The 115,343-nt window shown below is 53.9% G+C and carries 101 protein-coding genes, 1 other RNA gene and 1 other annotated feature (1 of these 103 running past the window's edge); of the genes, 96 read left to right on the top strand and 6 right to left on the bottom strand.

Features of this window, described 5'->3' with window-relative positions; all coding sequences use genetic code 11:
* From lepA to MKX76_RS14100, 15 genes are all read left to right on the top strand, one after another.
* Positions 1–74, top strand: partial view of a translation elongation factor 4 gene (gene lepA, locus MKX76_RS14170; RefSeq protein WP_007129383.1) — the 3' end only. Its footprint begins 1,744 nt before the window's first position; 74 of the gene's 1,818 nt are visible here — the last part of the coding sequence; its start codon lies off the left edge, out of view; it ends in the stop codon at positions 72–74.
* Between the two features lie 195 nt (positions 75–269).
* Positions 270–1,433, top strand: coding sequence for a radical SAM family heme chaperone HemW (gene hemW, locus MKX76_RS14165; RefSeq protein WP_341034000.1), 1,164 nt, complete (start codon positions 270–272; stop codon positions 1,431–1,433).
* A gap of 77 nt (positions 1,434–1,510) precedes the next feature.
* Complete coding sequence (locus MKX76_RS14160) at positions 1,511–1,972, top strand: N-acetyltransferase (protein ID WP_007129385.1); 462 nt, start codon at positions 1,511–1,513, stop codon at positions 1,970–1,972.
* Positions 1,973–2,079: 107 nt separating this feature from the next.
* Positions 2,080–3,114 (top strand): heat-inducible transcriptional repressor HrcA, encoded by a 1,035-nt coding sequence (gene hrcA / locus MKX76_RS14155; protein ID WP_007129386.1) that lies wholly within the window; start codon positions 2,080–2,082, stop codon positions 3,112–3,114.
* Between the two features lie 13 nt (positions 3,115–3,127).
* The gene (locus tag MKX76_RS14150) at positions 3,128–4,663 is read left to right on the top strand and encodes a TCP-1/cpn60 chaperonin family protein (protein WP_341033999.1); all 1,536 of its coding nucleotides are present in this window, start codon (positions 3,128–3,130) and stop codon (positions 4,661–4,663) included.
* 145 nt (positions 4,664–4,808) lie between these two features.
* Positions 4,809–5,384, top strand: coding sequence for a nucleotide exchange factor GrpE (gene grpE / locus MKX76_RS14145; protein WP_373872036.1), 576 nt, complete (start codon positions 4,809–4,811; stop codon positions 5,382–5,384).
* 89 nt (positions 5,385–5,473) lie between these two features.
* Positions 5,474–7,312 (top strand): molecular chaperone DnaK, encoded by a 1,839-nt coding sequence (gene dnaK, locus MKX76_RS14140; RefSeq protein ID WP_341033998.1) that lies wholly within the window; start codon positions 5,474–5,476, stop codon positions 7,310–7,312.
* Between the two features lie 94 nt (positions 7,313–7,406).
* On the top strand, positions 7,407–8,525 hold the full coding sequence (dnaJ, locus tag MKX76_RS14135; protein ID WP_007129390.1) for a molecular chaperone DnaJ: 1,119 nt from the start codon (positions 7,407–7,409) through the stop codon (positions 8,523–8,525).
* 276 nt (positions 8,526–8,801) lie between these two features.
* Complete coding sequence (locus MKX76_RS14130) at positions 8,802–9,173, top strand: hypothetical protein (RefSeq protein ID WP_007129391.1); 372 nt, start codon at positions 8,802–8,804, stop codon at positions 9,171–9,173.
* Between the two features lie 57 nt (positions 9,174–9,230).
* Positions 9,231–9,416, top strand: coding sequence for a YfhD family protein (locus tag MKX76_RS14125; protein ID WP_007129392.1), 186 nt, complete (start codon positions 9,231–9,233; stop codon positions 9,414–9,416).
* Positions 9,417–9,678: 262 nt separating this feature from the next.
* Complete coding sequence (prmA, locus tag MKX76_RS14120) at positions 9,679–10,656, top strand: 50S ribosomal protein L11 methyltransferase (RefSeq protein WP_341033997.1); 978 nt, start codon at positions 9,679–9,681, stop codon at positions 10,654–10,656.
* Positions 10,657–10,658: 2 nt separating this feature from the next.
* Positions 10,659–11,342: a site-2 protease family protein gene (locus MKX76_RS14115; RefSeq protein WP_007129394.1), complete on the top strand. Its 684-nt coding sequence runs from the start codon at positions 10,659–10,661 to the stop codon at positions 11,340–11,342.
* Positions 11,343–11,425: 83 nt separating this feature from the next.
* Positions 11,426–12,196, top strand: coding sequence for an RsmE family RNA methyltransferase (locus MKX76_RS14110; protein WP_341033995.1), 771 nt, complete (start codon positions 11,426–11,428; stop codon positions 12,194–12,196).
* 2 nt (positions 12,197–12,198) lie between these two features.
* Positions 12,199–13,542, top strand: a complete 1,344-nt coding sequence (gene mtaB, locus MKX76_RS14105) for a tRNA (N(6)-L-threonylcarbamoyladenosine(37)-C(2))-methylthiotransferase MtaB (protein ID WP_144866985.1) — start codon at positions 12,199–12,201, stop codon at positions 13,540–13,542.
* A gap of 86 nt (positions 13,543–13,628) precedes the next feature.
* Complete coding sequence (locus MKX76_RS14100; RefSeq protein WP_007129397.1) at positions 13,629–14,084, top strand: NUDIX hydrolase; 456 nt, start codon at positions 13,629–13,631, stop codon at positions 14,082–14,084.
* On the opposite strand, the gene MKX76_RS14095 is transcribed toward MKX76_RS14100, so the two are convergent.
* Entirely contained in the window at positions 14,074–15,048 is a 975-nt protein-coding gene (locus MKX76_RS14095; RefSeq protein ID WP_028404336.1) for a Na/Pi cotransporter family protein, read from the bottom strand. The two genes, MKX76_RS14100 and MKX76_RS14095, sit on opposite strands and share 11 nt — an antisense overlap.
* Positions 15,049–15,168: 120 nt before the next feature.
* Between MKX76_RS14095 and MKX76_RS14090 the strand changes: the two genes are divergently transcribed.
* The 30 genes from MKX76_RS14090 to MKX76_RS13945 all read left to right on the top strand — a co-directional run bounded on the left by MKX76_RS14090 (position 15,169) and on the right by MKX76_RS13945 (position 53,286).
* Positions 15,169–16,542 carry a class I SAM-dependent rRNA methyltransferase gene (locus MKX76_RS14090; RefSeq protein WP_341033994.1) on the top strand — a complete coding sequence of 458 codons (1,374 nt, stop codon included), beginning with the start codon at positions 15,169–15,171 and terminating at the stop codon, positions 16,540–16,542.
* 395 nt (positions 16,543–16,937) lie between these two features.
* A complete protein-coding gene (gene addB, locus MKX76_RS14085; RefSeq protein ID WP_341033993.1) occupies positions 16,938–20,456 on the top strand; it encodes a helicase-exonuclease AddAB subunit AddB in 3,519 nt (1,172 codons plus the stop codon).
* Positions 20,446–24,642 (top strand): helicase-exonuclease AddAB subunit AddA, encoded by a 4,197-nt coding sequence (addA, locus tag MKX76_RS14080; protein ID WP_341035043.1) that lies wholly within the window; start codon positions 20,446–20,448, stop codon positions 24,640–24,642. Before addB ends, addA begins: the two co-directional genes overlap by 11 nt.
* A gap of 322 nt (positions 24,643–24,964) precedes the next feature.
* Positions 24,965–26,146 (top strand): exonuclease SbcCD subunit D, encoded by a 1,182-nt coding sequence (locus tag MKX76_RS14075; RefSeq protein ID WP_341033992.1) that lies wholly within the window; start codon positions 24,965–24,967, stop codon positions 26,144–26,146.
* Positions 26,143–29,595, top strand: coding sequence for an AAA family ATPase (locus MKX76_RS14070; RefSeq protein ID WP_341033991.1), 3,453 nt, complete (start codon positions 26,143–26,145; stop codon positions 29,593–29,595). The genes MKX76_RS14075 and MKX76_RS14070 overlap by 4 nt, the downstream gene beginning before the upstream one ends.
* A 288-nt stretch (positions 29,596–29,883) precedes the next feature.
* Complete coding sequence (locus tag MKX76_RS14065; protein ID WP_028404330.1) at positions 29,884–30,243, top strand: histidine triad nucleotide-binding protein; 360 nt, start codon at positions 29,884–29,886, stop codon at positions 30,241–30,243.
* A gap of 181 nt (positions 30,244–30,424) precedes the next feature.
* A complete protein-coding gene (gene rpsU / locus MKX76_RS14060) occupies positions 30,425–30,598 on the top strand; it encodes a 30S ribosomal protein S21 (RefSeq protein WP_005547957.1) in 174 nt (57 codons plus the stop codon).
* Between the two features lie 16 nt (positions 30,599–30,614).
* The gene (locus MKX76_RS14055) at positions 30,615–31,055 is read left to right on the top strand and encodes a GatB/YqeY domain-containing protein (protein WP_007129405.1); all 441 of its coding nucleotides are present in this window, start codon (positions 30,615–30,617) and stop codon (positions 31,053–31,055) included.
* A gap of 246 nt (positions 31,056–31,301) precedes the next feature.
* Positions 31,302–32,663: an NfeD family protein gene (locus tag MKX76_RS14050; protein WP_341033990.1), complete on the top strand. Its 1,362-nt coding sequence runs from the start codon at positions 31,302–31,304 to the stop codon at positions 32,661–32,663.
* Between the two features lie 107 nt (positions 32,664–32,770).
* Positions 32,771–33,784 carry a flotillin-like protein FloA gene (gene floA, locus MKX76_RS14045; protein ID WP_007129408.1) on the top strand — a complete coding sequence of 338 codons (1,014 nt, stop codon included), beginning with the start codon at positions 32,771–32,773 and terminating at the stop codon, positions 33,782–33,784.
* A gap of 18 nt (positions 33,785–33,802) precedes the next feature.
* Positions 33,803–34,384, top strand: a complete 582-nt coding sequence (locus tag MKX76_RS14040; protein WP_144867002.1) for a hypothetical protein — start codon at positions 33,803–33,805, stop codon at positions 34,382–34,384.
* Positions 34,385–34,657: 273 nt separating this feature from the next.
* Positions 34,658–34,951 (top strand): sporulation protein YqfC, encoded by a 294-nt coding sequence (yqfC, locus tag MKX76_RS14035; RefSeq protein WP_007129410.1) that lies wholly within the window; start codon positions 34,658–34,660, stop codon positions 34,949–34,951.
* On the top strand, positions 34,948–36,141 hold the full coding sequence (yqfD, locus tag MKX76_RS14030; protein ID WP_341033989.1) for a sporulation protein YqfD: 1,194 nt from the start codon (positions 34,948–34,950) through the stop codon (positions 36,139–36,141). The genes yqfC and yqfD overlap by 4 nt, the downstream gene beginning before the upstream one ends.
* A 6-nt stretch (positions 36,142–36,147) precedes the next feature.
* Positions 36,148–37,119, top strand: coding sequence for a PhoH family protein (locus MKX76_RS14025; protein ID WP_007129412.1), 972 nt, complete (start codon positions 36,148–36,150; stop codon positions 37,117–37,119).
* Between the two features lie 14 nt (positions 37,120–37,133).
* On the top strand, positions 37,134–39,440 hold the full coding sequence (locus MKX76_RS14020) for an HD family phosphohydrolase (protein ID WP_007129413.1): 2,307 nt from the start codon (positions 37,134–37,136) through the stop codon (positions 39,438–39,440).
* A gap of 3 nt (positions 39,441–39,443) precedes the next feature.
* Positions 39,444–39,941: an rRNA maturation RNase YbeY gene (ybeY, locus tag MKX76_RS14015; protein ID WP_007129414.1), complete on the top strand. Its 498-nt coding sequence runs from the start codon at positions 39,444–39,446 to the stop codon at positions 39,939–39,941.
* Positions 39,942–39,985: 44 nt separating this feature from the next.
* Entirely contained in the window at positions 39,986–40,324 is a 339-nt protein-coding gene (locus tag MKX76_RS14010; RefSeq protein ID WP_260842821.1) for a diacylglycerol kinase family protein, read from the top strand.
* A 19-nt stretch (positions 40,325–40,343) separates the two neighbouring features.
* Complete coding sequence (cdd, locus tag MKX76_RS14005) at positions 40,344–40,751, top strand: cytidine deaminase (RefSeq protein ID WP_007129416.1); 408 nt, start codon at positions 40,344–40,346, stop codon at positions 40,749–40,751.
* A 195-nt stretch (positions 40,752–40,946) separates the two neighbouring features.
* Positions 40,947–41,849: a GTPase Era gene (era, locus tag MKX76_RS14000; RefSeq protein ID WP_007129417.1), complete on the top strand. Its 903-nt coding sequence runs from the start codon at positions 40,947–40,949 to the stop codon at positions 41,847–41,849.
* A 166-nt stretch (positions 41,850–42,015) separates the two neighbouring features.
* A complete protein-coding gene (locus tag MKX76_RS13995) occupies positions 42,016–42,156 on the top strand; it encodes a YqzL family protein (RefSeq protein ID WP_007129418.1) in 141 nt (46 codons plus the stop codon).
* Positions 42,157–42,192: 36 nt separating this feature from the next.
* Positions 42,193–42,945: a DNA repair protein RecO gene (recO, locus tag MKX76_RS13990; RefSeq protein ID WP_341033988.1), complete on the top strand. Its 753-nt coding sequence runs from the start codon at positions 42,193–42,195 to the stop codon at positions 42,943–42,945.
* A 362-nt stretch (positions 42,946–43,307) separates the two neighbouring features.
* A complete protein-coding gene (gene glyQ, locus MKX76_RS13985) occupies positions 43,308–44,195 on the top strand; it encodes a glycine--tRNA ligase subunit alpha (RefSeq protein WP_007129420.1) in 888 nt (295 codons plus the stop codon).
* Complete coding sequence (gene glyS, locus MKX76_RS13980) at positions 44,188–46,263, top strand: glycine--tRNA ligase subunit beta (RefSeq protein WP_341033987.1); 2,076 nt, start codon at positions 44,188–44,190, stop codon at positions 46,261–46,263. Before glyQ ends, glyS begins: the two co-directional genes overlap by 8 nt.
* Positions 46,264–46,496: 233 nt before the next feature.
* On the top strand, positions 46,497–46,970 hold the full coding sequence (locus MKX76_RS13975; protein ID WP_028404319.1) for a YaiI/YqxD family protein: 474 nt from the start codon (positions 46,497–46,499) through the stop codon (positions 46,968–46,970).
* Positions 46,971–47,011: 41 nt separating this feature from the next.
* Positions 47,012–48,829, top strand: a complete 1,818-nt coding sequence (dnaG, locus tag MKX76_RS13970; RefSeq protein WP_007129423.1) for a DNA primase — start codon at positions 47,012–47,014, stop codon at positions 48,827–48,829.
* Between the two features lie 41 nt (positions 48,830–48,870).
* The gene (rpoD, locus tag MKX76_RS13965) at positions 48,871–50,001 is read left to right on the top strand and encodes an RNA polymerase sigma factor RpoD (protein WP_007129424.1); all 1,131 of its coding nucleotides are present in this window, start codon (positions 48,871–48,873) and stop codon (positions 49,999–50,001) included.
* Between the two features lie 369 nt (positions 50,002–50,370).
* On the top strand, positions 50,371–51,132 hold the full coding sequence (locus tag MKX76_RS13960; RefSeq protein WP_213614239.1) for a tRNA (adenine(22)-N(1))-methyltransferase: 762 nt from the start codon (positions 50,371–50,373) through the stop codon (positions 51,130–51,132).
* A complete protein-coding gene (locus MKX76_RS13955; RefSeq protein ID WP_007129426.1) occupies positions 51,108–52,223 on the top strand; it encodes a Nif3-like dinuclear metal center hexameric protein in 1,116 nt (371 codons plus the stop codon). The genes MKX76_RS13960 and MKX76_RS13955 overlap by 25 nt, the downstream gene beginning before the upstream one ends.
* A gap of 164 nt (positions 52,224–52,387) precedes the next feature.
* An RNA gene (gene rnpB, locus MKX76_RS13950) (RNase P RNA component class A) lies at positions 52,388–52,794 on the top strand.
* A gap of 207 nt (positions 52,795–53,001) precedes the next feature.
* The gene (locus MKX76_RS13945) at positions 53,002–53,286 is read left to right on the top strand and encodes a hypothetical protein (protein WP_007129428.1); all 285 of its coding nucleotides are present in this window, start codon (positions 53,002–53,004) and stop codon (positions 53,284–53,286) included.
* Between the two features lie 142 nt (positions 53,287–53,428).
* Here the strand turns inward: MKX76_RS13945 and MKX76_RS13940 are convergent, their stop codons facing one another.
* On the bottom strand, positions 53,429–55,354 hold the full coding sequence (locus MKX76_RS13940; protein WP_341033985.1) for a S8 family peptidase: 1,926 nt from the start codon (positions 55,352–55,354) through the stop codon (positions 53,429–53,431).
* A 256-nt stretch (positions 55,355–55,610) separates the two neighbouring features.
* Between MKX76_RS13940 and MKX76_RS13935 the strand changes: the two genes are divergently transcribed.
* From MKX76_RS13935 to thiI, 6 genes are all read left to right on the top strand, one after another.
* A complete protein-coding gene (locus MKX76_RS13935; RefSeq protein WP_007129430.1) occupies positions 55,611–56,117 on the top strand; it encodes a YpuI family protein in 507 nt (168 codons plus the stop codon).
* Between the two features lie 298 nt (positions 56,118–56,415).
* Positions 56,416–56,640: a DUF1540 domain-containing protein gene (locus MKX76_RS13930; protein WP_007129431.1), complete on the top strand. Its 225-nt coding sequence runs from the start codon at positions 56,416–56,418 to the stop codon at positions 56,638–56,640.
* 95 nt (positions 56,641–56,735) lie between these two features.
* Positions 56,736–57,098 (top strand): hypothetical protein, encoded by a 363-nt coding sequence (locus MKX76_RS13925; protein WP_007129432.1) that lies wholly within the window; start codon positions 56,736–56,738, stop codon positions 57,096–57,098.
* A gap of 157 nt (positions 57,099–57,255) precedes the next feature.
* The gene (locus MKX76_RS13920; RefSeq protein ID WP_210095264.1) at positions 57,256–57,948 is read left to right on the top strand and encodes a lytic transglycosylase domain-containing protein; all 693 of its coding nucleotides are present in this window, start codon (positions 57,256–57,258) and stop codon (positions 57,946–57,948) included.
* Positions 57,949–58,109: 161 nt separating this feature from the next.
* On the top strand, positions 58,110–59,270 hold the full coding sequence (locus MKX76_RS13915) for a cysteine desulfurase family protein (protein WP_028404315.1): 1,161 nt from the start codon (positions 58,110–58,112) through the stop codon (positions 59,268–59,270).
* Complete coding sequence (gene thiI, locus MKX76_RS13910; RefSeq protein WP_007129435.1) at positions 59,267–60,505, top strand: tRNA uracil 4-sulfurtransferase ThiI; 1,239 nt, start codon at positions 59,267–59,269, stop codon at positions 60,503–60,505. Before MKX76_RS13915 ends, thiI begins: the two co-directional genes overlap by 4 nt.
* Before the next feature lie 204 nt (positions 60,506–60,709).
* Here thiI and MKX76_RS13905 read toward each other — a convergent pair whose 3' ends face one another.
* Positions 60,710–61,396, bottom strand: coding sequence for a TerC family protein (locus tag MKX76_RS13905; RefSeq protein ID WP_007129436.1), 687 nt, complete (start codon positions 61,394–61,396; stop codon positions 60,710–60,712).
* Positions 61,397–61,526: 130 nt separating this feature from the next.
* Here MKX76_RS13905 and MKX76_RS13900 point away from each other — a divergent pair, with 130 nt between their 5' ends.
* The 6 genes from MKX76_RS13900 to MKX76_RS13875 all read left to right on the top strand — a co-directional run bounded on the left by MKX76_RS13900 (position 61,527) and on the right by MKX76_RS13875 (position 66,910).
* Positions 61,527–62,192, top strand: a complete 666-nt coding sequence (locus MKX76_RS13900) for a TerC family protein (RefSeq protein WP_007129437.1) — start codon at positions 61,527–61,529, stop codon at positions 62,190–62,192.
* Positions 62,193–62,429: 237 nt separating this feature from the next.
* Entirely contained in the window at positions 62,430–62,942 is a 513-nt protein-coding gene (locus MKX76_RS13895; protein ID WP_028404311.1) for a hypothetical protein, read from the top strand.
* A 138-nt stretch (positions 62,943–63,080) separates the two neighbouring features.
* A complete protein-coding gene (typA, locus tag MKX76_RS13890) occupies positions 63,081–64,922 on the top strand; it encodes a translational GTPase TypA (protein ID WP_007129439.1) in 1,842 nt (613 codons plus the stop codon).
* 47 nt (positions 64,923–64,969) lie between these two features.
* Positions 64,970–65,263, top strand: a complete 294-nt coding sequence (locus MKX76_RS13885; RefSeq protein WP_007129440.1) for a YlaH-like family protein — start codon at positions 64,970–64,972, stop codon at positions 65,261–65,263.
* A 168-nt stretch (positions 65,264–65,431) separates the two neighbouring features.
* On the top strand, positions 65,432–66,535 hold the full coding sequence (locus tag MKX76_RS13880) for an LCP family protein (RefSeq protein ID WP_007129441.1): 1,104 nt from the start codon (positions 65,432–65,434) through the stop codon (positions 66,533–66,535).
* A gap of 75 nt (positions 66,536–66,610) precedes the next feature.
* Complete coding sequence (locus MKX76_RS13875; protein ID WP_007129442.1) at positions 66,611–66,910, top strand: hypothetical protein; 300 nt, start codon at positions 66,611–66,613, stop codon at positions 66,908–66,910.
* Between the two features lie 71 nt (positions 66,911–66,981).
* Here MKX76_RS13875 and MKX76_RS13870 read toward each other — a convergent pair whose 3' ends face one another.
* Positions 66,982–67,680, bottom strand: a complete 699-nt coding sequence (locus MKX76_RS13870; protein ID WP_007129443.1) for a YhcN/YlaJ family sporulation lipoprotein — start codon at positions 67,678–67,680, stop codon at positions 66,982–66,984.
* Between the two features lie 87 nt (positions 67,681–67,767).
* On the opposite strand from MKX76_RS13870, the gene MKX76_RS13865 reads away from it, so the two are divergent.
* Positions 67,768–69,099: a PhoH family protein gene (locus MKX76_RS13865; RefSeq protein WP_040738501.1), complete on the top strand. Its 1,332-nt coding sequence runs from the start codon at positions 67,768–67,770 to the stop codon at positions 69,097–69,099.
* Between the two features lie 377 nt (positions 69,100–69,476).
* The gene (locus tag MKX76_RS13860) at positions 69,477–70,736 is read left to right on the top strand and encodes an extracellular solute-binding protein (protein ID WP_210095265.1); all 1,260 of its coding nucleotides are present in this window, start codon (positions 69,477–69,479) and stop codon (positions 70,734–70,736) included.
* A 222-nt stretch (positions 70,737–70,958) separates the two neighbouring features.
* On the opposite strand, the gene MKX76_RS13855 is transcribed toward MKX76_RS13860, so the two are convergent.
* Together MKX76_RS13855 and MKX76_RS13850 are read right to left on the bottom strand one after the other, a co-directional pair.
* Positions 70,959–72,068 carry a coiled-coil domain-containing protein gene (locus MKX76_RS13855; protein WP_341033983.1) on the bottom strand — a complete coding sequence of 370 codons (1,110 nt, stop codon included), beginning with the start codon at positions 72,066–72,068 and terminating at the stop codon, positions 70,959–70,961.
* Positions 72,069–72,337: 269 nt separating this feature from the next.
* Positions 72,338–72,574, bottom strand: coding sequence for a DUF2626 domain-containing protein (locus MKX76_RS13850; RefSeq protein WP_007129447.1), 237 nt, complete (start codon positions 72,572–72,574; stop codon positions 72,338–72,340).
* 343 nt (positions 72,575–72,917) lie between these two features.
* Between MKX76_RS13850 and MKX76_RS13845 the strand changes: the two genes are divergently transcribed.
* From MKX76_RS13845 to ileS, 37 genes are all read left to right on the top strand, one after another.
* Positions 72,918–73,568 carry an RsfA family transcriptional regulator gene (locus tag MKX76_RS13845; RefSeq protein ID WP_007129448.1) on the top strand — a complete coding sequence of 217 codons (651 nt, stop codon included), beginning with the start codon at positions 72,918–72,920 and terminating at the stop codon, positions 73,566–73,568.
* Between the two features lie 152 nt (positions 73,569–73,720).
* Positions 73,721–74,680: a ketopantoate reductase family protein gene (locus tag MKX76_RS13840; protein WP_210095267.1), complete on the top strand. Its 960-nt coding sequence runs from the start codon at positions 73,721–73,723 to the stop codon at positions 74,678–74,680.
* A gap of 13 nt (positions 74,681–74,693) precedes the next feature.
* Positions 74,694–75,080: a DUF3397 domain-containing protein gene (locus MKX76_RS13835; protein ID WP_007129450.1), complete on the top strand. Its 387-nt coding sequence runs from the start codon at positions 74,694–74,696 to the stop codon at positions 75,078–75,080.
* Between the two features lie 148 nt (positions 75,081–75,228).
* Complete coding sequence (locus MKX76_RS13830; protein WP_007129451.1) at positions 75,229–76,890, top strand: peptide ABC transporter substrate-binding protein; 1,662 nt, start codon at positions 75,229–75,231, stop codon at positions 76,888–76,890.
* A 263-nt stretch (positions 76,891–77,153) separates the two neighbouring features.
* On the top strand, positions 77,154–78,086 hold the full coding sequence (locus MKX76_RS13825; RefSeq protein ID WP_007129452.1) for an ABC transporter permease: 933 nt from the start codon (positions 77,154–77,156) through the stop codon (positions 78,084–78,086).
* Positions 78,087–78,088: 2 nt separating this feature from the next.
* Positions 78,089–79,039, top strand: coding sequence for an ABC transporter permease (locus MKX76_RS13820; RefSeq protein WP_007129453.1), 951 nt, complete (start codon positions 78,089–78,091; stop codon positions 79,037–79,039).
* Positions 79,040–79,052: 13 nt separating this feature from the next.
* Entirely contained in the window at positions 79,053–80,048 is a 996-nt protein-coding gene (locus tag MKX76_RS13815) for an ABC transporter ATP-binding protein (RefSeq protein ID WP_007129454.1), read from the top strand.
* The gene (locus tag MKX76_RS13810) at positions 80,045–80,983 is read left to right on the top strand and encodes an ABC transporter ATP-binding protein (RefSeq protein WP_007129455.1); all 939 of its coding nucleotides are present in this window, start codon (positions 80,045–80,047) and stop codon (positions 80,981–80,983) included. The genes MKX76_RS13815 and MKX76_RS13810 overlap by 4 nt, the downstream gene beginning before the upstream one ends.
* A 170-nt stretch (positions 80,984–81,153) precedes the next feature.
* Positions 81,154–82,785 carry a bacillithiol biosynthesis cysteine-adding enzyme BshC gene (gene bshC / locus MKX76_RS13805; RefSeq protein WP_341033981.1) on the top strand — a complete coding sequence of 544 codons (1,632 nt, stop codon included), beginning with the start codon at positions 81,154–81,156 and terminating at the stop codon, positions 82,783–82,785.
* 41 nt (positions 82,786–82,826) lie between these two features.
* A complete protein-coding gene (locus MKX76_RS13800; RefSeq protein WP_144878354.1) occupies positions 82,827–84,095 on the top strand; it encodes an adenosylhomocysteinase in 1,269 nt (422 codons plus the stop codon).
* A 209-nt stretch (positions 84,096–84,304) separates the two neighbouring features.
* Positions 84,305–84,742 (top strand): division/cell wall cluster transcriptional repressor MraZ, encoded by a 438-nt coding sequence (gene mraZ / locus MKX76_RS13795; RefSeq protein WP_007129458.1) that lies wholly within the window; start codon positions 84,305–84,307, stop codon positions 84,740–84,742.
* An 84-nt stretch (positions 84,743–84,826) separates the two neighbouring features.
* Positions 84,827–85,780 carry a 16S rRNA (cytosine(1402)-N(4))-methyltransferase RsmH gene (rsmH, locus tag MKX76_RS13790; protein ID WP_007129459.1) on the top strand — a complete coding sequence of 318 codons (954 nt, stop codon included), beginning with the start codon at positions 84,827–84,829 and terminating at the stop codon, positions 85,778–85,780.
* A gap of 31 nt (positions 85,781–85,811) precedes the next feature.
* Entirely contained in the window at positions 85,812–86,222 is a 411-nt protein-coding gene (locus MKX76_RS13785) for a cell division protein FtsL (RefSeq protein ID WP_341033980.1), read from the top strand.
* Between the two features lie 17 nt (positions 86,223–86,239).
* A complete protein-coding gene (locus MKX76_RS13780) occupies positions 86,240–88,534 on the top strand; it encodes a penicillin-binding transpeptidase domain-containing protein (RefSeq protein WP_341033979.1) in 2,295 nt (764 codons plus the stop codon).
* Between the two features lie 87 nt (positions 88,535–88,621).
* Complete coding sequence (locus MKX76_RS13775) at positions 88,622–90,568, top strand: stage V sporulation protein D (protein ID WP_007129462.1); 1,947 nt, start codon at positions 88,622–88,624, stop codon at positions 90,566–90,568.
* Positions 90,569–90,629: 61 nt separating this feature from the next.
* Positions 90,630–92,114 carry a UDP-N-acetylmuramoyl-L-alanyl-D-glutamate--2,6-diaminopimelate ligase gene (locus MKX76_RS13770; RefSeq protein WP_341033978.1) on the top strand — a complete coding sequence of 495 codons (1,485 nt, stop codon included), beginning with the start codon at positions 90,630–90,632 and terminating at the stop codon, positions 92,112–92,114.
* Positions 92,114–93,532: a UDP-N-acetylmuramoyl-tripeptide--D-alanyl-D-alanine ligase gene (locus MKX76_RS13765; RefSeq protein ID WP_341033977.1), complete on the top strand. Its 1,419-nt coding sequence runs from the start codon at positions 92,114–92,116 to the stop codon at positions 93,530–93,532. The genes MKX76_RS13770 and MKX76_RS13765 overlap by 1 nt, the downstream gene beginning before the upstream one ends.
* A 4-nt stretch (positions 93,533–93,536) precedes the next feature.
* Positions 93,537–94,502: a phospho-N-acetylmuramoyl-pentapeptide-transferase gene (gene mraY / locus MKX76_RS13760; protein WP_341033975.1), complete on the top strand. Its 966-nt coding sequence runs from the start codon at positions 93,537–93,539 to the stop codon at positions 94,500–94,502.
* A 3-nt stretch (positions 94,503–94,505) separates the two neighbouring features.
* A complete protein-coding gene (murD, locus tag MKX76_RS13755) occupies positions 94,506–95,939 on the top strand; it encodes a UDP-N-acetylmuramoyl-L-alanine--D-glutamate ligase (protein WP_341033974.1) in 1,434 nt (477 codons plus the stop codon).
* Between the two features lie 49 nt (positions 95,940–95,988).
* On the top strand, positions 95,989–97,086 hold the full coding sequence (gene spoVE, locus MKX76_RS13750) for a stage V sporulation protein E (protein ID WP_028406602.1): 1,098 nt from the start codon (positions 95,989–95,991) through the stop codon (positions 97,084–97,086).
* Positions 97,087–97,091: 5 nt separating this feature from the next.
* Complete coding sequence (murG, locus tag MKX76_RS13745; protein ID WP_341033973.1) at positions 97,092–98,201, top strand: undecaprenyldiphospho-muramoylpentapeptide beta-N-acetylglucosaminyltransferase; 1,110 nt, start codon at positions 97,092–97,094, stop codon at positions 98,199–98,201.
* A gap of 157 nt (positions 98,202–98,358) precedes the next feature.
* Positions 98,359–99,264, top strand: a complete 906-nt coding sequence (gene murB / locus MKX76_RS13740) for a UDP-N-acetylmuramate dehydrogenase (RefSeq protein WP_007129469.1) — start codon at positions 98,359–98,361, stop codon at positions 99,262–99,264.
* A 16-nt stretch (positions 99,265–99,280) separates the two neighbouring features.
* Complete coding sequence (murA, locus tag MKX76_RS13735) at positions 99,281–100,564, top strand: UDP-N-acetylglucosamine 1-carboxyvinyltransferase (protein WP_007129470.1); 1,284 nt, start codon at positions 99,281–99,283, stop codon at positions 100,562–100,564.
* Between the two features lie 58 nt (positions 100,565–100,622).
* A complete protein-coding gene (locus MKX76_RS13730; protein ID WP_007129471.1) occupies positions 100,623–101,378 on the top strand; it encodes a cell division protein FtsQ/DivIB in 756 nt (251 codons plus the stop codon).
* A 213-nt stretch (positions 101,379–101,591) separates the two neighbouring features.
* Positions 101,592–102,875 carry a cell division protein FtsA gene (gene ftsA / locus MKX76_RS13725; RefSeq protein WP_007129472.1) on the top strand — a complete coding sequence of 428 codons (1,284 nt, stop codon included), beginning with the start codon at positions 101,592–101,594 and terminating at the stop codon, positions 102,873–102,875.
* Positions 102,876–102,932: 57 nt separating this feature from the next.
* The gene (gene ftsZ / locus MKX76_RS13720) at positions 102,933–104,051 is read left to right on the top strand and encodes a cell division protein FtsZ (RefSeq protein WP_007129473.1); all 1,119 of its coding nucleotides are present in this window, start codon (positions 102,933–102,935) and stop codon (positions 104,049–104,051) included.
* Positions 104,052–104,441: 390 nt separating this feature from the next.
* Entirely contained in the window at positions 104,442–105,458 is a 1,017-nt protein-coding gene (spoIIGA, locus tag MKX76_RS13715) for a sigma-E processing peptidase SpoIIGA (RefSeq protein ID WP_341035042.1), read from the top strand.
* Between the two features lie 144 nt (positions 105,459–105,602).
* Positions 105,603–106,325: an RNA polymerase sporulation sigma factor SigE gene (gene sigE / locus MKX76_RS13710; protein ID WP_007129475.1), complete on the top strand. Its 723-nt coding sequence runs from the start codon at positions 105,603–105,605 to the stop codon at positions 106,323–106,325.
* Between the two features lie 77 nt (positions 106,326–106,402).
* On the top strand, positions 106,403–107,185 hold the full coding sequence (gene sigG, locus MKX76_RS13705) for an RNA polymerase sporulation sigma factor SigG (protein WP_007129476.1): 783 nt from the start codon (positions 106,403–106,405) through the stop codon (positions 107,183–107,185).
* 161 nt (positions 107,186–107,346) lie between these two features.
* Positions 107,347–107,688, top strand: a complete 342-nt coding sequence (locus MKX76_RS13700) for a YlmC/YmxH family sporulation protein (RefSeq protein WP_028406598.1) — start codon at positions 107,347–107,349, stop codon at positions 107,686–107,688.
* A gap of 110 nt (positions 107,689–107,798) precedes the next feature.
* Complete coding sequence (pgeF, locus tag MKX76_RS13695; protein WP_341033969.1) at positions 107,799–108,656, top strand: peptidoglycan editing factor PgeF; 858 nt, start codon at positions 107,799–107,801, stop codon at positions 108,654–108,656.
* Positions 108,657–108,664: 8 nt separating this feature from the next.
* Positions 108,665–109,354: a YggS family pyridoxal phosphate-dependent enzyme gene (locus MKX76_RS13690; RefSeq protein WP_341033968.1), complete on the top strand. Its 690-nt coding sequence runs from the start codon at positions 108,665–108,667 to the stop codon at positions 109,352–109,354.
* Positions 109,355–109,356: 2 nt separating this feature from the next.
* A complete protein-coding gene (locus tag MKX76_RS13685; RefSeq protein WP_007129480.1) occupies positions 109,357–109,803 on the top strand; it encodes a cell division protein SepF in 447 nt (148 codons plus the stop codon).
* Between the two features lie 8 nt (positions 109,804–109,811).
* Positions 109,812–110,087, top strand: coding sequence for a YggT family protein (locus tag MKX76_RS13680; protein WP_341033967.1), 276 nt, complete (start codon positions 109,812–109,814; stop codon positions 110,085–110,087).
* A gap of 6 nt (positions 110,088–110,093) precedes the next feature.
* Positions 110,094–110,876, top strand: a complete 783-nt coding sequence (locus MKX76_RS13675) for a YlmH family RNA-binding protein (protein ID WP_341033965.1) — start codon at positions 110,094–110,096, stop codon at positions 110,874–110,876.
* A gap of 172 nt (positions 110,877–111,048) precedes the next feature.
* Positions 111,049–111,543 carry a DivIVA domain-containing protein gene (locus tag MKX76_RS13670; RefSeq protein WP_007129483.1) on the top strand — a complete coding sequence of 165 codons (495 nt, stop codon included), beginning with the start codon at positions 111,049–111,051 and terminating at the stop codon, positions 111,541–111,543.
* Positions 111,544–111,607: 64 nt separating this feature from the next.
* Positions 111,608–111,887 (top strand) — a binding site (T-box leader).
* Between the two features lie 65 nt (positions 111,888–111,952).
* Positions 111,953–115,042 carry an isoleucine--tRNA ligase gene (gene ileS / locus MKX76_RS13665; protein WP_341033964.1) on the top strand — a complete coding sequence of 1,030 codons (3,090 nt, stop codon included), beginning with the start codon at positions 111,953–111,955 and terminating at the stop codon, positions 115,040–115,042.
* Positions 115,043–115,343 lie beyond the last annotated feature (301 nt).

Raw genomic sequence — 115,343 nt, 5'->3', positions numbered from 1 at the left:
GGATGAAGCAGGTCGGCAACGTCGAGGTGCCGCAGGAAGCCTTCATGGCGGTGCTGAAAATCGACGACAAGTAATGATTTGAACAAGCGAGGCGGCAGGCCATGAACGACCAAGCTGCAGCCTGCCATTCAACCTCATAATGCCTGTTTTGGGAGTCAAATGATGGGAAAGCCGGTTTTATGGCTTTCCTTTTCTTTCATTGAACAGGTGCCAGGGGATATAGTAGAAGAAGTCTCCAGTCGGGCAAGCAAAGAAGGGGCGAATACGAAATGACGAATAACCAACGAACGGAAGCGGTGTATATCCATATTCCGTTCTGCACGAATAAATGCTTTTACTGCGATTTTAATTCCTACGTTTTGAAGGATCAGCCGGTTATGGACTATCTGCGGGCACTGGATCACGAAATGGAATTGACGGTCAAAGCCCATCCTCCGGGAGCAATCAAGAGCATCTTTGTCGGCGGGGGAACACCGACGGTTCTAAAGCCGGATGAAATGGAGTACTTTCTGCATAGCGTCAAGCGGCATTTTCCGGTGTGGTCGGACGATATCGAGTTCTCGATGGAGGCGAATCCCGGGACAACGGATCTGGAGAAGCTTAAGGTTATGCGCGAAGGCGGAGTGAACCGGATCAGCTTCGGCGTTCAGGCCTTCCAGAACAGCCTGTTGTCCGGCATCGGTCGCATCCATGATACGGATGATGTGTACCGCAGCCTGGATAACGCGAGAGCCGCAGGCTTTGACAACATGTCCATCGACCTGATGTTCGGCCTGCCGAATCAAACCTTGGAGATGCTGGCGGAAAGCGTGGATAAGGCGCTGGAGCTCGGGCTTCCCCATTACTCCATCTACAGCCTGAAGGTGGAGGAGAATACGTTGTTCCATACCATGTACCAGAAAAATCAGCTCCCGCTTCCGGATGAAGAGGATGAGCTGAACATGTATCTTCTATTAATGGAGCGCATGAAGGCGGCAGGCTATAAGCAGTATGAGATCAGTAACTTTGCGAAGCCTGGTTACGAGAGCCGCCACAATATGACGTACTGGCGCAATGAGGATTACTACGGGCTTGGCGCCGGAGCTCACGGCTATATCAACCGTCAGCGCCACGTAAATATTAAGGGAGTGAACCCTTATAATGAAGCGGCAAGAACCGGGCTGCCGCGGCTGGAAAGCTTCGAGGTATCAAGAGAGGAAGCGATGGAGGATTTCTTGATGGTCGGACTCCGCGTCCTGGACGGTATTTCCCGGACCCGATTCGAACAGCAGTTCGATGCTTCGTTGGACGAGGTATTCAAGCGTCCCCTGAGCAAAATGGTGAGCGCGGGCTTGCTTGAAACGACGGAGGATGGGTACAGGCTGAGCTCTAAAGGCATCCTGTTCGGCAATGAAGTGTTCGCCGAATTTATCGGCACCCTGTCGGCAAATTAATCTATTGAACTTTTATGCGCTCTGTTGTATATTTATCCAAGACATATGACGGAGCGTGCAAAGGGGAGACGAGGATTATGCCGGCGGTATGCAGAAAGGCCAGATTAGAGGATGTTGAGCCGCTGTATCAGATGATTCAAGGCTACGCCGAGAAAGGAATTATGCTTCCAAGATCCAGAGCGGTGCTCGAGAAGCAGATTGGGGAATTCGTCGTGGCTGAAGCGGAAGGGAAAGTCATCGGCTGCGGTTCACTGTGCCAGCTTGGGAACGATCTCGTAGAAATCCGTTCGCTGGGGATCTCGGAAGGCTACAAGGGGCAGGGCATCGGCTCCATGCTGGTGGATTCGCTGCTGGAGGAAGCCAAGCGCCGGGAAATCCCGAAAGTAATGGCCTTGACGTACGAAGTATCCTTTTTCATGAAAAACGGCTTTGCCGTCGTCGAGAAGGAGATTTTTCCGGAGAAGGTGTGGACCGATTGCATCCATTGCAAGAAGCAGCACGCCTGTGACGAAATAGCTGTGCTTAAAGTACTGAACTGACTTGACAATCCTCAGGTCGGTTTGGTATTTTTGTTATATCGGTTAGCACTCGATGGCGATGAGTGCTAACGATTGTAAGATAGGCAGTCTATAAGGAGGGGAGCGACATGTTAACTGATCGTCAGCGCTTGATTTTGAACGCTATTGTGGATGACTACATCCGTTCGGCGGAGCCGGTTGGTTCAAGAAGCATTTCTAAACGCGGGGATGTTGGCTACAGCCCGGCAACCATTCGCAATGAAATGGCTGATTTGGAGGAGCTTGGGTTTCTTGAGCAGCCCCATACGTCGGCAGGGCGAATTCCGTCTCATAAGGGATACCGTTATTATGTCGATCATCTCACCTCGTCGTTTTCCTTGAATCCTGAGGAACTGCATATGATGAAATCGTTCTTTGCGGAAAAACTGAACGTCATGGAGCAGATGATTCAGCATGCTGCAGGTATTTTGTCGCAGATGACCAATTACACTTCCATCCTGCTGGGACCGGAAGTTTTTCATACGTCCTTACGCCACTTCCAGCTTCTGCCTCTAAATGAAGGCCAGGCGGTTGCCATCATCGTGACCAGCACGGGCCAAGTGGAGAATAAGATCGTGTCGATTCCGCAAGGAGTTTCCGTTTCGGAATTGGAGCAGGTGGTAAATCTCCTTAACGAGAAGCTGGTCAACGTTCCTTTGTATAAGCTCAAGACCCGGCTCTACACGGAGCTCGGGGCAGAGATGCAGCGCCACATCGCGCATTACGAAGAGCTTATGAAGGTGCTGGACATTGCGCTCGAGAACGAGCCCGACCACCGCGACGTGTATCTCAGCGGTACGACCAATATGCTGAATCAGCCGGAATTCAAGGATGTCGACAAGGTTCGGGACATCTTCGAGCTTCTCGAGCAGACGCCGGCACTGATGAAGCTGATGGCACCGGCACCGGGAGAGCACGGTGTGCAAGTACGAATCGGCACGGAGAATACGCATGAAGCGATATCCAACTGTAGCCTGATTACGGCTACTTATTCTATAGATGGCAAGGCCGTCGGCTCCATCGGCATACTGGGGCCAACGCGAATGGAATACGCAAGGGTGATCGGCATCTTGAACGTGTTGTCCCATGACCTGACGAAGCTGCTGTCACACTGGTATAAATAAAGGAGCGAGCCTTATGAGCCAAGGACAACACAGCCATGTGGACGGCGATGAACGCTATTCAACGCTGCTGAACAACAGCAATGCCGTCCGGGCCGTCACATCCGCTGTGGAAGGGACGCTCGGCCCCAAGGGGCTCGATGTAATGCTTGTCGGCCCGCGCGGCGAAGTGGTCATTACGAACGACGGCGTGACGATATTGGACAAAATGGACGTAAGCCACCCGGCGGCCCGCCTGTTGATCCAGGTGGCCCGCGCGCAGCAGGAGAAGATCGGGGACGGCACCACGACGGCTACCATTCTTGCAGGGGCACTGGTTCAGGAAGGCGTCTCGCGCATTATCCGCGGCGTGCCGGCTTCCAAGGTTGTGGAAGGAATGCGCCAGGGGATCGATCGGGCGCTTGAACTGCTGTCCGGCCGCGTCCGTGTCATTGAAGGGTTGGACGACCCGCTTCTGGAACGCACGGTCTATGTAGCCGGGCGTGAGCGAAAGGATATCGTTGCGCTCGTTATGGAAGCGGCCCGCAAAGCCGGCATGCCGCGCCTTCATGATCCTTCTTATTCGCTTGCGGACAGTATAATTGCGCTGGAGAATGCCGACAATGAGGTGTTCGAAGGTGTCTTGCTTCGGCAGAAGCCGATCTTTACCCGCGACTACCTTCAGTACAGCGATGCGAAGGTGCTCGTGCTGCTGGATGCGCTTGAGCCTGACGAGCTGGATGAAGAAGTGCTGACAACCGAAGCGGGCTTCGCGCAGTATATGGATCTGCGGAATCGGTTCGCTGCCGATCTGGAGCGCTTGTCCGCATTGTCGGTGAAGTTGATCCTGCTGGAGAAAGGCATTCATCCTGATGCGGAGCAGTTCTGCCTCGATCACGGAATCATGGTCGTACCGCGCGTATCCCGCGCGGATTTGAAGCGAGTCTGTGACATGACGGGGGCGACACCTATACGCCGAAAGGCGTTACATAAAGATTCGGAGCAGCTTGCTGCTCTTCTCGGTGACAGCCCGCGCGTCTCTTATGATGAAACGATCGGCAAAATCAGGCTGGCCAGCGGCCGCAGGGAACGGATCGTGACGGTGATCGTAGGCGCGAGCACCTCCGAAGTGGTCGGCGAGTCCGCCAGAATAGCAGGTGATGCGGCTTCCGCCCTGCAGGCCGCCATTACCGGCGGCGTGCTTCCGGGCGGCGGAACGAGCGAGCTTGCCGTTTCTTATGCGCTCGAGCGGATCCGCGAGGCGCAGAAGGGGATGGAAGCGTTCGGATTCGAAGCCGTGTCTGCGGCGCTGCGCAAGCCGATGTCGCAGATCCTGCTGAATGCGGGCTACAACCCGCTGGAGAAGATGGAGGAGGTGCGTGCCGCGCAAATCCGTTCGGGCTCCGATTCCATGGGGCTTGACTGTGACACCGGCACCGTCGTCGACTATGAGGAGCTGGGGGTGCTGGATCCCGCGCCGGTGAAGCTTCACGGCCTGCGGGCTGCGGGAGAAGTGGCGGCGGCCGTCCTCCGGATTCATCATGTGATCAAAATGAAAGAAATCAACGAATAGGCATCTTAGAATCAGGGACCGGATGACCAGATACGATGGGAACACAGCCAGCGGGCATACAACAGCAGGCTTACAATATGAAGGAGGTGGACGCGTCTTGAATAAAGAGCAGAAGGATGCCGTTCAAGATACAGTAACTGAAGAGATGGAACACAATATGGAGGAAACCCCGAGCACGGAGGAAGAGGTTGTTAACGAGGAGGCCGTTGCCGGCGCCGAGCAGGAGGGCGCTCCTGCGGATCAGCCAGAGGAAGGCGAGAGCGATGCCCATGCGGCCGAGATTGCGAAGCTTCAGGCTGAAGTTGCCGAGCATCAGCAGCGTGCGCTGCGTGCACAAGCCGATTTTGATAACTTCCGCAGACGTACGCAGAAGGAGAAGGAGGAGCTGGCGAAGTATGCTTCGTCGAAGCTCATTGTCGAGCTGCTGCCTGTTATCGACAACTTCGAGCGCGCCTTTCAGGCTGCCGAGGGCAGTCCGGAGTTCGAATCGTTCTCCAAGGGAATCAGCATGATTTTCCGTCAGCTGGAATCCGTTCTCGAAAATGAAGGCTTGAAGGCGATGAACAGCGTAGGCGAGCCGTTCAATCCCGAGTATCATCAGGCCATCATGCAGGTGGAGAGCGATGAGCATGAGGAAGGCATCGTTGTCGAGGAAGTGCAGAAGGGCTACATGCTGAAAGATAAAGTGCTTAGACCTGCTATGGTTAAAGTGAGCATGTAAGCGGCCACTCGCTTGGCCGTTTATCATATATAGCAAGCTTGTGAATCTCATACGGATTTCGTGTGAATAAATAAGGGAGGATTTTTTTCATGAGTAAAGTTATTGGTATTGACCTTGGAACCACAAACTCCTGCGTCGCTGTTATGGAGGGCGGGGAGGCTGTCGTTATTCCTAACCCGGAAGGCGGACGTACGACCCCTTCGGTTGTAGGCTTTAAAAAGGACGGGGAGCGCATTGTCGGCGACACGGCTAAGCGCCAAGCGATCACGAACCCGGACCGCACGATCATTTCGATCAAGCGTCATATGGGTACCAACCATAAAGAAACGATTGACGGCAAAGAGTATACGCCGCAGGAAATTTCCGCGATCATTCTGCAAAAGCTGAAATCCGACGCGGAAGCTTACCTGGGCCAACCCGTAACCCAAGCGGTTATCACGGTTCCTGCATACTTTAATGACAGCCAGCGTCAAGCCACCAAGGACGCAGGCAAGATTGCCGGTCTTGAAGTGCTTCGTATCGTTAACGAGCCGACAGCTGCAGCTTTGGCGTACGGCATGGAAAAAGCGGAAGATCAAACGATCCTCGTGTATGACCTCGGGGGCGGTACGTTCGACGTTTCCATCCTGGAACTCGGCGACGGCTTCTTCGAAGTAAAGGCAACCAGCGGTGACAACCAGCTGGGCGGCGATGACTTTGACCAAGTCATCATCGACTATCTGGTGGCTGAATTCAAGAAAGAGCAGGGCATCGATCTGAGCAAAGACAAAGCGGCGGTTCAACGTCTGAAGGACGCTGCGGAAAAAGCGAAAAAGGAACTGTCCGGCGTACTGACAACAACGATCTCCCTGCCGTTCATCACGGTTGCTGAAGGCGTGCCTCAGCACCTTGAAATCAACCTGACCCGCGCTAAATTCGAGGAATTGTCCGCGGATCTCGTAGAGCGTACGCTTGGACCGACTCGCCAAGCACTGAGCGATGCCGGCCTGACGGCGAACGATATCGACAAGGTCGTTCTTGTCGGCGGCTCCACACGGATTCCGGCCGTACAGGAAGCCATCAAGAGACTGACCGGCAAAGAGCCGCACAAAGGCGTTAACCCGGACGAGGTCGTAGCGCTCGGCGCTGCTGTCCAAGCAGGCGTATTGACCGGCGACGTGAAAGACGTCGTTCTGCTTGACGTAACTCCGCTGTCCCTCGGTATCGAAACGGCTGGCGGCGTATTTACGAAAATGATCGAACGCAACACGACGATCCCGACAAGCAAATCCCAAATTTTCTCCACGTATGCCGACAACCAGCCTAGCGTTGAAATTCACGTCCTACAGGGCGAGCGCGAAATGGCGGCTGGCAACAAGACGCTTGGACGCTTCATGCTGGGAGATATCCCTCCGGCACCTCGCGGCGTGCCGCAAATCGAAGTTACGTTCGATATCGATGCGAACGGTATCGTTAACGTTTCGGCAACCGACAAGGGAACTGGCAAGAGCCAGAAAATCACCATCACTTCTTCCAGCGGCCTGAGCGATGAGGAAGTCGAAAAAATGATGAAGGATGCCGAGCTTCACGCAGAGGAAGATCGGAAGCGCAAAGAGCTTGTTGAGGCTCGCAACAATGCCGACCAGCTCGTATACACAACCGAGAAGACCATTAAGGACCTCGGCGACAAAGTCGACGCTTCGGAAGTGGAGAAGGCGAACGAAGCGAAAGACAAGGTGAAGAAGGCGCTGGAATCCGACAATCTGGAGGAGATCAAAGCCGCTACCGAGGAGCTGACCCAAGTGGTGCAGCAGCTGTCCGTGAAGCTGTATGAGCAAGCCGCACAAGCGCAGCAAGGCGCTGAAGGCGGAGATGCCGGCACTGCGAACAAGGATAACGTCGTAGACGCTGACTACGAGGTTGTTGACGAAGACAAAAACAAAGGTTAATCTGAATAGATTGCATGGGAAGGTCAAAGCTGCGCATCTTCGCACTTTGACTTTCCTTTTGCCCTAGGAATCAAGAAGAGATGGGGGTGAAACCGTGGCTGATAAGCGTGATTATTATGAGGTACTAGGTGTCGGCAAGCAGGCATCGGAGGATGAGATCAAGAAGGCGTACCGGAAGCTCGCGCGCCAATATCATCCCGATGTCAACAAAGCGGCTGACGCGGAAGCCAAATTCAAGGAAGTGAAAGAGGCTTACGATGTATTGAGCGATAGTCAAAAGCGTGCGAGATACGACCAATATGGTCATATTGATCCGAACCAGGGAATGGGCGGAGGCGGTTTCTCCGGTGACTTCGGCGGTTTTGGAGATATATTCGATATGTTCTTCGGCGGCAATGGACGCCGTGATCCGAATGCGCCTCAGCGGGGGAACGATTTGCAGTACACGATGACGGTGGAGTTCAAGGAAGCGGTATTCGGCAAGGAAACGGATATTACGATTCCTAGAACAGAGACATGCGATACCTGTCACGGTTCAGGAGCGAAGCCGGGGACTAAGCCGCATACCTGCTCCGTCTGCCACGGAACGGGGCAGCAGGAGGTCGTGCAGAATACGCCGTTCGGCCGCATGGTCAACCGGCGCGCCTGCTCGAACTGTAACGGAACCGGGAAAATCATCAAGGATCGCTGCGGCACCTGCGCCGGAAGCGGCAAGGTCAAGAAGCAGCGCAAAATTCATGTCCGCATTCCGGCGGGTGTGGATGACGGCGCCCAGCTTCGGATGACCGGCGAGGGCGAAGGCGGTCTGCGCGGCGGCCCGGCGGGCGACTTGTACATCGTCATTCGCGTGAAGCCGCATGATTTCTTCGAGCGCGAGGGCGACGACATCTATTGCGAAGTGCCGCTGACGTTTGCCCAAGCAGCCCTTGGCGATGAGATCGAGATCCCGACCTTGACGGAGAAAGTGCGGCTGAAGATTCCGGCAGGAACGCAAACCGGAACCTTCTTCCGCCTGAAAGGCAAAGGGGTCCCTCGCCTGCGCGGCATGGGACAGGGCGACCAGCACGTCAAGGTGGTCGTTGTTACCCCAAGCAAACTGAGCGAGGAGCAGAAGGAGCTGCTGCGTCAATTCGCGTCGCTTGAAGGCGAAGAGACCCATGAGCAGGAGCAATCCTTTTTTGACCGTGTAAAAAAAGCCTTTCGCGGCGACTAATGATCATTAGGGAGCCGGCTTAGAGGGCTACTATCCTCTTCGCTTCGGTACTACCGTATCGAAACGCTAGCAGCGGAGCAAGTAATAAGAAACCGTCCTTTTTGGAGTGGAGGCATGAGGCCCCTGCTCGAAAAAGGGCGGTTTTTTTGTGCTCTCCTCCCTTCATCACCATGCGCTGTCCTCAAAAGGAATAAAAGGGGCGGGCGCGAAGCAACCTAGGGAAGGTTCGTTCCGGAAGCAGCGGATAGTATCTAAACGAAATGCAGGTGAAACCATATGGCTGAAAAAAATATTTTGGCTTATTTCAAAAGCCCGGAGGAAGCTCAGCATGCCCAGCGCAAGCTGCAGTCGCTCCGCGTTGCCGATATGTCGATCGACCGCTTCAGCGCCTATCCGGGCGGGGAGCTGAATGGCCCGATGCACCCTTTGACAGGGGATATTACGAGCTTGACCTCGATGACGCAGAATTCGGCGCTGTCGAACAGGTCTGCGGGCATCCTTGGCGCGGCTGATCCTTCCGCCAGCGGGATGAGCGATGGGGGGCAGGACGGAACGCAAGGACGGGATATATTGCTAACCGTCGTTCTCGACGAAGGCATCTTTGACCAGGCGATGCGTCTGATTGAGGAGTCCGGCGGGATGGTGTAAGCCGGAGCATCCAAGGCTTATGGAAAGAAACAACACGTGACAAGGAGAGATGCGCGTATGATGAGACGTGTGAAGAAGGGCAAAATCGCCAGTAAGACGGAAAAAATGATCGCGCTGCAATCCGCCAAAAATGAGGATGTGGAGTTTTCGGCGATGGCAGCCGATCTTGACGATGTGGAGGCGCTTCGCCGAAGCGAAGCCGCAGACGAGCGCCAGCTTAAGAAGATCCTAGAAGAAGAATAATCGGCAAACTTGCAGCTCGGGTACAATATTTTCTTCAAGTGCTGCCGAGGATGCCGATTCGCCAAGAAAGCCAAAGCCCTCTCCCGTTGCTTAGCAAAGCGAGCGGCAGGAAGGGCTTTTTTTTCATGATCACAACAAAAGGACTTATGAATGATCAGGGACCGCTATCTCCCGAGGCAACATTTTATCCACAAATTTTGTATAGAGCGTCCTCAATATAGTACAATGATAGTTATGTACGAATGAGGAGGAACAACTGTATATGCTATGGCGTGAATTAACGATACATACCACGGAGGAAGCCGTGGAGATGATTTCCAACTTCCTGCATGAAGCGGGAGCCGGGGGCGTTTCTATTGAGGAATCCGCCGCAACGAAGAGAAAACGGGACACTTCGTTTGGACAATGGTTCGATGAGATCGTCCCTTTTAACGATATTCCGGAAGGGGGCGCCGTCATTAAAGGCTATTTTGACGAGACCGTAATGCTGGAAGAGATCCAAGGGCTTATCGCCCCCCGGGTAGAAGAACTGAAGGAATTCGGAATAGATACAGGCGATGTGCGTTATGAGATGAAGACGGTCAACGAGGAAGAGTGGGCTACCGCCTGGAAGCAGTATTTCAAGCCGATCCGGGTGTCGGAGCGCTTGACGATTAAACCGACATGGGAGTCCTATTCTCCCGAATCTCCGGAAGAGCGCATTATCGAGCTGGACCCGGGCATGGCATTTGGGACCGGCACGCATCCGACGACAACCTTGTGCCTGCGCACGCTCGAGAAGGTGATTACAGGCGGCGAAGAGGTCATTGACGTCGGCACCGGCTCCGGGATCTTGTCGATCGGGGCTGCTTATTTGGGGGCCTCCCGCATTCTTGCGCTGGATTTGGATCCGGTGGCTGTATCCAGCGCCACGGAGAACGTCCGCCTGAATGGCTTGGAGGACCGGATCACCATCAAGGAAAGCGATCTGCTCTCTGTCCTGACAGACAGCTCATCGAAGGACGAGCTCGGTGTGGAGCTGCCGGTCCAGGTGGTCGTCGCCAACATTCTGGCTGAGGTCATCCTGCTGTTTATCGATGATGTCTACAAGGCCTTGAAGCCGGGCGGCATCTATATCGCTTCAGGGATCTTCAAGAACAAGGAAGAGATCGTCGGGAAGGCGCTTGTTGAAGCCGGCTTTGAGATCGCGGATATCAACCGCGAAGACGACTGGGTTGCTTTCGTAGCGAGGAAGAACTGATTATGGATTTCTTGGATCAGCTGCTGTATTTCCCGTTGGAGCAACTCCCGTTCTATTTGATTGCGTTAATGATCGCCTTTACCGTGCATGAATTTTCTCATGCTTATTTCGCGAATAAATTCGGTGACCCTACCGCTAAGCTGCTGGGCCGGGTAACGCTGAATCCCGCGGTGCACTTTGATTTTCTGGGCATCGTCCTCCTGCTGATTGCCGGATTCGGCTGGGCAAGACCCGTTCCGGTCAACCGGGAGAACTTCAGCCATCCGCGGCGGATGAGCATCGTCGTGGCCGCCGTCGGTCCGCTCAGCAACCTCCTTCTGGGCATTGTCGGTGCGCTGATTTACGCGGTGCTTTATATATCCGGCGTGATCGATCCGATCGGCATCACGCGGACGGATCAGGCGATTCATATTTTTTTCAATGTGTTCATCCAGCTGAATTTCTTCTTATGCCTGTTCAATCTGATTCCGCTGCCTCCGCTTGACGGATACCGGATCGTCGAGAATGTGCTGCCGCCTCGGATCAGCGCCAAGATTCAGCGGTTCGAGCAGTGGTCGATCCTCATATTTCTGCTCATTATCGTGCTGCCAATGCTGCAGAAGTATACCATTGCGCCCCTTTATCTCGGGGCTCGTGCCTTATCCATCGACGTTCTGAATATATTCATTACATTGTTCGGAGGTTAATTCCTCTTACAATGCTCTGGTCAGTTGCCGTGAAAAGTTGTATCATGATGTTTGGCGATTTTGCAGTTAGGTGAGGATAGAAGATGCAGCGATATTTTGTGACTCCTGCACAGTTTGCGGGAGACCGGGTGGAAATTACGGGCGATGACGCCCGCCATATTACAAAGGTTATGAGGGGCAAGCTTGGCGACAAGTTCATCGTCAGCGACGGTGAGTCGCGAGAGGCCCTGGTCGGGATCGAAGAAATGGACGGGGCCTGTGTGCATGCCGCCGTTATCGAGGAACTGGAGATGAAGAACGAGCCGCGTCTGGCCGTAACCATTGCCCAGAGTCTTCCCAAAGGCGACAAAATGGAAACCGTCATCCAAAAGTGCACGGAGATCGGCGCCGCTTCCTTCGTCCCCTTCCTATCGGAGAGAACGATCGTTCAATACGATGCCAAGAAGGAAGGGAAGCGGCTTGCGCGTTGGCGCAAGATCGCTAAAGAAGCAGCCGAGCAGGCGCATCGCAACCGGATTCCTTCCGTGGAGCAGCCGCTTTCGTGGAAACAATTGCTTGCAACGTTTACGGCCTACGATGCGGTATACTTTTGCTACGAGAAAGAGGAGGGCTCCCAGATCGGGGATGCCTTAAAGTCTTTTGTAGAACGGGCCCTGCAGGAGCCGATTTCCCGGGCTAGCCTGCTTTTGGTGGTTGGACCGGAGGGCGGCTTTACCGAGGAGGAATCCCGTGCGGCCGAGGCGGCAGGGGCTGTTTCCGTCGGATTGGGCCGCAGAATTCTTCGCTGCGAGACGGCCGGCATGGCTGCGCTTGTCTGCGCATTATATGAATCTGGAGAAATGGGGGGAGTTTGAATATGCCATCCGTAGCGTTTTATACGTTGGGTTGCAAAGTCAATTTTTACGATACCGAAGCCATTTGGCAATACTTCAAAAACGAAGGCTACGAGCAGGTGGATTTCGAACAAACCGCTGACGTTTATTTGATTAACACCTGCCATGTTACGAATACCGGGGATAAGAAGAGCCGGCAAATGATCCGGCGTGCGGTTCGCCGCAATCCCGAGGCGATTGTTGCCGTAACGGGCTGTTATGCCCAAACCTCGCCCGCTGAAATTCTGGATATTCCGGGCGTGGATCTTGTCATCGGCAACCAGGACCGTGACAAAATTATGGATTTCATTCATGATATCGAAAAAACGCGCCAGCCGATCAATGCCGTGCGCAATATTATGAAGACGAGAGTATTTGAAGAAATGGACGTGCCGGATTTTGCCGAGCGTACGCGTGCATTTCTGAAGATTCAGGACGGGTGCAACAACTTCTGCACATTCTGCATTATCCCTTGGTCCCGCGGGCTTTCCCGCAGCCGTGATCCGAAGAGCATTATCAAGCAGGCGCACCAGCTGGTGGATGCAGGCTACAAGGAGATTGTCCTGACAGGAATTCATACTGGCGGATACGGCGACGATCTGGAGAATTACCGGTTGTCCGACCTGCTCTGGGATCTGGACCGGGTGGACGGCCTGGAACGCATCCGGATCAGCTCGATTGAAGCGAGCCAGATTGATGACAAGATGCTGGATGTGCTGAACCGTTCCAGCAAAATGTGCCGGCACCTGCATATTCCGCTTCAGGCGGGCGATGATACGGTGCTGAAGCGCATGCGCCGCAAATACACGACGGAAGAATTCTATAACAAGATGGGACTGATCCGTCAGGCGATGCCGGATGTCGGCATTACGACCGACGTCATTGTCGGCTTCCCTGGTGAAACCGATGAGATGTTCCGTAACGGATACGACCTGATGAAGGCGATCCAGTTCTCGGAAATGCATGTGTTCCCATATTCCAAGCGTACGGGCACGCCGGCAGCGCGGATGGAGGATCAGGTGGACGAAGAGGTGAAGAACGCCCGCGTACACGATCTGATCGACCTTTCGGAGCAGCTGCAGCTTGCTTATGCCGAGCGTTTCGTCGGCCAGGTGCTTGAAGTGATTCCTGAACGCGAGTACAAAGGCGCGCCAAATGGCGGTAAAATGCAGGGATACAGCGACAACTACTTGCAGCTTGTATTTGATGGAACGCCTGACCTCGAAGGGAAAATGTGCCGCGTGAAGCTGACGAAGGCCGGCGTGAACGAATGCGAGGGCGAGCTTGTCAGCGTCATGGAGAGCGAGCTTAAGGCTGCCGCCCAATAATTCCAATAGCCGCTATATCAGACAAGGATTTCATTTCCAGCTATCGGGAAGTGGAATCCTTGTTGTACATGAAGGAGGAAAGGGACATGGCACGAACGAAATTTTCTGCAGGCGGCGTCGTGTACCGTTATCATGCGGGAGCGCTGCAAATCCAGCTCATTTTGGATCGCTACGGGAAACATTCGCTTCCCAAAGGCAAGATGGAAGCCGGCGAAACGATCGAAGAGACCGCTCTCCGCGAAATCAGAGAGGAGACGGGAATTGTCGGCTCCATTACCTCCCCCGTGGACATTATCGCTTATAAATATCATCATCCCGTATATGGACAAGTCAATAAAGAGGTTCATTATTATCTGGTTAAGGCGGAAGGCGGCAGCCTCAAGCCGCAAATCGAGGAAATCAACGGAGTCGATTGGTATGAACCGCTTGCCGCGTGGAGGAAACAGCGCAGCAACGGGTATAACAATAATGATATTATCCTGCGCAAGGCGCTGAAGCTGCTGAACGTTCCTATTCCACCGGAGGAGGATATCACGTTTTAGATTGCCGCCTGGTCCAGAACGGCAGGTAGCATAAAGGCAGTGCAAGAAGCGAGCTGAGGACGTTGAATAAGGTCTGGGCATGCGCGATTTGCCCGGCAGGGTCCACCGCAAGCCAGCCGGAAACGGCGGTCAGCCAGCCGATGAACGGCGCGAACAGAAGCGCCCCGCCGATATTCAGCCCCATATGGGACCATGCGACAAAACGGCCGGCGGGCGTGCTGCCCATTGCAGCGATTAAAGCGGTGACGCAGGTGCCGACATTGGCGCCGAGCACGATGGCAACGCCGATCTCAGGCGGAAGCGAGCCGCCGACGGCCAGACCCATCGCCATTGCGATTACAGCCGCGCTGCTGTGCATGAGCGCAGACAGAATAGCGCCGGCAAGAATACCCCAAAAAACGCTGCGCGAGGCATGGTCAAGAAACCATTGAAACAGGCCCAGCTCCTGCAGGGTAGGCCCGATGGATTGCATGAATTGGATACCGAGCAGCACCAGCGCAAAGCCGGTCACGGCAAGGCATAAATATTGGCCCCGGACAAGCGACATCTGCAATTTATCATGGCCGGAAGGAACGCGCTGGCTGAACAGCACGGCCCCTACCCATAGCATGAGCGACAGCACGAGCAGCGGCATGGCGGCCCGTCCGATTTGAAGGCTGATGAGCTCGGTTGTCACCGTCGTCCCGATATTGGTGCCGAGTATGATCCCGAGGGTTCCGGCGTAGCTTAATAATCCGGCATTCGCAAATCCGATCGCAAGCACCGTAACCGCCGTGCTGCTCTGAAGGAGAGCCGTGACGGCTGTGCTGGCAGCCATGCCTTTAACGGGCGTAGAGGTCGCGATGCGAAGCCACTTGTGCAGCAGCGGCCCGGCCCAGCGTGAAAGCGCGGCTTCCATCACCTTCATGCCGAACAGGAACAGAACGAGGCCGTAGCAGATGGGAAACCAGAGTGAGGATAGCATGCGATTCTCCTTTTTTTTCGAATTGGGGATCGAGGTTTTTGTTAATACGTATATGACCCCGGGCGGACATGCATGCCAATGAATTGCCGCCAGGGATATCACATAAGGAGTGAACTACTAGTGCCATCGGTTATTTTGGAGCGCAGTCGAAAGAAAAGATTGGAGCAGGGACATCCCTGGGTATACAAGAGTGAGATTGCCTCCGTCACGGGCGATCCTGCCCCGGGCGATCTGGTTTCGGTGCTGAATCATCAGGAGCGGTTTTTGGCGGCCGGCTATTATAACCCGCAATCGCAAATTACGGTGCGGATCGTGTCGCATCAGCCGATCGAACGGATGGACGAGGATTTCTTCGCCGCCCGGTTTGAGGAATGCAAAAGACACAGGGAACGGTTTATCGAGGGCGAGAATGCCTACCGTCTCGTTTATGGCGAAGCCGACTTTCTCCCTGGGCTGATCGTTGACCGCTTTGCGGACGTGCTGGTCGTGCAGCTGTTAACCTTGGGCATGGACAAGCGCCGCGACGAGATCGTCGGCGCGCTTGTCCGGGTCATGCAGCCGAGAGGAATTTATGAGCGCAGCGATGTGTCCGTCCGCGAGCTTGAGGGGCTGGAGCAGCGCAAGGGTCCGCTGTATGGAGACTGTCCCCGTCACGTCGTCGTTACGGAGAACGGGCTGGAGATCAAGGTGGATACCTGGGAAGGGCAGAAGACCGGCTATTTCTTCGACCAGCGTGAAAACCGGGCTTCGATCAAGCCGCTGATGACCGGCTGGGGCATTCGCAGCGGCATTTCGCTTCAAACGATCGAGGAGAACGGAGAGACCAAGACCGTGCCGGTGAACAAGAGCGGGAAGGCGGTCAGCTTCCCGTATTGGGACGGCGCGACGGTGCTGGAGTGCTTTTCCCATACCGGGAGCTTCACCCTTCATGCCTGTAAGTATGGCGCCAAGAAAGTGACCTGCCTGGATATCTCGGAGCATGCGATTGAGAGCGCGAGGGAGAACGTCGAGCTCAACGGATTCCAGGACCGGGTGGAATTCGTGGTGGATGACGCCTTCCAATACCTGCGCAATCAGGTAAAGGGAGTCGAGGAGCGGCAGCAGCGCGCCCAGGCGGACCAGAAGGTGGACACGTCCAAGCCGCTAACGGCAGGTGGGGGACGGACCTTTGATGTGGTTATTCTCGATCCGCCGGCCTTTGCCAAAACGAAATCAGCGGTCAAGGGAGCCTGCCGGGGTTATAAGGACATTAACCTGCACGGCATGAAGCTGGTTAACGAGGGCGGTTATCTGGTGACGGCAAGCTGCTCGTATCATATGCGTCCGGATCTGTTCCTGGAGACGATCCAGGAAGCGGCCAGGGATGCCGGCAAGGTGCTGCGGCTGGTGGAGTGGCGCGCCGCGGGCAAGGATCATCCGCAAATTCTCGGCGTCGATGAGGGACACTATCTGAAATTTGCGGTATTTGAAGTGCGGAGCAAGACGAATCTGTAGGTGATCTTGACATAGAGGAACCAGGGCCTGTTTTAGCGCAGTGAGGAGCTGTGCTGGAACAGGCTCTTTTGTCGTTGCCGTCTCCACTGGGAATACAATCCAAACGTATGTTCCTTCCGCCGCCGCTTATGCTATACTATTAATCAGCATCCTGGTGATAGATTCGCAAATTGCGAGGCGATGAACTGAAAACGAAAGGATGCAAGGTAAGGGGAAAAGAGTCTGTAAAAACCGGATTACATCATTCCCAATAAGACTGGAAACTCCAACAAATGTATACGAAATTTCAATAGATAGCAGGCGCGGATCCTCATGATGGAAGGCAGATTCATAGAACCATAGGAATTCCCCTGCATGTAAACTGTCGGAAAAGGCGAAGGAGGCTTGAGGCGAAGATGAGGATGCAATTTATAATCGGCCGGTCGGGCAGCGGAAAAAGCACGGCCATTCGTGAAGAGATGAGCCGGAGACTGGAGGAATCGCCCCAGGGCAACCCGATGATATTGATCGTTCCCGAACAGGGATCGTTCGAGGCGGAGCATGCGCTGGTGAACACAGGAGGCATCAAGGGCATATTTAGGGCCCAGGTGCTCAGCCTGCGCCGCTTGGCTTACCGGGTCATGCAGGAGACCGGCGGAGCAGCCAAGGTGGCGATCAGCGAGGAAGGCAAGCGGATGCTGCTGTACAAAATCCTTCGCCGCCGCAAGGAGGAGCTGGAGCTATTCGGCCCTTCGGGCGAGCAGCTCGGTTTTGTCGGCAAGCTCAGCGAGCTGTATACCGAAATGAAGCGGTATTGCATCGACGCCGCTTGCGTGGAGGAACAGCTTGAGCTGCTGACTTCCCATACAGGGGGGCCTCCGATGCTTCAGCGTAAGCTGAAGGAAATCGCCCTTATCTTTCGGGATTATGAGCTGGAAATATCGAGACTCTATATGGACGAGGAGGACACGCTTGCGACGCTGGCCGAAAGCATTGCGGATTCGGACTATATTCGCCATGCGGATATTTGGATCGACGGCTTCCACGGCTTCACTCCCCAGGAATATCGAGTCATCCGCGAGCTGCTGGCCCATGCAAGACAGGTGACGATTGCGCTTACCTTGGACAAGCCTTATCCAACAGGGGGCATTCCCCATGAGCTGGATCTGTTCCATCCTACGGCGAGCACGTACATAAAGCTAAAAGGGATCGCGGACGAGCTGGGCGCGGATACCGAGCACCGCATGCTTGCGCCGGAAGTCCCTCCCCGTTTCAGTGAACGACCGGTGCTGGCCCATCTGGAGCGCGGCTATGACAGGAGAATGCGCTGGCGGGAAGAGGCGGGCACGCAAGCGGATGGCTTGCGGCTCTATGCAGCCGCCAATCGCCGCGCCGAAATCGAGGGAGCGATCCGGGAGATGCTCCGCCTGGCGCAGGAAGAAGGGGCCCGGTACCGGGATATGGCGGTATTCGTCCGCAACCTGGGCGATTATGAGCATCTGATCGGCCCGTTGTTCCGGGAGTATGGCATTCCGTATTTCCTTGATCAGAAACGGAGCGAGCTTCACCATCCGGTGGTGGAGTTTGTCCGCTCGGCTTTGGATGTCAGCTTGCGCCGCTGGAGGTACGAGGACGTCTTCCGCTGCGTCAAGACCGATCTTTTGCTCCCGCTTGACGGTTCATTGTCCCGGGAAGATATGGACCGCCTCGAGAATCACGTGCTGGCTTCAGGTATTCAGGGCTCCCGCTGGACGGATGGCCGCCCATGGAAGGGTGCGCCCAGCCTCTCGCTGGAGGAAGGGGAAACGAAAGCCCGCGGTACGGAAGAGCTGCAGCGTATTGAATATGCCAGGGCTGCCGTTGCGTCAGTCCTGCATCCATTTGAGAAGCGTCTGAAGAAGGCGGCAACCGCCCGCGAGCAATGTACGGCCGTCTTCCGCCTGTTGGAGGAAGCGGATGTGCCGGAGAAGCTGGAGCTTCTGAGCAGAGCGGCGCTTGAGGCCGGCCGTCCCGAAGAGGCAAGGGAGCACCGCCAGGTATGGGGGGCTGTGCTGGGACTGCTGGATCAGATCGTGGAGATGATGGGGGATGAAAAGCTCAGCACCGAGCTGTTCGCCGGTATATTGGATACCGGGCTCACGGAATTGAAGATGGCCCTCGTCCCGCCGTCGCTGGATCAGGTGCTGATCGGCAGCATGGATCGGACGCGGACGGGTGGCGTGAAATATGCGTTTTTGCTCGGGGTGAACGACGGAGTGCTCCCGGCGCAGTTTGAGGATGACGGGATATTGACGGAACAGGAGCGCAGCGGCCTGGCGGAGCGCGGATTGGAGCTTGCCCCGACCATATCGAGGAGGCTTCTGGACGAACGCTTCCTGATCTATAATGCTTTGACTACGGCCAGCATGCAGCTGTGGGTCAGCTATCCCGCCGCGGACGATGAAGGCAAGACGCTGCTCCCATCCGAGGTGATCCGCCATTTGAAGCTGATGTTTCAGATCGGCGAGGGGCCGCTCGCATCTCGGCCGCATGCCGGGCAATCCCCTGAGGAACAGGCGGGATACGTGACCCGGCCCGGGAAGACGATCGCTTATTTGACCGGCCGGCTGCGGGATTGGCGAAACGGCGAGGAGCTCCCAGACTTCTGGTGGCATGCTTATAATTGGTTCGCCGGCCAGCCGGAATGGAAGACGCGGCTCGGCGTAATGCTGTCCTCTTTAACCTATCGCAATGAAGGGCGAAATCTGACGGAGAAGACAAGCCGGCGCCTGTACGGCGTAAGGCTTGCAACCAGCGTATCCCGGATGGAACGCTTCGTTGCGTGCCCGTTTTCGCATTTTGCGTCCCACGGATTGAAGCTGCGGGAACGGCAGCTTTACCGTCTGCAAGCTCCGGACATCGGCCAGCTGTTCCATGCAGCTTTAAGCCAGATGGCGGTGAAGTTTCAATCGGAGCATCGAAGCTGGGGCGACCTGACGGCCGAGGAGTGTTTGCGCGAAGCGGAACAGACCGTGGACCGGCTGGCTCCGATGCTTCAGGGCGAAATTTTGCTGAGCTCCAAACGCTACGGCTACATCTCGCGAAAGCTGAAGAATATTGTCGGCCGAGCTTCTGTCATTCTGGGCGAGCAGGCGCGCCGCGGCAAGTTCGAGCCGGTCGGCCTTGAGCTTGATTTCGGTCCCGGCAAGCCGCTGCCTCCCCTTACCTTTGAGCTGGATAACGGGGTGAAAATGGAGGTCGTAGGACGGATTGACCGGGTCGACATGGCCCGGGGCGAGCATGGCGTCATGCTTCGGGTGATTGACTACAAATCGAGCCAGAAGGATCTCCGTCTGCACGAGGTGTACTACGGACTATCCTTGCAGATGCTGACTTATCTGGACGTGCTGTTGACCTATGCGGAGCTGTGGATCGGGGAACAGGCGCTGCCGGCAGGCACGCTGTATTTCCACGTCCATGATCCGGTGCTGCAGTCGGCTAACGGCATGACGCCGGAGGCGGCAGCGGAGGAGCTGCTGAAGCGGTATAAGATGAAGGGGCTGCTGCTTGCAGACCGCGAAGCGGTATCCCTCATGGACTCTTATTTGGAAAAGGGCCATTCCGCGATTCTTCCGGTTGCCGTGAAGGCGGACGGCAGCTTCTACAGCAGCGCGGCCGTTGCAACCCCAGAACAGTGGGAGACGCTGTTAGCCGCGGTTCGCCGCAACATGACGACCATCGGTTCGCGAATTACCGGGGGAGATGTGGCGATCGAGCCGTACCGGATCCAGCAGGAAACAGCATGCACATACTGCGCCTATCGGCCGGTATGCCAGTTCGACGATACGATTGAGGGCAGTCAATATCAGCTGCTCGGCAAGCCGGGACGGGATCAAGTGTGGGATCTGCTCGGACAAATGAAAGGAGAGGAAGCCGGTGGCAAACATGATGGCTAAGCCAGAGGGCAGCATGTGGAGCGACGATCAATGGAAAGCCATTGCGTGCTCCGGCGACGATATTCTGGTCGCGGCAGCGGCAGGCTCAGGCAAAACGGCGGTGCTCGTCGAACGGATCATTCGCAAAATCCTGGACGAGTCGTCGGGATTCAGCGTGGATCGCCTGCTTGTCGCGACCTTCACCAAAGCCGCCGCGGCTGAAATGCGGCAGCGGATCAGAGAGGCGCTGGAACGGGAGCTGGACCTGGATCCCGAGAATGAGCACATTCGGCGCCAGCTGGCTTTGCTCGGCAGGGCGTCCATCACGACCCTGCACTCCTTCTGTATGGAGGTCATCCGCCGATATTACCAGCTGATTCCGCTCGACCCCGGCTTCCGGATTTTGAATGAGCATGAAGCCGATCTGATGCGTCAGGAGCTGCTGGAGGAGCTGTTCGAAGAAAAGTACGGGGAATCGGAAGGTGAGCCCGGAAGCAACTTCATGCGGCTGGCCGACTGGTTCAGCGGCGAACGGACGGATGATGCGCTGTACCGGCTTGTTCAGCGGCTTTACGATTTTTCACGGAGCCATCCGTGGCCGGAGCGCTGGCTGCGGGATACGGCCGCCAGCTTCGAGGCGAAGGATACGGAACAGCTGGGCCGGACGCCGTGGGTGCACAGCATCCTGGCCGATGCCCGGCTCGCGTTAAGCGGAGCAGCCGGGCTGCTGGAGCAAGCTCGGGCGATTGCGCTTCAGCCGGGCGGACCGGCGGCGTACGCCGACAATTTGGAGGAAGACGCAGCGCTTGTCGGCTCCCTGCTTGAGGCGGTTCAACACTCTCCGTGGGAATCGCTGCATGAAATTTTCCGCGACGCCTCCTTCGGCAAGCTGAAATCGATCCGCAAGGCCGAGATCATTCCCGAGCTCCAGGAGCAGGTCAAGGAGCTGAGAGAGCAAGCGAAGAAAACCGTCAATGAGCTAAAGGGCGCCTTATTCGGCCGGCCGGCACGCGAATTTCTGCGGGAGCTCCAAACGGCCGCGCCGCTGATGAAGGAGCTTGCCGAGACGGTCATTCTCTTCGGCGAACGCTACCGCGAAGCGAAAGCGGCCAAAGGAATGGTCGATTTTAATGATCTGGAGCACTACTGCCTTCATATCTTGCGGCATCCCGATTCGGAACCGGGCCGCATGCTGCCTTCGGATGCTGCAATGGAATACAGGCAGCAATTCGACGAGGTGCTCCTGGACGAATACCAGGACACCAACAGCGTGCAGGAGGACATCGTCCGCCTCATTTCCCGCGAAGCGCCAGGGAACCGGTTTATGGTCGGCGACGTCAAGCAGAGCATTTACCGTTTCCGCCTCGCGGAGCCGGGACTGTTCCTGGATAAATACAAAAGCTACGGGGCAGGCGATGCCGGCGAGGAAACAAGCCTCGCGGGAATCCGGATCGATCTGGCCCGCAACTTCCGCAGCCGCATGGAGGTCGTGGATGCCGTGAACATGCTGTTCAGGCAGATCATGAACGAGTCCGTGGCTGAGATCGCCTATGATTCGCGGGCCGAGCTTGTTTGCGGCGCCTCGTTTCCGGAACAGGAAGGCGAGGGCGGCAGCCCTTATAAACCGGAGCTGCTGCTGATTGACCGAAGCGGAAGCAGCGCCGATCCGGAGAGCGGGGAGTCGGCTGATGACGACGAAAGCGCAGGTCTTGAGCTTGAGGCCGCCGAGATGGAGACGGCCCAGCTTGAAGCAAGGGCGATCATCGGCAGAATCCGCCAGATGACCGGGGAAACCGGCAAGCCGCTCATGATTTATGATAAATCGCTCAAATCGATGCGTCCGGTGGAGTATGGCGATATGGTCATCCTGCTTCGCTCGGCCATGATCTGGGCGCCTTTAATGATGGAAGAGCTCCGCCTGGCGGGCATTCCCGCCGTCGGAGAGCAGAATAAAGGATATTTTCAGGCAACGGAAGTCGAGATCATGCTCTCGCTGCTTGCGGTCATCGATAACCCCCGGCAGGACATCCCGCTCGCTTCCGTGCTGCGCTCGCCGCTGGTCGGATTGACCGAGGAGGAGCTGGCCCAGGTCCGCCTCTGCGCCAAAGGAACTTATTATGACGCTCTGAAGGCTGCCTGCGCGGTCCGCAGAACACCGTCCGCAGCGGCATCCCCAGCATCGGGGCTGGTGGACGGCGCATGGAGCCTGGGAGAGGAGCTGGAGGGGCTGGCCGAGGCGGCTGCCGGACATGAGCTCGTGACCGGGGTAAGCGCCCTAAATGCATCCGCTGATCCAGAAGCCGCGGCTGACATTTCTCCGGAGCTCGGCCTTAAGCTGGACCTGTTCATGGGACGGCTGCAGCGCTGGCGGGAGGAGGCTCGTCAGGGCGGGCTAAGCGACCTCATCTGGCGTATATACAGCGAGACAGGGTATTTGGACTGGATTTCCGGTCTTCCCGGAGGCAAGCAGCGCCAGGGGAATTTAACGGCATTGTATGACCGGGCGGTTCGGTATGAGCAGGATACCTCCTCGAGGGGATTGTTCCGCTTTCTGACCTTTATCTCCCGTCTGCGGGAGCGAGGCGGCGATCTGGGGGCAGCGAGCTCGGCAGAGAGTCATGGCAATGCGGTACGGCTGATGACGATCCATAAGAGCAAGGGACTGGAGTTCCCGGTCGTGTTCGTTGCCGGGGTGTCCAAAAATTTCAATCAGCAGGATTTGAACGCGCCTTTTCTGATGCACAAGGAGCTGGGCTTTGGTCCGAAATTCGTGGACGAAGACATGCGGGTCACCTATCCGACCCTGCCGAATCTGGCGATCCGACGCCGATCCCAGCTGGAGCTGCTGGCCGAAGAGATGCGGGTGCTGTATGTGGCCCTTACCCGTCCGAAGGAGAAAATGATTCTGGTCGGCACGGTGAAGGATTTGTCGAAACGGGCAGGGGCATGGGCCCAGGCCGACAGCCATCCGGAGCTCCTGCTGCCCGACTACTTGCTGGCTAGAGGCCGGAGCTACTTGGATTGGATCGGTCCGGCGGTCATCCGCCACCCGTCCGCAGGCCAGCTTCGCGAGCTTGCAGGTTTGCCGGTGAACAGCGAAGGCGCTGCTCTGTCGAAGGATCCATCCGATTGGATCTTCGCCGTCGAGACGCCGGAGTCATTGCTGGAGCCGCCGGGCATCGTGATCGATGAAGAGGGGGATCGCGGACAGGAGCGTTTTGAACGGATGAAGGCCGTGCAGCGGCTTGAGCCGGTGCCGATCGAGGAGGCTGATGCAGATTCAGGCGGCAAAGATGCAGAAAGCCGGGAAGCCGTTAATCGAAAGCTGTCTTGGGTCTACCCTTATGAAGCCGTGAGCGGTATCTCGGCGAAGACGTCCGTCACGGAGATGAAAAAGCTGCTGGCGATGCAGGAAGAGCCGTCGCTCGACTTGTTTGAGGAGCGGGCGGTTAGGCGCGGCGCGCAGGAGGGGCTGTTTGCGGGCATTTCAGCGTATTCGCCGGATTCAGACCATAACGGCTATCCATCGGCCGCCTTTACTTTGAACCTTCGCCGCCCGAAATTTATGGAGGCGCAAAAGCTGACCCCTGCCGAACGCGGGACGGTCTATCATACCTTGATGCAGCATCTGCCTCTTGGCAATTTCCAAGAAAGAGAGGCCGGAGCTGCGGATGTTGAAGCGCAAGAACCGACCGGCCGACGGCTTCACGAATCCGAAGCTCTGATCGCTGATCTGGTTCAGCGGGAGATTATTACTCCTGAGCAGGCTGCAGCCGTGGAACCATCCGATATCAGCCGCTTGTTTGAAAGCGAGGTGGGGCAGCAGCTGCTGGCGGCCGAGGAGGTATGGCGGGAGATGCCGTTTTCCTATGCGCTGCCTGCTGCGGATGCATATCAGGGGCTGGCCTTTCTCGAGGAGCTGTCCCCGCAGGGCGCTTCGGACCGGCCGGATGTCCGGCTGCTCCAGGATGAGACGGTGCTGGTTCAAGGGGTCGTCGACTGCATGTTCCGCCGCGAAGGCAGGCTGGTACTGCTTGATTACAAAACGGACCGGGTGCTGGAGCACCGGGGAGGCCTTCAGGCGCTTGCGGAACAGTACCGTTTTCAATTGGAGCTGTATGCGAAGGCGCTGGAGGATATTTTGGGCGAGCCTGTGCATGAGAAGTGGCTGTACTTTTTTGACGGGGGCCATGCGGTTAGGATATAAACTTTTTGGCGGCTATGCGGTTTCCTGAAATTCAGTCTACACGGCGCCAGCCCTTTCGGATATGGTCATGGTCCATGCACCGGTTGACCGAACGAAAGCGATACTGAGCCATTACTGATTGTTTGTTTTAAAATGCCGAAGGTGCTGGGGCTGCGCCGAGACTTATCTAGCGGTATCGGTCTGCGTATGATCGAGCCGCGCTTTGCACGGTGAAGGAATTTGTTATTTTATAAGGCAATATTTTATGGTTTGCTTAAGGGCTTTAAAGCCTTTTGACGGTACCAAAAAAGAATGTTTATATCGGGGGAGGAGAGATGCAGCGATGCGCATTTTGCATACGGGGGACTGGCATCTGGGCAAGACGCTGGAGGGCCGGAGCCGGCTCGCGGAGCAGGAGCGGTTTCTGGAGGAGCTGGTTCAGCTTGCGGATGATCAACAGGCCGATCTGATTTTGATGGCCGGCGATGTGTATGATTCGGTCAATCCGCCCGCAGCGGCGGAGCAGCTGTTCTACGATGCGGCAGCGAGATTGACGGAAGGCGGCCGCCCCATGGTCGTCATCGCCGGCAATCATGACCAGCCGGAGCGCGTATCTTCGATTACGCCGCTCGTATCGAACCGGGGGATCACGCTGATCGGCATGCCCGTCTCCGATGTGGTCACCACCGTGTCTGCACGAACAGGGGAAACCGCCAAAATCGCCGCTCTGCCCTATCCGTCGGAAGCGAGGCTCAATGAGCTGCTCGCCTTGGACGGGGATGAGGATCAGCTGCGCCGCGCATACAGCGAGCGGGTCGGCATGCTCATGAAGCGGTTGGCCCATGCGTTTACGCCGGACACGGTAAACCTTGCGATGAGCCATATCTATGTGCTTGGCGGTGTGGAATGCGATTCGGAGCGTCCGATTCAAGTCGGCGGCGCATATACGGTCGATCCGTCGGCATTGGCCGTGGGAGCGTCCTATACCGCGCTCGGACATCTACACAGGGCCCAGGCTGTAAAAGGGGAAGGGGTGATCCGCTACAGCGGCTCACCGCTGGCCTACAGCTTCTCGGAAGCCGGGCAGGCGAAGTCCGTCACGATGATCGACGTTGCGCCCGGAGGCAGCCCTGTCATCGAGGAAGTGTTCCTTACGAGCGGCAGGCCTTTAGTCAGATGGAAAGCGAAGGGCGGGCTGGAGGAAGTGTACCGGTGGCTGGATGAGGACCGGGACGCCAATGCTTTCATCGATCTGGAAATTACGTTGACGGAGGCGATGGGGCTTGCGGATATTCAGCGTCTGCGCAAAAGCAGGGACGGTATCGTACATATCCGGCCGGTCTATCCGGAGATGGAGGCGCTGGAGCTTGAGATCGAGCGCTCGCGTATTCCGCTGCCCGATCTGTTCCGCAAGTTCTACCAGAGGCAGACCGGCGGGGCAGAACCGGAGGATCAACTGGTTCAGCTGTTTCTGGAGCTGGTCGAAGAGGAAGATCAGGATGCGGCGGAGGTGAGCGGCGCATGAAGCCGGTTTTGTTGAAGCTGTCGGGTCTGCAGAGCTACCGCAGCCCGCAGGAGATTAATTTTGAAGCGCTGTGCGAAATGGGGCTGTTCGGCATATTCGGCCCGACGGGCAGCGGGAAATCGACGCTGCTCGATGCCATCACGCTTGCCATGTACGGCAAGGTGGAGCGTGCGGTCAACGGCACGCAGGGCATCATGAATCATTCGGAGGACAGCTTGTTTGTGTCCTTTACGTTTGAGCTCAGCTCGCCGGCCGGGTCGGAGCGTTACCGGGTAGAACGGCGGTTTAAGCGGGTTAATGAGCTGTCGATCAGCAATACGGTCAGCCGGTTCATACACGTCACCGCAGACGGCGAACAGGTCATGGCGGACAAGCTGGCGGAAGTCACGCGCTGCGTTGAGGAAAAAATCGGCCTGAAAATGGATGACTTTACCCGCGCGGTCGTTCTGCCTCAAGGCAAGTTTGCGGAATTTCTGTCGCTGAAGGGAAGCGAGCGCAGACAAATGCTGCAGCGCCTGTTTCACCTTGAACGGTACGGCGATCAGCTTGCGATCAAGCTGAGTCGAAGGGTCAAGGAAACGGAAGGTGTTTTGAAATCCGTGGAGGCCGAGCAGCAGGGGCTTGGAAGTGCAGGCAAGGAGGCGCTTGCGGAGGCAGAGCTGGCCCTGGAGCATGCCAAGAAGCACGCCGAGGCATCGAGACGGCGGCTTCAGTCGATCCAGGAGCGTCACGAGTCGCTGTCCAAGCTCCGGGAATTGGACTTGGAGCGGCAGCGGCTTCAGAGCAAGCTGGATGAGCTTGCGGCGCATGAAGAAGAAATTCGGCTGCTTGAGCGCAAGCTGGAGCTGACTGGAGCGGCAGCGGCGGTGCTTCCTGCGCTTGAGGCCTGGCGCGAGACCGGCAGACAGTGGGAGCAGCGTCGGCGTACGGCCGAAGCGCAAGCGGCCCAGGCGGACGTTATGCAAAAGACAGCCGCCCAGGCCGCCGAGGCTGATGAAGCGGCCCAGGCCGCGCTTGCGGCTGAAGAACCGAAGCTGCTGCAGCGTGAGGAGCAGCTGGGCCAGGCCGTTCTGCTGCAGCGGGAGCGGGATTCCCTGCGCGAAGAGCTGAAGAAGCTGGACGAGCTTCGGGCAGCGCTCCGGAAGGAGCTGGAGGAAGCGAATGCCCAGCTCCAGAAGGAGCAGGAGCTGCTTCTTCGCGGACGGAGCCGCAGGGATGAGCTTCAGGAGCAGCTGAAGGGGCTTGAGACGCGCTCTGGGGACCGGCAGGCGCTGCATGAAGCGATGCAGCAGCTTCAATCGCTGCGTGCCGTGGAGAAGCTGAAGGCCCAGGCCGGACAGGAACTGAAGGAGCAGGAGGGCTCCGAGCAGGAGCTGCGCCTGAAGCTGGCAGAATTAGAGTCTCAGGAGCAGGAGCTGCTGCAGCACCATGCTCGATTGGCAGGCCACGCTGATCATGTAAAGAGCAGCGCCGCTGAAGCTTCCGCAGCGGCAGAGCGTATCGCGGCGGCCGCATCCGCGCTGGGCAAGTCGATGGAGGGAGCCCGGCGCGAGAGGGAGCTTCATGCGCTGTCGCTCTCATTGGCTGCCGAGCTGCGGGAGGGCGAACCTTGTCCCGTATGCGGCAGCAAGGACCATCCCCATCCGGCCGCACGGCCTGCTGAAGGCGAGGCTTCCGATGTTGAGGCGATGGAGCAGCTGAATGATGTCATGCATCGAATTCAGGAGACTCGCATGCAATTAAGGCAGCAGCTGAGCGAGAGCGAGGCGCTGCTCCGGCAAATCGGTGCCGAAGCGGCAGCCCGTCAAGGGGGCGGGGCGGCTGTTTTGGAGGCCGTCCATGACGAGGCAGGCAACAGCATGCTCGAAGCGGCTGTAGCCGCCGTGCCGGATACCCGCCCGCCGTATGACTTGATGCAGCTTGCAGAAGAGACCAAGCGGCTTGAGCAGGCCGCCGATTCACAAGCGGCTGCGATGGCGCAGTGCCGTAACGATGCTTCGAAGCTGCAGCAGCAGCTGCTGCAGTGCCGGCAAGAGCTGGCGAAGCAGGGGGCGGCCGTGGACAGCAGAGCCCTGTCCGTCCGGCAGCTTCGGGATAAGCTTGCCGGACTGGAAGCTGAAGCCGCCGAAATCGTCAAGGCGTGGTCCGGCACCCGCCCGGATTTGCCGCTGGAGGAGGCTGAAATCCGCTTCAAGCATATGCAGGCCAGCGATGCCGAAGCCGAGAAGATCAAGGAAGGGCTTGAGCGAAGCGTTCCGTTTCTGGAGCAGAAGCAGCAGGCCGTGCAAGAGCTCGAGGGCAAGCTGCGCGAGCTCGAGAAAAACCTCATTCTGGCGGACACCCAGCGGGAAGGCAAGGCGGAAGTGCTGAAGGAGAAAGAAGAGCGGCTGTCCGTATGGATCGGAGACCGCTCGGCCGAGGAGCTGATCCAGGAGTGCCGCTCCAGGCTGAAGCAGCTCAGAGAAGCCGCCGAGCAGGCCAGAATGCAGCGCCGGAAGACCGAGGAAGCGGCGCAGCAAGCCGCTAAAGAGGCAGCCATCGCCGGGCAGGCCGCCCGCTCGGCGGAGGAGCATCATGAGGCAGCGAAGCTGACTTGGGAGAAGCAGCTCGATGCTTCGCCGTTCGCGACGGAATCCGATGTTCGGGACGCTTGTCTGACTGGCGAAGAAATCGATCGGATCTCCGGAGCCGTCAAAGCGCATCGCGAGGGACAGCGGGAATGGACGGTCCGGCTCGGCGATGTTATGCAGAAGCTTGGAGCGAGCCCCTACAATGAGGAGGACTGGCAGCTGTGCAGCTCGGAGCTCGCGTCTGCCCGTTCGGCCGACGAGGAGGCCCTTCAGGCGAAAGCGAGGGCAGAGCGGGATCTGGAGGATCTAAGCAAGCGCCATATCCGCTATATGGAGCTTGAGGCCAAACGGGCAGAGCTCCAGAGCGAAAGCGACCGGCTGTCGAAGCTCCAGTCCTGTCTGCGCGGAAACGCATTTGTGGAGTATATTGCCGAGGAGCAGCTGATGCAGGTCAGCCAGGCGGCCTCCCAGCGGCTGCGGTATCTCACCAAACAGCGTTACTCGCTCGAGGTGGATTCCGGCGGCGGGTTTGTGATCCGGGACGATGCCAACGGCGGCGTCCGGCGTCCGGTCTCGACGCTGTCCGGCGGCGAAACGTTCCTCACCTCATTGGCCTTGGCCTTGGCTCTATCGGCTCAGATTCAATTGAGAGGGCAGTATCCGCTGCAGTTCTTCTTCTTGGACGAAGGCTTCGGCACGCTTGATCCGGAGCTGCTGGAGACCGTTATTACAGCACTGGAGCGTCTGCATACCGATAAACTGACCGTCGGAATCATCAGCCACGTGCCGGAGCTTCGGGCCCGTCTTCCGCGTAAGCTGGTGGTACGGCCTGCGGAGCAGGCAGGCGAAGGCTCGCAAATCCTAATCGAATCTATGTAAATTTCAGGCTGCAGAAGTATTCTTACAATGTGACGGGGATCACAGATACAGCTATATGGCACTGTTATAATACAGTCAAGCCGACATGCAATAGAAGCACCTGACAGTGCTAATGCCTTCCAGCGGGCACGCTCTTCCCTTCCCCTGCGAGGCTTGGCCTGCCATGCCGGACTTTTCGTCCTTGGCGGGTGCTTCTCTTTTTTTTATCATAAAAGCCGCATAATGGACGAATCCCCCCTTTTCTTATATGATGGGAGCATGAGACTCTATGAAAGGGGTAATGATGTGATGGATTGTATTTTCTGCAAAATCGTAAATGGAGATCTCCCTTCCACCAAGGTGCTTGAGAACGATAAGGTGCTGGTATTCCAAAATATCAATCCGGAGGCGCCGGTCCATGTGCTCATCATTCCGAAGAAGCATATCTCCTCGATGAACGATGTTCAGGAGGAGGATTTGGCCCTGATCGGCGAGATGCACCGCGCTGCGCAAGAGGCAGCTGCCCAGCTCGGCATTGCCGAGAGCGGATACCGCCTAATCAACAATTGCGGCCCAAACGGAGAACAGACAGTGTTTCACCTGCATTACCATTTGATGGGTGGCAAACGGCTGGGTGCGTTGACAGGAATCTCGCCATCGCATACATAACGGCTGGACCAGCCGATACACTGCAGCTTCGCGGCATTTTAAGCCGGCGGGGCTGCTTTTGCTTGCCTGACTTTTTTTAGTTGCCGTCAAGGTTGACACCATATTTCCGTTTGCCCTATAATGAAGTTTGATGAACCGTGTTATTGCTCTTGGACGGTCTGGTCGGAGGGAGGGAAAACTGGTGTCTGAAACTAAAGTTCGCAAAAACGAGACAATTGATGCTGCACTTCGTCGCTTCAAGCGTTCCATCGCTAAAGATGGCGTATTGGCTGAAGTGAAGAAACGCAAGCATTATGAAAAGCCAAGCGTAAAGCGCAAGAAAAAGTCCGAGGCTGCTCGTAAGAGAAAGTTTTAGGAGGATCTGAACTAGCATGAATCTTAGCGAACGATTGAACGAAGATATGAAGCAAGCGATGAAGAGTAAGGACAAGTTCAAACTCTCTACGATTCGGATGGTTCGTTCGACGATAAAAAATCTTGAAATAGATTTGAAAAGAAGTTTGGATGACAACGAAGTGCTTGATATTTTAAGTCGTGAAATCAAACAGCGAAAAGATGCCCTCCAAGAATTTGAAAAAGCGGGACGCGACGATCTTGCCGCCGATGCGAAAGCAGAAATTGAGCTCCTAAGCGCCTACCTCCCGGAACAGCTTACTGAAGAAGAAATTAAAGTCATTGTACAGCAGACCATCCAGGAAACCGGTGCTTCTTCAAAAGCCGAGATGGGTAAAGTAATGAGCGCTCTCATGCCGAAGGTTAAAGGGCGTGCGGACGGAAAGCTTGTCAATCAAGTTGTTCAACAATTTCTGTAACAACATAAGTGAAACACCCCTTGATTTCAAGGGGTGTTTTTTCTTGTTTTCGGGCTTGTTGAGCGAGGGGGTGAAGGAATTATGCGGTCAGGGCTTACTTTCTTGAAACGAAATCGCGGCTGATCCGTAAATATAACCATAGGAGAGTGACTTGATACATATGCTTATGCAGGAAGGTCATCCTCTCCTTCATGTCGAAGACAGAAGAAGGATGGCCGTATAAGTCGAAGAGAAAGGAGGAGTACGATGAAAATCATGATTTGGCCGCGCAAACTGATCGCCATGACGGCGGCTGCCGTTATGTTGCTCATAACCGCCTTGATGTGGGTGCTCCCGTCCCAGCCGGCTTTGGGAGCCAACACCGGCTCGGTATACGTAATACCGGTCAAACAGCCGATTGAACGCGGCTTGACCAGCTTTATGGAACGCGGTTTCAAGGAAGCCGAGAAGATGAAGGCCGGGCTCATCATCCTTGAGATCGATACGCCGGGCGGACTTGTTGATCAGGCGGGGGAAATCGCCAAGCTGATGAAAGAGAGTAATATGCCGATCGTAGCCTTCGTTACGGGCGAGGCGGCTTCGGCCGGAAGCTATATCGCCCTTAACGCCGACAAGATTGCCATGGCGCCGGGAACCATGATCGGAGCCGCAGCGATGGTGGACGGCAGCGGCAACCCGATTGAAGATGCCAAGCTCGTGTCCTGGTGGAAGACGACGATGGCCAGTGCGGCTGAAGCCAGCGGCCGGAACAAGGAGATCGCCATGGGGATGGCGGATGTCAACATCCAGGTGGAGATGCCGGAGATCGGCCGGACGAAGGGACCGGGGGAAATCATCTCGTTAACCAACGAGGAAGCGTTGAAGACAGGGTATGCAGATACGATCGCTAGCAGCACAGAGGAAGTGATTACCTGGATGAACTTTTCCACCCAGGATGTGTTCCGGATGGAGCCAACCTTTTCTGAGAAGCTGGCGACGTTTCTGACGCATCCCGGCGTCATGACGCTGCTCTTGTTCATCGGTATTGCGGGCGTCATTATTGAGGTGCTTGTACCGGGCTTCGGTGTTCCGGGCATTCTTGGCATCGCCGCCTTCGTGCTGTATTTCTTCGGGAACTACGTGGCCGGCTTTGCAGGCTGGGAGACCTGGCTCTTATTCATTATCGGAATTCTGATGCTGGCGATGGAGCTGTTCGTTCCGAGCTTCGGCATACTTGGGATCATCGGCTCGATCAGTCTGATAACCGGTGTGGTCCGGGCTGCGTACAGCACCTCGCATGTCGCGTTGTCTCTCGGAATCGCGGTGGCGTCAGCATTAGTCACCATCGTGGTTGTGGCCTTGGTGTTCAAGGAGCGGGGAATATGGCGAAAGTTCATCCTGAACGACAGCTTGACGAAAGAGCAGGGCTATATTCCGAATGAGGACCGGGACAGCCTGATAGGTCTTATCGGAACAGCTATAACGCCACTCCGTCCGGCCGGTACGATGGAGCTGGAAGGAAGACGGCTGGATGTCGTCACGCTCGGAGGGTATATTGAATCCGGCAGCCGGGTCCGCGTGGTGAAGACCGATGGAACGCGGATTGTCGTCGAGGAAGAAAAAGGGTGAAGCTTCATCAGGAAATGTGTAGTATGGGATAGAGAAGTGAAGTTAAGCTTGGTTAACAGCAGTACCTGATTACATTCGTTATTCAAAAGATGGAGGGTGAAGTAACAATGGATTTGGATGGTTCCTTGGTGACAATTTTGCTGATCGCGGTCGTTGCGATCATCGCACTTAGCGTGTTTTTCAGCTTCTTCCCGCTGATGCTCTGGATTTCGGCGCTCGCTTCCGGCGTGCGCATCGGAATCATTACGCTCGTGGCCATGCGGCTGCGGCGCGTAACGCCTAGCCGGATCGTCAATCCGCTGATCAAGGCGACAAAGGCAGGGCTGGGACTGAATATTAACCAGCTCGAGAGCCACTATCTGGCAGGCGGTAACGTAGACCGCGTCGTCAACGCGCTGATCGCTGCACAGCGGGCGAATATTCCGCTTGAATTTGAACGGGCCGCAGCGATTGACCTTGCCGGCCGGGACGTTCTTCAGGCCGTGCAGATGAGCGTTAATCCGCGTGTCATCGAGACGCCGGTTGTCGCTGCCGTAGCAAGAGACGGCATCGAGGTTAAGGTAAAAGCCCGGGTAACCGTTCGCGCGAATATTGACCGCCTCGTCGGGGGTGCTGGTGAAGAAACGATCATTGCCCGTGTAGGTGAAGGGATTGTTACCACGGTAGGTTCCAGTAACTCCCATAAGGACGTCCTGGAGAATCCGGATTTGATCTCCAGAACCGTTCTCGCGAAAGGGCTTGATGCCGGAACGGCGTTTGAAATTCTGTCGATCGATATCGCCGACGTCGATGTAGGCAAGAACATCGGGGCCTACCTGCAGACCGAGCAGGCGGAAGCCGACAAGCGCATCGCTCAGGCCAAAGCGGAAGAGCGCCGTGCGATGGCGGTAGCGCAAGAGCAGGAGATGAAGGCTCGCGTCGTCGAAATGAGAGCGCGGGTTGTCGAATCCGAATCCCAGGTTCCGCTTGCAATGGCTGAAGCGCTTCGCAGCGGCCAGCTCGGGGTGATGGATTACATGAACCTGAAGAACCTTGAGGCCGATACGCAGATGAGAGGCTCGATCGGCAAGATGGGCGATAATACAGGCAACCCGGGAGACAATCCGAACAATAACAAATGATGATGAGGTGAGCCTATAGTGGGCTGGTTAATCGAGAATTTTTATATCGTAGTTGTTATAGGCTTCTTCATCATTTCCGCTCTGGGAAGGCGTGGCAAGAATGCGGGGGAGAAGGGGCAGCCCCGCATGCCGTCGTTCGGCGGCGACGGTCATCGTCAAGGCCGGGGGCCGCAACAGCCGGAGCTCCGCAGAACGCAAGGGGGAAGGCCACAGCCCTTTCCGCAGGCTGAGCACCCTGCCCCCGTTCAGCAAAGTGCCGGTTCGGATTTTAACGATGAAGAGGAGCTGAACACCGGAAACGGGTATTCGCTGGAGCATGAGGAGCTGAACCGATCGCCCAGCTACCAGGAGATGGAGCGGAAGCCGGACAGCATGGATCACCGGATGGCGATGATGGAGTCGGATTTGGACCGGATCCATGCGCAGTTAAACCGGATGACGGTCGATATTCCGGAAACGGTCGTTAAGCTCACCGAAGAGGACCATGGACCCGAACGTCGAAGCCATTCGAATATGGCGGAGCAGGCTCGAAACGGCATCGTGTGGTCCGAAATTTTGGGGCCGCCCCGTTCCAGGCGTCCATTAAATTATCGCCGTTAAGAAACCATATTTGAGAGTTTTGCCCGGCTATGAACAATGGGCCTGCATTGGCTGACCGCAGCGAATGGAAGTAAGGGTTCATTCCCGCTGGGTCTACACCACATACCAAGAGGCTGTACCAGGTCAATTGACTTTGGTACAGCCTCTTTTTCTATTGGGTTATACGCTCCGCCTCTTATCTGAACAAATCTTCGCAGGTTTCTGGCTGTACATTTCATAAATCAGGATTCCGGGGCATATGGTGTACAGTACAGGAAGGGGGAAAGTCTCCATATGTCCCGCATCAGCCGCAAGCTGCAGAAATGGACCCAAGAAATGCTTGATTTGCCACAGGACCTGTTGTTTGATTTACCGCGGTTGACCCTGATCGGCAATAAAGAGCTTCATATTGAAAACCATCGAGGAGTTCGGCATTTCTCCGAGAAGCGGCTTGTGCTGTCCCTAACACAGGGCTCCTTGGAGATATCGGGGTCGGATCTCGCGATTCAGGCCATTCAAAGTCAAGAAGTGACCATTATTGGTACAATCCATCATATTCAATACATAGGAACGGAGGAGAAAGCGTGAACATCCCAACCATGATCCAGCTTCGAGGCTATTTGACGCTCACCGTGCGCGGTGAGCATGTGGAAGCATTCATCAATTCCGTAGTGGACGCGGGGATCCCGGTGTGGGATGTGATACCGACCGGGACGCAGTCAGCGGAGTTTAAGCTGCTGCTTAAAGACTTTAAGGGCCTTCGTCCCTTCTTGAAACGGACAGGCTGCCGGACGCGGATCAAGGAGCGCAGCGGCTATCCTTTCAAACTGAGGCGCTTGTGGAAACGCAAAGCGTTCGTTCTCGGGATAGTATTGTTTTTTGCTATTTTGACCTCCCTCTCCTCCATGGTATGGAACATTGAGGTAGAAGGAAATGAGAGCATTGCTACGGAAGACATTCTGGATGCCGCCAAGCAGGAAGGAATCTACCCGTATCAATGGATTTTCAAGCTGCAATCGATGGACAAGCTGTCCGGCAGCCTGGCATCCAGACTCGACGGCGTGTCCTGGGTCGGCGTGGAGCGGAATGGGACACGGATCCGGATCCAGGTCGTTGAGGCCTCCGTTCCTAAGAAGCCGCCTTTGCAAAGCCCGAGGCATCTGATCAGTACACAGGATGCGGTCATTACTTATATCTACGCGGAAAAAGGGCTGCCCAAGGTCCAGATCAACAGCCGCGTGAAGAAAGGCGACGTGCTGATCTCCGGCATTTTAGGCGATGAGGAAAATTCGGAGATGATCGTTGCCAAAGGCGAGGTTAAAGGACTGGTCTGGCATGAGTACGATATCGAGGTTCCGCTCGTTAAAACAAGGAAGGTGTATACGGGCGAAGGCAAGAAACGGTCCTATCTCGTTCTCGGCGACCGTGCCGTCCAGCTGTGGGGATACGGGGAGGTGCCTTACTCGCAGCAGGAAATGCTCACCTATTATGATCCTCTCACCTGGCGATCACGTGCGCTCCCGTTTGGATGGATGACCGAGAAGATCATGGAGGTCACCGAGGTTCAGCATACGATCACGGAGGAGGAGGCCAAAAAAGAAGGAATAGAGGGCGCAAGACGCGATATTTTAGCGAAATACGGCACCGATTCCCGATTTGTGAGCCAAAAAATTTTGCATGAGAAGAAAGAGAATGGTAAAGTTTATATGAAAGTGCTTTTCGAGGTGGAAGAGACCATCGCGAAAGAACTTCCCATAGTATACAATCAAGGAGAATGAGACTATTTGCCACAGCAAACGACCAGCATTCAAATTTTATTACAAAGTGCGTCAGAAGGCTTGGCCTTATTCGGACCGCAAGATGCCTTCCTGAAATTGATCGAAGCGGAAATCCCTGCCACCATCGATTCGCGGGAAGCCGTCATTACGATCCGCGGAGAACACCGCAGCGTCGAGCGTCTTCAGCAGCTGTTCGAAGTGCTGCTAGAGCTCATCCGCAACGGGTATACTTTGACCGAACGGGATATTCTGTACGCCGTAGAGCTGGCCAAGGATATGCGAGCGGATCAGCTGCTTGATCTGTTCAAGGGTGAAATTACGTCAACATACAGAGGCAAGCCGATTCGCGTCAAGACGATCGGACAGAAGCATTACGTGACAACGATCAAGAAACGGGATGTCGTATTCGGTATCGGTCCTGCGGGGACGGGGAAGACCTACTTGGCGGTTGTGCTGGCTGTTGCTGCACTTAAAGAAGGCTCTGTGAAACGGATCGTCCTTACGAGACCGGCGGTTGAAGCCGGAGAGAACCTGGGCTTTCTGCCCGGAGATCTGCAAGAGAAGGTAGACCCTTATCTCAGACCGCTGTACGATGCATTATATGATGTTATGGGTCCCGAGCAAGTCGCGAAGGCGCTTGAACGGGGACTGATCGAAATCGCGCCTCTCGCCTACATGCGCGGGCGGACGCTGGATGACTCGTTTATTATTTTAGACGAAGCGCAGAATACCACGCCGGAGCAGATGAAGATGTTCCTGACGCGGCTTGGCTTCGGATCCAAGATGGTCATTACCGGAGATGTGACGCAGATTGACCTGCCGCGCGGCAAAAAATCCGGGCTGATCGAAGCGAAAGCCATTTTAAGCGGAATTGAGGAAATCGGATTCGTTTATTTTGCTGAGCAGGATGTTGTACGGCACTCTTTAGTACAAAAAATCATCGTTGCCTATGATCAAGCTGCAGAAAACCAAGATTAAAGGGGATTGTCGATATGGCCTCCAAAGAACCATCGACGGACAAGTCCATATGGGGCAGGCACAGCGGTTGGAAATATAGCGTGGCAACACGCTATATTCTGTTTTTGCTGCTTGCGCTGCTCTTTTATATCAGTCTAGCATCGAAGCTGGTGCCTGAACGCTATGACATTCAGGTCAATACGAAAAGCGAGAAGAATATCGTCGCTCCCGTCCAAATCGAGGACAGCAAAGCGACGCTGAAGGCGCAGGAGCAGGCGGCCGAGCGGGTTCAGACGATTTATACCAACCTCAATGTGAGGAACGACGTTCTGGTGACGCAGATCCTGGACCGGATTGAGCGACTGAACCAGGATGTGGATATCTCGACCCAGGAGAAGGTCAATATCTATCGCGAGGAAATCCCTCGCAGGATTGACGAGTTCGTCCAAAATTTCGTATCCGCCAATCGGGACAATGAAGGTTACTCCAACGAGCTGCTGGAGGAAATGCTGCGCGTCATCGACCAGCAGACCTACCGGATCCCGGAGGAAACTTATATCAAAATACCTAGATTAAGCGCCGAGGACATCAATGCGATGAAGCCGGTAGCCCGCGATATCGTCTCCAAGCTGACCATGAACGAAATCGTGGACGCGCAGACGGCCCGGGCGCGGGTTGCGGAAATGGTGAGCACGAGCTCGCTGGATGATCGCGTTGCCAGAGAGGTCGTTCAGGAACTGGCCCGGGCAACGATAACGGCCAACAAATTCAGGGATGAGGAAGCGACCAAGGAAGCACGCGTCGAGGAACGCGAGAATACGCCGCCTGTGTTCATTAAGCAAGGAGATATTCTCGTTAAGAAAGGGCAGGTCATTACGCCGGAGATGTATGAGCTGCTTGGAAAGAATGGTTTGCTCAAGGATGATGTAAACTATTGGCCTGAGCTCGGCGTGCTGCTGCTGTCCGTTTTATTATCGCTCGGGATCCTGATGTTCATCCGCCAGTCGAATGCCGGGAAGTTTAAATACAATAACTCCCAGCTGCTTATGCTCGTGCTGATCTATGTGATCACGCTTATTACGATGCACTTGACATCCATTTTGCAAAGCGACTCGCGGATTTATGTCGGGTACCTGGCTCCTGTAGCCATCGGTGCGATTCTGGTGACGCTGCTTCTGGAAATGTCGCTTGCCTATTTCAGCGTCATTATATTCAGCATCATGGCCAGCGTCATCCTGAATGTCCAGGGTGAAATGTTCGACTTCCAGTTCGGGCTGTTCGCCGCAGTGACGTCATGCGTGGCCATCTTCTCGATTCACCGTGCGAGCCAGCGCTCCACCATGCTGAAGGGCGGGATTATGGCCTCCTTGTTCGGCGCATTGATCGTATTGATCATGCTGCTGATCGACGACGATTCCTGGACGACGACGGAAACGCTCTATGCGATCGGGTTTGCGATTGCCGGAGGCCTGCTTACAGCCGTTCTGGTGATCGGGCTGATGCCATTCTTCGAGGTTACGTTCGGCATCTTGTCGGCTTTGAAGCTCGTGGAATTATCGAACCCGAACCATCCTCTGCTGCGCAAGCTGCTGACGGAGACGCCGGGAACGTATCACCACAGCGTAATGGTCGGCAATCTGTCGGAGGCCGCTGCCGAAGCGATCGGCGCCAACGGCTTGCTGTGCCGCGTGGGATCCTATTACCATGATATCGGGAAGACGAAGCGGCCAATCTACTTCATCGAGAACCAGAACAATATGGAGAACCCGCATGATTCCATCGAGCCGAAGCTCAGCAAGTCCATCATTGTGGCTCACGCTAGGGATGGGGTTGAAATGCTGAAGGAGTACAAGCTGCCGAAGCCGATTCGGGATATCGCCGAGCAGCATCATGGTACGACCTTCCTCCATTATTTTTACCATAAAGCCATCCGACAGGCTGAGGAGCAGGGGATCGAGCCTGATTTTACGGAAGACGATTTCAGGTATCACGGTCCGAAAGCCCAGTCCAAGGAGGCAGCGATCGTCGGCATCGCCGACAGTGTGGAGGCGGCGGTCCGCTCCCTCCGCAAGCCGACCGTGGAGCAGGTTGAATCGATGATCGAGAAGATCATTAAGGGTCGATTGGATGACCATCAGTTTAACGACTGCGACCTGACGATGAAAGAGCTTGATACCATTGCGAAAACCTTGAAGGAAACGGTCATGGGGATATTCCACTCACGCATCGAGTATCCGGAGGAGGTCAAGCGGCCGAAGCCTGATTCGAGCGCGTCTTCGGGAGATTCGACCAAGCATGCAGATTCATCCGCGCCTGAAGCGGATCAGAGAAGGAGCGTTTAAGGAATGAGCCTTGAGCTTGTATGGAATAATGAACAAGAGCAATTTGAGATTACGGAGGAGCTCATCGCTTTGCTTGAAACGATCCTGCAGAAGGCCGGTGAGGCCGAAGGGATCGAGGGCGGAGAGGTGGACCTGACCTTTGTCGATGATGAAGCCATCCACGAATTAAACCGGGAATATCGCGGGATCGACCGTCCAACCGACGTATTGTCCTTCGCCATGCATGAAGTCACGAATGATGAGCTGGAGATCATTTATGAGCTGGAGGAAGGCGAAGAGCTTGGGAACGTCCCGGACGTGCTGGGGGACATCATTATCTCGGTCCCGCGTGCGAAGCTGCAGAGTGAAGAGTACGGCCACTCGCTTGAGCGCGAGATCGGATTTCTATTCGTCCATGGTTTCCTGCATTTGCTCGGTTATGATCATCAGGACGAGGCGAGCGAGGCTGAGATGATGGGCAAGCAGGAGGCCGTCCTAGCCGAAGTGGGTCTGACGAGATAGTGAAGCCGTACAGATCTACTTTGCTTAGAGCTTTTGGTTACGCGATGACGGGCATATGGACCGCCGTACAGCGTGAACGAAATATGAAGATTCACATTGCTGCTGCCGTGAGTTGCTTCATCGCAGCAGCTTTGCTGCAGTTGGACAAAATCAGCTGGCTGTTTCTAATATCCGCCGTTGCGGCTGTGTTCATTGCGGAGCTGGTGAATACGGCGGTCGAAGCCGTTATTGATCTCGCATCCCCGGCGGAGCATCCGCTTGCCCGGGTGGCGAAGGATACGGCTGCGGGTGCATCGCTGGTTGCTGCGATATATGCTGCGGCTGTCGGCATCCTCATTTTTTGGGAACCGCTCATGCAGTGGGTTAGGTCCATAACAGGCTGACGAAAGGGAGGAATTCGGTATGGATACAGGGTTATTGATGCAGGAAGCGATTAAGGCGCGCACACGGGCTTACATACCTTACTCGAAATTTGGTGTAGGCGCTGCTCTCTTGGATACGGGCGGGAAGGTACACCATGGCTGCAACGTGGAGAATGCTGCCTACGGGCCGACCAACTGCGCCGAACGAACCGCACTCTTCCGCGCGATTGCCGACGGACATGAGCCGGGAAGCTTCAAGGCGATTGCGATCGTCGCCGACACCGAAGGACCCTGCACGCCGTGCGGGGTATGCCGGCAGGTGCTGGTAGAGCTGTGCAAGCCGGATATGACGGTCATTTTGGGGAATATGAAGGGAGACATTCGCGAAACGACGGTAAGCGAGCTGCTTCCCGGCGCGTTTGGCCCTTGGGATCTGAACAAGGAATAATCTTCGCACAAGTTCAGACTGAAAATTAGGTTATCATGAGCGACGTTAAGGCGGATGAAGGACCGGCAAGCTGACGTGTCACCCACGGCCATTGCGGCCAAGACCCTTGATGATGATATCTCGGTGTGGGACGAAAAGAAGCAGCCATAGTCCCATTCGCCTTAAGGTGTTAGTAACGTTAGCTGGAGGAATGGTATGCAGAAAAAACAGTTTAAATCAGGTTTTGTGGCGATCATCGGCAGACCCAACGTAGGGAAATCTACGCTGATGAATCAGGTCATCGGTCAGAAGATTGCCATTATGTCGGATAAACCGCAGACAACAAGAAATAAAATCCACGGGGTGTACACAACGCCGGACTCCCAGGTTGTATTTCTGGATACGCCGGGGATTCACAAGCGTCAATCCAAGCTCGGCGATTACATGAATCAGACGGCGCTCGGCACGCTGGGTGAAGTGGAAGCCGTATTGTTTCTGGTGGACGCATCCGAAGGGATTGGCGGAGGCGACCGCTTTATTGCCGAGCAGCTGAGCAAAATCAAGACCCCGGTCATGCTGGTGATGAACAAGATCGATAAGATCGAGCCGCCGGCGCTGCTGCCGCTTATTGAAGAATACCGGAAGCTCCATGACTTTGCGGAGATCGTTCCGATTTCGGCCAAGCTTGGCAGCAACGTCGACACGCTGCTGGATCAAATCCAGAAATATTTGCCGCCGGGCCCGCAGTATTATCCGGAGGACCAAGTGACGGATCATCCCGAGCAGTTTGTCTGCGCCGAGCTCATCCGGGAGAAAATCCTGCACATGACCCGGGAGGAGGTACCGCACTCCATCGCCGTCACGATTGAGGATATGCGCAAGGAGGAGAACGGAACCGTCTATATATCCGCCGTCATTTTTGTCGAGCGCGATTCACAGAAGGGCATTATTATCGGGAAGCAGGGCGCCCTGCTCAAGGAAGTCGGCAAGCAGGCCCGCCAGGACATTCAGCGGCTTCTCGGCTCCAAGATTTTCCTGGAGCTATGGGTTAAGGTAAAAAAAGATTGGCGCAACCAGGAGCGTGTTCTTCGTGACCTTGGATTTCACCGCGGGGAGTAATTGACCCGTACCGAAAGAAGCTTTCTGGAAGGAGCTTGCTGGGGGATTGGCGCCGCCTGTTGCTGCTCAGGCAGCCTGCCAACAATTGCAATTCATAAATCCGCACGGTACGCACATCCTATTTTCGTAGATGCAGACGTCATTTCCGAAGAAAGGATGAATACGAATGCGAGATTTTTCGTGGAAGTATTTTGCGATGACTGGAGATGTCGATGCTTATTTGCTGTATAAAGAAACCGACGGTGAACGGGTTCTTGCAGCTGCATCCGCAGAAGATGAGGCGGCCCAGCATGAAGAGGACGAGTAATTATTGGTTGTTCCAAGAATGGTTGGGGGATAATGCATGCTATATCGGGCGGAAGGAATTGTCATCCGCAGCATGGACTACGGTGAAGGGAACAAAATCATTACGCTTTGCACCAAAGAATCGGGCAAGGTAGGGGTGCTGGTCAGAGGAGCAAAAAAGGTCAAGAGCCGGCATGCTGCTCTGACCCAGCCTTTTACGTATGGGGAGTATGTGTTTTTTCGCAATACGGGGCTTGGAACCCTGAACGCAGGCGAGATTATAGAATCCCATCATGAATTGCGGGAGGATTTGATCAAAGCCGCCTATGCTTCCTATGCCTGCGAGCTCTTGGATCGGGTGCTGCAGGATGAGGAGACGGGGGCTTTTTGGTTCCATCAGCTGAAGGCATGCCTGACCTCCCTTCAAGAAGACAAGGATCCTCAGATTATTATCAATCTCTATGAGATGAAAATCCTGCAGGCGGCAGGGTATGGACCGGAGCTGGAGGTATGCATTTCGTGCAATCAGCCGAGAAATGACGAGGATATGCTGGTCAGCCCGCGTCTCGGAGGTGTTCTATGCCGTTATTGCAAGCATTTGGATCCGCCGGCGATTGCAGTGACGGTCCGGACCTTGAAGCTGCTGCGCCTGTTCGCCAGGCTGGATCTCAGGCGGCTCGGTAATGTGGACGTTAAGGCGGAGACGAAGGACGAGCTCAAGAAGGTAATGAGGGCGTTAATGGATATGCAGCTGGGCCTCCGGCTCAAATCCCAAAACTTCCTGGACCAGATGGACAAATACAACATTTGACGTAAGGTTCGGATTAAGGTATTATATTTATCAGTTTATGAGTTATTGCATATTGACATGCGTTGAACGGGAAAGTAGTGAATGGCCATTCGTTATAGCGAGCCGGCGGCGGTGGGAGTCCGGTACGAAGCATTCATGAACATGGCACCCGGGAGCATTCTTGAAACGATAAAGTGGGTTTAGCTACAGCGCTGCTGCACGGCAGCTGCGGGAAGGCTGGCCAAGTAGGGTGGAACCGCGGGAAGCGACAGCTCTCGTCCCTATGTCTGTACATCAGGCATGGGGCGAGAGCTTTTTTGCGTTGTACAGACTGGATTGTCGGATGTTTTATTATGAAAATGAAAGCAAAGGAGCTAAAAATCATGAATTTTCAACAGATGATTTTGACGCTGCAGCAGTTCTGGGCAGAACAGAATTGTATCATCGTGCAGCCGTATGACACGGAAAAGGGTGCAGGCACCATGAACCCGATGACCTACTTGCGCTCGATCGGTCCGGAGCCGTGGAATGTCGCTTACGTTGAGCCTTCCCGTCGTCCGGCAGACGGCCGTTACGGGGAAAACCCGAACCGGTTGTACCAGCACCATCAGTTTCAGGTCATTCTGAAGCCTTCCCCGGACAATATCCAGGAGCTGTATCTGGAGAGCCTGAAGCGTCTTGGCATTGACCCGCTCGATCACGACATCCGCTTTGTCGAAGATAACTGGGAAGCTCCGACCCTTGGCGCCTGGGGCCTCGGATGGGAAGTGTGGCTCGACGGCATGGAAATTACGCAGTTTACGTATTTCCAGCAGGTCGGGGGCATCGATGCCAATCCCGTTGCGGTTGAGATTACCTACGGCATGGAGCGGCTTGCGTCGTATATTCAAGATAAAGAGAATGTATTCGACCTCGAATGGGTGGACGGCATTACGTATGGCGACGTGTTCCATCAGCCGGAATTTGAGCATTCCAAGTACACGTTTGAAGTGTCGGATGTGAAGATGCTGTTTACGCTGTTCAACATGTATGAAGAGGAAGCCAACAAGGCGATGAATCAACATCTGGTCTTCCCGGCGTACGACTATGTGCTGAAGTGCTCCCATACGTTTAACCTTCTTGACGCCAGAGGAGCGATCAGCGTGACCGAGAGAACAGGCTACATCATGCGCGTGCGCAATCTCGCGCGCCAGGTGGCGGCTACGTATTTGGAGGAACGCGAGAAGCTTGGCTTCCCGTTGATTAAGAAAGGGGGCGCAGAACATGCCTAAGGATTTATTGTTTGAGATCGGGCTGGAGGAAGTCCCGGCAAGATTTCTGCGTGCAGCGATGGAACAGCTGGAGGACCGCCTCGTGAAATGGCTGGAAGCATCCAGAATCGGACACGGGGAAGTAACCGCCTATGCAACGCCGCGTCGCCTTGCCGTATGGGTCAAGGATGTTGCGGATAAGCAGGAGGATGTCAGCGAGGAGGTTAAAGGACCTTCGCGGAAGATCGCGCTGGACGAGAACGGTCAGTGGAGCAAGGCGGCGCTCGGCTTCGCCCGAAGCCAAGGTGTCGATCCGGAGAGCTTCACCTTTAAGGAGCTTGGAGGTGTCGAGTATATCTACGTCACCAAGAGCAGCGTCGGCGTGGATACCCAATCGATTCTGTCCGAGGGGCTTCACGGAATCCTGACAGCGATGACGTTCCCGAAAAATATGCGCTGGGGTGCGCATGAGTTCAAGTTCGTACGTCCGATCAAATGGATCGTTGCGCTGCTGGGCAGCGAGACGATCGCGCTTGAGGTTGCCGGCGTGCAGGCGGGCAATGTCACGAGAGGGCACCGCTTCCTGGGATCTGATGCCGTTATTCCGGAAGCGTCGGCATATCGGGATATCCTTCGCGAACAGCATGTCATCGTGGACGTGAATGAGCGTCAAGAAATGATCGTTTCGCAAATTCAGGCACTCGCCAAAGAGAAGGGCTGGAATATCGCAATCAAGGATGATCTGCTGGAAGAGGTATTGTTCCTTGTTGAGACGCCTACCGTGCTCTACGGAACCTTCGATTCCTCGTTCCTTCATATCCCGCAGGATGTGCTGATCACCTCGATGCGCGAGCATCAGCGCTACTTCCCGGTTTTGGACGACAAGGGGCAGCTGCTTCCTTATTTCGTGACGGTGCGCAACGGCGATTCCCGTTCGCTTGATGTTATTGCCAAAGGGAATGAAAAGGTGCTGCGGGCACGCTTGTCGGATGCGAAGTTTTTCTATGAGGAAGATCAGAAGCTCCAGATCAAGGACGCGCTGTCCAAGCTGGAAAGCATCGTCTTCCATGAGGAGCTCGGAACGATCGGGGACAAGGTGCGCCGCATCCGCCGCATTTCCGATCAGCTGGCCGTCAAGCTTGGAATCGCCGCTGATGCAGCGGATTCCGTCAGCCGCGCCGCCGATATCTGCAAATTCGATCTTGTAACCCAAATGGTGTATGAATTCCCTGAGCTTCAGGGGGTTATGGGCGAGGATTACGCGCGTAAAGCGGGAGAGAAGGAAGAGGTGGCCAAAGCGGTATTCGAGCATTACCAGCCGCGCTTTGCCGGCGATGCCGTTCCTTCGACGCAGGTCGGCTCCATCATAAGCATAGCGGACAAAATCGACACGATTACCGGCTGCTTCTCCATCGGCATCATTCCGACCGGCTCCCAGGATCCATACGCACTGCGCCGCCAGGCGCAAGGCATCGTGCAGATCATTCTGGAGCACAAGCTTCCGATTACCTTGTCCGACGTGTTCGGCATTGCGCTGGACGTTCATGAGAACATCCGGGCGCTCAAACGGTCCGCCGGTGAAATCCGGAAGGATCTCCAGGAATTCTTCGGGCTTCGCGTGAAGAAGCTGCTGTCCGAGAACCAGCGGTATGACGTTGTCGATGCGGTGATTTCGGCCGGCTTCGATTCCGTGGTATCCGTTGTGAACCGGGGACAGGCGCTGATGCATGCGGTTGAGTCCGCCGAGGACTTCAAGACGACGGTGGAATCCTTGAACCGCGTCAGCAACCTTGCGGCCAAGGCAGGGAAAGCTGCGGTGAACCGGGAGCTGTTCACGGAGTCTGCGGAAGGCGAGCTTTATGAAGCCTGGCAGGCGATCCGGAACGATTACGAAGCGGCACTGGATGCTGCGGACGGCGAACGCGCATTGTCCTTGCTCAGTGGACTGAAGGCGCCGATTACCAGCTTCTTTGACTCCGTCATGGTCATGGCCGAGGACGAATCGGTGCGGGCTAACCGCCTTGCACTGCTCTCCGGCATCGATGGGGATTTGAAGCGGTACGCCGATTTTTCAAAATTAGTGTGGTAAGCGTAGTGACATGATGATTTTGCAAATGTTATAATGGTTTGTTCAGCGAAAGCGACAGCCCGTGTCAAGGCACAGGATGGCGCTTTCGCTGTGAGTAAGAATCAATGGCCGTACAGTAAGGCAGACTGCAGCTCATTGTTTTTTGGGAAGCAGGATTTTAATCGGTTCAAGACGTATATAATAGTAAACAGCACAGGATGGTTCCAAGAGTACAGGAAAAGCCGGTGATATCAATGATTGAAGGTTCCTCCTGCCGGATCGTGGTTGACGGCGACGCCTGTCCCGTCAAGAAGGAAATCGCAGAAACTGCCCGTACATTCCATGTGCCGGTGCTGCTCGTTTCTTCCTATGATCATATGCAGCAGGCCGAGGAAGGCGTCGTGACGATTCACGTGGACCGGAGCGACCAAAGCGCTGATCTCTATATTGCGAACCATATATCGAAAGGGGATATCGTGGTCACCCAGGACTATGGTTTGGCTGCGCTGGCGTTAGCGAAATCCTGCTATGTCATCTCGTTCCGCGGCCGGATATTCCGCAATTCCGATATCGATTTCATGCTGGATTCGCGCCACCATCAAGCCAAAGCAAGAAGGCAGGGGAAGTACGGCAAAGGACCGAAAAAGCTGCTTGACGAAGACCGGGTTTTTTTTCAACATAAACTGACAAAACTTTTGCTTGAATTGCAGGAGAATGTCCACCCGTAGCGAATACTATTTACGTGCCAAATGAGATGAAGGTGGTTTGGATGAGTACCGGACAAGGCAATATTCCGGATGATGTCATTGAGGCGGTGCTGGCCAAAAGCGATATCGTGGATACGGTCAGCAAATACGTGCATCTTACGAAACAGGGGAAGTATTTAAAGGGCCTGTGCCCTTTTCATTCGGAAAAGACCCCATCCTTTACGGTTACACCGGAACGCCAAATCTTCTACTGCTATGGCTGCGGCAAGGGCGGTAACGCCATTAAATTCAGAATGGAAATCGAAGGATTTTCCTTCCCCGAAGCCGTAAGAACCATGGCCGAAGAGAACGATATCTCGTTACCGGAAGGTCAAGGGGTTCCCGTAATTCCTCGCAATCCGGAGAAAGAACGTTTACTTGAAGCTTATGAGCTGAGCGCCAAGCTGTATCATTTTCTGCTGAAGAATACGGAGCATGGCACCGAGGCGATGAAGTACTTACGGTCCCGCGGCATGAGCGACAAGATGATCGATCAGTTTCAGATCGGCTATGCGCCGGATCGCTGGGATACGCTGGTTCAATTTCTTACCAAGCGGTCATTTGACCTGAAAGAGATGGAGAAGGGCGGCTTGTTGTCCGCAAGACATGAACAGGAAGGCTATCTCGACCGGTTTCGGGGACGTATCATGTTTCCGATCCATGACCGCAGCGGCAAAGTGATTGCGTTCGCCGGAAGGATCCTCGGGGATGGTCAGCCGAAGTACTTGAATTCCCCGGAAACTCTTTTGTTTAACAAAAGCCGTACGTTGTACAACCTGCACCAGGCGAAGACATCCATACGCAAATTGCGTCAGATCCTATTATTCGAAGGTTACGGTGATGTGATCTCGTCTTGGGAGGCTGGACTTCAGAACGGCGTGGCAACGATGGGCACGTCCCTTACGGAAAATCAAGTAGCGATTATGAAATCCATGGCCGAAGAGGTTGTTGTCATCTATGACGGCGACAGGGCCGGTATGGCAGCGGCGATGAAGGTCATCCCGATGCTGGAGGGCGCCGGACTTCGGGTGAAGATTGCGCTTGTCAGCGAAGGCCTGGATCCGGATGAATACATCCGCAAATTCGGTGCCGAGCGATTCAGGCATGTAGTGGAAACAGCTGTTTCAACCACAAAATTTAAACTTATATATCTGAAGAAAAACCATATACTGCTAGAAGAAGATGGCAAGATCGCGTATACGAAAGAAGCGCTGCCGATTATCGCCGCACTTCATTCCTCAACCGAGCGGGAAGTTTATTTGAGGGAATTATCCTCGGAGCTGAACCTTTCCTACGAGAGCCTTAAGCAGGATTGCAATTTGCTCAGGCAGTCCATGCAAAAAAAGAGGGGCGATGGGGATAATAAGGAAAAAAGGTGGAATAATGGTAGGCATATTAACGGGCGTCAGCCCGCCCCGGCGCTGCTGCCTGCCTATCATGCGGCTGAACGGCGGCTGCTGTCGCTGATGCTGCAGGATGCGGAAGCCGCGCGATACGTAGGCGAACGGCTGGGAGAAGCGTTTAATATCGAAGATCATGCGGCGATAGCTGTTTATCTATATGCTTATTATGCACAAGGCAAATCTCCGGATATTAGCCGTTTCATGTCATCTCTCCATGATGATCGTCTGGAAAAGACCGTCAGCTCCATTATGATGATGGAGGCACCCGCGGAGTGGAATGTTCAAGTGCTTGACGACTGCATCCGGGAGGTACTGAAATATCCGCAGCAGCGAGAGATCGAGCAGAAGAAGGAAGAAATGATGAAAGCAGAGCGCTCGGGAGATTTTTTGCGGGCCGCACAAATTGCAAGTGAGATTATCGCCCTAGAAAGACAATGATGTCCGCACATTGCTGCTTCTAGGGAGGAGGGAGTCGAAAAATGGCGAATGATCAGCATACTGAACTAGAAACGGAATTTACGCTGGATCAAGTCAAAGATCAATTGATTGAGCAGGGTAAAAAGAGATCCGTATTAAGCTATAAAGATATTATGGAGAAACTGTCGCCATTCGATCAGGATACGGAGCAGATGGAGGAGTTCTACGAGCAGCTTGCCGACCTCGGCATCGACGTGGTGAACGAAAGCGACGATGAGGTCAGCCACCGGGCATCGGAAGATCACGAATCCCATGACAATGAGGATTTCGGCTTCGATGACGATTTGTCGCTGCCGCCGGGCATCAAAATCAACGATCCGGTGAGAATGTATTTGAAAGAAATCGGACGTGTACCGCTCTTGTCCGCGGACGACGAGATTGAGCTTGCGAACCGGATCGAGCAAGGGGATGAGGAGGCCAAGCGCCGTCTGGCCGAGGCGAATCTGCGGCTGGTTGTCAGCATCGCGAAGCGGTATGTCGGTCGCGGCATGCTGTTCTTGGATCTGATCCAGGAAGGCAATATGGGCCTTATTAAAGCGGTGGAGAAGTTCGATTACAAAAAAGGCTTTAAATTCAGTACGTATGCCACATGGTGGATCCGGCAGGCCATTACGCGCGCGATTGCCGACCAAGCCCGTACGATCCGGATTCCGGTGCATATGGTTGAGACGATCAATAAGCTGATCCGTGTATCCAGACAGCTGCTGCAGGAGCTGGGTCGCGAGCCATCGCCGGAAGAAATCGCGGCAGAGATGGAGCTTAGCGTGGAGAAGGTTCGGGAAATTATGAAGATCGCCCAGGAACCGGTGTCCTTGGAAACGCCGATCGGCGAAGAGGACGATTCCCATCTCGGCGATTTTATCGAGGATCAGGAGGCTCTCGCTCCAGCTGATGCCGCAGCATACGAGCTTCTTAAGGAACAGCTTGAAGACGTGCTCGATACGCTGACGGAGCGGGAAGAGAACGTGCTTCGTCTCCGGTTCGGCCTTGACGACGGGCGCACAAGAACGCTTGAAGAAGTAGGCAAAGTGTTCGGCGTTACGCGTGAACGAATCCGGCAGATTGAGGCCAAGGCGCTTCGGAAGCTTCGTCATCCGAGCCGCAGCAAGCGGCTGAAGGATTTTCTCGAATAGAGTGATCAAGGGACCTTCTGCATTTTCCGGCAGCAAGGTCTTTTTTTCTGAGATGAAGGTACGCTGCTTACAAGCTCTGGGCAATTGGATATTAGAGTTCCATCGCAATGCGGTCTGCCGCCGGAAGGCTTGTTTTCCTTGGTTTTGGAATTTCTGCCTGTATTTGTTGTATCGGTCTTTATTTTATCTCTTTTCCAAGATCAATGCAAATGATGGACGAGCCCTAAACCTGAGAATAGCATCACTTCCAAATGGCGATGGAATGAATGGATGGTCCCAATATGCTGAGTGGATTTGCAGTTTATCATGCGGTCTGTTACGTTAAAATGTAGTGTCGCATGCAACTATAATGGATGTAGGAGTGTCATCGTGAAATTATCAAAAAGGTTACAGCTAATCCTGGACCAAATCCCCCAAGGCAGCCGGCTGGCCGATATAGGTTCTGACCATGCGCTGCTGCCGGTTGCAGCCGTAGAATGCGGCGCAGCCGTCCAAGCGATTGCAGGCGAAGTGAATCAGGGCCCGTTCGAGGCTGCCGCAAAGCAGGTGAAGGAATCCGGGATGGAGGACTGCATTCAGGTCCGGAGAGGAGACGGTCTTGAAGTCCTGTCCGCAGGCGAAGCGGATGTCATTACGATTGCAGGCATGGGCGGGAGTCTAATCGCTGCGATTCTGGATCGGGGCAACGGCAAGCTTGAAGGGGTGCGCCGGCTCGTATTGCAGCCGAACGTCGGTGAGGATATTTTGCGCAAATGGCTGCTTGCCCATGAGTGGGTGCTGATCGACGAGTTTATTCTGGAGGAAGACGGAAAGATTTATGAGGTGCTTGTGGCCGAGCCCGAGCGACCGGGGGGCCCCGTGACGAATGAGGAAATATACTCGCAGCGAGCCATTGCCGGAAAGGTTTCCCTATCTGCCGAATGGCTGCTGCGCATGGGGCCGTGGTTAATCCGGGATGCAGGCACCGTGTTCCATGATAAATGGAAATCAGAGATCGGGAAGATGAATCAAATTCTGAAGTCGCTGTCGCGCTCGGATCTGGATACGGCTAAAGGCAAGGCGGCGGAGATTCGGGCGGATATCGAGTTTATCGAGGAGGTGCTGGCATGCTTGCCAAAGGACAAACCGTAATACAATATATGGAGCAGCTTGCTCCGAAGCATGTGGCTGAGCCGGAGGACCGGATCGGACTTCAGCTCGGTACCCTTCAGAAGGAAATCCGTACAGTGCTGGTTGCGCTGGATGTCAATGATGAAGTGGTTGACGAGGCGATTCGCCTTGGAGCCGATTTGATTATTGCCCATCACGCCATTATCTACCGGCCGCTGAAGCAGCTTCAGACCGACACGCCGATGGGCAAGGTGTACGAGAAGCTGATCAAGCATGATATTGCCGTCTACGTCAGCCATACGAATCTTGACGTAACCGAAGGCGGGATGAACGACTGGATGGCCGAAGCGCTCGGAATCGAAAATACTTCGCCGATTCATGATCTGCATAATGAGCAGCTGTCCAAGCTGGTAGTTTTCGTGCCGAAGAGCCATCACGAGGAAGTGCTGAACGCCGTGCTGGACGCCGGTGCGGGCTGGATCGGAAACTACAGCCATTGCAGCTTTAACATTGAAGGATTCGGTACGTTTATCCCGAGAGAAGGAAGCAACCCGTATCAAGGCAAAGCCGGCAAGATGGAACGGGCCGAGGAAGTGCGGATCGAGACGATCGTGCCGCATACGATCCGGAACAAAGTCATCCAGGCGATGCTTAAGGCCCATCCGTACGAGGAGGTTGCCTACGATCTGTATTCCATGGATCTTAAGGGACGGTCGCTGGGACTCGGACGGGTCGGCAAGCTGAAGGAGCCGCTGACGCTGGCGGAGATGGCCGAAGTCGTCAAGGAGAAGCTGGACGTTCCGCACGTCCGGGTCGTGGGCGATCTGAACCGGACGCTCCGCAAGGCGGCGGTCATCGGAGGCTCCGGGGGGCGCTTCTATCCACAGGCGTTGTTCCGGGGCGCCGATGTGCTCGTAACGGGGGACATTGATTACCATACGGCACAGGACGCGCTTGCCGCCGGCCTAACCCTAATTGATCCAGGACATAATGCCGAGAAAATCATGAAGGGCAAGGTCGCCGAATGGATGCAGCAGAAGCTGCAGGAGAACAAGTATGATACCAAGGTCGTCGCTTCGTCGGTCAACACAGAGCCGTTTCAATTTATGTAAGCTTAGGTTTATCGGCCGTTATCAAGGTAGGCGAAGGCACAAGGCGGGCGGCTGATATTCAGGCATGATCATGACGGCTGCTCTGGTAATTTCATCATCGACTGCTAATGTTTTAAGGGTTGTGCATGGATATAAATCAAGATATAATATGTAATGTTGTCCGGAAAGTTTGACAGACAATCGCTGGCGGCGAAAAGCCGCGAGAGGAAAGTCCGGGCTCCATAGGGCAGGGTGCTGGATAACGTCCAGTCAGCGCGAGCTGAAGGATAGTGCCACAGAAATGGACCGCCGATGGCTGTGGATTCACAGCACAGGCAAGGGTGGAACCGAGGTGTAAGAGACCCCGAGGAACGCTGGTGACTTCGTTCCTGGTAAACCCCACCTGGAGCAAGACCTAATGGGACGCGAGTCTCCCTTGAGGAGACAGCCTTTGCCCGAGGCGCGTCTGGGTTGGTCGCTTGAGCCGGTTAGTAATAATCGGCCTAGATAGATGATTGTCGCTTATAGTGGCAGGGTAGTTCCCGAGATGACCACGAAGAGCACAGAACCCGGCTTACGGAAAACTTTCCAAACTGAACAACCGTTATTTTCATATGTAAACCAACCGTATAAACGCGCATAATCTTTCGCTTCCCTTCGGAACGCAGAGAGCATGCGCGTTTTTTCATGTTCGGGATATTTTTTTCGATAACATTTGCCTGTAAAGGACAGTCGTCCATACCATAATGTCCTTCTGTTAATAAGCTATAATCATCAACGGAAAGGAGATGCGAAAATTATGTCATGTCATCACCATGGACCATGTCCTGAAGTTTCGCCAATCGTATGCGACCCGATCGTCATCGTAAGAGATCATTATGTTCCGCAAATTGTCCCTGTCATCCATCCGATTAAAGTGGTGGACAAAATTCATTGCTGCCCTGTCGAGAAGCATATTTATACGTATTCGCAGGAAGTTGAGGACGGCGTTTACGGCGGCGGTGCCGGTGTCAGAAACGTTGCCGTTTCCGGCAAGTCGTCCAAGAAGCGCTCCGAACGCGCCCGCTCTCGCCGCAAGAGATAACCTCATCCCGCGCCTTGGAGAGCTGTCTAACTACTGACTGAGCAGTTCACCTGCCGTATATAAGAAATTGACCCGCAAGGAATGGCCGCTAACAGACGCTTCGACCAACCCCTGCGGGTCCTTTATATCAGGTGCAGACAGCTTATTTCTTCGTTCCGCCGAGCTTCCGAAGCTCGTCTTCGAGATGTCGGAGCGCCTGGCTCGGCCACATTTGGAGCGGGACCTCGGAATTGCCGGCTGCCTTTAGCGATTGGAAAATATCGATCTGGCCATGTCCGTAATATTTGTCCTTTCCTTTATCCCCCAGATCAACGGCATGGTTGATCATGAGGTCCATGACCTCCTGGTTGGTCAGCTCGGGGTTCAGGGAACGGATTAGGCCCGCCATGGCAGCCGCATGCGGACTGGCCATCGAAGTTCCCGAGAGCGCGGCGTACTGATTGCCCGGAAAGGTGCTGGCGATATTCGTGCCGGGAGCCGATACGTCGATGTAATCGCCGTAGTTCGAATATTCGGCACGCTTTTGGTCTGCATCGATGGCAGCAACGGCCAGCACCTCCGGATAAGCGGCCGGGTAGCCTGGACGCTCGGTATTGTCGTTGCCGGAGGCGGCTACAAGCACAACGTCACGATCATAGGCGTATTTTACAGCATCGTGCAGAAATTGCGAATCGGCATAATTGCCGAGGCTCATATTAATGACCTTGGCCCCGTGGTCGGTTGCCCATATAATGCCTTCGGCGACGGCATAGGTTGTACCTGAACCTGTGCCGTCAAGTGCTTTGACCGGCATGATCTTATTGTACCAGCTGACGCCGGCAACGCCCTCGCCGTTGTTGACAAGTGCGGCGATAATACCGGCTACATGCGTTCCGTGGCCGACATCGTCCTGAGGCTTCGCCTCCTTGTCCACGATGTTGTAGCCTTCGACCAGCTGTCCGTCCAGATCGGTATGGGCCAGATCTACGCCGGTGTCGATCACCGCGATGATCACATCCTCGCTCCCTTTGGATATATCCCAGCCGCGGTTCGTCTCGATGACCGGCAGATTCCATTGATACTCAGAGAAGAGCAGATCATTCGGGATGTTAACCTGACCGTCGGGACCTTCGGGCATGGAGTCCGAGGCTGCGCCGGATTTAGCCTGCCGGTCATTGGTTAAATAAATATAGTGGGGCTCGGTGTAGTTAATGCTCCACCGTCTTTCGAAATAGCTACGGAGTCTGTTGTAGTCCATCTGTTTGGAACGAAATACATAGGCATAGCCAAGTTTGCGGGAGGATTCGGCAGAGATATCACGCTCGATGAGGCTGAGGTCCTCCTTTGTCGGTTCAGACTTAAACGACACCACGATTTCGTTCTCGTAATAATGGCTGGCCTTTTCGTTGTCATGCCCAGTCTTGACGGTAATGTCCGATAACGTATCCGCGTGAATCGATTCGACCTTGAATTTCCCCTCCTTCGGATAGGGAATCATGCGAAGATTTCGCTTTTGGTGGTTGGACACCTCATGCAGCACCGCTTGATTCACCAGGGCTGCGGCGCCATGCTTGCCGTCCTTGGAGGGCTCGGCCACAACGAAGTAAGGCTTCCCGGCCGCGTAGAATTTCGGGGAATCGTAAGGCTTACCCTGCTTTAGCTTCTGCAGCGCCATCTGGAAATGGTGGGCGATCAAAGCTTTATCCTTTTTACTCATAGGCGGCAGCTTTCCGTTAATTTCCGTGCTTTGGTTGTTCCGGAGCTGATACCATCTAACCTGCTCGAAATGCTGATGGGATTTTTGCTCCTTGAGGGCATAGGATTTCACTTGCCCGGCGTTGCGCAGTTTATCGTTGTTCAGCATCGCCCGCAAATGCCCCTTCGCATCAACCCTGTTCAATCGGTCGGTTGATTCGATATCGCTGAGCAGGGTCATATGCTTCGCTTTATGCTCGCCCTGAGGCTTCAGCGGCTGTGGGGGCTGTGCGGTCTGGCCGGGCTCCTTGGAGCCTGGAATGAACAGGAGCACCAGAAGCACTCCCAGAACCGACCCTGCAGCGATCCAAGTCCACAGTTGACGTGATTTCACATGTATTCCTCCTCACCGCCTATGACGGATTTGATATGGTTAGCGTGGGAAATGGGCACCTATTTTATTCGCGATGAGGGGCTTGTGAAAAGTGGAAGAACTTGCGCAAAGGGGCGCACCATAAATATCCTTGTAAGTGCATTCAGAAGGGATTTCGCTCTCTCCAAATTTGTGTTAGGATAGTACATATTAGTACGACCGTTAGCGTCCAAGGTTATTAGCCTGGCGGTCACACCATTAAGGGGGATCTATCGTAATGCCAGCAGACAATCTTCAGAAATTATGTTCGGAGTCCAGAGACAAGTTGAAATCTGCTATTTCGATTATGGAAGCGTTTTTGAACGAGTATGCTTTACCGCAGCTGGTCGAGGAACGCGATGAAGAGACCGTACATTTTTATAAGGGATTTCTGTCCGATGTTCGTCATCTGCTCGTATTTTCAGAAGTTTCGTATGAGAAGCTTGGCGTTGTGCAGCGTCGCCCTAATTTTGATGCCGATTTTGCCGAGAAGGCTTTGTATAATGTGTACCACCGCTGCGTAAACAGCTTTTTTTATCCGGTCAACGAAAGCTACTCCGAAGACGGCCGTTATGCCTACACCGGTCAGGACGCGATTCGTTTCCGGAAGAAGCCGGTGCGCCCGGCACGCGACGTTATTATGAACATTACGAAGATCTACGAAGAGCTCCGTGACGATCTGGCTTATTACGAGAGTGATTATTTGACGGAGCGCCGGATGCATTCCGAGAAGAGCCACGCCTAAACATAAGATGCTGCAAGCCTGAACGCCATTCCTTGGTTGATGAAGCATCCTTAACCTGACAAAGAGCTGCCCCTATGTAGTTTTTCTACAGCGGGGGACGGCTCTTTTTTTGACCCTTCAGATCAGGCTCTGAAGCTGATCTTGCTTCGTAATTTTGGACTTCGTCCGCGGGTAAATTCGCGATGAAATGAATACCTTGACGAAAACCGAGGGCTCCTTCGTCCTGACACCAACTGACAGTCGTAACGGTGCATACCGCCGCTGAACTCAGGAAAAAATGTTGACGAGGTGATGCTAAATGGCCAACGAAGCCAAACCATTAGTGAAATGCAGTGTAAGCAATTGTCATTATTGGGGAGAACAAAACGTGTGCAAAGCCGAAATGATCATGATCGAAATTGACCGCCATGCTCACATGAAGCTGAATGAGGAATACGGGGCAGAGGCGTATACGAATGACCACCAGGATGTTGCGGACAAATCCTCCGAAACCTGCTGCTTGACCTTCAAGCCTCGGGCATGACGCTTCGGGACTACTGCAGGAATGATCTATGGTCTCATCCTTAAAATTTGGCATCTGTCCGCTTTTTAAGATTATTCAATCAGGAGGTGTATGCTTTGGATAAGAAACAGGGACGAAACAAGATGAAAGTGGTCAATGGAAAACGAAGCCGCGTAGATTTTCCGCGCAAGGATCACCGGGAGGAATATGCGGCTGAGGTTGCCCCTCCAAGCGACGTTACCGTCAAGCGCACCGATGATGCCGGCAGGGAGGCGACTGCCGGCCGGACCGCCGGATATGTCGGGCTCGGGATCGGCATCCTTTCCTTGTTCATGTGGTCTGTTATTTTGGGGCCGATTGCGGCTGTAGTCGGTTACTACGCTTACAATAAAGGAAGCAGAACGACCGGCGCATGGTCGATCGGTCTTGGCATTCTGGCAACGATCAGTTATTTTATTCTGATTCCGTTCGCCAGATAAATCTTAGGCCGCTTAAACAGGAGCAACACTGGGCGAATCCATCCGGGAAACAAGGGGATTCGTCTTTTTTTGTCGAATAGGCCTAGCAGATTGTTCCAAAGCCATGGTAGAATAGGACCAGAACATTGAATTTTACGGAGGAAAGTGAGTTAGAACCATGCAAATTGATCCGATTCTCTGGTCGCAGAGCGCGACCAATGTGCAGCGGATGCACACCGGCTCGGGGGAGGCCGTGTCAGGGTTTAGCGATGTGCTGAGCCAGCTGTTGACGGAGGAGCCGACAACCGTGCCGCAAGGCCGAACGATAAGCGCGCTGCCGCCCGGCGTGACTTGGGAGGACGGTTTGCTGTGGCAGCAGCTCGGGCCTGTCAGCGAAACGCACGCGGATATTGGGACTCAGGATTATTCAATCGAGGATACGGGATCTACCGTCAAGACAAGCTTTGAGGATTTAATCGCCGCGGCAGGGGAACGCTATGGTGTACCGGTCTCATTGATCAAAGCCGTGATTGACGCGGAGTCCTCCTTCAATCCCGATGCGGTTTCATCGGCCGGCGCCAAAGGATTGATGCAGCTTATGGACGGTACCGCACGGGGCCTTGGTGTAAGCAATCCGTTCGACCCGGCGCAAAATATTGAGGGCGGCACGAAGTATTTGGCCAATCTGCTTCAGCGTTTCGGCGGGGAGCTGGCGATGGTGCTGGCCGCCTACAATGCGGGTCCAACCCGAATTGCGGGGCTTGGGGTTTCGAGCGACGAGGAGCTCATGTCCATGCTTCATGTCCTCCCGAAAGAGACCCAGGCCTACATCGGCAAAGTAATGAATGCACGCACGAAGTATATGGCGTAACGAAGATGGAATCATCACGCTCGCTCGCTTGAGGATCAAACGGTAAGCTTAAGGATGTCCGATTCATGGACGGCGGCTTTACCGTTTGATCTTTTTGTGTAAATATAAAAGTCTGGGTTACAATGAATTGCCGTTAGTGGGTATGGAAAGGGGATATGACCTTGATATATTGGGATCACGCCGCTACGACGCCTCCATTGGAGCAGGTGGTGGATACGATGTCCGAGATTATGAAGATGCATTACGCGAACCCGTCAGCCCTTCATCGCTCAGGCGAGGCCGCAGGGAAGCTTCTGAAGCGCGCAAGAGAGGTGTGTGCGGCCGCGCTGCAGGTGCAGCCCGGTGAGATCGTCCTGACTTCGGGGGCAACGGAAAGCAACAATATGGCGATTAAGGGTGCAGCGATGAAGTATCGCAGCAGAGGACAGCATATCATTACGACAGGAACCGAGCATCCCTCCGTATACGAATGCTGCAAGCAGCTCGAATCTCTGGGCTGGGAGGTTACCTATCTGCCGGTGGATGCGGAGGGCATTGTCGATCTGGCTGCGCTGGCGGCAGCCATACGGAAAGATACGGTGCTTGTAAGCATCATGCATGTCAACAACGAAATGGGAGCCATCTCCCCGCTTGCCGATATCGGCCGGATCGTGAAGGAGCGGAATCCGCGAACATTGCTGCATGTGGACGGCGTTCAAGGCTTCGGAAAGCTCCCGGTTGAGCTGTCCGCATGGCAGGCTGACCTGTACAGCTTGTCCGCACATAAATTCAACGGTCCAAGAGGAATGGGCCTGCTGTACGTAAAACAGGGTGTACAGCTGTTTCCGATTCTGTCGGGCGGATCGCAAGAAAGCGGCCACCGGGCCGGTACCGAAAATGTTGCCGGTGCCGTCGCGATGTCCAAGGCGATGCGACTTGCACAGGAGGGCCAGCCTGAATTGCATGCCCGCTTGACCGAAATCAGGGATATCCTGCTTCGCGAAATTCGCCAAATCCCGGGACTGGAGCTGAACAGCAGCGAACGGAGCGCGCCGCATATCGTTCATTTCTCCTGTCCGGGATTGAAGCCGGAAGTGATGGTGCATGCCTTGGAAGAGCTCGGGATGCTCGTGTCGACCAAGTCGGCATGCTCCTCCAAATTAAGCGAGCCGAGCCGGGTGCTGCTCGCCATGGGCAAGGATGCGGCCCATGCATCCTCGGGTATCCGCATCAGCCTCGGCAAGGAGCATCAGCCTGAGGATGCGGCTTCTTTGGCGCAGGCGCTCCGCGTGGTGTGCGGCAAGCTGCGCCCGATTATGGAAAGAGAGGGACAACGAGAATGACATACGATATGCTGCTGCTTCGCTTCGGCGAATTTACGTTAAAAGGAAAAAACCGCAGCCGGTTCGAGAGATCGGTGCATAACCATATCAAGAGCGTGCTGCGGCCGTTTCCCAAGGCGAACATCATTAAGGAATACGGCAGGTTGTACGTGGAACTGAACGGGGAGTCCCCAGAGGCGCTTGCCGGAGCGCTTAAGAAGGTATTCGGCCTCGTATCGATCAGCCCCGTCCGAGTATGCCCCTCCGAGCTGGACAGCATTATCAAGACCGCTGTTGAATTTGTAGGGCAGAAGGTATTGACGAAGGAGACAACCTTTAAAGTGACCGCCAGACGGGTGTGGAAGCCATTCCCCCACTCCTCCCAGGAGATGAATCATCTGGTCGGCTCCCCGCTGCTGCGGGCCTACCCTCAGTTGAAGGTTCAGGTCAAGAATCCGGAGATCGAGCTACGGATTGAGATTCGGCAAGAAAGAACCTATCTGTTCTATGAGGTGATCCCGGGTGTCGGCGGATTTCCGCTCGGAACGAACGGCAAAGCGATGCTGCTCTTGTCCGGCGGAATCGACAGTCCGGTGGCCGGTTGGGAGGCAATGCGCCGAGGGCTTGAAATTCAGTGCGTTCATTTTTACAGCTACCCTTACACAAGCCAACTCGCCAAGGAGAAAGTCATGGAATTGACCAGGATTTTATCCGGGTATGCCGGCAGGCTGAAGCTCCATCTCGTTCCGTTTACGGATGTGCAGACGTCCTTCGTCGGGATCGGGCAGGATAATCTGATCATCACCCTCATGCGCAGGGCCATGCTGAGAATAGCGACCACCCTTGCAGAGAAGGAGGGGGCGCTTGCGATTGTTACCGGGGACAGCCTGGGCCAGGTAGCGAGCCAGACGCTGGCGAGCATGAACGTCATCGGCCGGGCGACCGACCTGCCGATTCTGCGTCCGCTTGTTACATCCGATAAGAACGAGATTATTCGGACGGCGATTGATATCGGCACATATGAAACGTCCATTCTTCCTTATGAGGACTGCTGTACGCTGTTTGTTCCCAAATCCCCGACAACCAATCCGAACCTGCATGTCGTGGAGAGAGTGGAGGCATCGTTAGAGCATATGGCTGCAAGAATTGAGGCGGCCGTGGCCGGAACCGAGACGCTGATCATTAAACCTGACACGAACATCAGCGCCGGTTCTTCGAATGATGACGGGGCGGTTGTTAACGAGGACTGGTTCTAGGGCTGCAGGTGGTTTTGTGTTTCAGCAGCTCAGCTGTTGGAGTCAGCATGGTTATCATGGGGACCGCTGCGGGCTCCCGCCACATATACGAAAAAAAGCAAGCGGCTAAGGCCTTCCTTGGCTGCTTGCTTTTTTTGACTTTGGAGGGTTTTTGGCCACCGTGGGTTTAAACTTCTGTAAGGTCGCCTCTTCTGCAACCGAAAACTAGGACATCGTTGACGATTGCCGTTGCTGCGACTTTTTCTTCAGATGGCCTGCCGTAAGCACTCCAACGATAATGAGGGCAATGAACAGATATTTGATGATCTGATGGCCTTCAAAATAAGCATGGAAGTGCTTCTCGTCGGTAATCATGGACGAAGCCGTGTAGGCGAGTACGGCCGAGCCGAGGTAAATAATCCATGGAAAACGGTTGATCAGTTTAATAAAAAGGGTACTGCCCCATACCACGATCGGTACGCTGATCAACAGCCCGATCGTAACCAGCACCATATTGTGCTTGGAAGCGCCCGCTACAGCGATGACGTTGTCCAGACCCATGGCGGCATCCGCCACGATGATGGTGCGTATGGCAGAGCCCAGGCTTTTTCCTGCCTTAATATCGTTATGGTCGCTGTTATCATCGGTCAGCAGCTTGTACGCAATGCCGATCAAAAGAATGCCCCCAACCAGCAGGAGCCAAGGAATATTGAGCAGCCAGACAACGAGAATGGTGGCTATAATCCGGAGCACGACGGCTCCGCCCGTTCCGTATATGATCGCCTTCTTCTGGGTGGTCGGCGGAAGATTCCTTGCCGCGAGCCCAATGACGATGGCGTTGTCTCCGGCTAGAATGAGATCGAGAAAAACGATGTTGATTAGGGCCAGAAAAAATTCGGCGGTGGTTTCCATGAATGTCACTCCTCTTCGTATACGGTTCCACAATAACAGAAAGCCGATTCATTATATGCCTATTTTTCCGGTTGTGCAAGCATAGCCTGGCCACCTGACTCATATGTGTTAGAGTGGGGGTGTGACATGCATGGAGACGATGCTTCTGCTTGGACAAATTCTAATGATCAATCTGGTATTAAGCGGCGACAACGCACTGGTTATAGCCATGGCCAGCAAGGATCTTCCCGATAAACACCGCAAGCGGGCCGTATGGATCGGAACCGTTGCGGCTGTCCTGATGAGATGCGTGCTGACCCTGGCAGCGGTATTGCTGCTGAAGATCCCCTTTCTGCAGGCTGGAGGCGCCCTGCTCCTCGTTTGGATCGCTATCAAGCTGATGGCCCCTAAAACGGACGATGACGTTTCGATATCCGTTTCGCTTACGCTCTGGTCGGCAATCAATACGATCCTGGTAGCTGATTTTGTGATGAGCCTGGACAATGTGCTCGCGATTGCCGGTTTGGCTAACGGCGATTTGGCATTGATCGCGATCGGCATATTACTGAGTATTCCAATCGTGGTTTGGGGGAGCGGCTTGATTTCTTCGATGCTTCATAAGTTTCCGCTCCTGCTGTATATCGGGGCAGGGATATTGGCTTTTACCGCAGGGGAAATGCTGACGCAGGACGCGCGTGTCGGCTTGCTGCTCGCCTACTGGCTGCCGCACGGCCACAACCTGATCCCGATATTTCTTGCGGGCGCCGTCATCCTGATCGGCGGTATGCAGACAATGGGCAAGAGGCATAGAGCCTAGCGTTGGTGGATGTAAAGGTTGAATCGGCTTGCGAAAGCACGAATAACGATGGGTGACGGGTCCGGTAATGGACCGTCATCCATTTTTTTGTTGAAAACCGCGAATCTGGTTAATATTTAAATGGAACAAGCTCGGGATATAGTTTTTTTTGTCGGTTTGGGCTAAAATTAACGTATCGAACGACTAATAAAACACGCTGATGTAATGAATGATACATACTGAAGAGAGGGTGATCAGATGTCCTCAAGAAAAGATTTGGCGCTGGGCTTGTTCATCGTCGGGGCCGGAGTTGTCATATTCCTTGGAAAACTCGGCGTATTCGGCTTTCTAGGCCGAACGTTATGGCCGCTGATCGTGCTGCTGCCGGGCATATTTCTGCATTTTCTGTATTTCAGCCGCCGTGCGACGGCCGGCATTCTTATTCCAGGCGGGATCTTGACCGTATATGGTCTGCTGTTCCTGATCTGCAACTTTGCAGGATGGGGGCTCATGTCATCCTTGTGGCCGATCTTGATTTTGGGCGTAGGGGTCGGCTTGTTTGAATATTATTTGTTTGAAATTCCGCGGCCGGGAGGAGCGCTTCCGATTGCGCTCGGACTAACCGCGCTGTCTGTGCTTATCCTCTTCTTTACATGGCTGTCGTCTGCGGCACTCTACATTATCGCATTTTTGTTGATTGCTTCAGGCGTATGGATGATTGTCAGGCGGAATAGCTCGGGACGAAACAATAAGTGGAGTCGGGGATGGTAAGTATTATTGGAAGTTTTCTGAAAAGACTTGATTTCACCATTCGTTTCCCTATATTATTAGGAGTATGTTGAAGCGTCGGCATGTCGTCCGGCGCTTTCTTTGTGGCTCATTCGAACAGAAGGGATTTGAGATACATTTATGCAATCAAGAGATCAGATTCGCAACATTGCCATTATTGCACACGTTGACCATGGCAAAACAACACTTGTAGACCAGCTGCTGAAGCAATCCGGTATTTTCCGGGAGCATGAGACGCTGCAGGAGCGCGCGATGGACTCCAACGACCTGGAGCGCGAACGCGGGATTACCATCTTGGCCAAAAATACGGCTATCACGTATAAAGATTATCTGATCAATATTGTAGATACACCGGGACACGCCGATTTCGGCGGTGAAGTGGAACGGATCATGAAAATGGTTGACGGCGTTCTGCTCGTCGTCGATGCCTATGAAGGCTGCATGCCTCAAACCAAATTTGTGCTCGGCAAAGCGCTCGCACATAATTTGACGCCAATCGTCGTTGTTAACAAAATCGACCGTCCGGCCGCCCGTCCGGCTGAAGTTATCGATGAAGTGCTTGATCTGTTCATCGAGCTCGGCGCAAACGACGATCAACTCGATTTTCCGGTCGTTTATGCATCGGGCTTGAACGGAACCTCAAGCAAGGATCCGGACAAGCAGGATGACAATATGCTCGCCATGTACGAAACGATCATCGAGCACATTCCTTCCCCAACGGAGAAAGTGGACGAGCCGCTTCAGTTCCTCGTTACCTTGATGGATTACAACGAATACCTGGGCCGCATCGCGATTGGCCGCGTGAACCGCGGCATTATCAAGCAGGGACAATCCGTTACGGTCATCATGCGCGACGGATCAAGCAAGAATGCCCGGATCGAGAAGCTGTTCGGCTTCCAAGGCTTGAAGCGGATCGAGGTTTCGGAAGCCGGCGCAGGCGATATCGTTGCCATTGCCGGTATCAAGGATATCAACATCGGAGAGACGATCGCCGATCCTCAGCATCCGGAGGCACTGCCGGTGCTGAAAATCGATGAACCGACACTCCAAATGACATTCCTCGTGAACAACAGTCCTTTCGCCGGACGTGAAGGCAAATGGGTAACGTCCCGCAAGCTGCGCGACCGGCTGTTCAAAGAGCTTGAGACTGACGTCAGCTTGAGAGTGGAAGAAACCGACAGCCCGGATGCATATATCGTCTCCGGACGCGGTGAGCTCCATCTTGGCATCTTGATCGAGAACATGCGCCGTGAAGGCTACGAGCTTCAAGTATCCAAGCCGGAAGTTATCGTCCGCGAAATCGACGGCGTCAAAATGGAGCCGATCGAACGCTTGATGATCGACGTGCCGGAAGAAAGCATGGGTGCGGTCATGGAAAGCCTTGGAACACGCAAGGCAGAAATGGTGAATATGGTGAACAGCGGCAACGGACAGGTTCGATTGGAATTCCTGATCCCGGCCCGCGGATTGATTGGATACCGCACCCATTTCTTGACGCTGACTCGCGGCTACGGCGTGATGAACCACGCATTTGACAGCTATGGCCCGCTAGTGGGCGGCCAGGTCGGCGGACGCCACCAAGGCGTGCTCGTATCGACGGAGAACGGAACGTCGACCTTCTATGGCATGCTGTCTGTAGAAGATCGCGGAACACTGTTCCTTGAGCCGGGTACTGAAATTTATGAGGGCATGATCGTCGGGGAGCATACCCGTGACAATGACATCGTCGTTAACATCTGTAAGGAAAAGCAGCTGACGAACGTCCGCTCCGCAACGAAGGACGACACGGTGAAGCTGAAGACGCCTCGCATCTTCTCTTTGGAGCAGGCGCTCGAATATCTGAATGATGACGAATATTGCGAAATTACGCCGAAGTCTGTGCGTCTGCGGAAGAAGATCTTGAACAAGAGCGAACGCGAGCGTGCAGAAAAACATCGTAAAATGGCGCAAGCGAATCTATAATAGAGAATATGCTAAAGATTACTTGTCCTTAAAGGAGTGAGCCTGTCATGCAGGAATGGTTGGCCGCGCATCCGCTCATCTCGTATATTTTGATCTTTGTGATGATTACCTACGTGTACAACAAGGTGTTTCGGGTTAAACAGAAGCTCCCCTTGCTTAAGGAGATTCTGTTGTACTTCCTGATGCTGCTCGGATCGGCTATTCTGCTCGTGTTCCAAATCGATAAGCTGCCGATCATCCAATGTCTGCTTGTAGCGGTCGCCTTGATGTTCATGGTTCGGATACGCTATTTTGTGGAGGAACGCCAGAAGAAAAAGACGCAGGCGGAATCCAAATCGTAAAAAACGAGTGAACATTCGCGCGATTTTACGCTGATTTCGGCAACCTTTTGTCAGTCCCCGTCGTTTAATAAGAGAGAGAAGTAACCCATGGTCCGATGAATGCTCAGTCCTAAGGTCTGAGCGTTCATCGGACATTCATCTAATTTGAATGAAATCAGGTGCAATGATATGAATTCTAATCATACCAATCTCCCTCCAAGATCAAAAAGCGGGGGGAAGGGCAAGAAAACCTCTGCTCCAAAGCGAAAAAAAAGCGGTGTAAAAACATTTTTTAAAACGATTCTGATTATTTTACTGATCGCAATCCTATCCGCCGCAGGCTATGCAGGATTTTTGTTCTTTAAAGGCAATGAAGTTATCGAGAAGAGCGGAATCGACAAGCCGGTGCCTCCAGGGCAATCCGCCAAGGAAAAGCCGATCACGATGCTGCTTCTCGGAACGGACTACCGTCCGAAAACCGGAACTTATTTGACGGATGTTGTCATGGTGGTTTCGATGCATCCCGATACGAATACGGCGACGCTGGTATCGCTCCCAAGGGATACGCTCATCGAGCTTGAAGGATATGTGCCGAACAAGCTAAACTCGTATTATCCGAAGTTCAAAGCTGCCTTCAACAAGGCCGAGAAGAAGCAGCCGGGCAGCGGAATTAAGCCTGAGGATGAGATGAAGGTCATGATGAGCAAATACATGGGAGTGAACATCGATTACGTCACTGTGATCGATTTCCAGGGCTTCCGTGATATTGTTGATACCTTTGGCGGCGTTGATGTCAACGTAAAATACAATATGTGCCACAGGGACTCCGCCGATGGCACGGATATCAACCTGAAGGCAGGCCCGCAGAAGCTGGACGGCGCTAAGGCGCTGGATTATGTACGCTACCGGAAATCGATGAACTGCAACCCGAAAACCAAGGAATCCAACGATTTCGACCGCAATGCCCGTCAGAGCGAGGTGCTTCACTCCTTGCTGGACCGCATGAAGTCTTTAGGCGGGGTTACCAAGGTCGGCAACGCGCTGGATGCGGTATCGGACAATATGATCACCGATCTGGAGCAGGATCAGATCCGCAACCTGATCGCAACGTATTATGATATTAAGAAGGATGACGTACGGTTTATGCCGGTGACCGGCGAATGGCGAAGCCCGAATGTGTATATCAGTTCGGCTGAGCTCGAGAAGGCGAAGCAAGCGCTGCAGGAGGAGCTGGCCGGCAATCATAAAGCCGGGACAGCAGGGGAAGAAGGTACAACTCCTGTCTCACCGTGACAATTGAAGGCAAGTTTTACCGTGTGATATAATACAATGTAACAGATGGAGATCATTGTACAGGAGGCCTCATTTATGTCCTACCCAATGATGCACACGACACGCGCGCCGATCCGGCTTGATCAGGCTGCTGAAGCAGCTTGGGGATTTGTGCGGTCAACTTCCATCCGTATACACTCCGCAGAAGACGGCATCTGCTCCGTTTCGAAGCTCCTTCCGCCGCATGGGTCGGAATTGGATATCGAAACGGGCGGATTTTCGCTGCCGTTTCTTGAATACGCTGGCCGTTCTCCTCGATCGGCGGTTTTACTGAAGACGGGGAAGCTATGGCCATGTAAAAAGCCCAGTGGGATTTCACTGGGCTTTTTTGTATGAAAAATGTGGAGTCTTGGCGGACAAACACGGATCTGCGTCCTAGTCACGAATCGATTGCCGTCATGTAATGTCTATCTGCTGCGGTTGGTGTTTTGCGGTGCATTCCCTTGAGGACTGTTCGGCTGTACCGTGCGTCCTCCGTGATCTTGGGCATTACCGTTTCTAGGCGTGACATCTTTAGGCAGCTGCGGAATGATGCGTCCGACGATATCGGCAAGCTCGCTGGCCAGTCCGGCTATCGGGTGACCCTCCTGAATATGTCGGCCAAGATCGGCAATGCGGTTGGTAATGTCCAAATCGGCTGTAACGAGCGCGTTGGCTCCGGCAGGATCCTTCTGTAGAGCTTCGGCGACCGTGTATTTGATGGTACCCACTTCAGCACGGTCGAGATTTCCATCGACATTTAGTCCCACAACGGCCGTATTGCCCATGACCACACAATTGGCATTCTTGACGCCTGGTACACTTTCGGCCAACGCTTTCAAATGATTGGCGGTCGACGTATCCACACGCGCATTACCTTGGGTATTGTCAGCCGCGTCCCCCCTGTTCGTGATACCCGGGCCCCAGCCATCTACATTGTTGGTGGCAAGGCCTCTGTTACCATTCAAGCTTTGGGCTGTCGTGTTATTCGTCTGTCCATTCGTTTGATTACGAGGAGAGGGTGATGCATTGTTATTGGCAGTCCCGCAGCCTGCGAGAAGCACCATCGTCAGCACTAGGGATAGAGCAGCTTTCATATGAATCTGTCCTTTCGTCGTAAATTTCATTCGATTACTCCAGAGGCTAAGCTTATTATGTCCGGGACGAAATGGTTTAATGTGTACCTGATGATGAAGAAGCAGTGGAGGGATAAGATGAGTAAAATTTTTGTGCTGGATACGAACGTACTGCTGCATGATCCTCAATCCATTTATGCTTTTGAGGAGCATGAGGTCATCATTCCTGCGGTGGTTCTTGAGGAGATCGATTCGAAGAAGCGTAATGCCGATGAGATCGGCCGAAATGCCCGCACCGTGTCCCGGCTGTTGGATGGATTACGGGAACGGGGGCACCTGCATGACGGGGTGCTTCTGGAGAATGGCGGGACACTGAAGGTTGAGCTGAATCATCGCAGCTTCGTCAAGGTACAGGAACTGTTTAGTGAGGCTACCAACGACAATCGAATTTTGGCTGTCGCGTTAAATTATAAATTGGAGGAGGAACCGAAGGAGGACGGCAAGGCTGTCGTGCTCGTCAGCAAGGACGTATTGGTCCGGATCAAGGCGGATGTGCTTGGATTAACGACACAGGACTACTTGTCCGACCGGACGGCCGATCCGAGCGAATTGTTTCCCGGATATTCGACGATCAAGGTACACCCGTCGGTCATCGACGAGTTTTACAGCTACCGTTATCTTCCGATCAAACCGCTGCAGCTGCCTTATTTGTTGTACCCGCACGAATTCGTCATTTTGAAGGATGAAATGGGCTCGGCCAAGTCGGCATTGCTTCGCGTCAATGAGGATGCTACACGGCTTGAGCCGCTGCACTTGAGCAATGAACCGGTATGGGGAATAAGCGCCCGCAATGCCCAGCAGCGAATGGCGATCGAGCTGCTGCTTAACGACGATATCCCGCTCGTGACGATCACGGGGAAGGCGGGAACAGGGAAAACATTGCTGGCGCTTGCAGCCGGTCTGTCCAAAGTCGAGGATGAGCACCGATATAAAAAGCTGCTGATTGCCCGGCCTGTCGTTCCGATGGGCAAGGATATCGGTTATTTGCCCGGCGAGAAGGAAGATAAGCTGAGACCTTGGATGCAGCCGATATATGATAATCTGGAATTTTTGTTCGATACCAAGAAATCGGGCGATATCGATAAAATACTCATGGGGCTCGGCAGTATTCAGGTCGAAGCGTTGACTTACATTCGCGGCCGGTCCATTCCAGGGCAATTCATTATTGTGGATGAAGCGCAAAACTTATCGCGGCACGAAGTCAAGACCATTGTGTCTAGGGCCGGAGAAGGAAGCAAAGTCATTCTTATGGGAGATCCGGAGCAGATCGATCATCCGTATCTGGATGCGGTGAGCAATGGCCTGACCTATGTGGTAGAGCGGTTTAAGCAGGAGCGCCTGAGCGGTCATATCACATTAACGAAGGGCGAGCGTTCCAAGCTGGCCCAACTGGCGGCAGATTTGCTGTAGCTGATATTTCCCGAGAAATAAAGAAAAAGGGAACAAACGGCATCTCATATTTGAAAAAGGGGCGGTTCGGAAATCTTTATCATTTCCGGACCGTCTTTTCTAATATCTTCCGCAGCACTTGGGTGCGGTGCAAGAAGGGATCCCTCACTCTTGCTTGTATTGGGTTCATGCCGTATAGAGACTCCGGGGCAGTGAGCTTGCTTAATGCGTTCTGCATTCACTTGACAACATACTATACAGCTGCGCAGGGTACGGTTTCGTATAGTTCTATCTGTCTGTTCTTGCAAACCGGTGGTATAATCTATAAATGAGATAGGACAAGAGCACTAGAGGTTTGGTAAAATAAGGGCAAGTGGCTAAAGGAGTGAAGTGGGGATATGAAACGGAAAAAATATTGGTTCCTCTTTGCGGTCTTATTATTGTCTTTATCCAGTTTATCTCCCAGCTTCGACTTCACTCATTATACCAAGCGGGAGCCGCCCGGAGATGAGCCGATTCCGCCCGAACAGCGGCCGGAAACGCCGGAAGCCGACCAGGGCCCGATTCAGGTCGGTGTTCAGTTAAGCGGCGCCGAGCTGAGGAAGCTGAATGAGCTGAACGAACAGTTTATGCAGGAGTACGGCGCCGAGGTTAAGATAGTTCCTCTGGAATCGAATGATCCAGACGGGGAGGAATCCCTGGATTCCTTTATGATGCAGTTAAGCCTGGGAGAAGGGCCGGATATCCTTTTGACAGATTCGCATTATATAAAAGCGCTTGCAATGAACGGTTATTTGCTCCCGGTCGATGCCTCCCAAGCGGTTATGCCGGACGGCGAGGCCTTGAATGGCCTGCTCACGCCGCTGCAGTGGAACGGATACCAATGGGGCTTGCCTTTCGACATCGATCCCTATGTCATGGTCTGGAACGGGCAAGGGAAGGACGAACCCTCCAAGAAGCTGCCCCGAAGCCGGAAAGAATGGAAAGAATATTTCGGCGTACATACATCCGGTGCGGTGCTGTCCTTTGACTTAAGGGACCCCTACGCCTTTGCAGCTGCGGTTCACCTCATGGAAGGAGATCCGTCCAGTCCGGATCGGGATGTTCTGGACTTGCTGCTGCGGGGCATCAGACCTGCTTCGGAGTCAATGAGCGGCGAGCAGCAGGTTCCCGGGGAAAATTCGGAACCGAGTGACGAGCCGGGAACCGTTCAGATCGGGCCCTATTCAGCCTTTGTCGATCAAGACACCGACGGTAGGACTCTTGCTCTCGCGATGGGGAATAATCATCCAAAGTCCCCTGTCGTTCGCACACGATGTCTTGCCGTTGCGGCCCAAACGGAATCTTCCGCACTCGCCATGAAATGGATAACGTACATGACGGAAAAAGAGCAGCAGCGCGAATGGAGCAAGTCGGCAGGAACGCTGCCTGTTTTGTCAGAGCTTTACGTGACCAGCAGTCACTTGCTTCATGACCAAGGCATCTGGCAAAAGGCCGCCGTTCCGGTTCAGCTGCTGCTTGCGGAGAACGAAGCTTCGGTGCTCGATTTTGGGGAGCCGGTGAACTTCCAGGCCTATGCCGAATCGGCCCGGAGCCTGTTGAGCGGAGAAATAACCATGGAGAAGTACCTGGAGCTGCATCCTCCTGAGGCGAAGTGAAACGCATAATTAGGATCAGCACGTCAAACAGCTGCCCGGAACGTTAGATTGCGAATGTTCCGGGCAGCTGTTTTTTTGTTCATCCTATGTAGTGGATAATAGAGGCGTCAATCTAATGGCAGTTAATCCATACAGCCTTAAAGATGATAGTGACCGGGGGGCGGGACTATCGGTACTGCGCTTAATTGCAGTGGTTTCTTAAGTTAAACAAGCTATAGCAAGCTATAAATCCAGCTCCATCGTAACCATGAGCCTCTGATTGGCGCTTGAAACCTCTGTTGCTTTCAGAAAGGACACCAGCTGTTTCGGATAGAAGTTCATGTCGAATTCTTCCTGGAGCGCCTGGCGCGTTGTGTCCGGCAGCTCGATCCGGTTGAATACAAGCTTGTCGACATGGAACATAATGGCGTTCTGCGGATCTTCGACAACCGTATACCGGCCTTCGATCAAAAGGGATAAATTGCCGCTTTCTCCGGATGCAATCACTTTGCCGTCATTGAAATGAAATGCGAACGAGTTGAAGAGCTCGTCCTCGGACCGGAGGAAGGCATTAAGCTCATCTTCATGAATGTTTATCGTATACACTTTCCCGTTTGTCTTCAATATGTTCTTGCTGCCCTGAACGAAATCCGGAAGATTCTCCATTGCGTTTGCCAGGGCCCGGAAATGGCGTTTCACCTCGTAGAGGCCGACGTTCTCCCAATATAAAGTAAACTCCTCAATCAGCTTTTTCATGGCTTCAGGATTGCTGCTTGTCGATACGGCGCTGTCCACCTGCTTCTCCAGCGCAAGCACACGTTCCCGCTGCCTGACCAGATTATCCTTCACTTCAACAAGCGCCGACGCATTCCGAGCAGCCTCAGCCTTGGAGGAGGCAAGCTCCTGGTATTGGTTCTTATAGGCCGTTAACACGTCCCGGTCATTCTGAATGATCAAATCGTAAAAATCCAGTACACGGAAAAACCCGGCCAAGCTTTTAGCAGATAACAGCATGTAATATAACTGCTCGCGCTCGCCCATGTAATAGGAACGCAGCACAGCTCCGGCGCGCTCCTGGCGGTCACGAATCGTCAGCTCCAATTCTCCGATCTTCCCTTGAAGCTCGTCCTGCAGCGCTTCAAGCTCCACAATCCGGCTCGAAATCCGGGAAATCTCCTCATCGATCTCGACAATGGACAGACTGTCCTGCAAGATGCGGCGCGCCTCTTCCGAGTCCGGCATGACGGGGCTTGCATCCTGCTCGGAGTAAACCGCTGGAGTAAACATGAAACAGAACAACAGAAGCAGCGTGAGCATGAACGGGAGGATCGGCGTTTTTAATCGTTCAATCAACAGGAGTCCTCCTTGAATGGTTGTTTAGACGAAAGGAATCCGTCCGCTGTCCCTTCATTGTTAACCAATATATGATGATGACGTTATAAATATCAACCTTTTGGAAACTGAAAAAAAACGACCCGCAGCAAATGCTCCGGATCGCTTTTTTTTAAAGACACTGTTCACGAATCGCAAGGAAACCATCCGCACCCGTCCGCTTAGCCGGGTTGTCCAAGTTCAAGCGCCAGCGGGAGCGGATATTCGCCTGCTTGGTTTGTTGGCATTCATTAGAGCGGCTTGCCCATAACGAAGACCGTCCAGTAGCTGAAGCCTGTGAAGGTCACGATCATATAAGCCCAGAAGAGAAGAATATAGGTTCTCTCCGTGAATTTCAAATATCCCAGGATCACGAAAAATGCCGTCTGCAGGAAGAACAGCAGAGCCATTTCAATAAGATCACCGGCGAAGGCCATCAACCCGATCGTTAGGGTAAAAAAGCCCAGCACTCGAAACATCCGTGCCACGATATATCCTCCTCTCGTATGTACGCACATAATGCCGCTATTCCCATTATAGCGTTACGGGAAAATGGTGTAAACGCCTAACTCAAGAAAAACCTGCTTTATTTTTATTATGTGCCGAGAAGGTCCCGAAATAATCAGGAAGTTTTTCTAAGGTTTCGCACCATTTCCCCGCTTAAGCGTATGATCTGTATTCAAAATGGAAATACATTTTAGTATCAAATAGATTCTATGAACTCTATGAGAGGCATAGGAATGAATTAAGCAGTTTTTATACCCTATTCAGCAGCCGATTTACGGTATTGAAGACGGTTATTTTAGGATGTCGTTAGGAGGGTTTTATGGTATGTCAGCAGTAAGACAGGATGCTTGGAGCGCAGAGGATGATCTGATTTTAGCGGAGGTGACCCTGCGCCATATTCGGGAGGGCAGCACCCAATTGGCTGCCTTTGAGGAAGTAGGGGAGCGGATCGGCCGCACTTCGGCCGCCTGCGGATTTCGATGGAACAGCTGTGTGCGCAAAAAATACGAGGAAGCAATCAGCTTGGCGAAATCCCAGCGCCAGAAAAGAAGTTATTATAAGAAGCAGTCGCCGCTTAGCGGCCCGCAGGTTGCAGGCGTAGCTGCCCAGGAACTGGAACAGGATGCCTATAAAAACGACGGAGCCACGGAAGAAACGCTGTCCATTGATGCCGTCATCCGTTTCCTTCGTCAATGGAAGGGCGGGTTGCAGGAAAGCTCACGCCAGTATAAGCTGCTGGAGAAAAATCTGCGCGAGAAAGAGGAAGAGCTTGCAAGACTTCGCAGCGAGAATGAGCGTCTCTTGAAGGAAGTCAGTGAAGTGAAAACCGATTACCATGTCGTCAATGATGACTATAAGGCGCTGATCCAGATCATGGATCGGGCGCGAAGACTGGCTTTCCTGAATGAAGAGGACGAGGAGCTGAAAACTCGCTTCAAAATGGACGCCAACGGAAATCTGGAACGAATCGAATAGAAACAGGCTAGACATCCAGTGCCTAGCAGCCGTAACCCGCATTAGTGCATTTCATGCGCTTTGGCGGGTTATTTGTGCGTATATGAATTCTTTCTGATATATACTAGAGCTAGTACAGCATTTTGTTATTTCTAGCGATGATGGAGGTAAGGATGAACATACATATTTTGGGGGCCGGTTCCTTGGGCCTGTTATATGCCGCCAAGCTTGCGGCAGCCGGAAATGACATCACATTATGGTGCCGCGGCGCTCAGCAGGCGGAGAGAATCGGGACAGAGGGGATATCATTGGATAATACGGCCGGCGAACGGACGCTGGTCCAGCCGGACCGGATCAAGGCGTATCCGCTGTCTGCCTTTGCGGCTCGGGGCGGGGCGGAAGGAGCAGATGTTCTTTTTCTTATGTTAAAACAGCAGGGCATCGAGGATATGGCAAAGCAAGTGCTTCTTCCGTTCGGGCATGCGAAACGCCGGTTGATTTGCTTTCAAAACGGAACAGGCCATATGGAGCTTCTTAACCGCTACCTTCCGGCCTGGGAGCTTTACGCAGCGATAACGACGGAGGGCGCCAAGCGTACGGGTCCGGCCTCGGTGCTTCATGCAGGACATGGAACGACGACGATCGGGAGGCTGCCTCAAGCTGAGGGGTCCAGTGGGCAGGAGCAGGAAGACGAAGCCGAAATCGAGCTGGTGAAACAGCTTAACCGTGCAGGATTCGAGTCGTTTTTGTCGAAAGAAATGGAAGAGATGATCTACCGGAAGCTGCTCATGAATGCTGTCATCAATCCGCTGACGGCTTTGTGGCGGGTTCGAAACGGAGAGCTGCTGGCCTCGCCGCAGCGGGTGGCGATCATGAGGGCGCTTTACGATGAAGGAATGGCGGTATATAAGGCGGGTAATATCCCGTGCGGGAGCCATTTATGGGAGCAGATCGAGCAAGTCTGCCGGTCTACCTCGGACAACACCTCCTCGATGCTGAAGGATGTTCTCGAGGGACGCACGACGGAAGCGGCCTGGATTAACGGAAGTATCGTCCGCATGGGCAGAAGATATAGAGTAGCTACACCACACCACGAGCTCATTTTACAGCTTATTGAGGGAATGACTATATAGGAGGTACGATAGTATGGGTTTCTTGAACAATCTGCTCTTTTGGTTGAGTGTAATTCCATTCATTCCGTTTTTCCTGGTATACTTCATCGTCATTCGAAAGGGGAACAGCCGTAAGCAGGCGATTGAGCTCGCCATGGATGTGACGACCTTCTTTTTGATATTCTCGGTTTCGGCTTTGTTTAACATTATATTCCAGTCAAAATTTGGTTTTTATCTGGTTTTGCTCCTGCTGCTCATTGCGGCAGGGTTGATCGGGAGTGCGCAAAACCGCTGGAAGGGCCGGGTCAATGGGAAGAGACTCGTCAGGGCGGTGTGGCGCCTGGGGTTTGTCGCCTTAAGCGCTGGATACTTACTTTTTACATTTTTTGGACTGCTTACATACATAATTAAGGTTACATAGGGACAACTTAATCGTTAAGATAACACTTGGGGAATCTGCCAGATCTAGGATCAGGCAGATTTTTCAATTTTCTGATTTATGGATTTTTTTGACCACTGGTTGTATAATCGATAAGCATATACCTATTTTATGAGGGGGATAACGCAAGATGAAGAAACACAAGAAACTGCTGCTTCTCATGACACTGATTCTTGCCTTCAGTTCAGTGTTGGCCGCATGCGGAGCTGACAAGAATGATCAAAGTGCCAACAGCGGAACAGGGAACAAGCCGAAAGAACAAGTCTTTCGCATGAACCTTGCCTCCGACCCTCCGACATTGGATCCAGGATTGTCCCAGGACAATACATCGAATACGGTTATCAACGCTGTGTTTGAAGGTCTGGTTCGCAAAGGTGCCGACGGCACGGAAGAACCTGGCGTAGCGGAAAAATGGGACATCTCCGAAGATGGCCTCAAATATGTTTTCACCCTTCGCAAGGACGCCAAATGGAGCAACGGCGATCCGGTAACGGCCAAGGATTTCGAATTCGCGTGGAAGCGCGTGCTCGATCCTAACTTTACTCCTGCATCCCCTTACGCTTACCAGCTGTACTACATCAAGAACGCTGAAGCGTATAACAAAGGAGAAATGAAAGACGCTAACGAAGTCGGTGTAAAAGCAACCGATGACTACACGCTGGAAGTAACGCTGGAGAACCCGACGCCATACTTCCTGAGCCTCATGTCCTTCCAAACGTATTTCCCGGTTCATAAATCCGTTGAAGGCAACGCTTCTTGGGCGACGAAACCGGATACGTTGATCGGGAATGGTCCGTTCAAAGTTTCACAAATGACGAAGGGCCAAAAGATCGAGCTTGTGAAGAACGACCAGTATTGGGACAAAGCTTCCATCAAGCTTGAGAAAGTACAAATGAGCATCGTTAACAGCTCTGCGACCGAGCTTGCAAGCTACCGTAACGACGAGCTGGATTATGCCGGACATCCGACAGGAAACATTCCGACAGACCAGCTGAATGCGGTGAAGAAAGAGCTTGGCGATGAGCTTGTGATCAAGGGGATCGCCTCGACGTACTTCTATATCTTCAATACAACGGAAGAACCGTTTGATAACGTAAACATTCGTAAAGCCTTTGCGATGGCAATCGACCGCAAGGCGATCGTAGAGAAAATTACGCAAGGCGGACAGCTCCCGGCTTACGGCTTCGTTCCTCCGGGCATTAAAGGCGAGAAGGATGAATACCGTAAAGAAGTTCCGGACAACTACTTCAATGAGAATCTGGAAGAAGCGAAGAAGCTGCTCGAACAAGGCATGAAGGAAAAAGGCTATACGACTTTGCCGGAGGTTACGCTGATCCACAACTCCGATGACAACCACAAGAAGATTGCGCTGGCCATCGCGGATATGTGGAAGAACAACCTTGGCGTAACGGTTAAGGTTCAAAACCAAGAGTGGGGCGTATTCTTGAAGAACCGCACGGATCTCAACTACCAAATTGCACGTTCCGGATGGGGAGCCGACTACAACGACCCGATGACCTATATCGACATGTGGACATCGACCGGCGGCAACAACGATACCGGCTTCAAGAGCGAGGAGTATGACAAGCTTGTCAAGGAAGCGTATGCTACCAGCGACAATGCGAAGCGCATGGAATTGATGTCTCAAGCGGAGAAGATTCTCGTTCAGGACAACCAGGTTGTTATGCCGATCTACTACTACTCTAGCGTTTCCCTGGTTAAACCTTGGGTGAAGAACCTCCATCTTGATTATAAAGGCGATATCGATTTCACACGTGCGTATATCGAGTAGTCTTCTGTAATTCCTTTATAAAAGTGCATGTTCAAAAAGTCGGTTTAAAAGGCGACTTTTTGAACAACCTCTAAAAGGTTGCAGTTCGGGATATATATGTGGGGCTTCTAACACCTCATATATATCCCGATTTTTTGTATGAGCGCCCGGTTACCAAATCCTGTGTCCCTTGGTGAAACTTATTGGATGCTCATTTGATTAGGGGAGACTACAATGAAATAGACGGCTTGGTATAGAACAACAGGAGCAGGAGGACGACAAGAATGCTGAGGTATGTGGCGAGTAAGTTTTTTTACATGCTTGTATCCTTGTTCATACTGATCTCAGCCACTTTTTTTCTTATGAAGGCCATACCGGGAGATCCGTTTATGGGAGAGAAAAAACCATCGCCTGAAATCTTGGCGAGGCTGATGGAGCAGTATGATTTGGATAAACCGGTTTTTCAACAATACACGAAATATTTAGGTAATATCATTCAAGGTGATTTCGGTTTGTCTATGAAGCATCAGGGGCAATCGGTCACCGATATTATAGTAGATACGTTCGGACCTTCGCTTCGGTTGGGTCTGATCGCGATTGTCGTCTCCGTAATCGTCGGTGTACTGCTGGGGATGCTGGCAGCTCTTTATCACCGGAAGCTGATTGACAATCTAGCGATGATTATCTCGGTTCTCGGGATCGCGGTTCCGAGCTTCGTCCTGGCATCCATGCTGCAGTTCGTATTGGCGGAGAAAGCCGGCCTGTTCAATGTCATGGGCTTTGACGGTCCGCTCGATTATGTCCTGCCTGTCATGGCTTTGTCCGCACAGCCGATCGCGTTTATCGCCCGTTTGACACGCTCCAGCATGCTGGAAGTGCTTCATTCGGATTATATCAAGACAGCAAAAGCCAAAGGACTTAACTGGTTTGCAATCATGTTCCGCCATGTCATCCGCAACGGCATCCTGCCGGTGGTTACGTATGTCGGTCCAATGACTGCCAATATCATTACCGGTTCTGTCGTTATCGAGCAAATTTTTGGTATCGGCGGCATCGGCAAGCAGTTTGTGGAGAGCATTACGAACCGTGACTATACGGTGATCATGGGGATTACGATTTTCTACGGCATCCTGCTGATGCTGGCGCGTTTCGTTACAGACATCGTATACGTATTTGTGGATCCGCGCATTAAACTATCCGGCGGGAAGGAGGGATAAACATGGCGACAGAACAGGGAATGCCTCATCCGGCCGCTCAGCAATTAACGCCTGAAGACTTCCGGAAGATCGGTCCGGATGAGAAGCAGTCCGAAGTCATCCAGCGGGAAAGCTTGTCTTCCTGGCGGGATTCCTGGGAACGATTGCGCAAGAATAAGCTTGCGATGACGGGCCTCGTTGTCATGATCCTGATTGTCATCATGGCGATCATCGGACCGATGATTTCGAATTATGACTATGAAACCAATGATTTGATGAATACGAACGCTCCGCCTTCCGCCGAGCATTGGTTCGGTACGGACGATCTGGGCCGCGACGTGTTTGTCCGCACCTGGATGGGAGCTCGCATATCTTTGACGGTTGGCCTTGCGGCGGCAGCCATTGACCTGATGATCGGCGTTATTTACGGCGGCATTATGGGTTACTTCGGCGGGCGCGTCGACGAATTCATGAATAAATTTGCAGAAATTCTGTATTCCATTCCTTATTTGCTGGTAACGATTTTGCTTCTGGTCGTGTTTGAGCCGAGTCTTGGGACGATCATACTTGCCTTGACGATTACAGGATGGATCAACATGTCCTGGATCGTGCGAGGCGAAATTATGCAGCTGAAAAACAGGGAATTCGTGCTGGCTTCCCGGTCGATGGGCGCAAGCGCGCCGCGGCTGTTGTTCCGGCATTTGATTCCGAATGCGATGGGACCGATCATCGTTACATTGACGTTGTCGGTGCCGAGCGCGATTTTCTCCGAAGCGTTCCTGAGCTTCTTGGGTCTTGGCGTACAAGCGCCTGTCGCTTCGTGGGGCTCCATGATTAACGACGCTCTGTCGGGATGGATGTACTATCCTTGGCGGATGCTGTTCCCGGCTCTGTTTATCAGCTTGACAATGCTTGCATTCAACATTTTCGGTGACGGTTTGCGCGATGCGCTGGATCCGAAATTGAAAAAATAGGAGGTGGGAAGGTATGGAACCGATCTTGCAGGTTAAAGACCTCAACGTATCGTTTCGTGTCCGAGGCGGCGAGGTAAAGGCTGTGCGCGGCGTGAATTTTGAAGTCGGCAAGGGGGAGACGGTTGCCATCGTTGGTGAGTCCGGCAGCGGTAAAAGCGTTACCGCCCAGACCATTATGCGTTTGATTCCGTCGCCGCCCTCAGAGATCAAAAAAGGAGAGGTCATTTTCCAAGGACAGGACCTTCTCAAAAAAACGAATAAACAGATGGAAGCGATCCGCGGCAAGGATATCGGGATGATCTTCCAGGATCCGATGACCTCGCTGAATCCGACCATTAAAATCGGCAAGCAGATAACCGAGGTGCTCGTGAAGCATCAGCGCATGTCGTTCTCCGAAGCGAAGAAGCAGGCGATCGAAATGCTGAAGCTCGTCGGCATCAAGAATGCCGAGGAACGGTTTGATCAATACCCGCATGAATTTTCGGGCGGCATGCGTCAACGTGCGATGATCGCGATCGCGCTTGCCTGCAAGCCGACGCTGCTTATTGCGGACGAACCGACAACGGCGCTGGACGTGACGATCCAAGCTCAAATCATGGATGTCATGAAAGAAATGCAGCAGCGTCTCGGCACGTCGATTATTCTGATCACCCATGACCTTGGGGTCGTGGCCGGCATGTGCGATCGCGTGATCGTTATGTATGCGGGCGAAGTGGTAGAGACCGGAACGAAATGGGAGATCTTTAAAAATCCCCAGCACCCCTACACGAAAGGTCTGCTTCGTTCCATGCCGCGCCTGGATCAGAAGAAGGACGAGCCGCTCATTCCGATCATCGGAACGCCGCCGGATCTGATCAAGCCGCCTGTCGGCTGTCCGTTCTGCGCCCGCTGCGATGAGGCGATGAAGATTTGCGAACGGATCGACCCGGGAGCGACGGAATTCAGCGACACGCATATGGCGCGCTGCTGGAATTTGCATCCGATGGCGAAGGAGGCGCAAAGCTCATGAAGGATAACCATCTGATTGAAGTGAAAGGCCTCAAGAAATACTTTAATGTCGGCGGAGGCAATGTACTCAAGGCGGTCGACAACCTGAACTTCTATATCCGCGAAGGCGAAACGCTCGGCATGGTCGGGGAATCCGGCTGCGGCAAATCAACGGCGGGTCGGACGATCCTGCGTTTGTACGAGCCGACGGCAGGCAGCGTTAACTTTAATGGTACGGACATTTACAAGCTGTCGCCGAAGAAAATGAAGGCGATGCGGCGCGATATGCAGATGATCTTCCAGGATCCGTATGCATCGCTGAATCCGAGATTTACGGTTTCGGATATTATCGGTGAAGCGCTGGATATTCACGGCATGGCCGGAAGCCGCGCAGAGCGCAAGAAGCGGATTGAGGAGCTGCTTGACATGGTCGGCCTGAACAGCGATCATGCAACGCGTTATCCCCACGAGTTCTCGGGCGGTCAGCGGCAGCGGATCGGCATTGCGCGCGCGCTTGCGGTCAATCCGAAATTCATCATATGCGACGAGCCGATCTCGGCGCTCGACGTATCCATTCAGGCTCAGGTGGTCAACCTGCTGAAGGATTTGCAGAACCGTCTCGGATTGACGTACCTCTTCATCGCTCACGACCTGTCGATGGTCAAGCATATCAGCGACCGCGTAGCGGTGATGTATCTTGGGAAAATGGTCGAGCTGGCGGACAGTGAAGAGCTGTACGCCAACCCGATCCATCCTTACACCAAAACGCTGCTGTCCGCCATTCCGATTCCGGATCCGGAAATCGAGGCGAACAAAACGCGTCTTAAAATGGAAAATGACATGCAGGGACCGATTTCGGCCGCCAAAGGAGAGGACGGAACGGTTCAGCTGGATGTGGATGATACCGAACTGGTCGAGGTATCCAAGGGCCATTGGGTTGCCAAGGCTTACGCATAATTCGGCCTTGACAAGTAGAAATAGCCGCAGGCAATCATGCCGGCGGCTATTCTTTTCCTTTGACGCACAATACCAACATTCGGTACAATCAAGAAAGGTTTTATTAGGTTAGAATAAATGATCGTACACATATTGGATATTTTGGCGACGAAAGAATAGGAGGCGACCTCATGAATATCGTTCCGGAACCATTACACCTCGCCTCGCGTCTTGCTCAGGACTATATTCACCGTTTCGATCAAGTCAGCGGATTATACGGTGGAGATTACCGCAGCGAGCGAAGTTTTGCCGAGCGGGCAGCATGGCTGGACCTTTCGGAAGACAAGCGCACGCCGCGCAAGGCGCTGGTCAGTTGTCTTCGGGCATATAATAAGAAGCACAATAATCATCCTGCAGTACATACGTCGCTGGATTCACTGGAGCAGCAGGGTACGCTGGTGATGGTCGGCGGGCAGCAAAGCGGGTTGTTTACAGGTCCGCTGCTCGTTGTATACAAGGCCATCACGATCATCCAGTCTGCCCGGGAAGCACAGCGGCGGCTCAACCGGCCGGTGGTGCCTGTATTTTGGATCGCTGGGGAAGATCATGATTGGGACGAGGTGAATCACACGTATTTCTTGTCCCCGGATCAGAGCCTTGCCAAGGTGAAGCTGGATCCGAAGGATGCACTGAGAACCTCTGTCAGCTATACGAAAGTAGACCGTGCGGATTGGGACGGGCTGCTGAACGAGCTGCAGCAGCAGCTGCTTGACAGCGAACACAAGGGCGAGTTGTTGAGGCTGGTCAGCGAATCGGTCCAGGATGCACCCTGTTTAAGCGATGCTTTTGCAAGGCTGCTCGGCGGGATGTTCGGCAAATACGGATTGATTTTACTCGATTCCGCCGACCCTGCGCTGCGGGAGCTGGAGGTTCCCGTGTTCGAAGCGATGATCAAGCGTAATGAAGATGTATGCCGCTCCTACCAGGCTGCGGCTAAAGAAATCGCCGGACGGGGCTATGAAGTTCAGGCGGAGGTCGCGGAGAATGGGGCGAATCTCTTCTACGTGCATGAAGGCAGACGGCTTCTGCTGTTCCGCGAGGGGGATGTCTACACGGACCGGAAGGGCCTCGTATCCTTTACACGGCAGGAGCTTCTCGACGAGCTGCATAAGCATCCGGCCCGGTTCAGCAACAATGTGCTGACCCGTCCGATCATGCAGGACTCACTGCTCCCCGTACTCGGAACCATTCTCGGCCCAGGCGAGATTTCGTATTGGGCGATCACCCGCGACGCTTTTGCCGATCTGGGATTGCGAATGCCGCTGATCATCCCGAGAATGTCCTTTACGCTTCTGGACGGGACCGTTCATAAATACATGGATAAGTATGAGCTGACCTTCCAGGACGTGCTGCTCAATCTAGCGGAGAAGCGGGATGCGTGGCTGGCTGGCCAAGACAAGCTGAATTTGGATGAACGGTTTGCCCAAACGAAGGCCGCGTTTGAGACGCTGTACCAGCCTTTGATAGAAGATCTTGGTAAAATGCAGGCGGGGCTGTTAAAATTAGGGGAAACGAACCGCGAGAAAATCTTGGAGCAGATGGATTTCCTGCTCAGCAGATCAAAAAGCGCATTGGCCCAGCAGCATGAAGCAGCTTTGGCGCAGTGGAAGCGGATCGAAGTGTCGCTTCTGCCTGAGGGCAGCCCGCAGGAAAGGGTGTACAACATCGTAGAATACATGAACCGCTACGGGCTGAATCTGGTGGACCGCCTGATGGAAATCCCGTATGAAGGTTCGGGCACCCATCGTGTCGTATTCATATAATAAGCCGGTATGCATTAAACAGACCATAGGAGGTTAGTTGTATGAGCTCATCTGCATTACAGAACAGCAGCATCGCCGACGTCAAGTTGGCGCCGGAGGGTCATTTGAAGATTGACTGGGTGAAGGCGCACATGCCGGTACTGAACCGGGTGCGGGAGCAGTTCGAACGGGAGCTTCCGTTCAAAGGCTTGAAGGTCGCCATCTCCTTGCATCTGGAAGCGAAGACCGCCTATCTTGCAAAAGTCATTCAGGCCGGGGGAGCCGAAGTGACCATCACCGGCAGCAACCCGCTGTCCACACAGGACGATGTATGCGCGGCTTTGGTGGAGGACGGCATTACCGTGTTCGCGAAATATAATCCCGATCCGGAAGAATATAAACAGCATCTCATCTCGACATTGGAGACGAGACCCGATCTCATTATTGATGACGGCGGCGATCTCGTTACGATTTTGCATGCTGAGCGCACAGACCTGCTTGAAGGGGTTCGCGGCGGGGCGGAAGAAACAACGACCGGCATTCTGCGACTAAAGTCCCTGGAGAAAGAAGGGGCGCTAAAATTCCCGATGGTGGCCGTCAATGATGCATACTGCAAATATTTATTCGATAACCGCTACGGTACGGGCCAATCCGTATGGGACGGCATTAATCGGACGACGAATCTGGTCGTGGCTGGAAAAACAGTGGTTGTCGTCGGCTACGGCTGGTGCGGCAAAGGGGTTGCGATGCGGGCCAAAGGTCTTGGTGCCAATGTCATTGTTACCGAGGTGGATGCGATTAAAGCGGTTGAAGCCTATATGGACGGCTTCCGGGTGATGCCGATGCGCGAAGCGGCGAAGCTGGGGGATTTCTTCGTTACCGTAACCGGCAACCGCGACGTAATCAGCGGCGAGGACTTCGATGTTATGAAGGACGGAGCCATCCTATCGAATGCGGGACATTTCGATGTGGAGGTCAACAAGCCGGATTTGGCCGAGCGCGCCCAGTCGGTTCGCACCGTTCGCCGCAATATTGAGGAATATCATCTGAAAGACGGACGCAAAATTTACTTGCTGGCCGAAGGCCGCCTCGTCAATCTGGCAGCGGGCGACGGCCATCCGGCTGAAATTATGGATATGACCTTTGCGCTTCAGGCGCTGTCTCTGAAGTATGTAAATGAACAATATCAGCAGATCGGTACGCGGGTGCTGAACGTTCCTTATGAGTTGGATGAGCAAGTGGCACTTTATAAGCTGGAAAGTCTAGGCATTCAAATCGACAGCTTGAGCGCTGAGCAGAAAGCTTACTTGGATAGCTGGGCCCAGCATTAAACCTATACGGCACCTTAACACTTGAGAACCTCCTTCCATTCCCGGCAGGGATTTGGAAGGAGGTTTTTTGGTGCGGTCATCTTGAGAGAAATAACCAAAAAAACAAAATCCCGCTTGAAGGAATTTGATTCTTGACGCCGAATCTATTATCCTAAAGTGGTGGAAAGTGGTGCAAAGTGGGGAAACGGGGTTAAGGGGTGGAATGCCTGATGTTTATGGGGGAGTTTCAGCATAGCATTGATGACAAGGGAAGAATCATCATCCCCGCTAAATTTCGGGAGCTCTTAGGCGCCTCGTTTGTTGTTACCCGCGGATTGGACCAATGCCTATTTGTATACCCCAGAGAAGAATGGTCCATTATGGAGCAGAAGCTCAAATCCCTGCCGCTCATGAAGTCGGATGCCCGCGCATTCACCCGGTTTTTCTTTTCCGGGGCAACCGAATGCGAATGGGATAAACAGGGAAGGGTAAATTTGCCGGGCAATTTGCGCGAGTTCGCCAAGCTGGAGAAGGAGTGCGTCGTTATCGGCGTATCCAACCGCGTGGAGATCTGGAGCAAGGAGCAGTGGCAGAAGTACTACGAGCAGTCGGAGGAGACATTCAACGACATCGCCGAGAAGCTGGTCGATTTTGATTTCGATCTTTAAACGGCTTGCAGTAGTACTTGACGATTGAGCAGCAAATGTAAACGACTAGAATGTTGAATTCAGACACAATGGAGGGCTGCAGCTTTGTTCCATCACATCACGGTGCTTAAGCAAGAAGCGACAGAAGGGCTGCGCATCAAACCAGATGGTATATACGTTGACTGTACGCTTGGAGGCGCGGGGCATAGCTCGCTCATTGCTTCCCAGCTAAGTTCGAAAGGCCGGTTGATCGCATTGGATCAGGACGATTGGGCATTGAATAATGCCCGGGAAGTAATGAAGCCTTACGCAGACCGGATTACGCTCGTCAAGACGAATTTTCGGGATCTGGAGGAGGTGCTCCGGAGCGAAACGACGCCAGGCGGGAACGAACAGCCGCAAGTTGACGGTATACTCTTTGATTTGGGCGTGTCTTCTCCCCAATTCGATGAGGGAGAGAGAGGGTTCAGCTACAATCACGATGCGCCGCTGGATATGCGGATGGATCAATCCGCCGAGCTGACCGCTGCAACGATCGTCAACGAGTGGCCGGAGCAGGAGATTTCGCGAATTCTACACGAATACGGCGAGGAGAAGTTTTCACGCCGCATCGCCAAGGTCATTGCGGAAAGAAGGGCACAGCGACCTATTCAGACAACCGGGGAGCTTGTCGAATTAATTAAGGAAGGAATTCCGGCAGCAGCAAGACGTACGGGCGGCCATCCGGCGAAGCGCAGCTTTCAGGCGTTCCGGATTGCGGTCAATGATGAGCTTGGCGCATTCCAGGATGCGCTGCACCAGGCGGTGAGATGCCTTGCCCCGGGGGGGAGAGTGTCCGTGATCACGTTCCATTCGCTGGAAGACCGGATATGTAAGCAGATTTTCAATTCGTATATTCCTAAATGCACTTGCCCTCCGGATTTTCCAATGTGCGTATGCGGAGGCGGCCAGGGGGATTTGAAGCTGGTGAACCGCAAGCCGATCATACCGTCGGCGGAGGAAATCGAGGGCAACCCGAGAGCAAGATCGGCGAAGCTGCGAATTGCAGAAAAGCAGTAGCACACATTATACCTGAAGAAGGAGAATCGCCATGGCATACACACGCGGTAATTTGGCTGTACAGGAGAGACAGAAGGAAACGCAGTCCGCCTATCTCGAGAAGACGAAAGTCATCAAACGCCGTTCCCAGTTACCCCAGAAAGAAAAGCTTCTGTATTTGTTGTCCGTGGTGCTCATGGTTGTCGTCATGGGCGTGGTCGGCATGAGCCATGTTCATTCCTATGACCTGAATCGGCAGATCCATGTAACGGAGAATAAGATTGAAAAAGGGAAACGGACGGTCACACAGCTTCAAGTCGAGAAGCAGACGCTGGAGATGCAAATTTTGGAGAAGGCAAAAGAGCTTGGTTACGTGCCCATTGATGAAACAGACGCCATTCATTTGTCACCGGTTTCCGGACAATCCGGAACAGAGGCTTCGAAATCCGGACAAAATGATTAAAGTGTGAGGTTACGCCAATGGTTAAAAAAATCAAACTGCGCACCGTGCTAATAGGGGGATGTATAACCCTCTTTTTTGCTTTATTAACTGGTCGGGTGTTCTGGCTGCAGGTCATCGACAACGATTTCTGGAAGGCTGAAGCGATGAAGCGCTGGTCCCGCTCGCAGGATCTCCCTGCATCCCGGGGGACGATCATGGACCGGGACGGCGATATTCTGGCCATGGATGCGCCAGCCTATACCGTGGTCGTCAATCCGAAGGTCATTCAGGCGAACGGCCTGGAGGAGGATGTCGTTAAGGGGCTGCATGACATTCTCGGCAAGGATGAGGACGAGCTTCGGGAAATGGTCCGGGCCAAGAACGATAAGGGAGAATATCTGCAGGGGCGCGAGGTCCGCAGCGAGGGCTGGAAGATCGACGAGGAGACCAAGGACAAGGTTGAAGAGCTGAAGAAGAGCCTGGAGCAGAGGCTAAAGAAAGACGGTAAGATCCCCGATTCGGGCATCGACCTCCGGCTGGAACAGAAGCGCTACTATCCGAAAGATTCGCTGGCAGCGCATGTCGTTGGATATACGGATCTCCAGGGAGAAGCGATTGGCGGCATTGAGGCCTTTTACGACGACTACCTGCGGGGAAAGGACGGGTTTGCCTCCTACAAGAGCGACAAGAAGGGCGTCAAGCTGCCGAGCCAGGATGATTTATACCAGCCTGCCATAAATGGGAAAAATTTATTGCTGACGATCGATGATACAATCCAGTATTATATCGAGGACGCGATGCGAGAAACGTTTGACAAATACAAGCCGATCAGCATGACGGTGATCGCGGCGGATCCGAAGACCGGAGAAATCCTCGGCATGGCGAACCTGCCGACCTATAATCCCAATACATACTGGGAATCGGAATACAAGAACTTTTACAATCATGCGGTAAGATCGCGGTACGAGCCGGGATCGACCTTCAAGATCGTCACCTTGGCCAGCGCCATCCAGGAGAAGCTGTTCAACCCGAATGCAGCCTACCAGTCGGGCACCCTCCGGATCGGGAACCGAACCCACAGAGACATACGTCCTGAGGGTTGGGGGACGATAACCTATCTCGAAGGCGTGAAGCGGTCGAGTAACGTGGCCTTTGTCAAGCTGGGGTACGAAATGCTTGGCAAGGAGGGGCTCACCAACTATATCAAGCAATTCGGCTTTGCGGAAAAGACCGGTATCGACCTTCCGGGCGAAACGTCCAGTATCCTGAACATGACTTACGATCCGGATATCGCCTCCATGACCTACGGCTATGCCGTTTCGGTGTCGCCGATCCAGCAAATTGCGGCCATCTCGGCCGTTGCGAACGGCGGCAAGCTGATGAAGCCGCATTTGGTGAAGGAGATCGAGGATCCGAACACCGGCAAGACCAAGAAAATCGAGCCAAAAATGGTCCGCCAGGTCATCTCGCCCGAGTCAGCCAGGGAAACCGGCAAATATCTCGAGCAGGTCGTTGCCGACGCTGACAAAGGTACAGGGCACGCGGCATATATCGACGGTTACCGGGTAGCGGGGAAGACGGGTACTGCCGTCAAATCCAGCGGCGGCTATAAGGATACGACCAAACAGGTTGTTTCCTTTATCGGTTACGCGCCGGTGGAGGATCCGAAGATCGCTGTGCTGGTCATCATTGACGAACCGAATGAGGAGAAAGGCGGAGGCGCGCTCGCGGCACCGATCTTCAAAGAGATCGTATCCAAGACGCTGACTTACTGGGGCGTTCCGAAGTCGAATGCCGAAGATAAGGGGAAATCGAAAGAGACCGTACTTCCCGACGGGTCCTATGAAGCTCCGAAAATGACGGGCATGAAGGTAAGCGAAGCGAAGGCGAAGCTGCTTGAGGAGGGCGTTGTATTCGAGACGCTCGGCAGCGGAAGCACCGTAAAGAAGCAGTTTCCGGAGCCCGGCACGCCGATCAGCGGCGCGCAGCGCATCTATCTCTTGACCGAGGATGAAGCGACGATGTCAGTTCCGAATTTGCAGGGCGAGTCACTTCGCGATGCGATGGAGGTCCTGACCTTGATGCGGGTCAAGGTCATGGTCCAGGGCGAAGGCTACGTTACCAAGCAAATGGAAACGAGTGAGAACGGCCAGCGGACCGTGCATCTGACACTGACGCCTGCCGAGGATAAGTCGGAGGCAAGCGACAGCGAAACCGGAGCTGAAATCGAAAACGAAACCGAAAACGAAGCTGAATCCGGAACCGCAACTCAAGAAGAGAAGGCAACCGATGCCGCCGACCAGGCGGCGGGAAGCGAAGAGGACAAGGAATAGCTTGTTCTATCCCCGGTTTGTCCCGAATACTCATGTGATGAAGGCATTTCATGAGCTTTCGGGTTCAAACGGGGAGGGAAGCTTAAGGTGAAAGTATCCAAGGTATCACAGCGGCGCCGTCTGCTCTGGAGCCTGCTGCTGCTGCTCCTGCTGTTCTCGGCATTGATCGTCAGGCTGGGGTATGTCCAAATCGGAAAGGGCGCGGAGCTGTCAGCGAAAGCAGAGGAGCTGTGGCGCCGGGCCATTCCGTTTTCGGCGAAGCGGGGCGAGATTCTCGATAGAAACGGCACCGCGCTTGTAACCAACATCACGACGCCGACCATATGGGCCATTCCGGCGCAGATCCAAAACCCCGATGAAACAGCCAAGACGCTCTCCGGGATGTTGGGGGTAGGCGAAGCCGATGTGAAGAAGGCCATTACCAAACGGAAATCCATGGTGGAACAAATCAAACCCGGAGGGCGTAAAATTACGATGGAGCTGGCGCAGGAAATTCGTGATTTGAAGCTGCCGGGTATCGTTGTTGCCGAAGACAACAAGCGTTATTATCCATACGGCGATCTTGCCGCACATATTCTGGGATTTGCGGGAATTGACAATCAGGGACTTACCGGCTTGGAAGCGAAGCATGACGATAAGCTGAAAGGGTTCAACGGGAATATCTCGTACCTGTCGGATGCGGGGGGCAGGCTGATGCCGGGCTCCACCGAGACGTATAAGGAACCGCGTAACGGCTTGAATCTGGAGCTGACGATCGATAAATCGATTCAGTCCATTATGGAACGGGAGCTTGATCAGGCGATGGTGAAATACCAGGCCAATGGGGCTTGGTCCATCGCCATGAATCCGAAGACGGGCGAGATTTTGGCCATGGCCAGCCGTCCGAGCTACTCGCCAGCGAATTATCAGGAATTCTCCCCCGAGACGTACAATCGGAATCTTCCGATCTGGATGACGTACGAGCCGGGGTCGACCTTCAAGATCATCACGCTGGCCGCAGCGCTGGAAGAGGGGAAGGTGGATCTGAAACATGATCATTTCTTTGATTCAGGCGCAGTCGAAGTTGGGGGCGCTCGCCTCCGCTGCTGGAAGCGGGGCGGACATGGCAGCCAGACCTATTTGGAAGTCGTCCAGAACTCCTGCAACCCGGGCTTTGTGGCACTCGGCCAGAAGCTCGGCAAGGAAAGCCTGTTCCAATATATCCGCGATTTCGGCTTCGGCTCGAAGACGGGGATCGATTTGAACGGGGAGGAGAACGGCATCCTGTTCAAGCTGGACAACGTCGGGCCCGTTGAGCTTGCGACGACGGCCTTCGGCCAGGGGGTCTCGGTGACTCCGATCCAGCAGGTGGCCGCAGTATCTGCCGCCATTAACGGAGGCAAGCTCTACAAACCTTATGTGGCCAAGGCATGGATCCATCCGGAAACCGGCGAGGTGGTGGAGGAAGTGAAGCCGCAGATGGTGAGGCAGGTCATCTCGGAAGAGACGTCCAAGCAGGTCCGCGAAGCGCTGGAAAGCGTCGTGGCCAAAGGAACCGGACGGCCTGCCTTCATCGACGGCTACCGCGTCGGCGGGAAGACCGGGACGGCCCAGAAGGTCGTGAACGGACGTTATTCCTCCACCGAGCATATCGTATCCTTTATCGGCTTCGCGCCGGCGGACGATCCTGAGATCGTTGTGTATACCGCGGTCGACAATCCGAAGGGAATTCAATTCGGGGGCGTGGTTGCGGCTCCGATCGTGCAGAACATCTTGGAGGATGCGCTGCACTATATGAATATTCCGCCGCGGAAGGATCAGCTTCCCCGCGATTACAAATATGGGGAAGTGCCGACCGTAACCGTGCCGGATCTGGTTGGAGCGACGGTTCAGGAGCTCTACGAGGACTTGAACATGAACTTTAACCTGGCCAAGTCGGGGACCGGCAACACGGTCATTTCCCAGGCGCCGAAGCCGGGAAGCCGAGTGGAGCGGGGATCCACGATCCGTATCTACATGGGCGAGGCTCCGGACGAAGCGAAACACGAACATTAAGCCGTATCATCCGGATAGACGCCGTGCCGGATGATACGGATATATAGAGAGAGGGATATCCATGAAATTGAACGAATTATCATCCGTGCTGGCAGCCGCCGTGATCGACGGTGCCGGTGACGTTGAAATTACCGGAATCCAAGTTGATTCTCGGGAAGTAAAGCCGGGCGATCTGTTTATATGCCTTCCGGGTCATACCGTGGACGGCCATGACTTTGCCGCCCAGGCTGCCGAGCGGGGCGCAGTTGCCCTGGTCGTGGAGCGGAAGCTTGACATCCACCTTCCCCAGATCATCGTAAAGGACAGCCGGTTCGCGATGGCCCGGCTTGCTAATGCGTTCTTCAATCAGCCTAGCTCGCGGATGAAGATCATCGGCGTGACAGGAACGAACGGCAAGACAACGACCACCTATTTGATCGAGAAAATCATGAACGATCATGGTTTAAAGACCGGATTGATCGGAACCATTCAGATGCGATACGCCGGCAAGTCGTTCCCAATGCCGCGCACGACGCCTGAAGCGCTGGAGCTTCAGCGGAACCTGAACGAGATGGCCGAAGCAGGCATGCAGTGCTGCGTGATGGAGGTTTCCTCCCATGCGCTGGAGCAGGGACGCGTCAAGGGCACGGATTTCCGCACCGCGATATTTACGAACCTGACGCAGGATCATCTTGACTATCATCATACGATGGAAGAATACCGGGCGGCCAAAGGGTTATTTTTCTCCCGCCTTGGCAACGCTTTTCCCAAGGACGAACAGTCCCGCAAATATGCGGTCCTGAATGCCGATGACGAGGCTTCCGCATATTTTGCCAAGCAGACGGCTGCGGAAGTCATCTATTACGGCCTCGGCGAGCAGGCGGATGTGCGGGCCAGCAACATCGCGATTACGGCGCAGGGCACGTCGTTCCATGTGGATACCTTCCGAGGAAGCACGGATATATCCATCAAGATGGTAGGGAAGTTCAATGTATATAACGCGATGGCTGCCATTGCTGCAGCGCTGCTTGAAGGCGTTCCGCTTGAGGACATTAAGAGCAGCCTGGAATCCGTTCCAGGTGTCGACGGCCGGGTTGAGGTTGTCGATGAGGGCCAGCCGTATGCGGTGATCGTCGATTATGCGCATACGCCCGACGGGCTCGAAAACGTGCTGCGGACGGTCAATGAATTTGCGGAAGGACGGGTGCTGACCGTGTTTGGCTGCGGCGGCGACCGTGACCGCACCAAACGGCCGATCATGGGTAAGATCGCTGCCAAATACAGCGATATCGTGCTTGTTACTTCGGATAATCCGCGAACCGAGGACCCGGGAGCGATCCTTAAGGATATTGAGGCGGGATTGGTTGAGGACGGCGTGTCCGAAGACCGCTACAAGCTCATTGTCGACCGCCGCGAAGCCATTCAAAAGGCTATTGAAATGGCAAGCCCGGGCGATGTAGTATTGATTGCGGGGAAAGGTCATGAGACCTACCAGCTGATTGCGGGCGAAGTGCTTGATTTTGACGACCGCATCGTAGCCAAAGACGCGATAAGGGGCAGACAATAGTGATCCATAAATCATTGCGGAGCATTGCCGACATGTGCGGCGGTACGCTCTCACGAAACCAAGACGACGATATTGTAATTCAAGGAGTCGCAACCGACTCCCGCACGATACAGCCGGGCAATCTGTTTGTTCCGATTGTCGGCGAAAAATTCGACGGACATCAATTCGAGGCGGCTGTGCTTGCAGCCGGCGCCGGCGCGCTGCTATGGCAGCGGGATCATGGGCCGGTCCCTGACGGTCCTGTCATCCTTGTGGATGACACGCTGTCGGCTCTCCAGAAACTTGCAGCCGCTTATTTGGCAGAGAGCCGCGCCAAGGTGGTCGGCATCACTGGCAGCAACGGCAAGACAACCGTGAAGGACATGGTGACCGCGCTCCTCGAAACCCGTTACAAAGTTCATAAGACGCAGGGCAATTATAACAATCATATCGGTCTTCCGTTAACGGTGCTTGCGATGAAGGAAGATACGGATATCGCGGTGCTCGAGATGGGGATGAGCGGCCGGCATGAGATTGAGCTGCTCTCTTCGATTGCGCGCCCGGATATCGCGGTTATCACGAATATCGGCGAAGCGCATTTGCTTCAGCTCGGCTCGCGGGAAGAGATTGCCCGGGCCAAGCTTGAAATCGTGAGCGGCATGAAGCCCGGCGGATTGCTGGTATACCATGGTGATGAGCCGCTGATCGATCAGGTGCTGCAGGAGCCGGGAACGGTCAAGCCGGCGTCCATGAACACCTTTACGTTCGGCAGCCGGGACACCAATGACGCTTATCCGACAGGCATGATGTTTCACGCCCGCGGCATTGTGTTCACCTCGAACCGGTATGAGGGCGAGGGCTTCAGCCTTCCGCTGCTCGGACGCCATAATGTCATCAACGCTCTGGCTGCCATGGCGGTAGCGACCCATCTGGGCGTCAGCGACGAGGAGATTCGCCGCGGCTTCGCCGGTCTCAAGCTGACGAGCATGCGGATCGAGGCGATTGAGACGAACCATGGGGTGACGGTGCTGAACGATGCCTACAATTCCAGCCCGACGGCCGCGAAGGCTGCGATCGATGTGCTGGGCGACATGAAGGGATACCGGTGCCGCATTGCCGTTCTTGGGGACATGCTTGAACTTGGGCAGCGCGAGCGGGAATTCCACGAAGAGATCGGACGCTACCTTTCGCCGGATCAAGTGGAGCTCGTATTGACCTACGGTCCATTGTCTCAGCACACGGCGGAGGCGGCAAAGGCGAATTACCCGGACGGGGCTGTTCTTGCGTTCACGGACAAGGAACAGCTTATAACGGAGCTGCTGAAGCGGGTGACCGAGAAGGACATCGTATTGGTGAAGGCTTCGCGGGGAATGAAGCTGGAGCATGTGGTCGATGCGCTTAAAGCCCTGCCTGGCGGCAACAACGGAGTGAGGGGGTGAGCTTATGGACTTTCAGCTGCTGTTATTGACCATCGGTGTAGCGTTTATACTGGCTGTCATTTCGGCCCCGCTGCTGATTCCGCTGCTTCGCAGGTTGAAGTTCGGACAGCAAGTGCGAAACGACGGTCCTCAAAGCCACCTCAAAAAAGCAGGTACGCCGACAATGGGCGGCGTCGTCATTCTGCTTGCGTTCACGCTGACGTTTATCAAGTTTTCGCCGGTCGATACCGACTTTTATGTGCTTCTAGTGGCAACATTGGGCTTTGGCCTGATCGGATTTCTGGATGATTATACTAAAATCGTATTCCGCCGATCGTTGGGACTGACCCCTCGGCAGAAGCTGTTCGGACAGCTTCTGTTCTCGGGGATCATGTGCTGGCTGCTCATTTCCAACGGACACAGCACGGCGATCGGGGTACCGGGGATGAACTGGTCATTCGACTGGGGGCCGTGGTTCTATTATCCGTTCATCGTTCTGATGATGATGGCCATCAGCAACGCGGTCAATTTCACGGACGGTGTGGACGGACTGTTATCCGGCGTCAGTGCGATTGCTTTCGGAGCCTATGCCATTGTGGCGATCCAGTCGACTTCGTTCGCGGCGGCCTTCTGCGCGGCGGCGATGATCGGCGCGGTGCTCGGGTTTCTGGTGTTTAACGCGCATCCGGCCAAGGTGTTCATGGGAGATACAGGCTCGCTGGGGATCGGGGGCGCGATCGCAGCCATCGCCATCGTGACGAAAAGCGAGCTGTTGTTCCTTATCCTCGGAGGCGTATTCGTCATCGAGATGCTTTCCGTCGTGCTCCAGGTCATCTCGTTCAAAACAAGAGGCAAACGCATCTTCAAGATGAGCCCGATCCACCATCACTTTGAGCTGTCCGGATGGTCGGAGTGGCGCGTCGTCATCACATTTTGGGCCGTGGGACTGGTATTGGCGGGACTCGGGCTCTATATCAACAAGGGGTTGTAGCATATGAAGCATCCAGATGAATACCGGGGAAAGACCGTCGTTGTACTCGGACTTGCCAGAAGCGGCGTCCAAGTAGCCAAAGTACTGCATAAAGCCGGGGCGGAGGTCACGGTGAATGATCGAAAAGAAAGAGAGCAGTGTCCCGAAGCGTCGGAGCTCGAAGCTTTGGGCATTTCTGTTATTTGCGGGGGGCATCCGGATGACTTGATTCATCCCGGCGTGGCGCTCCTCGTCAAAAATCCCGGCATTCCTTATTCCGTTCCTCCTGTTCAGAAGGCAATGGAGCTGGGAGTTCCGGTCGTAACCGAGGTAGAGGTCGCCTATCATATTTGTGCAGCGCCGATGATCGGTATCACCGGCTCCAACGGCAAGACAACGACGACGACCTGGGTCGGTCAGCTGCTGGAGGACGCCGGTCTGTCCCCGATCGTTGCGGGCAATATCGGCACACCGCTGTCGGAGGCCGCCCAGGAGGCGAATCCGGACAATTGGATGGTCGTGGAGCTCAGCAGCTTCCAGCTCAAAGGAATCGAGGATTTCCGGCCGCGCATCGCCGCGCTGCTGAATATAGCTGAAACGCATCTTGACTATCATGGCGGGATGGACGATTATATCGCATCCAAAGCCAAGCTGTTCGCGAATCAGACGGCGGACGATACCGCTGTGCTCAATTGGGATGATCCCGTGTGCAGGAGCCTCGTCCCGTATATCAAGGCCCGCATTTTGCCATTCTCGATGAACGAAGTCCTTCGTGAAGGTGTTTACGTGATGCCGCCATACGGGGCTGAGGGTCAAATGCCGGGCGGCGAGGAGCCGGAGAGGACTGTCGTCTATACGGACGACAAAGGCTTTACGCATGAGATCATCCGTGTGGAGAACATCGGATTGCCCGGCAGATTCAATGTCGGGAACGCGCTCGCGGCTTCGGCAATCGCAATTACGGCCGGCGTGAGTCCGGATAGACTCGAGCCGGTATTGTCCAGCTTCCGCGGCGTAGAGCATCGGCTTGAATTCGTTGACGAGCGGGACGGCATTGCCTATTACAATAACTCCAAGGCGACAAACTCCAAAGCAACCAACATGGCGCTAACCTCGTTCAAGGAGCCCATCGTGCTCATTGCAGGCGGTCTTGACCGCGGCTCGGATTACGAGGAGCTCGTGCCTTCTCTTAGAGAGCGGGTGAAGGCTGTCGTCCTCCTAGGCCAGACGAAGGAGAAAATCGCGGCTGCGGCGGAAAAAGCCGGGTTAAAGCAAATTATCCTCGTCGATAATGGAAAGGACGCCGCCGATACATTGACTATGGCTGTCCAGGAGGCGGCCCGGCTTGCCGAGCCCGGCGATATTGTTCTTCTGTCGCCGGCATGCGCCAGCTGGGACATGTTCCCTTCCTTTGAAGTCAGAGGACGCATTTTTAAAGAGGCGGTGCATAACCTTTAAGTAGGGGGGTGGATAAGCCCCTACTAAGGATGTACGAGGTGGCCTTTCCATGAACAAGAACCGCCAGGCGCCCGATCTGTGGCTGCTTATATGCATTTTGGCCCTGCTGGCCATCGGGATCGTAATGGTATACAGCGCAGGCTCCGTGCTCGCCTTCCATGATTACGGCGATAAGTTTTATTTTGTGAAACGGCAGGCGTTTTTTGCTTGCCTCGGGCTTGCGGCCATGTATTTCACTTCCAAAATCGACTATAAAGTATGGATGAAATACAGCAAGCTGGTGCTGCTCGTCTGCTTCTTCCTGCTCGTTATCGTTCTGATCCCGGGGATCGGGGTCGTTCGGGGCGGCGCGAGAAGCTGGCTCGGCATCAGCTCGTTCGGCATTCAGCCTTCCGAGTTTATGAAACTAGGGATGATTCTGTTTCTATCTCGGTGGCTCAGCAAACAAGACTATGATATTACTTCATTCAGCAAGGGACTGCTCCCGCCGCTAGGTTTGATCGGCCTTGCTTTCGGATTGATCATGCTGCAGCCGGATCTCGGCACCGGCGCGGTTATGCTCGGGGCTGCCATGATGATCGTGTTCACGGCCGGTGCGCGAATGAAGCATCTGGGATTTCTTGCTTTAGGCGGTGTCGCGGGCTTTGCCGGACTAATCCTTACGGCTCCGTACCGGTTGAAGCGGATTACGGGCTTTCTCGATCCATGGTCGGATCCGCTCGGGACCGGCTACCAGATCATTCAGTCGCTGTATGCAATCGGCCCCGGCGGCCTTGGCGGCCTCGGTCTTGGCATGAGCCGCCAGAAATATGCTTATGTGCCTGAACCGCAAACCGACTTTATCTTTTCCATTTTGGCCGAAGAGCTCGGCTTCATTGGCGGGCTGATCGTGCTGCTGTTGTTCGCGGCTTTGGTATGGCGAGGCATGAGGGTCGCCATGACGGTTCCGGACGGCTTCGGCAGCCTGCTCTCCGTAGGGATTGTCGGAATGGTCGCGATTCAGGTTGTCATTAATATCGGCGTTGTCATCGGAATGATGCCGGTAACCGGCATTACGCTGCCGCTGATCAGCTACGGAGGAAGCTCGTTGACACTGATGCTGACCGCGCTCGGCATTCTATTAAATATTTCCCGTTATGCGAGGTGAACAGTATGCGTGTCGTATTAACAGGCGGCGGGACGGGTGGGCATATCTACCCGGCTGTCGCCATTGCAAGGCAATGTGAATTGGAAGATCCAAAGACGGAATTTTTATATATCGGCGGGGAGCGGGGCCTGGAAAGCAAGCTGGTGCCCCAGGAGAAGCTCCCGTTTGAAAGCATTGATATTACGGGCTTTCGGCGCAAGCTGTCGTTTGAAAATGTGAAAACGATCATGCGCTTTTTCAAAGGCGTCCATCGATCGAAAGCGCTGCTATCGCAGTTTAAGCCCGATGTTGTGATCGGCACCGGCGGCTACGTATGCGGACCGGTCGTATACGCAGCTGCAAAATTAGGGATTCCGACCATGATCCATGAGCAGAATGCGATTCCCGGGCTGACGAATCAGTTTTTGAGCCGCTACGCGGATACGGTAGCGGTGAGCTTCGAGGGCTCCGAAAAGGCCTTCCCCAAAGCTAAAAGAGCGGTGTATACAGGGAATCCACGCGCGACGACGGTCCAATCCGCCAATCGTGAGCGTGGATTTGCTTCGCTTGGCATCCCGATGGACAGTCAGGTCGTTCTGATCGTCGGCGGAAGCCGGGGGGCCAAGGCGATCAATGATGCCATGATCGGCATGGCCTCTCATATCGGCCGTCTGCCAGGTATTCATTTTGTGTTCGTAACGGGCGATACTTATTTTGAGCGCACGCGCGAGGAGATACGCAGCCGCCTCGGCACGATGCCGAACCATCTTCATATCATGCCTTATGTTCATAACATGCCGGAAGTGCTTGCTGCAACTTCCCTGATTGTAAACCGTGCCGGAGCTTCCTTTCTGGCCGAAATCACTTCGCTCGGCATTCCTTCGGTCCTCATACCGTCACCCAATGTGACCAACAATCATCAGGAGGCCAATGCCAGACAATTGGAGGATGCAGGCGCGTCGAGGATGATCCTTGAGAAGGACCTTACCGCGGAAACTTTGTTTGGGCGGCTTGAGGAAATCATGACAAGCCCCGATGTCGTGAAGTCGATGTCCGAGGCTTCCCGAAAGCTCGGGAAACCGGATTCCGCTGCCGTCATTGTGGAGGAAATCCGCCGGCTTACCGGCAAACGCTAAATCGGCTGGGCGATTGTCACACACCTATGGAGCCTGACATAAGATACTCTATAATCGTGACACACCCATGAGGCCGGCATTACAGACAGCGGCCATCTTCCCGCCAGTTTCGGGGGAATGGCCTTTTGTTTTGAAAGTCAAGGGAGGTTTATTTACAATGCAGCAGTGGAAATCGCTACTATCTGAAGCCAATGTCGGAGCCGTCTTATGGAATGAACCGCTGGCCAAATACACAACTTGGAAAATAGGCGGACCAGCCGATTGCCTAGTTGTTCCCGAGAATAAAGAGCAGCTCGCTGAGCTGGTCGCCCTTCTCCATGCCCATCGCATTCCTTGGACACAACTGGGACGCGGCTCGAACATGCTGGTATCCGATAAGGGCATTCGGGGAGCGGTGATCAAGCTGGGTCAGGGCTTCGAGGAGTTTCGTTTCGAGGGGGAGACGGTGACGGCAGGCGGCGGCCTGTCGCTCGTCAAGCTCAGTGTTCTGGCCGGGAAACAAGGATTATCGGGTCTTGAATTCGCCGGAGGCATCCCAGGATCGGTCGGAGGGGCCGTTTACATGAATGCAGGCGCTCACGGGTCTGATGTGTCACGCATATTTAAGTCCGCTGACATTGTACTGGAAACAGGGGAATTGGTTACGTATGCTACCAAAGATATGGCGTTCGATTACCGGCACTCCATTCTGCACGAACGAAAAGGGATTGTGACGGAAGCGGTATTTGAGCTCCAGTATGGGGACCGCAAAGAAATTTCAGCTCGGATGGCTTCCTATAAGGACCGCCGCCGGCGCACGCAGCCGCTCCAATCGGCAACGGCAGGCAGTGTATTTCGCAACCCGCCCGGCGACCATGCCGCGAGGTTGATCGAAGAAGCGGGTCTTAAGGGGCTGCGGATCGGAGGGGCGGAAATTTCGTTGCAGCATGCCAATTTCATCGAAAACACCGGTCAAGCGACAGCAGAGGACGTGCTCGCCTTGATTGAGCATATCAAGGAGACCATTGCGAAGAAGAACGGAATTCATATGGTACCCGAGGTGTATGTTCTAGGCGAGCGGTAAACTCGGAGGTGATACATTGGACAAATTGGTGATTGAGGGTGGAAGGCCCCTATCAGGAACCATACGTATCCATGGTGCGAAAAATGCAGCTTTGCCTATTTTGGCCGCAAGTCTGCTTGCAGAGGGGACCGTGAAATTAAGCAACGTCCCGCATCTGCTGGACATTGAAGTGATGCTCAGCATTCTCAGCCGTCTCGGTTCCAAATGCAAGCACGAGCTGGAGACGGTTACCGTGGATACCTCGTCTGCCAATTCGTTTCATGTCCCGGAAGATTTAATGAAGCAGATGCGATCCTCCATCTTCTTGATGGGACCTCTGCTGGCCCGTTTCGGTGAAGTTACCATTTATCAGCCAGGCGGCTGCGCGATCGGGGAGCGGAAGATCGACCTTCACCTGCAAGGGCTCCAGGCGCTGGGTGCGCAAATCGAGGAAAGCAGCGATAAAATCCATTGCAGAGCCAGCCGGTTGGTCGGAACGGATATTCACCTGGATTTTGCCAGCGTCGGAGCAACCGAGAATATCATGATGGCAGCGGCAACGGCGCACGGCACAACGGTCATTTCGAATGCCGCAAGGGAACCGGAAATTCAGGATCTTCAGCATTTTCTGAACAAAATGGGTGCTAACATCATCGGAGCGGGAACCGATACCATTACGATCCACGGCGTGGAGCGCCTGACGCCTTGCGAATACGAGATTATTCCCGACCGGATCGTGGCGGGAACCGTTATGATCGCCGCTGCCGTCACCCGGGGGAGCGTAACGCTGACGAAGACGAATCCGTCCCATCTGACCTCCCTTATGCATGTGCTGAAGCGCGCCGGTGTTCAAACCAGTGTATGCAATGATATAATAAACATAAGCTGCATGAGCCGTCCAAAAGCGGTGGAACGAATCGTGACTTCGCCGTACCCTTCCTTTCCTACCGACCTGCAGTCCCAGGTGATGGTGCTGCTGTCTGTAGCGGATGGTTTCAGCGTGATGAAAGAAACGGTATTTGAAGGACGATTTAAGCATGTGGAGGAGCTTTCCCGGATGGGAGCCGATATCTCCACGGATATGAACTATGCCTTTATACGCGGTGTTCAGCGAATTTATGGAGCGACCGTAGAGGCAACCGACCTGCGGGCAGGTGCGGCTCTAGTCATCGCCGGATTGGCTGCGCAGGGGACGACGGTGGTTGAGCAAGTGCACCACATCGACCGCGGTTATGATCGGATTGAAAACATGTTCCAAGGCTTGGGAGCGCGTATTTACCGCCAGACTTCCGTACCGAAGCCGCTTGATTTAGCCAATTGAGGTCCTGGTCATCCCCTCCTTGCGGAGGGGGTGGCAGGTCTTTATGGAGAGAGAGGATATGTCTAATACTCATATACCTGTCCTGAAACAGGACAAGCCCAAACCGAGGGCGGCGAGAAAGATTATATGGATTCTGCTGCTATTGTTCATAGCCCTGCTGACGATTCTATTCTTTCGCTCGCCGATCAGCCAGGTTTCTGAGATTCAAATCAAGGGCAATACACTGAATACCAAAGAGCAGCTGATGGAGCAAAGCGGACTCCGGATCGGAGAGCAGTATTTCGGAGTCGATCCCGATGAGGTCAAGCAGCGATTAGCCGAGCTCGGCACGATTAAATCCGCTGAGGTGAATAAGAGCTTTCCCGGCGAGATCAGCATCGTGATCACCGAGTATCCTACAGTCGCCTATGAGCTGTCCGCCGACGGCGATTTTCAAGCTATCCTGTCCAGCGGGACTTCGGTTCCCGTTGCGGCCAGCGGAATCGCCGTAGAAAAGCCGATTCTGACCAAGTGGGACCCGGCCGATCCGAACAAGGCGAAGCTCAGCCAGGTGCTGGCCGAAATACCGAGCAGCATGACCTCCGACATTTCGGAGATTATGCCTTCGCCCACGCTTTCCTTCCCGGACAGGATCAAGCTGTACACGCGCTCCAAGTTCGAAGTCATCACCTCCATTTCGCTGCTTCGGGATAAGGTGGAGTATCTCAATCAAGTGACGGAATTGGAACAGCCGGGTATCATAACGATGCTGGAAGCTGACTCCTACGTGCCTTTCGAGGAAGAAGTTGAAGAAGAGGCTCCGGAAGGGGAATAACCCCCTACTCAGGCGTAGGAATAAATGGTACAATTGAAAGTATTGACAACATTGGGCTCTCATTTATATTTTATGTGTTTTACGGCTCTCAATAGTAAATGTTGGCAGTAAAAATAATGTAGAAAAAAGAGGGATAGCCCCTTCCATGTTGAATAAGTAAAAATGTAAATCTTGAATGACGACTTTATTTTGTTAAACAGGAGGTGCCAGAGCTTGAGCAACAATGACATCATTGTTAGTTTGGACATCGGTACATCCAAAGTTCGTGCTATTATTGGGGAAGTTAATAATGGAACCTTTAATATTATTGGAGTTGGATCTGCCGACTCGGAGGGAATTCGTAAGGGTGCAATCGTAGATATCGACCAGACCGTACAATCCATTCGCAACGCTGTTGATCATGCGGAGCGTATGGTCGGTATTCAAATATCCGAAGTATATGTCGGCATATCCGGTAATCATATCGGACTTCAATCCAGCCACGGCGTTGTGGCAGTATCGAACGAGGATCGCGAGATTGGGGAAGAAGACATCGACCGCGTGCTGAAAGCCGCGGAGGTTGTGGCGCTTCCTCCCGATCGGGAAATAATCGATGTGGTGGCAAAGCAATTCGTAGTAGACGGGTTAGAAGGAATCTCCGACCCTCGTGGCATGATTGGTGTAAGGCTTGAGGTTGAAGCGACGATCATTACCGGCGCGAAGACGGCAATACATAATCTGCTCCGATGCGTGGAGAAATCAGGCTTGAAGGTCAAGGATCTTGTGCTGATTCCGCTAGGCGCCGGCCAATTGGCTCTCTCGAAGGACGAGAAGACGATGGGCTCGGTGCTCGTGGACGTAGGCGCAGGATCAACGACGCTTGCGGTGTTTGAAGAGGGAAGCATTGCAGCGACCTCCACGCTGCCGGTAGGCGGAGATTTCGTGACGAATGACATTGCGTACGGATTGCGGACGTTAACCGATCAGGCGGAGAAGGTCAAGCTGAAATACGGCTGTGCGCTCATGGAGAGCGCTGCGCCTGAAGTTACGTTTAAAGTAACGAGGATCGGAAGCAATGTGGACAAGGAGTTTAACCAAGAGGACCTGGCCGCCATCATCGAGCCTCGGGTTCAGGAAATATTCCAGCTGGTGCGTCAGGAAATCAAACGCCTGGGTTACAATGAGCTTCCGGGTGGTTATATACTTACCGGGGGCACGATGTCCATGCCTGGTGTGCTGCAGGTGGCACAGAACGAGCTGGCGACTTCCGTTCGGATTGCCGTTCCCGATTTTATCGGCGTGCGTGATCCGGGATACTGCAGCGGAGTCGGCATCCTCCATAATGCAATCCGGAATGTCCGAGTGCGCAGCAGTGCAGGAGGAAGCAGCAACAGCGGAAATAGCAAGAAACCGGTGAACCGCGCTAAGCCGCAAAATCCTGTCGCAGCAACTCAGGAGACCAGCCAGAAGCCGGGATTTATTGAACGCTTGAAAAAAATGTTCAGCGAGTTTATATAGCGGATTCATTTGACTGTGGACGTGCCATCCACGCACATTGAGGGGGAGATGGAATAGATGTTGGAATTTGATTTCGAAATGGAGAGCTTAGCTCAAATTAAAGTAATCGGTGTTGGCGGCGGCGGAAGCAATGCCGTCAACCGAATGATTGAAAACGGCGTGCAGGGCGTTGAGTTTATTACGGTAAATACGGATGCCCAAGCGCTCCATCTTGCTAAATCCGAACACAAGCTGCAAATCGGGGACAAGCTGACTCGAGGACTCGGAGCCGGCGCCAACCCGGAAGTAGGCAAAAAAGCCGCTGAGGAATCCCGCGATTTGATTATGAACACCTTAAAAGGTGCGGATATGGTATTCGTGACCGCCGGTATGGGCGGAGGCACGGGTACCGGAGCTGCTCCTGTCATTGCTGAAATCGCTAAGGAATGCGGAGCATTGACGGTCGGCGTCGTAACCCGCCCTTTCACATTTGAAGGACGCAAGCGTTCCTCTCATGCAGAGCTGGGCATCGAGGCTTTGAAGGAGAAGGTGGATACGCTTATTGTCATTCCAAACGACCGGCTTCTCGAGATTGTGGACAAGAAGACTCCGATGCTGGAAGCGTTCCGTGAAGCGGACAACGTTCTCCGCCAAGCGGTTCAAGGTATTTCCGACTTGATCGCGGTACCGGGTCTCATCAACCTCGACTTTGCCGACGTGAAGACGATTATGACAGAACGCGGATCGGCCCTGATGGGAATCGGAATGGCGACCGGCGAGAACCGCGCATCCGAGGCGGCCCGCAAGGCCATCATGAGCCCGCTGCTGGAAACGTCCATCGAGGGCGCACGCGGCGTCATCATGAATATTACCGGAGGAAACAATCTCTCCTTGTACGAGGTCAATGAAGCGGCCGAGATCGTAACCTCCGCTTCGGATCCGGAAGTGAACATGATCTTCGGTGCCATCATCGATGATAGCATGAAGGAAGAAATCAAGGTAACGGTGATTGCGACCGGTTTTGAGAGCAAGCCGATGCCGACACCGCCGGGACGGCGCCCAGCGATGCCGCAAAGCGAACAGCAGCCGGCCTCCGACAAGGGCAATGTGAATCTGAGACCATTCGGGAATCAGAGCACCAATGACCAGCTTGATATTCCTACATTCCTTCGCAATCGTTCGCGTAATAATGATTAATACGAATAAGCCTGCGCTTGTTGCCCCTGCGGCTAAAGCGCAGGTTTTTTTTGTTATGAAATCCGCCGCAAGTTTTAGGAAGAGCCCTCCAGTGTCAGACTTTCGCGAATATCGCTTATACGAGATCATCCGGCTCAAAGCGCCGTCCCAGAGCAGCTTGTAACGCCGTTCACCCGGCATTGGCGGGGCGGGCTTCCCGTGCACCGTTCCCCTGTCTCTAAAAACTGCCCTCCATCGACAAAAAAAGTCTGCGAACGGCCCACAGGTTTAGACAGACTTTGATCCCTATTCTTCTTATACTAGTAGCATCTCCCAAAGCCTTGAAAAAGAACAGACGCATCCGAGCGAACAAAGAGCGAAAAAGGAATTCAGACTAGGCGGGTGAAGATCCTGGTTGTTTATATCGATCTGATTTTTATCGTGAACCTGCTGATTGACGGGGTCCTGCTGGCGCTGACGGCCTGGATGCGAAGGACCAAGCTCAAGTGGTGGAGGCTTGCCTTGTCATCCGCGGCAGGGGCTCTCTATGTCGTCATGATGTTTGTCCCGGAGCTTTCCTTTCTGTACACCTTTCTGATCAAATTTGGACTGTCCCTGCTGATGCTGTGGATCGCATTCGGCTTTACCAGCCTGCAAAGCTATATTCACCATTTAGGCGCCTTTTACATGGTCAATTTCGCTGCGGCCGGGGGAATTATCGGCGTTCATTATTTGGTTCAGAATTCGGGGGAGCTGTTTAGCAGGATATGGTATACGGCAACCGGGGGATTATCGTTCGAGCTGAAAGTGGGGTTTTGGGCTGCGTGTATTACCTTTTTTGTAGTTGTATTCGGGTTTAAGGCCGTTCAGACCACGAAACGCAAAATGGAGAGCAGGGAAACGCTCCTGGGAGAGGTAACGGTTTGGATCGGAAGCGTGAAAATAAGCTGCAGAGGCCTACTGGATACCGGCAATCAGCTCAGCGATCCTTTGACTCGTACACCCGTAATGGTCATGGAGGCCTCGCTCTGGGAATCGTTCCTGCCGGAGGGATGGAGCAAGCGGCTGGTAGAAGGAGAGCCTGACCGGCTGATTATGGATCTGGGGATGGAGGAATTTGAATGGCAGGATCGCCTGCGGCTCGTTCCTTATCGCGGCGTGAACCGCGGAGCAGCCTTCATGCTCGCCTTGAAACCGGATGCAGTCCGAATTGAGCTCGGCGGCATCGAATATACGACTACCAAAGTACTGATCGGTCTAGACGGAGGCACCCTGTCCGGGGACAGAGCCTATCGGGCTATTATCCACCCGGCGCTAACGGAAGGTGAGGGAACTCCGAATACTTCTTCGAATGCCGCAGCAGATGCGGCGGCAGCGGTAGGGAGCACCCATGGTGCAGGACCGGAGCAAGCCAAGCCGGCAGGATGAGCTTATGAAGGAGTCTTTGAAAACTTGGGTGTATACCGCTTTCTATGAAACCTATGATTCATGTCCGTTTTCCCTTCGGGAAAGCCCGCAGGCATAGTATCAAACGTTCGTTTCCCATCAGGAAAACTTTTAGGAGGATAAGAGATGCCCGTAAAATGGAGATTAGCGCTGCAGCTTCAATATTATCGCGTATTGTTTTTGCTAGGCTTGAAAAGTCAGGAAATCTACTATATCGGAGGAAGCGAGGCCCTTCCGCCTCCGCTTACGAAAGAGGAAGAAGAATACCTGCTGAAAAAGCTGCCGTCAGGCGATGCGGCAACCCGGGCCATGCTGATCGAACGCAATCTTCGTCTTGTCGTGTATATTGCCCGCAAATTCGAGAACACGGGCATCAATATCGAGGATTTGGTGTCGATCGGCGCCATCGGATTGATTAAAGCGGTCAATACATTCGATCCCGAGAAAAAAATCAAGCTGGCCACTTACGCCTCCCGCTGCATCGAAAACGAGATTTTGATGTATTTGAGGCGCAACAATAAAACGCGGAGCGAGGTTTCCTTTGACGAGCCGCTCAATATTGACTGGGACGGCAATGAGCTGCTGCTCTCCGACGTGCTCGGCACCGAGAATGATACCATCTACCGCAACATCGAGGAGCAGGTTGACCGAAAGCTGCTGCAAAAGGCGCTGGATAAGCTGAGCGACCGGGAGCGGATGATTATGGAGCTTCGATTCGGCCTCCAGGACGGGGAGGAAAAGACGCAAAAGGACGTTGCCGACCTGCTTGGCATCTCGCAATCCTACATTTCCCGATTGGAGAAGAGAATTATAAAGCGGCTCCGGAAGGAATTCAACAAGATGGTGTAACTGGAAAAGGCAAGGAATAAAATAACCCCCCTCGGAGATAATGTACAGTAATGTTTCTCCTTGGGAGGTTAGTCATCATGACGCGAAACAAAGTTGAAATTTGTGGTGTGGATACGTCGAAGCTGCCGGTTTTGACGAATGTGGAAATGAGGGAGCTGTTCCATGATCTGCAGCAGAACAACGAACGGTCAGCTCGAGAAAAATTGGTGAATGGAAATTTGAGGCTGGTCCTCAGCGTCATCCAGCGTTTTAACAATCGGGGGGAATTTGTTGACGATCTGTTTCAGGTCGGCTGCATCGGTCTGATGAAAGCCATCGACAATTTCGATTTGTCGCAAAACGTAAAATTTTCCACGTATGCCGTACCGATGATTATCGGAGAAATACGCCGTTACTTAAGGGATAACAATCCGATTCGCGTCTCGCGCTCCCTGCGTGATATCGCCTACAAGGCGCTGCAGGTCAGAGACCAGCTGACGAATGCGAATTCGCGCGAACCGACCATTTTTGAAATTTCCGAAGCGCTGAACGTGCCCAAGGAAGATGTTGTATTTGCACTTGATGCCATTCAAGATCCTGTCTCCTTGTTCGAGCCGATCTACCATGACGGCGGCGACCCGATTTATGTGATGGACCAGATTAGCGACGACAAGAACAAGGATATTTCCTGGATCGAGGAAATCGCGCTCCGGGAAGCGATGCATAAGCTCGGACAGCGCGAGAAAATGATTTTGTCCATGCGTTTCTATGAAGGGAAAACCCAGATGGAGGTCGCCGATGAAATCGGCATCTCGCAGGCGCAGGTGTCCAGACTGGAGAAGTCAGCAATCAAGCAAATGCAGAAGCATGTAAAAACTTAAAGTTGTACCGCTATCAAACCCAAAACATAACGATCCCCATTTACGGGATCGTTTTTTTAATGAAAATAAGCTATTTTACGCGTACTTGCTCATATAGTATACCAAGGGATTCCAGGGGCTCTGATGGAGGCTCGATTAAATACATCTAAGGTGTGATGCGGATGATACCAGATAATCAGATGGTGGGGAAAAAGATGAAAATATCCGATTTTCAAACGAAGGATGTTATTAATATTATCGACGGGAAGCGGCTCGGCCAGATCAGCGATCTCGAGCTTGACCTTCGTCAAGGGCGAATCGAGGCGATTGTGGTACCCAGCTATGGAAAGTTTATGGGGTTGTTCGGGGGCGGAAGCGATCTGATCATTCCTTGGCGCAATATCGTAAAGATCGGATCGGACGTTGTCCTGGTCAAGATGGAGGAGCTTAGACGCGTGCCGGAGGAAGAGGGCGCAGTGGAATATTTGGACCGGCCGAACGGGCATGACAGAAGAAATTTTTGAACATGTCAGAAAGAATAATGGATTATCGAATCCATTTGTAAATGCAGCAACGGATAGCGGTGTCTCCGGGCTGCGTTTTCTGTTACACTGGGATAGAGGTGAGTGATTCGATGGAACCTTTCGTAAAACAACATCAGCCGGAATGCGGGCGGTTTGTGCTGGAAAGCTGGGAGCGCGGTGCGCCGGACGGGAGGCTCACCGCCGGTTTTACCGGACGGCATGGCGGGGTCAGCGTGAAGCCCTATGACAGCCTGAATTTGGCATTTCACGTAGGGGACGTTCCCGAGCATGTCATCGAGAACCGGAGGCGGATAGCCGGAGCGCTTGGCTTTTCCCTGGAAGATTGGACGTGCGGCGAGCAGGTCCACAGCGGGGATGTCGCGATTGTCCGGGCAGTGGATCGGGGAAGAGGCAGCCTCGACCGTGATTCTGCCTTTCAGGATACGGATGGACTGGTCACGAACGTGCCGGGAATTCTATTGACATCCTTCTACGCGGATTGCGTGCCGCTGTATTTCTGGGACTCGGCTACAGAGGCGGTCGGTCTTGCACATGCCGGTTGGAAGGGTACGGTGGCCGGCATTGCCGGGAACATGGTCAGCGCGATGGCAAGCGAATACGGCAGCGATCCGAGCCAGATCCGGGCTGCGATCGGCCCTTCGATCGGAGCCTGCTGCTATGAGGTCGATGATCGCGTCATGGATCGCGTAAGGGAGCTGTTCCTCTCGCCGCAGGATTCCGAGGAGAACCCGCAATCTGCCATGTATATCGACAAGGGAAACGGGAAATACATGCTGAACTTGAAAGAAATAAACAGACGCATTATGATTAAAGCAGGAATATTGGCGGAACATATCGAATGTACAACATGGTGTACAAGCTGTAATAACGACTTGTTCTTCTCGTATCGCAAGGACGGGGGAACGACAGGTCGTATGGCAAGCTGGATCGGGATGAGAAAGAGGTGAGTCGTCCCTTGAGTTTGAAGGAACGTATCGATCAGGTAGAACAGCGCATCACGGAGGCATGCGCACGCAGCGGCCGAGACCGGAGTGAGGTCCATGTCATCGCCGTAACGAAGTATGTCTCCTTGGACACGACAGCTTCGGTACTGGATCAGGGGCTCCGGCATATCGGCGAGAACCGCTGGCAGGATGCCCAGCACAAGTGGCAGGCCCTTGGAGACCGCGGTACATGGCATTTTATCGGCCATCTCCAGACGAACAAGGTCAAAGACGTGATCGATAAATTTCAATATATCCATTCACTGGACCGCTTATCGCTGGCGAAGGAGCTTAACAAGAGGGCTGCAGCCCTGGATCTTCAGGTATCTGCGTTCATGCAGGTGAATATCTCGGGCGAGGAATCGAAATACGGCCTTCCTCCTGAGCAAGCGGCAGATTTCTTGAAGGGGATCGCGGATTTGTCCCATGTAAAGGTCATCGGACTGATGACAATGGCTCCATACGAATCATTGGCGGAGCATACGCGTCCCGTATTCCGCGGCTTAAGACAACTAAGAGATGAGCTGAACCGGCAGGCGCTGACGAAGGAGCCGTTGACGGAATTGTCTATGGGCATGTCAAACGATTTTGAAGTGGCTGTTGAGGAAGGGGCGACCTGGGTGCGTCTCGGCTCGATTTTAGTAGGGAAAGAGGAGGAGTGAGGATGGGCGTGATGAACCGGTTTATGAATTTCTTGGGACTGCAGGATGAGGAAGAGGTTGTGGAACGCGAAGTGCTTGCCGCACAGGACGAGCCGGTGGAGCCGACGCCGTTCGAGCAGCGCAAAAGCCAAAAGGGCGGCAATATCGTAAGCATCCATTCCCAGAAGAATGTTAAGGTAGTATTAGTCGAGCCTCGTTCATATGATGAAGCACAGGAGATTGCAGATCATCTCCGATCCTTCCGGACCGTCGTCGTGAACCTGCAGCGCGTCCGCAACGATCAAGCGCTGCGCATCATCGATTTTCTTAGCGGGACGGTGTACGCGCTGAGCGGAGGCATATCGAAGGTAGGCGGCAATATTTTTCTGTGCACCCCGGATACGGTTGAAATCCAGGGCTCCATCTCAGAGATATTGGCAGATGAGCATGACTATACTAGAATGAGGTGATCTAGACTTTGTCAGTGGAAATTTACCAAATCGTAAGTACGCTGTTCCGAATCTATTTTTATATGATTTTGATCTATGTGTTAATGTCATGGCTTCCGAATGTGAGGGAGAGCTTTGTCGGGGAGCTCCTGGGCAAGCTGGTGGAGCCTTATCTGTCCCCGTTTCGCCGGTTTATCCCGCCGATCATGGGCATGATCGACATCTCCCCGATCATTGCATTATTCGTCCTGCAGCTAGCGCAGCAGGGAGTTTATGCTATTCTGGAATTCTTTCTTAGCAGGTGACGAACGATGAAACCGGGCATCTATGAGCATTTTCACCAAGACGAGCGCGAGTTCGTCGATCGGGCCTGGGAATGGGTCGTCAACGCAGGACAGTATCATGAGGTGAAGCTTACGGACTTTCTCGACCCTCGCCAACGCTTCATTCTGGAGACGCTGGTGAACCGGCACCCTGACGTCCATGCCGCTTTTGAGGGCGGCTATGCGGATGCCGAGCGGGTACGCGCAATCATTGCGCCCGATTACCGCGAGCTGGACGGCGAAGACTTCAAAATCAAGGTGCTCAGCATCACGTCGGGAGATCAGAAGCTGCTGGAGCTCGAGCACGGGGATTATATGGGCTCGATTCTCGGCCTCGGCATCAAGCGTTCGAAAATTGGAGATATTCATGTCATCGAAAGCGGATGCCATGCCGTCGTATCGGAGGAGATCGGCTCGTTCCTGAATTTGAACCTGAGCCAGGTGCACAGAGTGCATGTGATGACTGAGCTTCTGCCGATGGACAAGCTGCAGGCAGCCGAGACGAAGCTTGAAACGATGGACATTACGGTGTCCTCGCTTAGACTCGACGGCATTGCCAGTGATGCACACCGGATCAGCCGGACGAAGATCGTCGTTCCGATCAAAGCCGGACGGTGCCGGGTGAACTGGAAGGTAGAAGAGGATCCGTCAACCAATTTAAAAGAAGGCGATGTCGTCTCCATACAGGGAATGGGCAGATTTGCCGTACTGGAGATCGGCGGCCTGACGAAGAAAGGGCGGTACCGTGTCAAGGTTGGTAAATATGTCTGACCTTTGAAGGAATTGCCGTTTTTTTGTCGAAATCATTTAGGACGTACATTCAAAATGCGGAATGAATTGCCGATAAATCAGAATGACCGCTATTGTCCTCATGGACGGGTGGTCTGGCTTATACAGCGGATAAACCGTCTTGTGAGGCCCATATATTTAGGAGGTGCACACCATGCCATTGACACCGCTTGATATACATAACAAAGAATTTGCCCGTCGAATTCGCGGTTATGATGAGGACGAGGTCAACGAGTTTTTGGACCAGGTCATTAAAGATTACGAGAGCGTCATTCGGGAGAATAAAGAGCTCGGAAATCAGCTGATGGCGATGCAGGAGAAGCTGGATCATTTCGCCAACATCGAAGAAACCTTGTCCAAGACGATCATCGTAGCCCAAGAGGCTGCCGATGAGGTAAAGAATAATGCGAAGAAGGAAGCGCAGCTTATCGTGAAGGAAGCGGAGAAGAACGCGGACCGGATCATTAACGAGGCGCTCGGAAAATCCCGTAAAATTGCGTTGGAAGTAGAAGAGCTCAAGAAGCAGGCGTCGATCTACCGCACCCGGTTCCGTTCTCTTGTGGAGGCGCAGCTGGAGCTGCTGAAGCAGGACGGATGGGAGACCTTAGAAAGCCGCGAACCGAGCCTGGAGCCTAAAGAGGTGTACTAGGCGGGGCGGCCTTGACTTTTCCCCTGAAGTCGTCTATAACTAATATCATATTCTTGATTATGATGAAAATTTGTTGATGGGAACAGTAGGCAGAGGAATTGTCCTTCAGAGAGCCGGCATTTGCTGAGAGTCGGCGGTCAGTCCTGGGCTGAAGATCATCCCGGAGAAGCGAAGCTGAAGCGTTATCGTAACGTGCGTAAGCTGAGCCGTCCGCCGAACGTTATATCGGACCATGCCGGTAGTTATAGGCATGGACATTGAGGTGTCGCCCGGGACAGTCGTTCACGGCTGGGTTTGCGGGCGGAATTAGGGTGGTAGCGCGAGAACAGGTTCTCGTCCCTTTCGGGATGAGGGCCTTTTTTTATTCCCTTGAGGAACTTTACTCACATTAGTGAAAGGAAGATCTGCAATGAACAGAGTAGACGTGAAAGAGAAGGCGCGGGCCAGAGAGCTTCGCATCCTCGACAAATGGAATAAGGAGAACACGTTCAAGAAGTCGATCGAGCTCCGGGCGGGCAAGCCGAACTATGTTTTCTATGAAGGGCCGCCGACAGCTAACGGTGCACCGCATATCGGCCATGTGTTAGGCCGGGTAATCAAGGATTTCGTAGGCCGATACCAAACGATGAAGGGCTACCATGTTGTCCGCAAAGCGGGCTGGGATACGCACGGGCTTCCGGTTGAATTGGGCGTTGAAAAGCAGCTCGGCATTTCCGGCAAGCAGGAGATCGAGAATTACGGCGTAGAGGCGTTCATCAAGAAATGTAAGGCCAGCGTGTTCGAATATGAGCATAAGTGGCGCGAGCTGACTGAAGCGATTGCCTACTGGACCGATCTGGACCACCCTTACATTACGCTGGAGAACAACTATATCGAGAGCGTATGGAACATTTTGGCGACGATTCATGACAAGGGGCTGCTGTACCGCGGCCACCGCGTGAGCCCGTACTGCCCTTGCTGCCAGACGACGCTGAGCTCCCACGAAGTGGCCCAGGGCTATGAAGATGTGAAGGATTTGAGTGCAACGGCGAAGTTCAAGCTGCATGACAGCGGTGAGTATATCCTTGCATGGACGACGACGCCATGGACGCTGCCATCCCACGTCGCGCTTGCGGTGAACCCGAATATGGAATATGCACGTGTCCAGCAGGAGGACGGCATCTACATCGTGGCGAAAAACCTGGTGGAAGACGTCATGAAGGGCGAGTACACCGTCCTGTCTACGCTCCAAGGCTCCGAGCTGGTCGGCCAATCTTATACACCTCCTTTCACCTATGTGAAGGCCGAGAAGGCGAATATCGTTGTCGGAGCATCGTTTGTTACGGATGCAAGCGGTACGGGGATCGTGCACATGGCTCCGGCCCACGGGGAAGACGACTACCGCGTATGCCGTGAGAACGGCATACGCTTCGTAAGCGTCGTAAACGGTCAGGGACGGTATACGGACGAGGTCACGGATTTTGCCGGACGCTTCGTGAAGGATTGCGATCTGGACATCGTGAAGACCCTTTCGGAGAAGGGGCTGCTGTACAGCAAAGAGAAGTACGAGCACAGCTATCCGTTCTGCTGGCGCTGCAAATCGCCGCTGCTCTACTATGCAATGGAAAGCTGGTTTATCGAAACGACCGCGGTGAAGGATCAGCTCATCGCCAACAACAACGAGGTGACCTGGTATCCTGGCCATGTACGCGAAGGCCGTTTTGGTAAGTTCCTCGAGGATTTGGTGGATTGGAATATCAGCCGGAACCGGTATTGGGGAACGCCGCTGAACGTGTGGGTGTGCGGAACATGCGACGGACAATTTGCGCCGCACAGCATCGCGGAGCTTCGTGCCCAAGCGGTAGGCGAGGTCTCCGAGGATCTGGAGCTGCACAAGCCGTACGTGGATGAAGTCAAGGTGAAATGCCCGCATTGCGACGGCGGCGTCATGGAACGGACCTCCGAAGTGATCGACGTCTGGTTTGACAGTGGATCGATGCCGTTCGCGCAGTACCATTATCCGTTCGAGGATAACGAGAAATTCGCGCAGCAGTTCCCTGCCGATATGATCTGCGAAGGGATTGACCAGACACGGGGCTGGTTCTACAGCTTGCTCGCGGTATCGACGCTGTTTACGGGCAAGGCGCCATATAAGGCGGTTATGGCTACGGGGCATATCCTGGACGAGAACGGGCAAAAAATGTCCAAATCCAAAGGAAACGTCATCGATCCTTGGGAAATCATCGAGGAATACGGCACCGACGCGTTCCGCTGGGCACTGCTTGCCGACAGTGCGCCATGGAACAGCAAACGCTTCTCCAAGGGCATCGTAGGGGAAGCCAAGTCGAAGGTCATCGATACCCTTGTGAACACCCATGCCTTCCTGACGTTGTATGCCGGAATCGATGGCTACAATCCGGCGGAGCATCCATTCAAGGGCTCGGACAACAAGCTCGACCGCTGGATTCTGTCCCGCCTGAACAGCTTGATTCAAGTCGTGGACAAAGGGCTGTCGGTGAACGACTTCTTGAATGCGGCGAAAGCGATCGAAGCGTTTGTCGATGAGCTGAGCAATTGGTATATCCGTCGTTCGCGGGACCGCTTCTGGGGCAGCGGCCTCGGTGAAGATAAGCTGGCCGCCTACGGAACGCTGACCCATGTGCTGCTGACGGTTGCCAAACTGATGGCTCCGTTTACGCCGATGCTGTCAGAGGATATTTTCGTAAACCTTGGCGGCGGAGAGAGCGTGCATTTGGCCGACTTCCCTGAAGCGGACGAAGCGCTGATCGACAAGTCGCTCGAGCAGGACATGGAGACGGCAAGACAGATCGTCGAGCTTGCCCGCAACGTCCGCAACGAGACCGGCATTAAGACACGTCAACCGCTCTCCGAGCTGATTATCTCGATGGATCGTCAATTTGATCTTGCCGGGTATGAGGCGATCATCAAGGACGAAATCAATGTGAAGTCAATCATCGTGGAAACGAGCGACAGTGGCTTTGTTGATTTTACCTTGAAGATGAACCTGAAGGTGGCGGGCAAAAAGTACGGTAAAAATGTCGGCTTCCTGCAAGGCTTCCTGAAGGGCATGAGCAGCGATGAAACGCGTGCGGTCGTTCAGAACGGCGGCGTGAACGTCACTTCGCCGGATGGGGAAGAGCTGCAGATTACGTCGGAAGAGCTGCTGATCGAGAAAAAAGCGAAGGAAGGCTTCGCTTCCGCGTCCGGCTATGGATTGACGGTAGCCCTCAACACCGACATTACGCCTGAGCTTGAGCAGGAAGGCTGGGTGCGCGAGGTCGTGCGGGCCGTGCAGGATACCCGGAAGAAGCTGGACCTCGCGATCGAGAAGCGTGTCGATCTGACGCTGGATACGGATGAGGAACTGAAGGCGGCGATTACGGCATTCGAACAAGTGCTGCGCGAGAATGTGCTCGTCAATGAGCTGCATTTCGGCAAAGCGGGCGATATGGAACGGGTTGAGCTCGGTGGAAAGACAATCGGGATTTCCATTGCTTAAATCCGGTATGAAGGCGAAAGTCCTGATGATTGCGAGATTCCGGATGATTACGAAATTCGGGATGATTGCTTAAATTCGGATCAATAAGACAGGGCAGTATCGCCAAGAGCTTATAATCCTGAACGCGAATCTTTATAAGAACGACAAGACCATGGAGCGGCAAAGCGGCCTCCATGGTCTTTTTTATATTGGAGCCTAAAAGAACTTGTATTGGCTGAACTGGGCAAATGTGAGCGATTGTTCGCACCAGAAGTACCTAAAAGGGACTTGTTTGGTCCAGAGAGGGCGGTTTCCGTATCAG

The sequence above is a fragment of the Paenibacillus sp. FSL R5-0810 genome, assembly GCF_038002285.1.
In the GTDB taxonomy this organism is placed as follows: Bacteria; Bacillota; Bacilli; order Paenibacillales; family Paenibacillaceae; genus Paenibacillus_AQ; species Paenibacillus_AQ lactis.
Note: the sequence above shows the minus strand (reverse complement) of the source record. Positions and strands in the feature narration are given on the sequence as shown.

Excerpts from the sequence above, each read along its gene's own strand:
- MKX76_RS14150 (WP_341033999.1), top strand. The coding sequence starts at position 3,128 with ATGAGCCAAGGACAACACAGCCATGTGGACGGCGATGAACGCTATTCA.
- yqfC (WP_007129410.1), top strand. The coding sequence starts at position 34,658 with ATGTCCCGCATCAGCCGCAAGCTGCAGAAATGGACCCAAGAAATGCTT.
- MKX76_RS13945 (WP_007129428.1), top strand. The coding sequence starts at position 53,002 with ATGTCATGTCATCACCATGGACCATGTCCTGAAGTTTCGCCAATCGTA.
- murG (WP_341033973.1), top strand. The coding sequence starts at position 97,092 with ATGCGTGTCGTATTAACAGGCGGCGGGACGGGTGGGCATATCTACCCG.
- MKX76_RS13670 (WP_007129483.1), top strand. The coding sequence starts at position 111,049 with ATGCCATTGACACCGCTTGATATACATAACAAAGAATTTGCCCGTCGA.
- murD (WP_341033974.1), top strand. The coding sequence starts at position 94,506 with ATGAAGCATCCAGATGAATACCGGGGAAAGACCGTCGTTGTACTCGGA.
- sigE (WP_007129475.1), top strand. The coding sequence starts at position 105,603 with ATGCCCGTAAAATGGAGATTAGCGCTGCAGCTTCAATATTATCGCGTA.
- MKX76_RS13860 (WP_210095265.1), top strand. The coding sequence starts at position 69,477 with ATGAAACGGAAAAAATATTGGTTCCTCTTTGCGGTCTTATTATTGTCT.
- MKX76_RS13875 (WP_007129442.1), top strand. The coding sequence starts at position 66,611 with ATGTCCTACCCAATGATGCACACGACACGCGCGCCGATCCGGCTTGAT.
- MKX76_RS13975 (WP_028404319.1), top strand. The coding sequence starts at position 46,497 with ATGATTGAAGGTTCCTCCTGCCGGATCGTGGTTGACGGCGACGCCTGT.
- MKX76_RS13780 (WP_341033979.1), top strand. The coding sequence starts at position 86,240 with ATGGTTAAAAAAATCAAACTGCGCACCGTGCTAATAGGGGGATGTATA.
- MKX76_RS13830 (WP_007129451.1), top strand. The coding sequence starts at position 75,229 with ATGAAGAAACACAAGAAACTGCTGCTTCTCATGACACTGATTCTTGCC.
- MKX76_RS13675 (WP_341033965.1), top strand. The coding sequence starts at position 110,094 with ATGAAACCGGGCATCTATGAGCATTTTCACCAAGACGAGCGCGAGTTC.
- MKX76_RS14160 (WP_007129385.1), top strand. The coding sequence starts at position 1,511 with ATGCCGGCGGTATGCAGAAAGGCCAGATTAGAGGATGTTGAGCCGCTG.
- MKX76_RS14125 (WP_007129392.1), top strand. The coding sequence starts at position 9,231 with ATGATGAGACGTGTGAAGAAGGGCAAAATCGCCAGTAAGACGGAAAAA.
- MKX76_RS13825 (WP_007129452.1), top strand. The coding sequence starts at position 77,154 with ATGCTGAGGTATGTGGCGAGTAAGTTTTTTTACATGCTTGTATCCTTG.
- thiI (WP_007129435.1), top strand. The coding sequence starts at position 59,267 with ATGACATACGATATGCTGCTGCTTCGCTTCGGCGAATTTACGTTAAAA.
- spoVE (WP_028406602.1), top strand. The coding sequence starts at position 95,989 with ATGAACAAGAACCGCCAGGCGCCCGATCTGTGGCTGCTTATATGCATT.
- MKX76_RS13870 (WP_007129443.1), bottom strand. The coding sequence starts at position 67,680 with ATGAAATTTACGACGAAAGGACAGATTCATATGAAAGCTGCTCTATCC.
- MKX76_RS13935 (WP_007129430.1), top strand. The coding sequence starts at position 55,611 with ATGCCAGCAGACAATCTTCAGAAATTATGTTCGGAGTCCAGAGACAAG.
- murB (WP_007129469.1), top strand. The coding sequence starts at position 98,359 with ATGCAGCAGTGGAAATCGCTACTATCTGAAGCCAATGTCGGAGCCGTC.
- MKX76_RS14100 (WP_007129397.1), top strand. The coding sequence starts at position 13,629 with ATGGCACGAACGAAATTTTCTGCAGGCGGCGTCGTGTACCGTTATCAT.
- dnaG (WP_007129423.1), top strand. The coding sequence starts at position 47,012 with ATGAGTACCGGACAAGGCAATATTCCGGATGATGTCATTGAGGCGGTG.
- MKX76_RS14055 (WP_007129405.1), top strand. The coding sequence starts at position 30,615 with ATGAATCTTAGCGAACGATTGAACGAAGATATGAAGCAAGCGATGAAG.
- MKX76_RS13905 (WP_007129436.1), bottom strand. The coding sequence starts at position 61,396 with ATGGAAACCACCGCCGAATTTTTTCTGGCCCTAATCAACATCGTTTTT.
- MKX76_RS13800 (WP_144878354.1), top strand. The coding sequence starts at position 82,827 with ATGAGCTCATCTGCATTACAGAACAGCAGCATCGCCGACGTCAAGTTG.
- glyQ (WP_007129420.1), top strand. The coding sequence starts at position 43,308 with ATGAATTTTCAACAGATGATTTTGACGCTGCAGCAGTTCTGGGCAGAA.
- addB (WP_341033993.1), top strand. The coding sequence starts at position 16,938 with ATGAGGATGCAATTTATAATCGGCCGGTCGGGCAGCGGAAAAAGCACG.
- mraY (WP_341033975.1), top strand. The coding sequence starts at position 93,537 with ATGGACTTTCAGCTGCTGTTATTGACCATCGGTGTAGCGTTTATACTG.
- MKX76_RS13840 (WP_210095267.1), top strand. The coding sequence starts at position 73,721 with ATGAACATACATATTTTGGGGGCCGGTTCCTTGGGCCTGTTATATGCC.
- MKX76_RS13815 (WP_007129454.1), top strand. The coding sequence starts at position 79,053 with ATGGAACCGATCTTGCAGGTTAAAGACCTCAACGTATCGTTTCGTGTC.
- MKX76_RS14065 (WP_028404330.1), top strand. The coding sequence starts at position 29,884 with ATGGATTGTATTTTCTGCAAAATCGTAAATGGAGATCTCCCTTCCACC.
- MKX76_RS13900 (WP_007129437.1), top strand. The coding sequence starts at position 61,527 with ATGGAGACGATGCTTCTGCTTGGACAAATTCTAATGATCAATCTGGTA.
- MKX76_RS13880 (WP_007129441.1), top strand. The coding sequence starts at position 65,432 with ATGAATTCTAATCATACCAATCTCCCTCCAAGATCAAAAAGCGGGGGG.
- MKX76_RS13895 (WP_028404311.1), top strand. The coding sequence starts at position 62,430 with ATGTCCTCAAGAAAAGATTTGGCGCTGGGCTTGTTCATCGTCGGGGCC.
- dnaK (WP_341033998.1), top strand. The coding sequence starts at position 5,474 with ATGAGTAAAGTTATTGGTATTGACCTTGGAACCACAAACTCCTGCGTC.
- MKX76_RS14110 (WP_341033995.1), top strand. The coding sequence starts at position 11,426 with ATGCAGCGATATTTTGTGACTCCTGCACAGTTTGCGGGAGACCGGGTG.
- hrcA (WP_007129386.1), top strand. The coding sequence starts at position 2,080 with ATGTTAACTGATCGTCAGCGCTTGATTTTGAACGCTATTGTGGATGAC.
- ybeY (WP_007129414.1), top strand. The coding sequence starts at position 39,444 with ATGAGCCTTGAGCTTGTATGGAATAATGAACAAGAGCAATTTGAGATT.
- MKX76_RS14020 (WP_007129413.1), top strand. The coding sequence starts at position 37,134 with ATGGCCTCCAAAGAACCATCGACGGACAAGTCCATATGGGGCAGGCAC.
- addA (WP_341035043.1), top strand. The coding sequence starts at position 20,446 with ATGATGGCTAAGCCAGAGGGCAGCATGTGGAGCGACGATCAATGGAAA.
- MKX76_RS13810 (WP_007129455.1), top strand. The coding sequence starts at position 80,045 with ATGAAGGATAACCATCTGATTGAAGTGAAAGGCCTCAAGAAATACTTT.
- MKX76_RS14075 (WP_341033992.1), top strand. The coding sequence starts at position 24,965 with ATGCGCATTTTGCATACGGGGGACTGGCATCTGGGCAAGACGCTGGAG.
- hemW (WP_341034000.1), top strand. The coding sequence starts at position 270 with ATGACGAATAACCAACGAACGGAAGCGGTGTATATCCATATTCCGTTC.
- MKX76_RS13835 (WP_007129450.1), top strand. The coding sequence starts at position 74,694 with ATGGGTTTCTTGAACAATCTGCTCTTTTGGTTGAGTGTAATTCCATTC.
- mtaB (WP_144866985.1), top strand. The coding sequence starts at position 12,199 with ATGCCATCCGTAGCGTTTTATACGTTGGGTTGCAAAGTCAATTTTTAC.
- rpoD (WP_007129424.1), top strand. The coding sequence starts at position 48,871 with ATGGCGAATGATCAGCATACTGAACTAGAAACGGAATTTACGCTGGAT.
- pgeF (WP_341033969.1), top strand. The coding sequence starts at position 107,799 with ATGGAACCTTTCGTAAAACAACATCAGCCGGAATGCGGGCGGTTTGTG.
- ftsZ (WP_007129473.1), top strand. The coding sequence starts at position 102,933 with ATGTTGGAATTTGATTTCGAAATGGAGAGCTTAGCTCAAATTAAAGTA.
- MKX76_RS13930 (WP_007129431.1), top strand. The coding sequence starts at position 56,416 with ATGGCCAACGAAGCCAAACCATTAGTGAAATGCAGTGTAAGCAATTGT.
- MKX76_RS13885 (WP_007129440.1), top strand. The coding sequence starts at position 64,970 with ATGCAGGAATGGTTGGCCGCGCATCCGCTCATCTCGTATATTTTGATC.
- mraZ (WP_007129458.1), top strand. The coding sequence starts at position 84,305 with ATGTTTATGGGGGAGTTTCAGCATAGCATTGATGACAAGGGAAGAATC.
- MKX76_RS14010 (WP_260842821.1), top strand. The coding sequence starts at position 39,986 with ATGACGGGCATATGGACCGCCGTACAGCGTGAACGAAATATGAAGATT.
- grpE (WP_373872036.1), top strand. The coding sequence starts at position 4,809 with ATGGAACACAATATGGAGGAAACCCCGAGCACGGAGGAAGAGGTTGTT.
- MKX76_RS14115 (WP_007129394.1), top strand. The coding sequence starts at position 10,659 with ATGGATTTCTTGGATCAGCTGCTGTATTTCCCGTTGGAGCAACTCCCG.
- MKX76_RS13995 (WP_007129418.1), top strand. The coding sequence starts at position 42,016 with ATGCGAGATTTTTCGTGGAAGTATTTTGCGATGACTGGAGATGTCGAT.
- MKX76_RS13770 (WP_341033978.1), top strand. The coding sequence starts at position 90,630 with ATGAAATTGAACGAATTATCATCCGTGCTGGCAGCCGCCGTGATCGAC.
- MKX76_RS14050 (WP_341033990.1), top strand. The coding sequence starts at position 31,302 with ATGAAAATCATGATTTGGCCGCGCAAACTGATCGCCATGACGGCGGCT.
- bshC (WP_341033981.1), top strand. The coding sequence starts at position 81,154 with ATGAATATCGTTCCGGAACCATTACACCTCGCCTCGCGTCTTGCTCAG.
- MKX76_RS13785 (WP_341033980.1), top strand. The coding sequence starts at position 85,812 with ATGGCATACACACGCGGTAATTTGGCTGTACAGGAGAGACAGAAGGAA.
- MKX76_RS14130 (WP_007129391.1), top strand. The coding sequence starts at position 8,802 with ATGGCTGAAAAAAATATTTTGGCTTATTTCAAAAGCCCGGAGGAAGCT.
- cdd (WP_007129416.1), top strand. The coding sequence starts at position 40,344 with ATGGATACAGGGTTATTGATGCAGGAAGCGATTAAGGCGCGCACACGG.
- MKX76_RS14070 (WP_341033991.1), top strand. The coding sequence starts at position 26,143 with ATGAAGCCGGTTTTGTTGAAGCTGTCGGGTCTGCAGAGCTACCGCAGC.
- floA (WP_007129408.1), top strand. The coding sequence starts at position 32,771 with ATGGATTTGGATGGTTCCTTGGTGACAATTTTGCTGATCGCGGTCGTT.
- recO (WP_341033988.1), top strand. The coding sequence starts at position 42,193 with ATGCTATATCGGGCGGAAGGAATTGTCATCCGCAGCATGGACTACGGT.
- MKX76_RS13865 (WP_040738501.1), top strand. The coding sequence starts at position 67,768 with ATGAGTAAAATTTTTGTGCTGGATACGAACGTACTGCTGCATGATCCT.
- sigG (WP_007129476.1), top strand. The coding sequence starts at position 106,403 with ATGACGCGAAACAAAGTTGAAATTTGTGGTGTGGATACGTCGAAGCTG.
- MKX76_RS13700 (WP_028406598.1), top strand. The coding sequence starts at position 107,347 with ATGATACCAGATAATCAGATGGTGGGGAAAAAGATGAAAATATCCGAT.
- MKX76_RS13845 (WP_007129448.1), top strand. The coding sequence starts at position 72,918 with ATGTCAGCAGTAAGACAGGATGCTTGGAGCGCAGAGGATGATCTGATT.
- era (WP_007129417.1), top strand. The coding sequence starts at position 40,947 with ATGCAGAAAAAACAGTTTAAATCAGGTTTTGTGGCGATCATCGGCAGA.
- ileS (WP_341033964.1), top strand. The coding sequence starts at position 111,953 with ATGAACAGAGTAGACGTGAAAGAGAAGGCGCGGGCCAGAGAGCTTCGC.
- typA (WP_007129439.1), top strand. The coding sequence starts at position 63,081 with ATGCAATCAAGAGATCAGATTCGCAACATTGCCATTATTGCACACGTT.
- prmA (WP_341033997.1), top strand. The coding sequence starts at position 9,679 with ATGCTATGGCGTGAATTAACGATACATACCACGGAGGAAGCCGTGGAG.
- MKX76_RS13920 (WP_210095264.1), top strand. The coding sequence starts at position 57,256 with ATGCAAATTGATCCGATTCTCTGGTCGCAGAGCGCGACCAATGTGCAG.
- MKX76_RS13730 (WP_007129471.1), top strand. The coding sequence starts at position 100,623 with ATGTCTAATACTCATATACCTGTCCTGAAACAGGACAAGCCCAAACCG.
- MKX76_RS14095 (WP_028404336.1), bottom strand. The coding sequence starts at position 15,048 with ATGCTATCCTCACTCTGGTTTCCCATCTGCTACGGCCTCGTTCTGTTC.
- MKX76_RS13955 (WP_007129426.1), top strand. The coding sequence starts at position 51,108 with ATGCTTGCCAAAGGACAAACCGTAATACAATATATGGAGCAGCTTGCT.
- MKX76_RS13820 (WP_007129453.1), top strand. The coding sequence starts at position 78,089 with ATGGCGACAGAACAGGGAATGCCTCATCCGGCCGCTCAGCAATTAACG.
- MKX76_RS13685 (WP_007129480.1), top strand. The coding sequence starts at position 109,357 with ATGGGCGTGATGAACCGGTTTATGAATTTCTTGGGACTGCAGGATGAG.
- glyS (WP_341033987.1), top strand. The coding sequence starts at position 44,188 with ATGCCTAAGGATTTATTGTTTGAGATCGGGCTGGAGGAAGTCCCGGCA.